Annotated in this window: 80 protein-coding genes and 2 pseudogenes (1 of these 82 running past the window's edge); 46 read left to right on the forward strand and 36 right to left on the reverse strand. The window is 58.6% G+C overall.

The window, feature by feature from the left end:
- Window positions 1–44 carry the beginning of a RidA family protein gene (locus tag JH25_RS26300; RefSeq protein ID WP_032875277.1) on the reverse strand. Its footprint begins 337 nt before the window's first position, so 44 of the gene's 381 nt are visible here — the first part of the coding sequence; the start codon lies at window positions 42–44; its stop codon lies beyond the left edge, outside the window.
- Window positions 45–234: 190 nt separating this feature from the next.
- On the opposite strand from JH25_RS26300, the gene JH25_RS26295 reads away from it, so the two are divergent.
- Window positions 235–1,002, forward strand: coding sequence for a hypothetical protein (locus tag JH25_RS26295; RefSeq protein ID WP_164699479.1), 768 nt, complete (start codon window positions 235–237; stop codon window positions 1,000–1,002).
- A gap of 95 nt (window positions 1,003–1,097) precedes the next feature.
- On the opposite strand, the gene JH25_RS26290 is transcribed toward JH25_RS26295, so the two are convergent.
- Window positions 1,098–1,967: an isocitrate lyase/PEP mutase family protein gene (locus JH25_RS26290; RefSeq protein ID WP_005788420.1), complete on the reverse strand. Its 870-nt coding sequence runs from the start codon at window positions 1,965–1,967 to the stop codon at window positions 1,098–1,100.
- A gap of 109 nt (window positions 1,968–2,076) precedes the next feature.
- Window positions 2,077–2,406: a hypothetical protein gene (locus tag JH25_RS26285; RefSeq protein ID WP_032875279.1), complete on the reverse strand. Its 330-nt coding sequence runs from the start codon at window positions 2,404–2,406 to the stop codon at window positions 2,077–2,079.
- 129 nt (window positions 2,407–2,535) lie between these two features.
- On the opposite strand from JH25_RS26285, the gene JH25_RS26280 reads away from it, so the two are divergent.
- The 5 genes from JH25_RS26280 to JH25_RS26260 all read left to right on the forward strand — a co-directional run bounded on the left by JH25_RS26280 (window position 2,536) and on the right by JH25_RS26260 (window position 8,138).
- Window positions 2,536–3,279 carry a response regulator gene (locus JH25_RS26280; RefSeq protein WP_032875287.1) on the forward strand — a complete coding sequence of 248 codons (744 nt, stop codon included), beginning with the start codon at window positions 2,536–2,538 and terminating at the stop codon, window positions 3,277–3,279.
- On the forward strand, window positions 3,276–4,607 hold the full coding sequence (locus JH25_RS26275) for an ATP-binding protein (RefSeq protein ID WP_032875288.1): 1,332 nt from the start codon (window positions 3,276–3,278) through the stop codon (window positions 4,605–4,607). Before JH25_RS26280 ends, JH25_RS26275 begins: the two co-directional genes overlap by 4 nt.
- Window positions 4,608–4,763: 156 nt before the next feature.
- Window positions 4,764–5,720 (forward strand): ABC transporter substrate-binding protein, encoded by a 957-nt coding sequence (locus JH25_RS26270; protein WP_032875289.1) that lies wholly within the window; start codon window positions 4,764–4,766, stop codon window positions 5,718–5,720.
- Between the two features lie 12 nt (window positions 5,721–5,732).
- Window positions 5,733–7,052 carry an LLM class flavin-dependent oxidoreductase gene (locus JH25_RS26265; protein ID WP_032875290.1) on the forward strand — a complete coding sequence of 440 codons (1,320 nt, stop codon included), beginning with the start codon at window positions 5,733–5,735 and terminating at the stop codon, window positions 7,050–7,052.
- Between the two features lie 156 nt (window positions 7,053–7,208).
- A complete protein-coding gene (locus JH25_RS26260) occupies window positions 7,209–8,138 on the forward strand; it encodes a cupin (RefSeq protein ID WP_032875291.1) in 930 nt (309 codons plus the stop codon).
- A 1-nt stretch (window position 8,139) separates the two neighbouring features.
- On the opposite strand, the gene JH25_RS26255 is transcribed toward JH25_RS26260, so the two are convergent.
- Window positions 8,140–9,045, reverse strand: a complete 906-nt coding sequence (locus JH25_RS26255) for a LysR family transcriptional regulator (RefSeq protein ID WP_032875292.1) — start codon at window positions 9,043–9,045, stop codon at window positions 8,140–8,142.
- 207 nt (window positions 9,046–9,252) lie between these two features.
- Between JH25_RS26255 and JH25_RS26250 the strand changes: the two genes are divergently transcribed.
- Both JH25_RS26250 and JH25_RS26245 read left to right on the forward strand, forming a co-directional pair.
- Window positions 9,253–10,974: a hydrogenase maturation protein gene (locus JH25_RS26250; protein ID WP_032875293.1), complete on the forward strand. Its 1,722-nt coding sequence runs from the start codon at window positions 9,253–9,255 to the stop codon at window positions 10,972–10,974.
- 149 nt (window positions 10,975–11,123) lie between these two features.
- On the forward strand, window positions 11,124–11,732 hold the full coding sequence (locus JH25_RS26245) for a dTMP kinase (RefSeq protein WP_032875295.1): 609 nt from the start codon (window positions 11,124–11,126) through the stop codon (window positions 11,730–11,732).
- A 129-nt stretch (window positions 11,733–11,861) separates the two neighbouring features.
- On the opposite strand, the gene JH25_RS26240 is transcribed toward JH25_RS26245, so the two are convergent.
- Window positions 11,862–13,292 (reverse strand): amino acid permease, encoded by a 1,431-nt coding sequence (locus JH25_RS26240; protein ID WP_032875297.1) that lies wholly within the window; start codon window positions 13,290–13,292, stop codon window positions 11,862–11,864.
- Window positions 13,293–13,482: 190 nt separating this feature from the next.
- The gene (locus tag JH25_RS26235; protein WP_032875300.1) at window positions 13,483–14,517 is read right to left on the reverse strand and encodes a histone deacetylase family protein; all 1,035 of its coding nucleotides are present in this window, start codon (window positions 14,515–14,517) and stop codon (window positions 13,483–13,485) included.
- Window positions 14,518–14,636: 119 nt separating this feature from the next.
- Here JH25_RS26235 and JH25_RS26230 point away from each other — a divergent pair, with 119 nt between their 5' ends.
- Together JH25_RS26230 and JH25_RS26225 are read left to right on the forward strand one after the other, a co-directional pair.
- Window positions 14,637–15,137: an Lrp/AsnC family transcriptional regulator gene (locus tag JH25_RS26230; protein WP_032875302.1), complete on the forward strand. Its 501-nt coding sequence runs from the start codon at window positions 14,637–14,639 to the stop codon at window positions 15,135–15,137.
- Window positions 15,138–15,187: 50 nt separating this feature from the next.
- Window positions 15,188–15,886, forward strand: a pseudogene (locus tag JH25_RS26225) (IS3 family transposase); the annotation flags it as partial.
- 237 nt (window positions 15,887–16,123) lie between these two features.
- On the opposite strand, the gene JH25_RS26220 reads toward JH25_RS26225, so the two are convergent.
- From JH25_RS26220 to JH25_RS29300, 3 genes and pseudogenes are all read right to left on the reverse strand, one after another.
- Window positions 16,124–16,558, reverse strand: a complete 435-nt coding sequence (locus JH25_RS26220; RefSeq protein WP_050549419.1) for a hypothetical protein — start codon at window positions 16,556–16,558, stop codon at window positions 16,124–16,126.
- A 194-nt stretch (window positions 16,559–16,752) separates the two neighbouring features.
- Window positions 16,753–17,616 carry a methyl-accepting chemotaxis protein gene (locus JH25_RS29295; protein ID WP_410457907.1) on the reverse strand — a complete coding sequence of 288 codons (864 nt, stop codon included), beginning with the start codon at window positions 17,614–17,616 and terminating at the stop codon, window positions 16,753–16,755.
- Window positions 17,611–18,366: pseudogene (locus JH25_RS29300) on the reverse strand (HAMP domain-containing protein); the annotation flags it as partial. The gene JH25_RS29295 and the pseudogene JH25_RS29300, both read right to left, overlap by 6 nt.
- A 159-nt stretch (window positions 18,367–18,525) precedes the next feature.
- Between JH25_RS29300 and JH25_RS26210 the strand changes: the two are divergent.
- A complete protein-coding gene (locus tag JH25_RS26210; RefSeq protein ID WP_032875311.1) occupies window positions 18,526–19,737 on the forward strand; it encodes a multidrug effflux MFS transporter in 1,212 nt (403 codons plus the stop codon).
- 22 nt (window positions 19,738–19,759) lie between these two features.
- Here JH25_RS26210 and JH25_RS26205 read toward each other — a convergent pair whose 3' ends face one another.
- On the reverse strand, window positions 19,760–20,674 hold the full coding sequence (locus tag JH25_RS26205; RefSeq protein WP_032875314.1) for a site-specific integrase: 915 nt from the start codon (window positions 20,672–20,674) through the stop codon (window positions 19,760–19,762).
- A gap of 106 nt (window positions 20,675–20,780) precedes the next feature.
- Entirely contained in the window at window positions 20,781–21,593 is an 813-nt protein-coding gene (locus tag JH25_RS26200; RefSeq protein WP_032875317.1) for a M949_RS01915 family surface polysaccharide biosynthesis protein, read from the reverse strand.
- A 410-nt stretch (window positions 21,594–22,003) separates the two neighbouring features.
- Here JH25_RS26200 and arnC point away from each other — a divergent pair, with 410 nt between their 5' ends.
- The 12 genes from arnC (at window position 22,004) to JH25_RS26145 (ending at window position 35,094) form a co-directional block, all read left to right on the forward strand.
- On the forward strand, window positions 22,004–23,044 hold the full coding sequence (gene arnC / locus JH25_RS26195) for an undecaprenyl-phosphate 4-deoxy-4-formamido-L-arabinose transferase (RefSeq protein WP_032875319.1): 1,041 nt from the start codon (window positions 22,004–22,006) through the stop codon (window positions 23,042–23,044).
- A complete protein-coding gene (gene arnA, locus JH25_RS26190; RefSeq protein ID WP_032875322.1) occupies window positions 23,041–25,032 on the forward strand; it encodes a bifunctional UDP-4-amino-4-deoxy-L-arabinose formyltransferase/UDP-glucuronic acid oxidase ArnA in 1,992 nt (663 codons plus the stop codon). Before arnC ends, arnA begins: the two co-directional genes overlap by 4 nt.
- Window positions 25,032–25,916 (forward strand): 4-deoxy-4-formamido-L-arabinose-phosphoundecaprenol deformylase, encoded by an 885-nt coding sequence (arnD, locus tag JH25_RS26185; protein ID WP_032875325.1) that lies wholly within the window; start codon window positions 25,032–25,034, stop codon window positions 25,914–25,916. The genes arnA and arnD overlap by 1 nt, the downstream gene beginning before the upstream one ends.
- Window positions 25,913–27,568 carry a lipid IV(A) 4-amino-4-deoxy-L-arabinosyltransferase gene (gene arnT, locus JH25_RS26180; RefSeq protein ID WP_032875328.1) on the forward strand — a complete coding sequence of 552 codons (1,656 nt, stop codon included), beginning with the start codon at window positions 25,913–25,915 and terminating at the stop codon, window positions 27,566–27,568. The genes arnD and arnT overlap by 4 nt, the downstream gene beginning before the upstream one ends.
- Window positions 27,565–27,912: a 4-amino-4-deoxy-L-arabinose-phosphoundecaprenol flippase subunit ArnE gene (gene arnE / locus JH25_RS26175; RefSeq protein WP_032875331.1), complete on the forward strand. Its 348-nt coding sequence runs from the start codon at window positions 27,565–27,567 to the stop codon at window positions 27,910–27,912. Before arnT ends, arnE begins: the two co-directional genes overlap by 4 nt.
- Window positions 27,909–28,322 (forward strand): 4-amino-4-deoxy-L-arabinose-phosphoundecaprenol flippase subunit ArnF, encoded by a 414-nt coding sequence (gene arnF / locus JH25_RS26170; protein WP_032875334.1) that lies wholly within the window; start codon window positions 27,909–27,911, stop codon window positions 28,320–28,322. Before arnE ends, arnF begins: the two co-directional genes overlap by 4 nt.
- Complete coding sequence (locus JH25_RS26165; RefSeq protein WP_032875337.1) at window positions 28,319–29,701, forward strand: UDP-glucose dehydrogenase family protein; 1,383 nt, start codon at window positions 28,319–28,321, stop codon at window positions 29,699–29,701. The genes arnF and JH25_RS26165 overlap by 4 nt, the downstream gene beginning before the upstream one ends.
- A complete protein-coding gene (locus JH25_RS26160; protein WP_032875340.1) occupies window positions 29,702–31,324 on the forward strand; it encodes an ArnT family glycosyltransferase in 1,623 nt (540 codons plus the stop codon). It begins immediately after the preceding gene.
- Between the two features lie 321 nt (window positions 31,325–31,645).
- The gene (locus JH25_RS27735) at window positions 31,646–31,834 is read left to right on the forward strand and encodes a type VI secretion system contractile sheath small subunit (RefSeq protein WP_256584644.1); all 189 of its coding nucleotides are present in this window, start codon (window positions 31,646–31,648) and stop codon (window positions 31,832–31,834) included.
- Between the two features lie 165 nt (window positions 31,835–31,999).
- Window positions 32,000–32,707, forward strand: coding sequence for an HPP family protein (locus JH25_RS26155; RefSeq protein WP_032875343.1), 708 nt, complete (start codon window positions 32,000–32,002; stop codon window positions 32,705–32,707).
- A gap of 131 nt (window positions 32,708–32,838) precedes the next feature.
- Window positions 32,839–33,939 carry an enoyl-CoA hydratase/isomerase family protein gene (locus JH25_RS26150; RefSeq protein ID WP_005788310.1) on the forward strand — a complete coding sequence of 367 codons (1,101 nt, stop codon included), beginning with the start codon at window positions 32,839–32,841 and terminating at the stop codon, window positions 33,937–33,939.
- A gap of 3 nt (window positions 33,940–33,942) precedes the next feature.
- Window positions 33,943–35,094 carry an acyl-CoA dehydrogenase family protein gene (locus JH25_RS26145; RefSeq protein WP_005788309.1) on the forward strand — a complete coding sequence of 384 codons (1,152 nt, stop codon included), beginning with the start codon at window positions 33,943–33,945 and terminating at the stop codon, window positions 35,092–35,094.
- Between the two features lie 136 nt (window positions 35,095–35,230).
- Here JH25_RS26145 and JH25_RS26140 read toward each other — a convergent pair whose 3' ends face one another.
- The 5 genes from JH25_RS26140 to JH25_RS26120 are packed head-to-tail and all read right to left on the reverse strand — an operon-like array spanning window position 35,231 to window position 40,787.
- A complete protein-coding gene (locus tag JH25_RS26140; protein ID WP_032875347.1) occupies window positions 35,231–36,004 on the reverse strand; it encodes an enoyl-CoA hydratase in 774 nt (257 codons plus the stop codon).
- A gap of 11 nt (window positions 36,005–36,015) precedes the next feature.
- Complete coding sequence (locus JH25_RS26135) at window positions 36,016–37,143, reverse strand: acyl-CoA dehydrogenase (protein ID WP_032875350.1); 1,128 nt, start codon at window positions 37,141–37,143, stop codon at window positions 36,016–36,018.
- A gap of 9 nt (window positions 37,144–37,152) precedes the next feature.
- Window positions 37,153–38,337, reverse strand: coding sequence for an acetyl-CoA C-acyltransferase (locus tag JH25_RS26130; RefSeq protein ID WP_032875352.1), 1,185 nt, complete (start codon window positions 38,335–38,337; stop codon window positions 37,153–37,155).
- Between the two features lie 11 nt (window positions 38,338–38,348).
- Window positions 38,349–39,116 (reverse strand): SDR family NAD(P)-dependent oxidoreductase, encoded by a 768-nt coding sequence (locus JH25_RS26125; protein WP_005788301.1) that lies wholly within the window; start codon window positions 39,114–39,116, stop codon window positions 38,349–38,351.
- Window positions 39,117–39,137: 21 nt separating this feature from the next.
- Window positions 39,138–40,787, reverse strand: a complete 1,650-nt coding sequence (locus JH25_RS26120) for an AMP-binding protein (RefSeq protein ID WP_032875355.1) — start codon at window positions 40,785–40,787, stop codon at window positions 39,138–39,140.
- A 245-nt stretch (window positions 40,788–41,032) separates the two neighbouring features.
- Between JH25_RS26120 and JH25_RS26115 the strand changes: the two genes are divergently transcribed.
- From JH25_RS26115 to JH25_RS26100, 4 genes are all read left to right on the forward strand, one after another.
- Window positions 41,033–41,926: a bestrophin family protein gene (locus JH25_RS26115; RefSeq protein ID WP_032875358.1), complete on the forward strand. Its 894-nt coding sequence runs from the start codon at window positions 41,033–41,035 to the stop codon at window positions 41,924–41,926.
- Between the two features lie 76 nt (window positions 41,927–42,002).
- The gene (locus JH25_RS26110; protein WP_032875361.1) at window positions 42,003–43,061 is read left to right on the forward strand and encodes a tetratricopeptide repeat protein; all 1,059 of its coding nucleotides are present in this window, start codon (window positions 42,003–42,005) and stop codon (window positions 43,059–43,061) included.
- A 132-nt stretch (window positions 43,062–43,193) separates the two neighbouring features.
- Window positions 43,194–44,696, forward strand: coding sequence for an ATPase domain-containing protein (locus JH25_RS26105; RefSeq protein ID WP_032875364.1), 1,503 nt, complete (start codon window positions 43,194–43,196; stop codon window positions 44,694–44,696).
- Window positions 44,697–44,767: 71 nt separating this feature from the next.
- A complete protein-coding gene (locus tag JH25_RS26100; RefSeq protein WP_236648081.1) occupies window positions 44,768–46,363 on the forward strand; it encodes an ATP-binding protein in 1,596 nt (531 codons plus the stop codon).
- A 55-nt stretch (window positions 46,364–46,418) separates the two neighbouring features.
- Here the strand turns inward: JH25_RS26100 and JH25_RS26095 are convergent, their stop codons facing one another.
- The 6 genes from JH25_RS26095 to JH25_RS26070 form a co-directional block, all read right to left on the reverse strand.
- Window positions 46,419–50,258: a hypothetical protein gene (locus tag JH25_RS26095; RefSeq protein WP_164699480.1), complete on the reverse strand. Its 3,840-nt coding sequence runs from the start codon at window positions 50,256–50,258 to the stop codon at window positions 46,419–46,421.
- A 361-nt stretch (window positions 50,259–50,619) separates the two neighbouring features.
- Complete coding sequence (locus tag JH25_RS26090; protein WP_032875373.1) at window positions 50,620–50,997, reverse strand: response regulator; 378 nt, start codon at window positions 50,995–50,997, stop codon at window positions 50,620–50,622.
- A 78-nt stretch (window positions 50,998–51,075) separates the two neighbouring features.
- Window positions 51,076–52,269, reverse strand: coding sequence for a hybrid sensor histidine kinase/response regulator (locus JH25_RS26085; protein WP_032875376.1), 1,194 nt, complete (start codon window positions 52,267–52,269; stop codon window positions 51,076–51,078).
- On the reverse strand, window positions 52,263–52,862 hold the full coding sequence (locus JH25_RS26080) for a chemotaxis protein CheB (RefSeq protein WP_032875380.1): 600 nt from the start codon (window positions 52,860–52,862) through the stop codon (window positions 52,263–52,265). The genes JH25_RS26085 and JH25_RS26080 overlap by 7 nt, the downstream gene beginning before the upstream one ends.
- Complete coding sequence (locus tag JH25_RS26075) at window positions 52,859–53,689, reverse strand: CheR family methyltransferase (RefSeq protein WP_171905487.1); 831 nt, start codon at window positions 53,687–53,689, stop codon at window positions 52,859–52,861. Before JH25_RS26075 ends, JH25_RS26080 begins: the two co-directional genes overlap by 4 nt.
- Window positions 53,690–57,187, reverse strand: a complete 3,498-nt coding sequence (locus tag JH25_RS26070) for a response regulator (protein ID WP_032875383.1) — start codon at window positions 57,185–57,187, stop codon at window positions 53,690–53,692.
- A 283-nt stretch (window positions 57,188–57,470) separates the two neighbouring features.
- Here JH25_RS26070 and JH25_RS0126730 point away from each other — a divergent pair, with 283 nt between their 5' ends.
- The 3 genes from JH25_RS0126730 (at window position 57,471) to JH25_RS26060 (ending at window position 63,137) form a co-directional block, all read left to right on the forward strand.
- Window positions 57,471–61,055, forward strand: coding sequence for a hypothetical protein (locus JH25_RS0126730; RefSeq protein ID WP_164699481.1), 3,585 nt, complete (start codon window positions 57,471–57,473; stop codon window positions 61,053–61,055).
- Between the two features lie 197 nt (window positions 61,056–61,252).
- A complete protein-coding gene (locus JH25_RS26065; RefSeq protein ID WP_032875386.1) occupies window positions 61,253–61,615 on the forward strand; it encodes a response regulator in 363 nt (120 codons plus the stop codon).
- A 121-nt stretch (window positions 61,616–61,736) separates the two neighbouring features.
- Window positions 61,737–63,137, forward strand: coding sequence for a DUF1254 domain-containing protein (locus tag JH25_RS26060; RefSeq protein WP_032875389.1), 1,401 nt, complete (start codon window positions 61,737–61,739; stop codon window positions 63,135–63,137).
- A gap of 19 nt (window positions 63,138–63,156) precedes the next feature.
- On the opposite strand, the gene JH25_RS26055 is transcribed toward JH25_RS26060, so the two are convergent.
- Complete coding sequence (locus tag JH25_RS26055) at window positions 63,157–63,828, reverse strand: DUF3313 domain-containing protein (RefSeq protein WP_032875392.1); 672 nt, start codon at window positions 63,826–63,828, stop codon at window positions 63,157–63,159.
- Between the two features lie 105 nt (window positions 63,829–63,933).
- Window positions 63,934–64,428 carry a hypothetical protein gene (locus tag JH25_RS26050; RefSeq protein WP_032875395.1) on the reverse strand — a complete coding sequence of 165 codons (495 nt, stop codon included), beginning with the start codon at window positions 64,426–64,428 and terminating at the stop codon, window positions 63,934–63,936.
- A gap of 165 nt (window positions 64,429–64,593) precedes the next feature.
- Between JH25_RS26050 and JH25_RS26045 the strand changes: the two genes are divergently transcribed.
- Window positions 64,594–65,286, forward strand: a complete 693-nt coding sequence (locus JH25_RS26045; RefSeq protein ID WP_032875398.1) for an aspartate/glutamate racemase family protein — start codon at window positions 64,594–64,596, stop codon at window positions 65,284–65,286.
- On the opposite strand, the gene JH25_RS26040 is transcribed toward JH25_RS26045, so the two are convergent.
- The gene (locus JH25_RS26040; protein WP_032875400.1) at window positions 65,283–65,795 is read right to left on the reverse strand and encodes a GNAT family N-acetyltransferase; all 513 of its coding nucleotides are present in this window, start codon (window positions 65,793–65,795) and stop codon (window positions 65,283–65,285) included. The genes JH25_RS26045 and JH25_RS26040 overlap by 4 nt on opposite strands.
- Before the next feature lie 234 nt (window positions 65,796–66,029).
- On the opposite strand from JH25_RS26040, the gene JH25_RS26035 reads away from it, so the two are divergent.
- From JH25_RS26035 to JH25_RS26020, 4 genes are all read left to right on the forward strand, one after another.
- Window positions 66,030–67,001 (forward strand): helix-turn-helix transcriptional regulator, encoded by a 972-nt coding sequence (locus tag JH25_RS26035; RefSeq protein WP_032875402.1) that lies wholly within the window; start codon window positions 66,030–66,032, stop codon window positions 66,999–67,001.
- A 99-nt stretch (window positions 67,002–67,100) separates the two neighbouring features.
- Entirely contained in the window at window positions 67,101–67,976 is an 876-nt protein-coding gene (locus JH25_RS26030; protein WP_032875405.1) for a transporter, read from the forward strand.
- A 22-nt stretch (window positions 67,977–67,998) separates the two neighbouring features.
- A complete protein-coding gene (locus JH25_RS26025; RefSeq protein WP_032875408.1) occupies window positions 67,999–69,153 on the forward strand; it encodes an MFS transporter in 1,155 nt (384 codons plus the stop codon).
- On the forward strand, window positions 69,150–70,262 hold the full coding sequence (locus tag JH25_RS26020; protein ID WP_032875411.1) for a class II histone deacetylase: 1,113 nt from the start codon (window positions 69,150–69,152) through the stop codon (window positions 70,260–70,262). Before JH25_RS26025 ends, JH25_RS26020 begins: the two co-directional genes overlap by 4 nt.
- Here the strand turns inward: JH25_RS26020 and JH25_RS26015 are convergent.
- Window positions 70,252–71,391: a glycerate kinase gene (locus JH25_RS26015; RefSeq protein WP_032875415.1), complete on the reverse strand. Its 1,140-nt coding sequence runs from the start codon at window positions 71,389–71,391 to the stop codon at window positions 70,252–70,254. The genes JH25_RS26020 and JH25_RS26015 overlap by 11 nt on opposite strands.
- Before the next feature lie 100 nt (window positions 71,392–71,491).
- The gene (locus JH25_RS26010; protein ID WP_032875418.1) at window positions 71,492–72,607 is read right to left on the reverse strand and encodes a sugar diacid recognition domain-containing protein; all 1,116 of its coding nucleotides are present in this window, start codon (window positions 72,605–72,607) and stop codon (window positions 71,492–71,494) included.
- 160 nt (window positions 72,608–72,767) lie between these two features.
- Here JH25_RS26010 and JH25_RS26005 point away from each other — a divergent pair, with 160 nt between their 5' ends.
- Window positions 72,768–74,078, forward strand: coding sequence for an MFS transporter (locus tag JH25_RS26005; protein ID WP_032875421.1), 1,311 nt, complete (start codon window positions 72,768–72,770; stop codon window positions 74,076–74,078).
- A 179-nt stretch (window positions 74,079–74,257) separates the two neighbouring features.
- The gene (locus tag JH25_RS26000) at window positions 74,258–75,130 is read left to right on the forward strand and encodes a hypothetical protein (RefSeq protein ID WP_032875424.1); all 873 of its coding nucleotides are present in this window, start codon (window positions 74,258–74,260) and stop codon (window positions 75,128–75,130) included.
- Between the two features lie 24 nt (window positions 75,131–75,154).
- Here the strand turns inward: JH25_RS26000 and JH25_RS25995 are convergent, their stop codons facing one another.
- Window positions 75,155–75,859, reverse strand: coding sequence for an SDR family oxidoreductase (locus JH25_RS25995; RefSeq protein WP_032875427.1), 705 nt, complete (start codon window positions 75,857–75,859; stop codon window positions 75,155–75,157).
- Window positions 75,860–75,960: 101 nt separating this feature from the next.
- On the opposite strand from JH25_RS25995, the gene JH25_RS25990 reads away from it, so the two are divergent.
- The 3 genes from JH25_RS25990 (at window position 75,961) to rarD (ending at window position 78,970) form a co-directional block, all read left to right on the forward strand.
- Window positions 75,961–76,863, forward strand: a complete 903-nt coding sequence (locus tag JH25_RS25990; RefSeq protein ID WP_032875429.1) for a LysR family transcriptional regulator — start codon at window positions 75,961–75,963, stop codon at window positions 76,861–76,863.
- Between the two features lie 81 nt (window positions 76,864–76,944).
- The gene (locus tag JH25_RS25985) at window positions 76,945–77,961 is read left to right on the forward strand and encodes an aldo/keto reductase (RefSeq protein WP_032875432.1); all 1,017 of its coding nucleotides are present in this window, start codon (window positions 76,945–76,947) and stop codon (window positions 77,959–77,961) included.
- 127 nt (window positions 77,962–78,088) lie between these two features.
- The gene (rarD, locus tag JH25_RS25980; RefSeq protein ID WP_032875435.1) at window positions 78,089–78,970 is read left to right on the forward strand and encodes an EamA family transporter RarD; all 882 of its coding nucleotides are present in this window, start codon (window positions 78,089–78,091) and stop codon (window positions 78,968–78,970) included.
- A gap of 54 nt (window positions 78,971–79,024) precedes the next feature.
- Here the strand turns inward: rarD and JH25_RS25975 are convergent, their stop codons facing one another.
- Together JH25_RS25975 and hppD are read right to left on the reverse strand one after the other, a co-directional pair.
- Entirely contained in the window at window positions 79,025–80,254 is a 1,230-nt protein-coding gene (locus JH25_RS25975; protein WP_177327388.1) for a dermonecrotic toxin domain-containing protein, read from the reverse strand.
- 164 nt (window positions 80,255–80,418) lie between these two features.
- Window positions 80,419–81,495 (reverse strand): 4-hydroxyphenylpyruvate dioxygenase, encoded by a 1,077-nt coding sequence (gene hppD / locus JH25_RS25970; protein ID WP_032875438.1) that lies wholly within the window; start codon window positions 81,493–81,495, stop codon window positions 80,419–80,421.
- A 425-nt stretch (window positions 81,496–81,920) separates the two neighbouring features.
- Between hppD and JH25_RS25965 the strand changes: the two genes are divergently transcribed.
- A complete protein-coding gene (locus JH25_RS25965) occupies window positions 81,921–83,462 on the forward strand; it encodes an EAL domain-containing protein (RefSeq protein ID WP_032875441.1) in 1,542 nt (513 codons plus the stop codon).
- A 174-nt stretch (window positions 83,463–83,636) separates the two neighbouring features.
- Window positions 83,637–84,002, forward strand: coding sequence for a histone-like nucleoid-structuring protein, MvaT/MvaU family (locus tag JH25_RS25960; protein ID WP_032875443.1), 366 nt, complete (start codon window positions 83,637–83,639; stop codon window positions 84,000–84,002).
- Between the two features lie 112 nt (window positions 84,003–84,114).
- On the opposite strand, the gene JH25_RS25955 is transcribed toward JH25_RS25960, so the two are convergent.
- A complete protein-coding gene (locus JH25_RS25955; protein WP_032875446.1) occupies window positions 84,115–84,651 on the reverse strand; it encodes a DUF4946 domain-containing protein in 537 nt (178 codons plus the stop codon).
- A 178-nt stretch (window positions 84,652–84,829) separates the two neighbouring features.
- Between JH25_RS25955 and gloA the strand changes: the two genes are divergently transcribed.
- Window positions 84,830–85,351 (forward strand): lactoylglutathione lyase, encoded by a 522-nt coding sequence (gene gloA, locus JH25_RS25950; RefSeq protein WP_005788230.1) that lies wholly within the window; start codon window positions 84,830–84,832, stop codon window positions 85,349–85,351.
- Between the two features lie 83 nt (window positions 85,352–85,434).
- On the opposite strand, the gene ahpF is transcribed toward gloA, so the two are convergent.
- The 3 genes from ahpF to JH25_RS25935 form a co-directional block, all read right to left on the reverse strand.
- A complete protein-coding gene (ahpF, locus tag JH25_RS25945) occupies window positions 85,435–87,000 on the reverse strand; it encodes an alkyl hydroperoxide reductase subunit F (protein WP_032875448.1) in 1,566 nt (521 codons plus the stop codon).
- Between the two features lie 130 nt (window positions 87,001–87,130).
- Window positions 87,131–87,694, reverse strand: a complete 564-nt coding sequence (gene ahpC / locus JH25_RS25940; RefSeq protein WP_005788226.1) for an alkyl hydroperoxide reductase subunit C — start codon at window positions 87,692–87,694, stop codon at window positions 87,131–87,133.
- A 133-nt stretch (window positions 87,695–87,827) separates the two neighbouring features.
- The gene (locus tag JH25_RS25935) at window positions 87,828–88,760 is read right to left on the reverse strand and encodes a site-specific integrase (RefSeq protein ID WP_032875451.1); all 933 of its coding nucleotides are present in this window, start codon (window positions 88,758–88,760) and stop codon (window positions 87,828–87,830) included.
- A gap of 169 nt (window positions 88,761–88,929) precedes the next feature.
- Here JH25_RS25935 and JH25_RS25930 point away from each other — a divergent pair, with 169 nt between their 5' ends.
- On the forward strand, window positions 88,930–89,937 hold the full coding sequence (locus JH25_RS25930; RefSeq protein ID WP_032875454.1) for a DNA-binding protein: 1,008 nt from the start codon (window positions 88,930–88,932) through the stop codon (window positions 89,935–89,937).
- Here the strand turns inward: JH25_RS25930 and gorA are convergent, their stop codons facing one another.
- Both gorA and galU read right to left on the reverse strand, forming a co-directional pair.
- Window positions 89,938–91,296, reverse strand: coding sequence for a glutathione-disulfide reductase (gene gorA, locus JH25_RS25925; protein WP_032875457.1), 1,359 nt, complete (start codon window positions 91,294–91,296; stop codon window positions 89,938–89,940).
- Window positions 91,297–91,401: 105 nt separating this feature from the next.
- Window positions 91,402–92,241 (reverse strand): UTP--glucose-1-phosphate uridylyltransferase GalU, encoded by an 840-nt coding sequence (galU, locus tag JH25_RS25920; protein WP_003173830.1) that lies wholly within the window; start codon window positions 92,239–92,241, stop codon window positions 91,402–91,404.
- Window positions 92,242–92,552: 311 nt separating this feature from the next.
- On the opposite strand from galU, the gene JH25_RS25915 reads away from it, so the two are divergent.
- Together JH25_RS25915 and JH25_RS28505 are read left to right on the forward strand one after the other, a co-directional pair.
- Window positions 92,553–92,738: a hypothetical protein gene (locus JH25_RS25915; RefSeq protein WP_032875460.1), complete on the forward strand. Its 186-nt coding sequence runs from the start codon at window positions 92,553–92,555 to the stop codon at window positions 92,736–92,738.
- A gap of 108 nt (window positions 92,739–92,846) precedes the next feature.
- Window positions 92,847–93,009 (forward strand): helix-turn-helix domain-containing protein (locus tag JH25_RS28505; RefSeq protein WP_032875463.1); only part of this gene is annotated, 163 nt, incomplete at its 3' end.

Consider the following 93,009-nt stretch of genomic DNA (forward strand, 5'->3'; position numbering starts at 1 on the left):
TCGGCATCTGGGTCGGGAGTGAAAGAAAGATCGTGGTTGGCCATGTAGGTCTCATGTGCAGTGCGGATCGAAGGTTGGCGAACAGTTTAAACACTGCCCGCTCGAAGGTCACGGCGCCTGCGTCTGTAGTTGCTGCCCCCTCTAACAGGTAAGCTTGCGCCAGCATGTCAGTGAACGAACGATAGGGATATTGGAATGGTAGTTAAGTTAATGACGACGGCAGCGTGCTGGGACATGGACGCTAACGTGTCGGCCAGTTTTGCGCACGCGGCCCCCAAGGACCTGTTTTATTTTTGCCCTTGTTGCCTTGAGGAGGTCGTTGCGGCCATTTCAATTCTGGGCAACTTCTATTTCAGGGCGCTGAACTCTCACAAACCGCGCTGTGTGAACGAAAAAGCCCCGTCTCATGCGTCTGCGTTTCCAGGAGTGTCAGCCCCGCGACCGGCCTATATCGCGCCGCCGCTTATCCCAAGCCACTTGGGCAAACTCTCCACGCGGCGCAAAAACGCCAAACCAACGGTTACCGAGATGCAAGCTCTGGCCTCGTCGCTCCAAGCGTCGACGTCTGCGGTTATACACCCAGGCACGTTGGCTGAAGTTGTAGAAGCATGGTCTGCTATGACCGTAAACGTCCGTCAGCGAACATCGCTATCTATCGCGGGCCAGCAACTGACCTATTTCGATGCGTTTGCGCAGCTTACTGCCGCTCAAAAGAACATTGCGTCCCTGGGATGTGATCGACTCATCACCCATGCTCAGGCGACGGTGTCACTGCTGGATAACGTAGTTTTAGTCGTAACCTGGCTCAAGTTCGATACACAAAACAAACCCGTGCCGATCAGGGTAAAAATGAAGAGCAGTGATCCAGTAGCCAATCAATTGGCCAAAGGTCAGCACGTAAGGCTGTTTCTGCATGGTCCTGCCCCTGTACTCAATGCTCAGCAAAAATACTTCGAAATGCAGAACATCAGCGAGTACCTGGGATTCATTGTGATGAGGTAAAACAACCGTTTTGCGCCATCACAGTTTTTACCGCGGTGAGCCTGGCGGCTGGATGAGTCCGGTGCTGACAAGACGCATCAGCACCGGCACGGCAATTACTCTTTAACGTCCATGAACTCTTCAGCCCACGCCACATAGCTCTCCGGCAACGTGTAGGTGTGGGTCAGCTCCGTGGCGCTGAGATTGGACGTGCTATGGGTAAGCTGGCGTTGCGCACGCAGGCTGTCGTAGGTGGCCTTGATCGCGGCGAAGTAGGCGCCATGCCCGGCTACGACGATGCGCACGCCCAGGCTGGCCAGGCGCTCGCTGTCATGCAGTTGCGGGTTGCCGTAGGTCACCAGCATCAACGGCACGCTGAGGTTCTCGGCGATTTGCTCCAGGTGCTCGAAGTCTTTGACGCCAACCATGCAGATACCATCGGCGCCGGCCTTTTCGTAGGCTTTGGTGCGGGCGATAACATCGGCGGTGGGCAACACGCCGGCGTTGGTGCGGGCAATGATCGACAATGCGGGGTCGACGCGCGCCTCAATGGCTGCCTTGACCTTGCCGATGCCTTCTTCTACCGAGATCAAATCGGTGGACTTGCGCCCGAATTGCGCCGGCAGCAGGGTGTCTTCAATGGTCAGCGCGGCGACACCGGCGCGTTCCAGTTCTTCGACGGTACGCATCACGTTCAGCGCATTACCGTAGCCGTGGTCGGCGTCGGCAATGAAGGGTAACTGGGCGACGCGGCCAATGCGGGTGGCTTGCTCAACGAACTCACTCAGGGTAATCAACGCAAAATCGGGGGCCGCCAGCACCTGCAGGGAGGCGACTGAACCGCCCAGGATTCCGACTTCAAAACCCAGGTCGGCTGCGATGCGGGCAGACATGGGGTCGAATACGGAGGCGGTTTCAACGCAGATGGGCGTTGCCAGCAGGTCACGGAAGTTACGGCGTAGCGCTGAGTGAGAAATCTTGGGCATGTTCTTTCCTGGCTTTGGTCATCGTCAAGTGACGATCAATGTCTATTCGTGGTGCCGGGAGATTACCACGCAGACGGGCAGGGGATTATGACGTTTGAGCGGGGCCGTGCTATTGAGCGACGGCGCTGTATGAACCAGGAGCGTCGTTCGGATTATCCTGAGAGCATTCGATGTGCAACTGCCCATGGGTCATGATCCAATGGACAAGCTCGGCGATGGGGATGGAGTGGGCATACTCGACCCAGCGCCCGGCGTCGGGGCTGTAATGTTCGAAGTAGCGGCGCAATACGATGCGGTCCTGGTCCGCCGTCAGGCCCAGGCAGGATTCCTGGAACAGCATGGGGCTGTCCTGTGCGGGGGACGATGTGCGCTGGCTCAGCACCAATGGCCGCCCGGTGTCCTGTGCCTGCTCGGTATACCTGCTGCTAGAAACCTTCATGAACGTCTCCTTGAATGGAAGGCGTGCAGGATGCCCGACGGGTTTTTCCCGAAGATGTCCGGGTTGTGTCCGTGGCGAAGGAATGTTGCTCGATTGAAATAAATGACCCCGGCGCCGGAATGGTTTTAGATGTTTTCCTTTTTTGCCAGGGGACCTGGGAACGTGAGCAGACTGCTGATCGTCGACGACGACGGAGAAATTCGGGCATTGCTGAAGAAGTTCTTCGTGCAGCACGCCTATGAAGTCGACGTGGCTGCCGACGGAGAAGCCATGTGGGCAGCCATCGCCCGGCAGCGGCCAGACACCATTATCCTTGACCTCATGCTGCCCGGTGAAGGCGGCCTTAGCCTGTGCCAGAAAGTCCGGGCGCAGATGGGCATTCCAATCATCATGCTCACGGCCATGGGCGAGCTCAGTGATCGCATCGTCGGCCTGGAGCTGGGCGCCGACGACTATCTGACCAAACCGTTTGCCCCCCGCGAATTGCTGGCCCGTCTGCGTGCGGTGCAACGGCGGGCGGGGCAGCCCGTCGGCGCTGGCAGTGAGCATTCCCGGCCAATCATCGCGTTCGCCGGTTGGCATCTGGATATTACCTGCCGCGAGCTGCGCTCTCCCGAGGGCGTGATGATTCCGCTGTCCGGTGGCGAATTCGACTTGCTGGTGGTGTTTCTTGAGCATCCTCAGCGCATCCTCACCCGCGACCAATTGATCGACCTGACCCACGGCCGGGACCACGACGCCTTCGACCGCAGCATCGACGTGCAGGTCAGCCGACTGCGGCGCAAGATCGAGCCCGATTGCAAACGCCCGGACCTGATCCGCACGGTACGCAATGGCGGCTATCTGTTCACCGCCCCGGTCACCCGGTCATGATCCGCGACCTGGTGCGTCGCGACACCCTGAACCGGCGCATCGCCCTGACCATTCTCGCCGCGATGCTCGCTTCGCTGGCGCTTAATGCCTTGTTCGTCCAGGTTGCCGGGGTCTGGGCGCGCCCGCCGATCGAGCGCACGGGGTTGCTGGAGCAGATGGCCGCCACCACCAAAGTCATCGAAGCCGCGCCTGCAACGCTGCGTTCGCAACTGGCGGCAGCGGCCAGCGATGCCCGCCTGCATGTGGCCTGGCATAACGACCCTGCGGATTTCGGCCTTCCCGACGGCAACACGGCGCTTCAAACGGGCGAAGTCCCGGGGATACAAGCACTGTTTGGCACTGGGCGACAAATTAAGGTGTTCAGCCCCAACGATTGGCCGCGTGGCAGCCCCGAAGCGCACTATGTTGCGCTCGTGCAGTTGCTCGATGGCAGCTGGCTGTCATTCGTCCCGCCTGAACGCACGTGGGGGCTGAGCGCGCCCACGCGCATCGCGGTGATCATCACCCTGGGGTTGATCGCGACCTTGTTGGTGGCCTGGCTCGCGACCCGGCAATTGGCCCAACCGTTGCAGCGTTTCGCCAGTGCCGCCAGGCGTTTTGGTGGTGATTTGCGCGCTCCGCCCATCGACAGCGAAGGCCCCCACGAAATACGCCAGGCCATCATCGCCTTCAACACCATGCAGGCGCAGATCCAGCATTTCATTGGCGAACGCACCCATATGCTCGCGGCGATTTCCCACGACTTGCGCGCGCCTTTGACGCGGATTCGCCTGCGTTGCGAGTTCATGGAGGATCTGGACCATCAGCACAAACTGATTCGCGATGTCGAGGAAATGCAGTCGATGATCAACGCTGCGCTGGCGTTCTTTCGCGACGATACGGTGCTGGAGCAACGCACCGCATTCGATCTGTCGGAGCTGCTGCAAACCATCATCGATGACTATCGCGACCAGCATCTTGCGGTGGATTTCATTGGGCCGGCCCACCTGGTCTATCACGGACGCCCATTGGGGCTTAAGCGGGTGATCGTCAACCTGCTGGAGAACACCGCCAAATATGCGTGTCACCCTGGCATCTCTCTGAGTGCGGACGGTCAGCGCATCTGCATTGAGGTTCATGACCAGGGGCGGGGGATTCCCGAGGCTGACCTTGAGCGCGTATTCGATCCATTCTTTCGCCTCGAAACCTCGCGCAATCGAAATACCGGTGGCGTGGGTCTCGGGCTTTCAGCAGCGCGCGCCATTGTGCGCGAGCAGGGCGGCGAACTGACGCTAAGCAACCGTCTACGTGGCTCAGGCTTGGTGGCGCGGGTCGAGCTGCCTCGATAGCCTGATGCGGTGCGCGCATTATTTACGCATTACGTTATGCGTTATAGGTATTTTACACGCGCCTCTTAGAACCGCATCGTATTGATCCTTACGAACATTGCCGAGACCGCACGCGCGGATCGACTTGACTGCCCAACACGGCATCTGGAGACGAGCGTGCGTTACCTGACAACACTGGCGGCCGGGTTGGCCGCCACCTTGCTAAGCCTGACGGCACAGGCACAAACCCTGGTCGTGGGTGACCAGAGCTATAACGCCCAAGCGGTGATGGAAGCGGCGGGGGTGCTGGATGATCTGCCCTATACCCTGGAGTGGAAGCAATTCACCGCCGGGTCACCGGTGGCCGAAGCGCTCAACGTCGGCAGCCTGGATATCGGCCTGCTGGGCGATGCGCCGGTATTGTTCCTGGGCGCATTGGGCGCACCGATCAAGGTGATTGCCGTCAGCCGCCAGAATCTTGCGGGCGTGGCGATCCTGGTGAGAAAGGATTCGTCGATCCACAGCCTGGCCGATCTTGCGGGCAAGCGCGCGGCCATCTGGAAGGGCTCCTGGAGCCAGCAACTGCTGCTGACTGCATTGGATAAAGCCGGGGTTGCACGGGACTCTCTGGAGTTGCGCTACCTCAGCGCGCTGGATGCGTCCCATGCGCTGGAGGGCGGCGCGGTTGACGTCATCGCCACCTGGGAGCCGTATGTCACGCAACAGGAACGCCAGGGTGCGCGAGTGCTGGCGACCGCCGAGGGGCTGATCCCGGCCCAGAGCTTCATTGCCGCCAACGCCAATGCGGTAGAGGCCAAGCGTGAGCCTATCAGCGACTTTCTCCAGCGGCTGAAAAAAGCCCGTGACTGGGCTCGCCAAAACCCGGCCAACGCCGATGCCTATGCCGATGCCTGGGCCAAGCGCACCCGTGCCGACGCCGACATCGCCCGTGTGTGGTTTGCTCGGGCGCGCACCACCGTCGAGCCACTGACCGCCCAGGTGCCTGTGGAAGCGCAAAAGACCGTGGACTTTTTCGCCAGCCAGGGCCTGATCAAGGCTTACCCGGCCGCCCAACTGTTTGACCTTTCCTTCGCGGCGTCCTTGCAGCCCGCCGTCGCCAGCCGCCAGCCCTGAAGAGGTCTCGTCATGACTAAAAGACAGCTCAAACTGGGCGCCCTGACCATGGGCAGTGGTGGCCCGGGCCGGCATAACCTGTGGCTCGACCCGCAACTGCCGGCCGATGCCAGCGTCAACGTCGACTGGTACATCGAGATTGCGCGCCAGGCCGAGGCGGCGCTGTTCGACTTGATGTTTATCGTCGACAGCCAATTTATCACCCCCGGCTCGCCGTCCCATTACCTCAACCGCCTGGAGCCGCTGACACTGTTATCGGCGCTGGCGGTGAGTACCCGGCATATCGGCCTGGTTGGCACGCTGACCACCTCCTACAACTCGCCGTATAACGTGGCGCGGCGCCTGGCGTCCCTGGATTTGATCAGCAAAGGCCGCGCCGGCTGGAACGTGGTCACCAGCGGTGATGCTGGCACCGCAGGCAATTACAGCCGCGATGAACATTATGACTACGCCACCCGCTATGGCCGCGCCGCCGAACACGTCCAGGTGGTGCAGGGGTTGTGGAACTCTTACGAAGACGATGCGTTTGTGCGCGACCGCGCTACCGGCCAGTTTCTCGACCCCAGCAAGCTGCACAGCCTGAACCACCAGGGCGAACATTTTCGCGTGGTCGGCCCGCTGAATATCCAACGCTCACCCCAGGGCCAACCGGTGATCTTTCAGGCCGGAGATTCCGAGCCAGGCCGCGATCTGGGCGCAGCCACGGCGGACGTGATCTTCACCCATGCGGCCAGCATCGAGCAGGGCCAGGCGTTTTACCGGGATATCAAGGGCAGGGCGGCACAAAGAGGGCGCGATCCGGAGCAGTTATTGATCATGCCCGGTGCGGAAGTCTATGTGGGTGACACTGATGCACAGGCCCGGGAAATCGAGCAGCACTACCATCAACTCGACCATAGTTTTGAACTGGCGCTCAAGGAGTTCGGGCGTAATTTCGGCTGGCATGATTTCAGCCAGTACGACCTGGATGCGCCATTCCCGCAAGAGAGCCTGGAAGCGGCGCGCAGCAGTTTTTTCACCAATGCCAAACGCATCGCCGATCAGGCGCGGGAGAAGGGTTTCACCTTGCGCCAGGCCATTGAGTTTGGTCGGCAACTGCGTCCTGGCGCCTTCGTGGGTAGCGCCGATACGGTGGCGCAGAAAATGGCCGCCTGGCTCCAGGCGCGGGCTGTGGACGGGTTCAATATCTACATCGGCCACCCCGGGCAGTTCGATCGATTCACCCGGGAGGTGATTCCGTTGTTGCAGGAACGCGGGGTTTACCGCACAGAGTATGAAGGCTCGACTTTGCGCGAAAGTCTGGGGTTGGCGATACCACGGTTCAAGGTTTGATAGCGGTGCCGACGGGGCGCCAAACACCTCCCCGTTTCGCATAACTGCTGTGCAGTACCAGGGATTAATCCGCCAGCGCGCACTGCCTATAGTTCATTCACACACCGCAGCGTTTAAAAGCGCTGCGGGCTCCAGCCAAAAACTGAGATGAGCCTGATGAACGAATTCAACCCTGTGCCGACGGATATAAACCAAATGGACGCCGAGTACTTCGAGTACAGCAAAGCGGCCAACCCCATCAGTGCCAACCTTATTGCGCGCATTCCCTACCACAGCTTTCCCGCCTCGTTATACGACAGTGGCCCTTCACGCGTGGTACCGCTGGACCTCAGCGACGCTTTGGGCTGCGAAGGCCCTGCGACAGGCCCCGGGCTGTGCGCGAATTTCATGCGCCTTAACCGTGGCGACACGCTGACCGTGCAACCCAATGCGACGTCCCAGGTGTTCTACGTGATCGCCGGCGAGGGCAGCGTGGTTCAGGGCGAACATGAGATTCAATGGTCAAAAGGTTGTTTTATGGCCTTGCCTGGCTTGCAGGCAGCACACTTCAGCGCCCGCCAGGATGCCCGTCTTTACTACGTGCACGATGAACCGTTATTGCGTTACTTGGGGGTGGCACGCAGCGCAGACCGCTTCGCACCGACGTTGTACCCCGCAGAACTGGCTAACGCCAAGCTGCGTGAAGCGGCCGACGATCCTCGTGCGCAAGACCGCAGCCGCATCAGCATTTTGCTGGGCAACCGCAATTTCCCCCAGACGCGCACCGTGACCCATGTGCTGTGGGCCATGTATGGGATCCTGCCGGCAGGCTCGGTACAGAAACCTCACCGGCATCAGTCGATTGCGCTGGATTTCATCATTGATTGCCCGCCGGGCTGTTACTCGCTGGTGGGCACCGAGTTGGACGCGGACGGGCAGATTCGCAATCCGCAGCGGGTGGACTGGTCGCCTGGCCTGGCATTTGTCACGCCGCCGGGGTACTGGCACGCGCACTTCAATGAATCGGATACCGAGGCGTTCCTGATTCCGATTCAGGACGCAGGGCTGCAAACCTATCTGCGCTCCCTGGATATTCGTTTCAGTTGAGTCATGTCCACTCAGGCGTTTCGCCCAGTCGCTCAACGATAAAGTCGATAAAGCACCTGACCTTGGACGACACGATGCGCTTGGGCGGGTAGACAAACCACACGGCGAAGTCGCGCTCGACATCGCGTATTCGCCATTGCGGCAGCCACACGAGCAACTCGCCGGCCTGGATGCTCTGGGCGACCAACCAATCCGGCAAAAGGGCAAAGCCCAGCCCCTGGCGTGCGGCGATCAGTTGTGCGTCGAGATCATTTATCCGAATGCAGCCGTTGTGCAGCAGCGGTGATACCTGGTCGCCGCAGTCAAAGCTGATAGCGCCCGTAGGCAGCGTACCCAACACCGCGGGCAAACCGGCGAGGTCGGCAGGGGTTGAGGGTGCAGGGTGCTGCCTGGCAAAAGCCGGGCTGACCACCACACGGTAATGGCCATCGCAGAGTTTGCGGGCCTTGAGCGTCGAATCGGCCAGCGCGCCAATGCGTATGGCTAGATCGACGCCGGCATGAATCAGGTTGACCTGAGCATTATCCAATACCAATTCCACACTGATTTGCGGGTAGCGCGCGCAAAAGTCCTTCAAGGCTGGAAGGATGTGATGGCGGGCGAATGCCGGCGGCAGGTTGAGCTTCAACAAGCCCCTGGGCTGCTGGTTCAACGCAGACGTCGCCGCCTTGGCGTGTTCCAGTTCATCCAGCACCCTGCGGGCGTGCATCAGGAAGGTCTGGCCGCCTTCGGTCAGGTGCAAGGTGCGCGTGGAGCGGTTGAACAACGCGATACCCAGGTCTTGCTCAAGATCCTTTATATAGCGTGAAACCGTGGACGCCTTGATCCCCAAACGCTCGGCTGCGCGGGAGAAGTTATTGCCTTCGGCAGCTTCGACGAAGGCGGTGAGGGCACTGAAATAGTCCAAGGGCAGCCTCGGGGCAGGGCAGGAAAGTTGGCAGGTTGTTGAAGTTTGCAGGGCGCTGTCAACTCGTAACTATCGTCATTTGCTGGCACAAGCTTGATCCTGGTCAGGTAACGCTGCTGCCACGCTCTATAACCTTGGGCTTCCATCAAAGGCCAGGGACGGCTCAAGGAGCACCTCTGGTCGCCCAATCTCAAGGAAGAGTCAGCCATGCGATCATTGAAGATCCTGTTGTTATCCTCGGCATTCAACGGTTTGACCCAGCGGGCCTGGCTGGATTTGCGCCAGGCGGGTCACGACCCCAGCGTTGTGGTATTCACCGATGAAACTACGGTGTGTCGCCACGTCGAGGCGTCAGGCGCCGACCTGGTGATCTGCCCATTCCTGAAGGACCGTGTACCACAGCAGCTATGGAGCCACCCGCAGCGCCCGGTGGTGATCATCCATCCCGGCATCGTCGGTGACCGTGGCGCCAGCGCACTGGACTGGGCCATCACCCAGCAGGTCCGGCGCTGGGGCGTCACGGCCCTGCAGGCCGTGGAGGAAATGGACGCCGGGCCGATCTGGTCGACCTGTGAATTCGACATGCCCGCCGATGTACGCAAATCCGAGCTGTACAACGGCCCGGTGAGTGACGCGGCGATCGTCTGCATCCGCGACGTGGTGGAAAAATTCGCAAATGGCTTCGTCCCGGAGCCCCTCGACTACACGCAACCTAGCGTTATCGGGCGGTTGCAGCCGAACATGACCCAGGCTGACCGCACCTTCAGTTGGTTCGATTGCGCAAGCTTCATCAAGCGCAGCATCGACGCCGCCGACGGTCAACCCGGGGTGTTGGCAAGCCTGCTGGGCGGGCAATATTACCTGTACGACGCGCACTTGGACTCACGCCAGGGCACCCCGGGAGACATCCTCGCGGTACAGGACGACGCCGTGTTGGTGGCAGCAGGGGATCACAGCCTGTGGATCGGCTCGCTCAAACGCAAGGCCCAGCCAGGGGAGGAGACCTTCAAGCTGCCGGCTCGCCATGTCTTGGCTGAACAACTGGCTGACATTCCGGTGTTGAACAGCTCGATCGCGCAACAAAGCTTCAATGCGCTGGCCTATCAACCGATTCGCTACCGGGAGGCCGGTCACGTCGGCGAACTGACATTCGAGTTCTACAACGGCGCCATGAGCACCGAACAATGCCAACGACTGGTGGCAGCATTGCACTGGGCCAAGGCGCGAGACACCCAAGTGTTGTTGATCAAGGGCGGGCGCGGGAGCTTTTCCAATGGTGTACACCTCAATGTCATCCAGGCCGCCAAAGTGCCGGGGCTGGAAGCCTGGGCCAATATTCAAGCCATCGACGATGTGTGCCGGGAGCTGCTAACCGCCAGGCAACTGGTGATCAGCGGCCTGACCGGCAGTGCGGGCGCAGGCGGCGTGATGCTCGCGCTGGCCGCTGACATTGTATTGGCCCGTGAGGGTGTAGTGCTCAACCCGCATTACAAAACCATGGGGCTCTATGGCTCCGAGTACTGGACCTACAGCCTGCCACGGGCCGTCGGCAGTGAGATCGCGCACAAGCTCACCGAAGAATGCCTGCCCGTCAGTGCCGTCCAGGCCTTGCAGCACGGCATGGTTCAGGACATCGGCCCACGCTGCCCACACGCCTTTGATCTGTGGCTCTCTCAACAGGCCCAAAGCGCGCTGACCGATGAGAAGTATCTGTACGCACGCACCCGTAAAGCCACGCTGGATATTCAGCGGGTTGAACGTTGCCGCGAACATGAGCTGGTACAGATGCAGTTGGATATGGTGCAAAACCGCCAACAGTTTGCCGAAAAGTGCCGCAACTTCGTGTTTAAACGCAAAACCTGCCAGACCCCGCAGCGCTTGATCGCGCCCTGGGCGGTGACGTACGAGGCCGAAGTCCCGGAATGCTGAATGGCTGACCGATCCTCTACGGTCGACGCGGGAAGGGCCCAGCCTCGCATTGGGCAATAGGGTTCCCCATAATGGAGGCCAATTCGCCCAAACGCTCAGACCAGAGGCCCCATGGAACTGCACAACCTCAACGATAACGCAGCGCTCGTATGAATCGTGCGCTGTTTATTTCGTTGGATGGGCCCAAGGGCACCGGCAAAACCACGCAGCTGGAGGCCGTTACGACAGCATTGAGGGCCGACAACAAAAAGGTTGTCCGCCTGTGCGAGCGCAAGAGCGATCCCTATCGAGCGCAAACGATGGCTCTGGTTAACACATTCGCCAGAGATCCCAGCCGGGATCTGGAACTTGAGGTGTGTGAACGCTTTGCCGACAGCCGTCGCTGGATTACCCGGCACGTACTGGCTGCCCAGCCACCTGACAGCATCATCCTGATGGACCGTTGGTACCCCTCCGATGCGGCGTTTCGTCGATTGATACCGTTTAAAGATATCCTTGCGCTGAACCTTGATCGACAGGTGCAAGTGCCGGATCTACATGTGGGGGTTGTCACCACTGCGCAAATATCCTGGGCGAGGGCAGCGGCAAGGCGACGCGGGCTGAGCAGTACGGTGATGCATAGGCTGGAGGAGCAGGTTGTGTGTACCGAGGCGTTTGAACGGGCGGCTGTGGGGGAGGGGTGGGTGATGTGTCGCAATGAAGGGACGATTGAGGAGGCGATGAGGCGGGTGGTTTCGCAGATATATAAAGTCCTTTGATCGAATTCAACATGAAGGGCGCTAGGCTAAAAACAGAACGGCTGCGACACATCAGTAGCTTCAATAAGGTTTCCCTCGTACCCCCTAGAGTTCCACGCCAGGAGGTACGAGAGAGGTAAGCCATAGCCCTTAAACCAATCCTTCGCGTTTGTATTGATTTGCCGAACTGTCAGCGGGCTTGGGTTTTCTGGAACAGGTCAGCTGGTAAGCAATTGCCAACCATAGGAACCATCCCGGCATGACCATCAACGCAATTCGGGTGTCTGGTCTCAATGCCAGCAGACAAAGAACAAAGCCCAGAAACGCCAAAGAGAACCAGGCCATCGGCGCGCCGCCAGGCATCTTGTAGGTCGATTTTGCATGCAGGTCAGGGCGAGTGTTGCGATAGGCAATGTACGACGCGAGGATCGTCGACCAAGTGAAAATCACCAGAATTGCTGACACGGTAGAGACGATGGTGAACGCGGTCATGACTTCTGGAACGATGAACAGCAACAACACGCCCAGCAGCATCAACAAGGTGGTGAACGCCAAACTCAGCAGAGGCACGCTGTTGCTCGACAGACGCCGGAAAATCCCCGGAGCGTTGTCCTGATTGGCCAGCCCGAACAGCATCCGACTGGATGAAAATACGCCACTGTTGGCCGATGAGGCGGCGGATGTCAGCACCACAAAGTTGACGATACCGGCTGCTGCGGGGAACCCCGCAACCAGAAACAGCTCGACGAAGGGGCTCTTGTTGGGCGAAACCTGTTGCCAGGAAGTCACTGCAATAATGCAGGCCAGTGCCAGCACATAAAACAAGATGATTCTGAGCGGAATCGAGTTGATGGCTTTAGGCAGGGTCTTTTCGGGGGAGCGCGTTTCGGCGGCTGCGGTGCCGATCAGCTCGGTGCCCGCAAATGAGAAAATCGCCATCTGAAACCCGGCAAAGAAGCCGAACAAGCCGTTGGGGAATGCGCCCTGTTTATCCAGCAAGTGGTTCAGGGACGCAGTGACGCCACTGGGTGAGACAAAGGAGCTGGCAATCATCACCATGCTCACGCCAATCAGGGCAACGACGGCAATGATTTTGATGATCGCGAACCAGAACTCCACTTCACCGAAGAGCCTGACAGTCAGCACGTTCAAGGCGAACAGTGTTATCAGCATGCCAATGGCCGGTATCCATGCGGGTACATCAGGGAACCAATACTGAAAAAAACCACCCACCACGACTGCATCACCTATCACTGCAACGCTCCAGCTTAGCCAATATGACCAGCCGAGAAAGAATGCTGCGCGTGGGCCAAGATAGGCACCGGCAAAATCAGCGAAGGTTTTGAAGTTCAAGTTGGAAAGTAACATTTCGCCCATGGCACGCATGACGAAGTAGACGAACAGTCCGATGATCATATAGATGAGGATGATCGACGTGCCGGAGAGGGCGATGATCTTCCCGGAACCCATGAACAGGCCTGTCCCGATAGCACCTCCCATGGCCATTAACTGAATGTGACGATTGCTGAGTGTGCGCTGCAGCGCGGGCTGTTCAACCCGCTCGGACGGAGTCGATTTCATTACAAAACCTCTTGATTTTATGTTTTTGAGTTTTGGTAGAAAAGTGGGTGTCACATGACCTTGATTGAGATGTAACGGCTACTGACGGTGGTGGTTTGCGGATGGCAGGCTTTTCCTCCGCTAACAAGGTGCACGGCCAATAAAAAAGTCATGTTTTTGTTCTCCGATTCAACAGTCGAAAGGCTGCGATTCAGGCGCGTTTGCTCTCGTAACCATGCAGCACATTGACGGCATTGATCCCGATTTCATCAACCATGTACCCGCCTTCCATCACAAACAGGGCAGGGCAGCCCACGCCGGCTATCAGCTCGCCGATGCCGATGAAGTCTTCGCTTTCAAGCAAAAAGTGGCTGATGGGGTCGTCCTTGAAGGTGTCGACGCCCAGTGAAATAACCAGCACGTCAGGGGCAAATTGCTGAAGTTTCTTGCAGGCGTGGAGCAAGGCGTTGCGGTAGCTTTCCCAAGAGGTGTTCTTCGGCAGCGGATAGTTCAGGTTGTAACCTTCGCCGTGACCAGCGCCGACTTCGTGGCTGTAGCCTGAGTAGTACGGATAGGACACCGCCGGTTCGCCGTGCAGCGAGACAAACATGACGTCACTGCGTCCGTAGAAAATATTCTGGGTACCGTTGCCATGATGAAAGTCGACATCCAATACCGCGACACGCTTGGCGCCTCGGGTAATAGCCTGCTGTGCGGCAATGGCTGCGTTGTTCAGATAGCAATAGCCGCCCATGTATTCACGTGCTGCGTGATGGCCGGGCGGGCGGCATAGGGCAAAGGCGCTGTCGTGACCTTCATCGATCAGCGCCAGTCCGGTCAGCGCGATATCGGCACTGGTTTTTACCGCTTGCCAGGTGGTGGCGGTAATGGGGGAGCCGGCGTCCATGGCGTAGAAACCCAGCTTGCCGTCGATGAAACTCGGAACTTGCTCGTTGGCCAGATCACGCACTGGCCATACCAGCGGCAAGGCGTCGTGGGTGCGCCCGGTTGCACACCATTCAGACCAGGCAGATTCCAGAAAAGTTACGTAGCGCTCGCTGTGCGCGTTGACATAGCACGACCGATCAAATGCCCGCGGTTCGATGATCTGGCCAAGACCTACCTGTTTGACCCGATTGTGGACGGTATCGGCCCGACTGGGCTGTTCGAAGGACGGCTTGAGCACGCCGTCTTTCAATTCGGTGCCGTGGTGCAAACGGTGGGAATCACTGAAAACTGTAAACATTGTGCGCATCCGTTGATGTGAGCCAGTGCAAATATTCTGTTCCGGCTCTGATGCGCTTTCTTTGCTTTGTTTTCGTGGTTTACTGGATTATTCGGGCGTTTTTACTCAGGAATGACGTAATGCAGAAAAAAACATCCAAACGCATCAGTCTCGACGACACCGACCTGGCGATTCTCGCGTTGCTGCAGGAGGATGCGAGTATTTCCAACTCTGAGCTCAGTGAGCGCTTGTCGTTAAGTCTGACACCTTGTTGGAGGCGGCGTAAGAGAATGGAGGAGGCGGGCGTGATTAAAGGCTATCAGGCGAACCTTGATCGACGAATGCTGGGGCTGGATATCATGGCGTTCGTGCACATCCGTTTTTCCACCCACGCCGACCACGCTCCCGATGATTTTGAGGCGGTGATCGCTCAACTGCCTGAAGTGTTGTCCTGTCACAAGATCACCGGGGATGCCGATTACGTGCTGCAAGTGTTAGCAGAGGACCTTGATAGCTACAGTGATTTTATCGAGCAGGTGCTCAGGCATCAGGTGGGTATTGCGTCCATCCAGTCCAGTCTGGCTTTACGCGAAATTAAGACCAGTAGCCGTATCGCGATACCTAAATCGATTAAGGCGTGAATGGGCAGGGGTTAGACCACGAAGTGGAACCCTGTCTTTAACCGCATAGCCAAGGAGTGCGGCTGAAGTACGCCTTTATCAAGCAGCGCGCAGGCGACTATTCGATTCGACGGCTTTGCCTGACGCTGAAAGTCCATCCCAGCGGTTATTACGCCTGGCTGTCTGAGCCGCAATCTGTACGCGCCAAAGGCGACCAGCGACTGCTGGGTTTGATCAAGCATTCCTGGCTGGAGAGCGGCGGCGTTTATGGCTATCGCAAAATCCACGACGATCTGCGCGAGGTCGGTGAGGATTGTGGTCGTCATCGTGTGGCGAGGCTAATGCGTCTCGAAGGTCTGCGTTCTCAGACAGATTATCGACGCCGCCCTGGAAAGTACGGCGGTAAGCCAGCGGTCGTCTCACCCAATTTGCTGAAGCGCCACTTCGATGTTGTGGAACCCAACAAGGTTTGGGTAACCGACATCACGTACATTCGTACGTATGAAGGCTGGTTGTATTTGGCGGTGGTACTGGATCTGTTTTCTCGGCAGGTCGTTGGCTGGTCAATGAAGTCGCAGATGACCAGTGATTTGGCCATTGATGCGTTGTTGATGGCGGTTTGGAGGCGTAAGCCGAAGCAAGAGGTGATGGTTCATTCCGACCAAGGCAGCGAGATGTTCTACAACGTAAAACGCCGCCATGGTTTCAACAATCAGCTGTCGCCGGTAGGGTTTGAAAAGCGTTACGCAATGAGCTTGCAAGGTGTCTAGAGAATCCGGGGCGATTCAAGGTAACCGAGAAGAAGGACAGGATAGTCGTCAGTGACAGTGTTCCTTCACAATATCAAATTTAACATAATATACATTATGCGAACCACTCAGCCATCCTTCAGGGGCTCTGTTCGGCGCATTTCACTAAGCGACCTAGACCACCGCGCGCCAGATTCATAAGCAGCCATCGTTGCCCTCGCTGACCTGCCTGCGTTTGCCCCTTGGGCCACCGGGCATTTACGGCGAGTCAGCACACGGTTCACCAACGCTGTGGTGAAATCGATAACGTTGCCCGTCATAACGCAGTACTGGGAAACAAGAGCCCGGGCCGCCGACCTCGACATCAGGCCAACCATTACTGCCTTTGCCAGGGAGAAACTCAGCGACGCCGCTTTCTTTGAGCATGAGTTTCCAGTGACCGTCAGTCTGCTGGCTGACTAGATAAAATCCAGTACCCGCTTGCCCATAACAGTCAGTGCTGCCTTCGGTAATCAACGCATCCGGCCGACCGTCGCCGTTCAGGTCCTTGATCAGCTCCATGGTTGCCGGCGTGTAGCTACCTGTTGTCTCGATTTCGCACTCCGACGTCTCTTGGTTAAATCCAGCAGCGCGGAAAGCTTTTATCTGCTCGCTACGCGGCAGTTCATCCGCCAGCGCCGTGGCACTGATCACGAAACATGCCACCCATAGACCTGACGTAAGCCTTCCCCGCATATAGACCGTCCCTTTATGATGCTCAAATGTAAAGTACCGTGCACGTACCCACACTAGCGTGAAGGATGAGCTAGCTCTGCCCTTATTATATAACCACTGACTATAACTAAACTAAATGACTATTTAGTTGAGTTATATATAGATAGGTCGGTTCACAACCTGAACCGATCCACCGACTGCGACAGCTTCCCCGCCAAACTCGACAATTCATCCGTCGTTGACGCCGTGTCTCCAATCACGCGGCTGTTGTTTTGCGACATACCTGCAATCATCTCCACCTGGTGAGCAATTTCATTGCTGGCCAGGCTTTGCTCGCTGATGGTGCGGGAAATATCGTTGACCAATTCGGTGGTGCTGAGCGTGGCCTGAAGGATCTCGCGAATGGCGCGTTCCACTTCGGCGGTAACGGCCATGCCCTTGTCCACTTGAGCAACGCCCTCCTCCATGCTGGTCACCGCTTCCCGGGTGTTCAGCTGGATGCGCCCGACCATACTGGCGATCTCCTGCGTGGATGCGCTGGTGCGTCCGGCCAGGCTGCGTACTTCATCGGCGACGACTGCAAAGCCGCGGCCCTGCTCACCTGCACGGGCGGCTTCGATGGCGGCGTTGAGGGCCAGCAGGTTGGTCTGGTCGGCGATGCCTTTGATCACTTGAATAATGCTGTAGATCGCCTCGGACTCCTTGTCCAGTGTGCGGATCACTTGGGCCGATTGCTGCGCTGAACGGGCAATGCCATCCATGTCGCTGACAACCTGGTGAATGACGCGGCCGCCGTCCTTGGCCAGGGTTTCTGCCTGGTTGGCCATGTCGAGGGCGCGTTGGGCGTGGCGAGTGATTTCCTCGATGCTGGCAGTCATTTCGCTAGCGGCGGCGGCCATGGTGCTGGCGGCGGCGCTTTGCTGTTGACTGCTGCCTGCGACTTCATGGCAACCCTGGCTCAGTTGTTCGCTCATGCCATTGACGCCGTGGGCGTTGCTGCGAACCACTTCAATCATGCCGCGCAAATCCCGCTGCATGGTGGCCAGGCTGCGAATCAGCGCACTGGCTTCATCGTGATTTCTGGGCTCGATAATCGGTTCGCTCAGGTTGCCATGGGCAATGCTGTCGGCAATGCGGCTGGCGGTACGCAGTGGCCCCATGATGCTCAGGATCACCCAGCGCCCTTGTGCCAGCAACAGTAACAGGCTGGCGATCAGTACCACGGCCAGGGTCCAATTGGCGTGGCTGATGGTTTGTCGGGTACTGATACTGGTCAGTTGAGTCTTGTTTTCGATCAGTTCGCTCAAGGCCGCCATTTGATCTTCCAGCCGACTGAACGCGGCATTGAAGGTCTCCAGCTCACCACGGGCGGCTTCGGGGTTGTCCAGGGCCAGCGCGACGATACGCTCACCGGCGCTGATATAGGTATCCAGGCTGGGCTTGATGTTTTCCAGGCTCGCCTTGATTGCATCGTCCAACGGCTGCTTGAAGTTGTCCGCCAGCACCTGGCGAAAGTGTTCGGCATGTTCCTTGAGCGAGCTGTTGACCTGGGCTGGTGTGCTGGTGCTTTTGCCTAGCCCCACCAACATGGCCGATAGCACGTCGGCACGCAGGGCGTCGTGCATCATGTCGGCTTCCATGTGATTACGCAGCACGGTCATGCTGACGTCATTGTCCTGTACCGCATCGCCCATCCGGGTATTTCCCAAATAGCTGGCCAGGCTCATGATCAAGGCGGTGAGCAATCCGGTCCCAATCAACAGCATCAAGCGTAATTTGATCGTCATGCTGGTATCCCCGTGCCAGGACCATCGGTTGGGAATCCAACCGTTCAAGTGCTCACTGTTAGCTGTATCGGCAACAACTCCTTGTTAGTGAAGCCTAAGTTTGCGGATCTGCGCGTTTCACTTAAGCTGACCGTCCTTTGCTCCAGCCGGACCTGCCAAATGTCTCGAAGTATCGCCCATCTCGCCCTGCTGCTGGGCTTGATCACCGCCGTCGGCCCGTTTGCCATCGACATCTACCTGCCCGCGCTGCCAACCCTGGGCGCAAGCCTTGGGGCCTCACCGGCGGCGGTGCAGATGAGCCTCACCGTGTTCTTCATGGTCATTGGTGTGTGCCAGTTGTTCTACGGGCCGATCAGCGATGTGTTCGGGCGCAAACTGCCGATTTATGCGGGTTTGGTGATCTTTACCGTTGGCAGTATCGGCTGCGCATTGGCGCCGACGATCGAAGTATTGATCGGATTTCGTGCCATACAGGCGTTCGGTGCCTGTGCGGGGATGGTGATCCCGCGGGCGATCGTGCGCGACCTGTACACCGGCCATGAGGCAGCGCGCCTGATGGCTTTGCTGATGCTGGTGATGAGTGTTTCGCCAATCCTCGCGCCGCTGGCCGGCAGCCTGGTGATTTCGATCTGGAGTTGGCGCGAAGTATTTGCTGTGCTGGCGGTGGTCGCCGTGCTGTGCCTGGTCATGACCATCGTGCAACTACCGGAAACCCACCCGGCCGAACGCCGTTTGGGCAAGACCCTGGGCAATGCATTCGGCAGTTATGGAGCGCTGTTGCGCGACCCGGTATTCACCGGGTTATCGGTGGTGTGCGGGTTTGGCCTTGCGACCTTCTTTGTATTTATCGGCAGCGCGCCCTTCGTATACATCGAATATTTCGGCCTGACACCGACGCAGTTCAGCCTGTGTTTTGCCCTCAACGCCGCCTCGTTTTTTGCCATGAGCCAACTGACCGCACGCCTGAGCGCACGGTTTGGTCTGGCGCCGCTTATTCGTTGGTCGGTGGTCACAGTAGCCACGATCATGGCCCTGTTGGCAGCCACCACATTCTGGGGTGATAGCCTGCCCTTGATGATGGGCCTGCTGTTTATCGGGTTCGGTTTTCTCGGCCTTTTGCTGCCGGCGGCAGGTGTGCTGTCGCTGGAAGATCATGGCGCGGTGGCAGGCTCTGCGTCTGCCTTGCTTGGCGCGATCCAGATGGTTACCGCGGCCGTTTCGATGACCCTGGTGGGCGTATTCGCCGACCATACTCCTGCACCGATGTTGATCGGCATTGCGCTATGTGCGCTTGCCGCGATGCTCACCACGTTGTGGACCTTGCGCCGGTTGCCGGCGCACCTGGCCTCAAGCGTCCCGCCCTCCTCCTGAGGCTTGCCCTACCCCGCCCAGCTCACAGATCAAAGCGGTCCACTGCCCTGCGCCGCTCATTGTCGTCGCGTACGTCGTAGCTGGCGGTGGTCTGGATATTGGTGTGATGCGCCAATTTCTGGGCAATCGACAAATCATGCTCTTCGATCACTCGGGTGATGAACGAACGGCGGAAATCATGGGGCATGATTTTCACACCCACCTGATCACCGCGCTGCCGAGCAATGTAATAAATCGCATGTTTGGTAATGCGTTCGCGCGTGATGTGGCTGCCCCGGCGGATACGGTTGAACAGAAAGGTGTCGTCCTGCTCACCTTCCTTGAGTTGTTCACGACGAAACTCAAGCCACGCCCGCAGTTTTGCGAACGCCCAGTCCGGCGCGTACTTGATCAGTTCCTTATTACCTTTGCCGATCACCCGCAGGCTGCGCTGATCAAAATTGATCTGCGCGAGGTCGAGATTGACCGACTCCGACTTGCGCATCCCGGAGCCATACAACAGGCCGATCACTGCGGCATCCCGCAGGCCCTGGGGCCGAGGATCGGCGGCGCATACATCGAGCATCTCGCGGATCAGTGTACGACGCAGGTTGCGGCCCTGCCCCAGGCGCGTACCGGCGGCAGCCTTGACCGAGCGCATCTTCAACAGGTGATCCTGGCTGATCAAGCTCATGCGCCACGCTTCATTCATCACTCCTCGTACCGCATTCACGTACAGCGATGAGGTATTCGGCGCATAGCCGTCCTCGCGCAATGCGGCCACCAGTGCGACGACGTGTTCGGGTTGCAGTAGATGCCAGTCAATGTCTTCGAGGTTGAGGTCTTCGAAACCCAGGCGGTCGGCGGCATCCTGCAGCACGTAGCGCATGGTCAGTTGGCTGGAGGGCGCCAGGCGAGTGAGGTAGAGGGTCAGCGGGTTGCGGATAGTCTCGGTCAAGGGATCAGCCTTTGGATTAAATACATCAATCAACTCGTTGATTAATCGATGTATTTAGTGGGTTGGCGAAGACTGAGTCTAACCCAGGCGCGGCCCTGGCACAAAATCACGGCGCCGATTCGACTTCCTCTGCCGGTTCCTGCGGTTGCGCCAGGGACTGGCTCCAGTCAGCGTCCTGTCGCTGCATCAGCGCAAACCAATGCCCACGCATAAACGTCAGGTAGCCAGCCGGGGCCTTGGCAAAGTCCTTCTCGTCGCCATAGCAGCCTGGCAGTGGCAGTTCGGTGCCCTGCTCCTTGTACTGGCTGACCAACTTCTGTTGGGCCTCGACGCTGCAGTCAGTGGGCAAGGGCATGCCGCGCAGGGCACCGGCATCTTCGTCCCACCAACTGGCGCCGACGCGATCGAGGCCGCGCAGGCGATACTTGCCGGACTTGCCGACCCGCATGATCAGCTTGAACTCATTGGGGCTCACATCACTGGTACAGGTGCGCGAATAACCGACCGTGACCTGGGTATTGCCGTCGCGCAGCAGGTCGGTGACTTTGGTGGCCGCCTGATCAAAGCGCAGGCTGGCGTCGAACTCGCAGTGTTGCACGTCGTCGTGCAGCATCCAGACCCGCTTGGGGCGATCGCCCGTGAGCAGGTACTGCGCTGCGTAGACAAACGCCGACTGGGTGCCATCATCCTCCCGCTCGCTGACCTGCTCGGCGAGTACCAGCAGGTTCTTGCCCTGAAGGTCATCCCAGGTATAAGCACCGACTTGCTTGCCGGGCACTTCCACACCTTCCGGCACCTGTTCAATGCTGGTCAGTGCGATCCCTTCATCGGCGCGTACGCTGGTGACACAGGCCATCGTCATCAATAATCCCATCAACGCAGGCCGCAACTGGCCGCGCAAAAGCTGCACGCTATTCATCCGAGTACCCTGGCAAGAGATGGCTTACTTTACCGGCACTTGAGCGCCAATGCAGAGAAGATTGTTCAATCACCGGCATTGGCCGAGCGGGAGCGCCCGGATTGAACCAAACGCCCGGCACAGCGTTCCGATCTGACCATCCGGCCTGCACATGTAACGCCTTGATTACTTAGCTGAACCCTAGCTGTCTACCTGTCAAATAAACGAGTTTTTCATCCGCCTTTCATATTCGTTGCACACATTTGCGCTTAACCTTGTAAGCAGTACTTCAGGGCATTCCGTGGTTTATCGACTAACCTGTTGATTACGCTTTATCTTTAGCGCCGCGTTGTCATCTGCGGGCGGTAGTTCTGCCCGATGATTGCTGCTGTTTTCACGCGTCAAGTTGCTCCAGCCGAGGTCATGAAACTTTGAAACCCTACCCTATTCACTGCGTGTCGATCGTTATCCCGGTCTACAACGAACAAGAGAGCCTGCCGGAGCTGCTGCGTCGTACTACAGCAGCCTGCAAGCAGCTGGCCTACGAATACGAAATCATCCTGGTGGATGACGGTAGCCGCGACAATTCGGCCCAACTGCTCGAAGACGCCGCCGCTGAAGAAGGCAGCCATGTTGTAGCGGTGATCCTCAACCGCAACTACGGCCAGCACGCCGCGATCATGGCCGGCTTCGAACAGTGCCGTGGCGAAGTCATAATCACCCTCGACGCCGACTTGCAGAACCCGCCGGAAGAGATCCCGCGCCTGGTGGAGCAAGCTGCCCTGGGCTACGACGTGGTCGCCACGGTGCGTAACAACCGCCAGGACTCAGCGTTCCGTCGCTGGCCGTCGCGCTTGATCAACCTGGCCGTGCAGCGCTCTACCGGCGTGGCCATGACCGACTACGGCTGCATGTTGCGTGCCTACCGCCGCACCATCGTCGACGCCATGCTCGCCTGCCGTGAACGCAGCACCTTCATCCCGATCCTGGCCAACGGCTTTGCCCGCCATACCACGGAAATCCTCGTGCACCACGCCGAGCGTGAGCACGGCGAGTCCAAATACAGCGCCATGCGCCTGATCAGCTTGATGTTCGACCTGCTGACCTGCATGACCACCACACCATTGCGCCTGCTGTCCATCGTCGGTTTCAGCCTCGCGGCGTTGGGCGTGCTGTTCGCCTTTGCGCTGATCGTCATGCGCCTGGCCTTCGGCGCCGATTGGGCGGGTGATGGTCTGTTCGTGCTGTTTGCGGTGCTGTTCGTGTTTACCGGTGGCCAGTTCATCGGCATGGGCCTGCTGGGCGAATACCTGGGCCGCATGTACAGCGATGTACGCGCCCGCCCGCGCTTCTTTATTGAAAAAGTGCTGCGCAACCAGCCGGCAGCACCGACTCCAGTCGTCGTCGTTGACGGCCTGGTGTCTTCCCATACTTCTACTTCTACTTCTCCTTCGGATCAGGTTCAGTCATGAGTTCAAAAGCTGTTGTCTTCGCTTACCACGATATCGGCTGTGCAGGCATTGAAGCCCTGCTCGGTGCGGGTTACGACATTGCTGCCGTGTTCACCCATGCCGATGACCCCAAGGAAAACAATTTCTACGGCTCCGTCGCCCAGCTCTGCGCACGCCATGGCATCCCGGTGCACGCCCCGGAAGACGCCAACCACCCGCTGTGGATCGAGCGCATCGCCAAGTTGAACCCGGAGTACATCTTCTCCTTCTACTACCGCAACCTGCTGAGCGAACCGTTGCTGGCCACCGCCCGCAAGGGCGCGTTCAACCTGCACGGTTCGTTGCTACCTAAATACCGTGGCCGCGCCCCGGCCAACTGGGTGTTGGTCAACGGCGAAACCGAAACCGGCGTCACCCTGCACCGCATGGTCAAGCGTGCCGATGCCGGCGCCATCCTCGCCCAGCAGAAAGTCAGCATCGACCGCACCGACACCGGCCTGAGCCTGCACGCCAAATTGCGTGATGCGGCCACAGCCTTGCTGCGCGACGCGCTGCCACAATTGGCCCTGGGCAAGCTCACCGAAACCGCCCAGGACGAAAACCAAGCCACCTATTTTGGCCGCCGCACTGCCGCCGATGGCAAGCTGGACTGGAAAAAGCCTGCCGAACAACTGTTCAACCTGGTGCGCGCGGTGACGCAGCCGTACCCGGGCGCCTTCTGCGCAGTGGGCGAGCACAAGCTGATCGTATGGCAAGCCGACGTGGTCAAGGGCAACGACGGTTTGGCGCCAGGCCGTGTGATCAGCGTCAACCCGCTGCGTATTGCCTGCGGTGAAGACTCCTTGGTCATCAAGTTTGGCCAGCGTAACGAAAACGGCCTGTACCTGGCCGGCCCGGCCCTGGCCGATGAACTGGGCCTGGTGGATGGCTCCGTACTGCGTGGCGCCGAGTCTGGCCGCAAGCCACGTCGTACCCGCGTGTTGATCCTGGGCGTAAACGGCTTTATCGGTAACCACCTGTCCGAGCGCCTGCTGCGTGACGACCGTTACGAAGTCTATGGCCTGGACATCGGCTCCGACGCCATCGAGCGTCTGCGCAGCCACCCGAATTTCCATTATGTGGAAGGCGATATCAGCATCCACACCGAGTGGATCGAATACCACATCAAGAAATGCGACGTGGTCCTGCCATTGGTTGCCATCGCCACGCCAATCGAATACACCCGTAACCCACTGCGTGTGTTCGAACTGGACTTCGAAGAAAACCTCAAGCTGGTGCGCTACTGCGTCAAGTACAACAAGCGCGTGATCTTCCCCTCGACCTCCGAAGTCTATGGCATGTGCCAGGACCAGTATTTCGATGAAGACACCTCCAACCTGGTGGTCGGTCCGGTCAACAAGCAGCGCTGGATCTACTCGGTGTCCAAGCAACTGCTGGACCGCGTGATCTGGGCCTACGGCGACAAGGGCCTGAAGTTCACCCTGTTCCGTCCGTTCAACTGGATGGGCCCGCGCCTGGACCGCCTGGACTCTGCGCGTATCGGCAGCTCCCGCGCCATTACCCAATTGATCCTGAACCTGGTGGAAGGCACGCCGATCCGTCTGTTCGACGGTGGTGAACAGAAGCGTTGCTTCACCGACATTGCCGACGGCATCGAAGCGCTGGCGCGCATCATTGATAACGACAATGGCGTGTGCGACAGCCAGATCATCAACATCGGCAACCCGGAAAACGAAGCGAGCATCCGCCAGTTGGGCGAAGAACTGCTGCGTCAGTTCGAGGCTCACCCACTGCGCCACAACTTCCCACCGTTCGCCGGTTTCCGCGACGTCGAAAGCAAGGCGTTCTACGGCACGGGCTATCAGGACGTGGCGCACCGCAAGCCGAGCATCGAGAACGCCAAGCGCCTGCTGAACTGGGAGCCGAGCGTGCAGATGAGCGAAACCATCGGCAACACGCTCGATTTCTTCCTGCGTGAAGCCATGCTTGAAATTGCGGATAAAAAGTAATGCAGGCAGGTCTTCGCATCGACGTCGACACCTACCGTGGCACCCGTGAAGGTGTGCCGCGGCTGCTCGAATCCCTGGATGAAGCCGGGGTAAAGGCGACGTTCTTCTTCAGTGTCGGCCCGGACAACATGGGCCGACATCTGTGGCGCCTGATTCGGCCACAGTTTCTGTGGAAGATGCTGCGTTCCAACGCCGCCGGCCTGTATGGCTGGGACATCTTGCTGGCCGGCACCGCCTGGCCAGGCAAGCCGATCGGCCGCGACCTGGGGCATCTGATGCGCCAGGCCAAGGCCGCCGGGCATGAAGTCGGCCTGCACGCCTGGGATCACCATGGCTGGCAGGCCAATACCGGGCGTTGGAGCGAGGCACAGCTGGTCGAGCAGATTCGGCGTGGTGTGCAGACTTTGAGCGACATCCTAGGCGAGCGCGTGGACTGTTCAGCCGCCGCCGGGTGGCGCGCCGACGAACGTGTGGTGCAAGCCAAGCAAGGCTTCAATTTTCGCTACAACAGTGATTGCCGGGGCACCAGCCTGTTTCGACCGACACTGGCCGATGGCAGCGCGGGCACCCCACAAATTCCGGTGGACCTGCCGACCTTCGACGAAGTCGTCGGGCCGGTGGTGGCTGCCAATGATTTCAACCGCTTCATCCTGGACCGGTTCAGCGCAGCGAAGCTGAACGTCTACACAATCCACGCAGAAGTTGAAGGGATTCTGATGGCCAATGATTTTCGTCAGTTGCTCGCCCAGGCAGGGCAGCGCGGCATTGATTTCAAACCCTTGGGTGATCTTCTGCCCGCAGATGTAACCACCCTGCCCCAACAAAAACTGGTGCGCGGCGCATTGAGCGGCCGCGAGGGTTGGTTGGGAGTACAGCAGGCATGATTCGTCGCTGGGCCTTGCCCCTGCTCCTGCTGGCGTTTGCCGCGTTTTACCTGCTGCCGCTGGCCACCCATGGCCTGTGGATTCCCGATGAAACCCGCTATGCGCAGATCAGCCAGGAAATGCTGCTGACCGGCAAATGGGCCTCACCGCACTTCATGGGCATTCGTTACTTCGAAAAACCCGCCGCGGGCTACTGGATGATTGCGCTGGGCCAGGCGATTTTCGGGCAGAACCTGTTCGGCGTGCGGTTTGCCTCGGCCTTGAGCAGCGCCCTGAGCATTGTGCTGGTTTACCTGGTATCCCGCCGGTTGTGGAGCGACCCGCACAAAAGCCTGGTCAGCACCCTGCTGTACATGAGCTTCGTCAGCGTGGCGGCCCTCGGTGGTTATTCCAACCTGGACCCGCAGTTCACCTTCTGGGTCAACCTGACCGGCGTGGCGTTGTGGTTCTGCTTTGACAGCAGCACGCGGCGCGGCCGACTGTGGTCATGGGCGCTGTTGGGTTTCGCGTGCGGCATGGGCTTCATGACCAAGGGCTTCCTGGCCTGGTTGCTACCGGTATTGATCGCCCTGCCCTACGCCCTCTGGCAAAAACGCCTGGGTGAGCTGTGCACGTTTGGCGGCGTGGCCGTGGTGGTTGCAATTGCTGTCAGCGTGCCGTGGGCATTGGCTGTGCACCTGCAAGAACCGGACTACTGGCATTTCTTTTTCTGGCACGAGCACATCCAGCGCTTTGCCGGGGAAGATGCCCAGCACGCTGAGCCGTTCTGGTATTACCTGCCGCTGCTGGTAGCGTTCGCGCTACCGTGGGTAGCCCTGTTGCCGTCCACGCTCAAGCAGGCATGGCTGCAAAAGCGCGCGCCGAAAACCGCATTCCTGCTGCTATGGCTGTTGATGCCGCTGGCGTTTTTCAGCCTGGCCAAGGGCAAGTTGCCCTCCTACATCATGCCTTGCATGCTGCCCCTGGCGTTGCTGATGGGCTCGACCTTGAGCGACAAGCTCAAGCAAGGCCACGGTCGCGTCCTGCGCATCAATGGCTGGCTGAACCTGGCGATCGGTGTGCTGGTATTGCTGGCCCTCAGCTGGTTCCAGTTGAAAAAACCGGTGTACGAGCCGGGTGAGGAAACCTTCAGCCTGGTGCTGGTGTTCATCTTCCTGTTCGGTTGGATCGTGGTCAACCTGCTGCAAGCGGCACGGCCCTTGACGTTGTGGGCCGCGCCTCTGATTGGCAGTGGGCTACTAGTGGTTTTGGTGCCTGCGGCATTGCCCCATTCGGTGGTTTATAACAAGACCCCGGACCAGTTCATCATCGATCACATCGAGGAATTACAGCCCACTGTCGCCCTGTTGAGCAACGATCTGGGCGCTGCTTCTGCACTGTCCTGGCGTCTCAAACGACCGGATATCACGCTCTACAACACCTCGGGCGAGGTCAAGTACGGGCTGGCTTACGCCGACACGGCCCATCGGCTGGTCGACCGTAACGCGATCCAGGCATGGATGGCGCAAACCCGCCGCACGGGCGCCGTGGGTGTGGTGATGCGCGTCAACAGCCAAGGTGAAAAGGAAGAGCTCGCGCTGCTGCCCGCCGACGGCAAGCGTTATGCCCAAGGCAAGATCGTGATCCTGATTTTCCCGCAGGTCGCGCCATGACCACCCTGCTGCTGTTGCTCACAGCCTGCTTGCTCACCTGCATGGGCCAGGTATCGCAAAAGTTTGCCGTGGAAAGCTGGCGGAACCTGCCTCAAGGCTGGGCATTGAAGGTGCGCTCGCCGTGGTTATGGTCAGCGTTGGTGTGCCTGGGCCTGGGCCTGGTGGTGTGGCTGCTGGTATTGCAACGCCTGGAAGTGGGGATTGCCTACCCCATGCTCAGCCTGAATTTTGTGCTGGTCACGCTGATGGCGCGCTTTGTATTTCACGAACCCATTGATGGCCGCCACTGGCTGGGTGTGGGGCTGGTGATTGCCGGCGTCGTGCTGCTGGGGCGCCAGGTATGAGCCGCATAAAGAGTTTCGCCCTGGCCCTGGGCAGTGTCGGCCTGGTGAGTGGCGCCCAACTGGGCATGCGCTGGAGCATGACGCGCCTGCCCTTGCCCACCGAGTGGCTGGCCGCCTTCGCCCACAACAGCATCGACCTGAGCGCCCTGGGCGTGGTGATCCTGGCGATCATCGCCTACGCGCTGTCGATGCTCTGCTGGCTTGGCGCACTCAAGCATTTGCCTCTGGGCCGTGCCTACTCGCTGCTCAGCATCAGCTACGCGTTGGTCTATCTGCTGGCCGCCAGCCTGCCGGTGTTCAACGAAGCTTTCTCGCTTTCAAAAACCCTGGGGGTGGCCTTGGTCATCCTCGGCGTACTGGTTATCAACTCTCGTCGTGCATGCACCTCAAGTCCCAGGAATACCCCATGAAAATCAGCGTATTTGGTAGTGGTTACGTTGGTCTGGTACAGGCCACTGTATTAGCCGAAGTCGGTCACGATGTCATTTGCATGGACGTTGACAAGAGCAAGGTCGAGTCGCTCCAGAAAGGTCACGTGACCATCTTCGAGCCGGGCCTGGCCGCGATGGTCAAGGACAACCTGGAAAGCGGACGCCTGCATTTTACCTACGACGAAAAACTCGCTGTCGAGCACGGTGAAGTGTTGTTCATCGCCGTGGGTACGCCGTCGGATGAAGACGGCTCTGCCGACCTGAAATACGTGCTGTCGGTGGGTGACGCCGTGTCCCGCCACCGCGTGCAGCCGGTAATCCTGGTGGAGAAATCCACCGTGCCGGTCGGCACCGGTGACACCCTGCGCGCTCATATCGAAAAGAACCTGAATGCCGCTGGCCGTCAGTTGGAGTTCGATATTGTCTCCAACCCGGAATTCCTCAAGGAAGGCTCGGCCGTTGCCGACTGCCGCCGCCCGGACCGCATCATCATTGGCTGCGAGCGCGAGGAAGTACGTGAGGTCATGCGCGACCTGTACGCGCCGTTCAATCGCAACCACGACCGCATCATCTTTATGGACCTGCGCAGCGCCGAACTGACCAAGTACGCCGCCAACTGCATGTTGGCCACCAAGATCAGCTTCATCAACCAGATTGCCGAACTGGCCGAGCACCTGGGCGCCGATATTGAATCGGTGCGCCTGGGCATTGGTGCCGACTCGCGAATCGGCTACCACTTCATCTACCCAGGCTGTGGCTACGGCGGCTCGTGCTTCCCCAAAGACATGCGTGCCTTGATCCATAGCGCCAAGCAAGCCAACTGCTCCAGCGACCTGCTCGAAGCAGTGGAAGCCATCAACCAGCGCCAGAAGAGCAAGCTGTTCGAGCGCATCAATGCGTTCTTCAAAGGCAATCTGAAGGGCAAGACCTTCGCCCTGTGGGGCCTGGCCTTCAAGCCCAACACCGATGACATGCGCGACGCTCCCAGCCGCGTGCTGATGGAAGCCTTGTGGGCCGCCGGTGCCAATGTGCGCGCCTTCGACCCGGAAGCCATGCAGGAAACCCAGCGGATCTATGGCGACGACCCGCGCCTGATGCTGATGGGCACCCCGGAGTCCACCCTGGGCGGCGCCGATGCGCTGATCGTGTGCACCGAATGGCAACAATTCAAGGCGCCGGACTTCGACCTGATTCACCAGCGCTTGAAAACCCCGGTGATCTTCGATGGCCGCAACCTGTATGACGGCGAACGCCTGACACGCAAAGGCTTCAAGTATTTCCCCATTGGCCGTGGCGATTCCTGCGAGTTGCCGATTCCCCAGCAAAACTGGGTGGAACAGGTCAGGGATGTCGGCTAGGTGAACAAGGCTTTCCCATCCATGCAGAGCAGCACAATCCGCCGCCATTCACTGGGGCTTGGGCTCTTGGCGCTGGTGCTGTTTATCGCCGGCAACTGGCACCAGGCAATTATTGGCTTTGATTCACGCTTCGTGGTGTTTGCCCAGGAAATGCTGCGCCACGGGCCTGGTTTCTTCCCCACGACCTACGGCCAACCGTATGCCGACTACCTGGCGACTTCAACGCTGCTGACCTGGCTGCTGTCGTTGCCATTGGGCCAGGTCACCAGCCTGACGGCATGGCTGCCCACCGCGGTCGCGTCAGCAGTGATCGTAATGCTGGTCTACCGCCTGACTGCGCCCTACTCCCCGCGCTGGGGGCTGTTGAGCCTGGCAATGTTGCTGCTCAGCAGCACCTTTGTCAGCGAAACCCGCGCGGTCTCCTTGGACCAGATGCTCGCCGCCGTGACCCTGGCGGTGTTCTATCTGGGCTATGCCCATGATCACTTCGCTGCTGCCAAGCGCTTGCATTGGGTGTTTGTGTTGCTGCTGCTCGGGTTTGCACTGCGTGGGCCGATTGGCCTGGTGATCCCCACAGGCGTTTTGTGCAGCTATTACCTGATCAACCGCCAATGGCGCAGCCTGTTCAGCTTCGGCCTGCTGGCGTTGGCGCTGCTGGCGGCGTGCGTCGGTCTGTTGCTGCTGCTGGCCAAGCTCAGCGGCGGCGAAGACTTCATGCATGACGTGATTCGTATGCAGTTCTTGGGGCGCATGGATGGCAGCGAAGGCTCCGGCGGTGTGCTGTATTACTTCACCAGCTCCATGGGTAACTACGCGCTGGCTTATCCGCTGGCAATATTGGTACTGGTGGCGGTCATGATCGGCGGGCGGCGCACACCGGATCCGGCATTGAAGCTGGTGTTGTATTGTGCAGCCGCGGGTGTGCTGGTGATGGTGGGCCTGTCGGTGCCCCAGGCGAAAAAAGCGCGCTATATCCTGCCGATGTTGCCGATGGCAGCGATCATTGCCGCGTATCCGTTCCAGGCGACACAGGGGCGACTGTTTGCCTGGCTGCGCGGCCTGATGCTGGGCGTCTGGACGCTATTGCCGACGCTGTTGGTGATTGGCCTGCTAGTGGCGCGGCGGCGTTATCCGGAGCCGCTGGCCCACCTCGAAGTGATCTTCGCCGTGCTTGGGCTGCTTCAGATCCTGGCGCTGCTGACACTGCTCAAGTCCCGACTGCGTACGTATGGCCCGGCCCTGGCTGCAGTGCTGGCCCTTTGGACAACCTACATCCTCGTGGTCGAACCCCTGGAGCGTCGGTTATACGACACCCGCACGTTCAGCCTCGCCGTCAAGGCTCAAGTCATGCAGCAACCGGCGCCCGTGGTGCTGCACGCGCTGGGTAAAGACGCGAAAGCCATCAAGTTCATGGTCAACTTCGATTGTGACAAGGTCCCGCTGTTTACCCAATTGCCCATTGAATTGAAGCCGATCCAGGCCCCGGCATGGTTGGTCATGAGCCAGGCCGACTTCGAAGGGCTGGACGATCCACGCTTGCGTTCGATCGCGCCCACGCTGACCGGCGAGTTCGACAAGAACCCCTACGTATTGTTGCATCTGGTAAAAACCACGGTGCCATGAGCACTTTTCTAGGGGCATTGTAAGAAAGAACGCCGACTCTTTAACCGGTGGGCGTCTTTCATCACAAGCACCAAGAAAACGCCTACATTCCTTTGCGTAATAGCTGGTGCACTTTCCCTTCCTGTGCCTGGAACCCGACGGTAGACTCGCTGCCACGTGCGTTAAGTATCTACCACCCGATCGTCAGGGCTGTCCCGAAAGCGCTTGGGTCAAGGCACGCCATAACTACAAGGACGCTGTAGGCTGCCCAAGCGCGATGGCTTACTTCATTGAGAGGACAATGCCGTGCGAGAGGAACTGTTGAATGTACCTTTACCAAGACTGGATCGTTTGATGGCATTGCGCGACGCGCTGGTGGCGTTGAAGGGGCCACTGGCCGACGACGCCAAATTGCGCGAAAACCTGCATGAGCGCTTGTTCAATGAAGAGGCCAATAACCGGGTGCTGGGCAAACTCTGCACACCAGCGCCCACTGTGGCAGGCCCCATTACCTTCGGAGACACCCTTTAACTGCATAATATTTGCGTTTAACCTTCATTAATATGCAGTGGTGCGATCAGACCAACCTCGGCACACTGCACGGGTTCCTCCCCCAAATGTTGGAACGTTCAAAGGGCTGCACCGGGAAACCAGGCAGGCCTTTTTTTTCGCCCGCCGTTTATGGATCGTCTTTAAATGCTCGCTCGCTGGTTACCCGCTGCAATCAACACCCGCCCCGCTGAATGGAGTCGTGCCGGCATCGGCATGGCTTTGGGCACAATGTTCAGTGTCTGGGCTTGCGTCCAGGTATTCGGCATGGAGGTCGCCCTGCATTTGCTCGGCCCCCTTGGCGCTTCGGCCGTGTTGCTGTTTGCGGTGTCATCGGGAGCGCTGGCCCAGCCATGGTCGATCATGGGCAGTTACCTGTGTGCCGGCATCGTTGCATTGCTGGTGGCACGGGTACTGGGGCGAACCCTGGGTAGCGCGTGCCTGGCGGCGGGCATGACGGTAATCCTGATTTGTTGGCTGCGTTGCCTGCACCCACCGGCCGGTGGCCTGGCCATGACCCTGGTACTGGCCGACCCTGCGTCCATCGCCCTGGGCTGGTATGAACTGGCGCCGGTCATGCTGGGTGCCGGCGCTCTGCTGGGATGCGCACTGCTCTATAACAATGCCACGCGCACACGTTACCCCAAGGGGCCAGCCGAGCCTGCTCCTGTCGTCCTCGGCATTCAGCCCGTGAGCGATCCATCGATTACAGCGGCCGACCTCAAGCTGGCGCTGGCCGAAATGGAGCAATTTTACGATGTCGAGCCCACTGAGCTGGAACAACTGATCCACGCAGCAGAAGGCCATGCACGACGTCGCAGTATCGGTGAGGTCCTGGCCAACCGCGCGGCTTGATCCCTACGGCATAAATGCAAAAACGACCTGCATGATTACCGGTTGTACTGGGCAAATTTGCACTGGTAGGATCGCGAGAAGGTTCGCCCGCGAACATTTTGATAAAGAACAATAAAAGCAGGGAGTTAGTGATGACTGCTCAGGTTTCATCCGAAGCAAGCCACGCCGATATTCAGCAGGAAGTACTGAGTGAAGTGCGTAACCATATCGGCCACCTCACCCTCAATCGCCCCGCCGGCTTGAATGCCATCACCCTCGACATGGTCCGCCAGTTGACGGCGCAGTTGCAGGCGTGGGCGGATGACCCGCAGGTTTATGCCGTGGTGCTGCGTGGCGCCGGCGAAAAAGCCTTCTGCGCTGGCGGCGATATCCGCTCGCTGTACGACAGTTTCAAGAACGGCGACACCCTGCACCAGGATTTCTTCGTGGAGGAATATGCCCTTGACCTGGCCATCCACCATTACCGTAAACCGGTCGTGGCACTGATGGACGGCTTCGTCCTCGGCGGCGGCATGGGCCTGGTACAAGGCGCGGATCTGCGGGTCGTCACTGAACGCAGTCGCCTGGCGATGCCGGAAGTGGCTATCGGCTACTTCCCTGATGTAGGCGGCAGCTATTTCCTGTCGCGTATTCCCGGTGAGCTGGGGACTTACCTTGGCGTGACCGGGGTGCAGATACGTGCCGCCGATGCGCTGTATTGCGGGCTGGCCGACTGGTCTATCGACAGCGCCAGACTCCCCGCCCTGGACAACAAGCTCGACCAGTTGCAATGGAGCGATTCCCCCCTCAAGGATTTGCAAGGTGTGCTCGCCAAACTGGCGGTGCAGCAATTACCCGATGCGCCGCTGGCGGCCCTGCGCCCGGTCATTGATCACTTCTTCGCCCTGCCGGATGTACCGAGCATCGTCGAGCAATTGCAGGCGGTTACGGTCGCCGACACCCACGAATGGGCGTTGACTACCGCCCATCTGATGCAGACCCGCTCGCCCCTGGCCATGGCCGTGACCTTGCAAATGCTGCGTCGTGGTCGGCACCTCCCGCTGGAACAGTGCTTTGCTCTGGAGCTGCACCTGGACCGTCAATGGTTCGAACGTGGCGACCTGATTGAAGGCGTTCGCGCCCTGATCATCGACAAGGATAAAGCCCCGCGCTGGAACCCGCCCACGCTCAATGCGCTGGATGCCAGCCACGTCGAGAGCTTCTTCCACAGCTTCGCGCAGATTGAGAAATAAGCCATGCAAGATCTTGAATACACAGAAGAACAAATCATGATCCGCGACATGGCGCGGGACTTCGCCCGTGGCGAAATTGCTCCCCATGCCCAAGCCTGGGAGAAAGCCGGGTGGATCGACGACGCGCTGGTGGCGAAGATGGGCGAACTGGGCCTGCTCGGCATGGTGGTCCCGGAAGAATGGGGCGGCACCTATGTGGACTACGTGGCCTACGCGCTGGCCGTGGAGGAAATTTCCGCGGGTGACGGCGCCACTGGCGCCTTGATGAGTATCCACAATTCAGTGGGTTGCGGGCCTATCCTCAACTACGGCACAGCTGAGCAAAAACACACTTGGCTGGCCGAACTCGCCAGCGGCCAGGCCATCGGCTGCTTCTGCCTGACCGAACCTCAGGCCGGCTCCGAAGCCCACAACCTGCGCACCCGTGCCGAATTGAAAGACGGCCAGTGGGTGATCAACGGCGCCAAGCAATTTGTCAGCAACGGCAAGCGCGCCAGGTTGGCCATCGTGTTTGCGGTGACCGATCCGGAACTGGGCAAGAAGGGTATTTCAGCGTTTCTGGTGCCTACCGACACCCCGGGTTTTGTGGTCGACCGCACCGAGCACAAGATGGGCATCCGTGCGTCGGACACCTGTGCCGTTACGCTCAACCAATGCAGCGTGCCACAAGCCAACCTGCTGGGTGAGCGCGGCAAGGGCCTGGCAATCGCCCTGTCCAACCTGGAAGGTGGGCGCATCGGTATTGCCGCCCAGGCCTTGGGCATCGCCCGGGCCGCCTTTGAAGCAGCGCTGGCTTATGCCCGGGATCGCGTGCAGTTCGACAAGGCGATCATCGAACATCAGAGCGTGGCCAACCTGTTGGCTGACATGCAAACGCAGCTGAACGCAGCACGCTTGCTGATCCTCCACGCTGCGCGCCTGCGCAGTGCCGGCAAACCATGCTTGTCCGAAGCTTCCCAGGCCAAGCTGTTTGCCTCGGAAATGGCCGAGCGTGTCTGCTCCAAGGCGATGCAGATTCATGGGGGGTATGGGTATCTGGAAGACTATCCGGTGGAGCGTTACTACCGGGATGCGCGGATCACGCAGATTTACGAAGGCACCAGCGAGATTCAGCGGATGGTGATTGCCAGGGAGCTCAAGCACTACCAGCTCTGACTGACACACTGCAAAAAACTGTGTCAAACGCTGCAGTTCAAATGTGGGAGGGGGCTTGCTCACGATGGCCGTGGTTCAGTAGCTGATGTGCTGACTGATCCACCGCCATCGGGAGCAAGCCCCCTCCCACAGCGTTTTACTTATCCTTGAACTCCGGCGCCCGCTTGGCCACGAATGCGGCCATGCCTTCCTTCTGATCCTGGGTCGCAAACGCCGCGTGGAACACCCGGCGCTCAAAGCGCACGCCTTCGGACAGGCTGACTTCAAAGGCGCGGTTCACGCTCTCCTTGACCATCATGCTGATCGGCACTGACTTACTGGCGATCAGGGCAGCGACTTTCAGCGCTTCTTCCAGCAACTCATCGGCCGGCACGATACGCGCCACGATCCCGCAACGCTCGGCTTCGACGGCGTCGATAAAGCGCCCGGTCAGGCACATTTCCATGGCCTTGGCCTTGCCCACGGCGCGGGTCAGGCGCTGGGTGCCGCCCATGCCCGGCAGCACGCCGAGATTGATTTCCGGCTGGCCGAATTTGGCACTGTCACCGGCCAGGATAAAGTCGCACATCAACGCCAGTTCACAGCCGCCACCGAGGGCAAAGCCATTCACCGCCGCAATGATCGGCTTGCGGCGGTTGGCCACACGGTCACTGTCGCTGAACAGGTCGTCCATGTAGATCTGCGGGTAAGTCAGCTCGGCCATTTCCTTGATGTCGGCGCCGGCCGCAAAGGCTTTTTTCGAGCCGGTGAGCACGATGCAGCCGACCTCTGGGTTGGCCTCCAGGTTATCCAGCGCCTGGTTCAGTTCGCTGACCAGTTGCGCGTTCAAGGCGTTCAACGCCTGCGGGCGGTTGAGGGTAATCAGCCCGACGCGGCCCTGGACGTCAAGCAGGATGGTTTCATAACTCATGTATCGGCTCCTTATAGATTGCGTGAGATGACCATGCGTTGAATATCGCTGGTGCCTTCGTAAATCTGGCAGACCCGCACATCGCGGTAGATCCGCTCCAAGGGGAAGTCGCTCAGGTAACCGTAACCGCCCAGGGTTTGCAAGGCGGCCGAACAGACTTTCTCGGCCATTTCCGAAGCAAACAGCTTGGCCATGGACGCCTCCACCAACGCCGGCTTGCCGCTGTCACGCAGGGCCGCGGCGTAATGCACCATCTGCCGGGCCACGGCAATTTGCGTGGCCATGTCCGCCAGGCGAAAGGCGACGGCCTGGTGCTCGATCAACGGTTTGCCGAAGCTTTCCCGCTCACGGGCATAGTCGCGGGCTGCTTCGAAGGCGGCGCGGGCCATGCCCACCGACTGGGAAGCGATGCCGACACGGCCACCCTCAAGGTTGGCCAGGGCGATCTTGTAACCCTCGCCCTCCTCGCCCAGGCGATTGGCCACGGGCACCTTCACGTCTTCAAACAGGATCTGGCACGTGTCGGAAGCATGTTGCCCGAGCTTGTCTTCGACTCGCGCCACGGTGTAGCCCGCAGAGTCAGTGGGTACGATGAAGGCACTGATCCCGCGCTTGCCCGCTGCCGGGTCGGTGACGGCAAACACAATCACGATCCCGGCGTTTTGCCCGGAGGTGATGAACTGTTTGCAGCCATTGAGCACATAGTGATCGCCTTCAAGGCGTGCACGGGTCTTCAAGCTGCTGGCATCGGAACCGGCCTGGGGTTCGGTCAATGCGAAGGCACCGAGCATGGTGCCACTGGCCAGGGGCGTGAGGAATTGGGCCTTTTGCTGGTCATTGCCGAATTTGAGGATCGGCACGCAGCCCACCGAGTTGTGCACGCTCATGATGGTCGAGCACGCGCCGTCACCTGCGGCGATTTCTTCCAGGGCCATGGCGTATGCCAGGTAGCCGGTGTCGCAACCGCCCCACTGTTCCGGCACCAACATGCCGAAAAAGCCCAGTTCGGCCATTTCAGCGATGGCTTCCTTGGGAAAGCGATGCTCGCGATCCCATTCGGCGGCGAACGGCTTCAAGCGTTCCTGGGCAAATTGCCGGGCGGCGTCGCTGATTTGCAGTTGTTCGTCATTGGGCAGCATAAGTCATCCTTAGTAGAGGCATTCAACGGCCATGGCCGTGGCTTCACCGCCGCCGATACAAATGGCCGCGACGCCACGCTTGAGGCCCTTCTGGCGCAGGGCCGAGAGCAGTGTCACCAGGATCCGCGCACCCGAAGCACCAATAGGATGGCCCAGGGCGCAGGCACCACCATGCACGTTGACCTTGTCGTGAGGGATCGCAAGCTTGCTCATGGTTACCAGGCTGACCACGGCAAAGGCTTCGTTGATTTCGAACAGGTCGACGTCTTCCAGGCGCCAGCCAGTCTTGCTCATCAACGTGCGTATCGCCCCCACCGGCGCCACCGGAAACAGCCCCGGCTCATCGGCAAACGCGGCGTGCCCGTGGATCACCGCCAACGGCTTGAGGCCACGTTTAAGGGCGTCCGACTCGCGCATCAGCAGCAATGCCGCGGCGCCGTCGGAGATCGAGCTGGAATTGGCCGCGGTGACGGTGCCGCCTTCACGGAACGCCGGCTTCAGGCTGGCGATCTTGTCCAGCTTGGCTTTAGGCGGCTGTTCATCGTGCAGGATGGTTTTTTGTTCCTTACCCACGGTGACCTGCACCGGGACGATCTCGCTGGCGAAGCTGCCATGGATGATGGCCTCCTGCGCGCGCGTCAGGGACGCGATGGCGAAGGCATCCTGAGCTTCCCGGGTAAAGCCGTTGTGCTCGGCGCAGTCTTCGGCAAAGGTGCCCATCAGGCGGCCCTTGTCGTAGGCGTCCTCCAGGCCATCGAGAAACATATGGTCAAGCACCTTGCCGTGGCCCATGCGATAGCCGCTGCGCGCACGATCCAGCAGGTACGGTGCGTTAGACATGCTTTCCATGCCGCCGGCGATCACCACATCGACGCTGCCGGCGCGCAATGAGTCGTGGGCGAGAATCGTCGCCTCCATGCCCGAGCCGCACATCTTGTTCAGGGTGGTGCAGCGGGTGCCCTTGTCCAGCCCTGCGCCCAGGGCCGCCTGGCGTGCAGGTGCCTGCCCGAGCCCGGCCGGCAGTACGCAGCCAAACAACACCTCGTCCACCGCATCGGTGGCGATACCGGCGCGTTCAACGGCGGCACGAATCGCTGCGGCGCCCAGCTGCGGTGCGGTCAGGCTTTTGAGGTCGCCCTGGAACCCGCCCATGGGCGTGCGCACGGCGCTGACAATCACAATAGGGTCGTTCATACAGGCACTCCTTACTTGGCGGCCATACGCAAGGCACCGTCGAGACGGATCACCTCACCATTGAGCATGCTGTTTTCAAGGATATGTCGCACCAGCGCGGCATATTCGGCGGGTTTGCCCAGGCGCGGTGGAAACGGCACGCCAGCGGCCAGGGAGTCGCGAACTTCCGGGGTCATGCCGGCCATCATCGGGGTTTCGAAAATGCCCGGGGCGATGGTCATCACACGGATGCCGAAACGCGCCAGTTCCCGTGCGGCGGGCAAGGTCAAACTGGCAATCGCACCTTTGGACGCGGCATACGCGGCCTGGCCGATCTGCCCATCGAATGCCGCCACCGAGGCGGTATTGATGATCACACCGCGCTCGCCGTCGGCATTCGCTTCGGTTTCTGCGATCGCCGCAGCGGCCAGGCGCAAGAGGTTGAAGCTGCCGATCAGGTTGACGTTGATCACCTGGGCAAAGCTGGCCAGCCCATGCGGGCCGTTCTTGCCAAGGATTTTCTCGCCGCGCACGACACCGGCGCAGTTGATCAGGCCATGCAAACCACCAAACGCCTCCACCGCTGCCTTCACGGCAGTTTCGGCAGCGGCTTCCTGGCAGATATCTGCCACGGTGCTACGAGCGTTGTCGCCCAGTTGCGTGGCCTTGGCGGCAACGGCGTCGGCGTTCAAGTCCACCAGCATGACTTTGGCGCCGGCCGCGATGAGCATGTCAGCCGTGGCCGCGCCGAGGCCAGAAGCACCGCCGCTGACCAGAAATACCTTGTTTTCAATCTGCATCGTTGTTTCCTTTGAAAGGGATCAAGCCACGGCCGCCTGGGCCTTGGCTATTTCCTGATTGCGCAAAATGAAGCGTTGCAGCTTGCCGCTCGGGGTTTTGGGCAAGTCGCTGACAAATTCGATTTCCCGTGGGTAAGCATGGGCGGCCAGGCGCTGGCGTACATGCAGGCGCAGCTCTTCGGCCAGTTCCGGGGTGGCGCGGTATTGCTCGCTGATCACCACGAAGGCTTTCACCAGTTCAGTACGCTCAGGGCAAGGTTTGCCAACCACGGCGGCCTCGACCACCGCCGGGTGTTCGACCAGGGCGCTTTCGACATCGAATGGCCCCACGCGGTAGCCGGAAGTGGTAATCACGTCATCGCTGCGCCCGACAAAACTGATACTGCCGTCGGGGTTCAATTCCACCGTATCGCCACTGAGGTAGTACTTGCCGACGAAGGCTTTGGTCTTCACACCGTCGTAGCCGGCAAACCAGCACATCGGCGATTGCTCGCGGTCGATGGCCAGAATGCCGGGCTGCCCGGCTGGCAGTTCCTGGTGGTTGTCATCCAGCACCACGATGCGGTGCCCGGGCGAAGCGAACCCCGCCGAGCCCACATGCACCGGATGCGTCAGGCCGTGGTGATTGCACAAGACCATGCCCAGCTCGGTCTGACCGTAGTGGTCGTGGATGGTCACCTCCAGGTTGTCGGCGAACCAGCGGATCACCTCCGGGTTCAACGGCTCGCCGGCACTGCTGACGATGCGCAGCTTGCCCTTGATTGAACGGGCGAACTGCTCGCCGCCGGCAATCAGCAATCGATACGCCGTGGGCGAGCCGGTCAGGTTGGTGATCGCGTATTTATTGATGACCCGGCAGGTGCTTTCCAGGGTGAACGGGCCGTCGTAGAAGGTAATCGGATGCCCCATGGACAACGGCCCGGTCACACCGAAATAGATGCCATAGGCCCAACCGGGGTCGGCGACGTTCCAGAACGCGTCTTCAGGGCGCAAGTCCACGGCGTCGCGCATATAGCCCTGGAACGCGACAATGGCTTTGAGCGGCACCGAGAGTGCTTTGGAGGGACCGGTGGTGCCCGAAGTGAACATCAGCAGGAACGGATCCTCCGCGCCCAGCAACACCGGCTCGCAGACGTTGGAGTAGTTGGGCAGCTCAGCCCAGAAGCTATAGTCGCCACGCACGATGCCCTCGCCCTTGGCGCCGGTGACCGTGACAATGGTCGGGCAGCCGGCGACTTCGGCCAGCTTGGGGCGGTTCACCGCGTCGGTGACCACCAGCGCCGCGCCGGAGCTGGTCAGGCGATGTTCAATGGCCTTGGGGCCGAAGGCAGTAAACAGCGGCTGATACACCGCGCCGATGCGCCAGGTTGCGAACACCACCACCAGCAACTCGGCCGTACGTGGCAGCAGGCCCGCCACCTTGTCGCCGCGCTTGACGCCCTGGGCCAGGAGGAAATTGGCGAAGCGTGCGGCCTGATCCTGCAATTCGGTAAAGGTCGACGTGGCACTGCGCCCGTCCCGACCCTCCCAGAACAACGCGATGCGCCCTGGCAGCGCGTGGCGGTCACAGCACTCCACGCAGGCATTGAGCGCCTGCAGGTTGCCAGCCAGTGCGGCATCGACAGTGCGCTGATAATCAAACTCGGTGGTGGCGGCCAAATACTCACGCATCGTTTCAATCCTTCTGTATTTTTATTTTCAGGACTTTTTAACTGGATAAATCGGCTGAAATAGTCGCTCCAGAGCGTTGCAGGGGCAATGGTCAAAGCCTTCAACTTGGCTGACTGGTTTGGCCAATCCTGCTATCGGCGGCTACGCCGATCATTGGTCCCACCGATCAAACGGTCGATCCAAGTGATTGGACGCTCTGCAAGCCAGCTTCTACCCTGATGCCTGCACCCTCACAGAAGCCTGCCATGATCGTTCGCCCCAAGCCCAACCTGCTGGGCATCCTGTTTTCCCTCAAGGGCTCGATTGCCAAGCGCATTGCCTGGCGCAGCCTGTTGGTCACGCTGCTGGCTTCAGTCATCGTGCTGGTGGAAACCCTGCACCCCGCCTATTTTTCCAAGGTCAACGCTACGCCCTTTACCTTGCTGGGCTTGTCGTTGTCGATTTTCATGAGTTTTCGCAACAACGCCTGCTACGACCGCTGGTGGGAAGGCCGCAAGCAACTGGGGCAAATGATCATCGAGGTACGCTCGCTTATTCGTGAAACCCAGGTGCTCGGCGATACCCCCGAGCGGGCCGGGCTGTTGCGTGAGCTATGCGGTTTTGCCCATGGCTTGATCGCGCATTTACGCCATGAAGATGAGGTGCGCGCCATACAGCCCTGGGTTACCGTGCGCGCGAGCCACCCCAACTTGCCTGACAGCGTGCTGCAGATGCTCGGTGCGCGGTTTTGCGTTCTGGCCCGGCAGGGTGTGATCAGTGAATGGCGCTACACCCAGCTGGAAGCTCGGCTAGTCGGCCTCAGCCAGGTGCAGGCGTCCTGTGAGCGCATCAAGACCACCCCGCTGCCCTTCCCCTACACCTTGCTGCTACACCGCACCATTTACCTGTTCTGCATCCTGTTGCCCTTCGCCATGGCCGAACCGCTGGGCTGGTTGACGCCGGTGTTCACTGCAATCGTCAGCTACACCTTCTTTGGTCTGGATGCGATCGGCGATGAATTGGAAGACCCGTTTGGCTTTGACGAAAACGACCTGCCGTGCGATGCCATCCTGCGAACCCTGGAGCGCGAGATCCTGGCGGCCCTCGGTGAAGTCGACTTGCCTGCTGCGCCGCAACCGGTGGAGTACGTGCTGACCTGACGCCGGTTTGACACTGGCCCTGCACTGACCGAAGCTGATGGCTTTGCACTAGCAACCACAGCTTTCGGACGCCCGCATGTCAAAGTCACGCCGTAACTCCATCATCGGCCTGTGCGCCCTGTTGTTGATCGTGTCGATCACTTGGTTTTTCTCTCGTCCCCCTCAAGTCACCGTGGCGCCCGCCATTGCCCACGGTTATTCCAAGGCGTTGAAACAGGCCCAAAACGGTGAGCCGGGCGCTGCGCGCGTGTTGTACCAACAGTTGGGACGGCCTGATCTGTCGCCTGAGCGCCGTGCCGCCCTGCACGCCCAATTGCCCAATTACCCCAGCCCCCAAGCGCTGAAGCTGGCGGATAAAGACCTGGCCGATGAATCTGCAATGGTTCGCGAAGCGGCGATCCACAGCATCGTCGGCCTGGTACCTAGCGGCCAGCGCACCCTGTTGCTCGGTCCGGTACTGGATGATCCCGAACAGGCTGTGCGCTTTGCTGCGGCCAATGCCCTGCTCGGTCTGTCGCCGGACACCCTGGGCTTGTATTTCGGCCCCTTGCAGCAGGTACTCGACGAGTTTGTGAAAACCCTCAAGGCCCAGCCCGAAACCGCTGAAGGCTGGATCCAACTGGCGCGCCTGTACATCCACAGCGCGATGCTGGCACCGGCGCAAGACGCTCTGGAACAGGCAATGCGCCTGGAACCGGACAACCTGCAAGCAGGCGTGGCGCAAATCGAACTGCTGGACAAGCAAGGCAAGAGCGAGGAGTCGCGCCAACTGCTGGCGCAGCAATTGGCGGCGCATCCGGAGTCGGCCTACCTGCAACACGCGTTGGGCATGTGGTTGCTGCACCACGGCGAGCGCCCCTATGCCTTGCTCGGCCTGTCCAAGGCGGTGGAGCTTGAGCCGGACAACCAGGATTATCGCTTTGACCTGGCCACCACACTGCACGACCAGGATGAACTGGAGGCGGCCCAGCGCCAGTTGGAAGAGATCGTTCAGCGCCACCCGGCCAATCGCAAAGCACGTGTACTGCTGGTCAATTACTGGAAAGAGAGCGGCCAATTGCAGAACGTCCAGGTGCTGCTGGCACAGTTGGAGCAGCAGAACCCGGATGATCCAGCCTTACAGCAAGGCCTGTAGGAACGAGCTTGCGCGCTCCTACACGACTGCAATTCTTAAGAAACGTTGAACCGCCACATTCCGATACGGTCAAGTGAATATGGCGCGCCCCTTCGGCGTGCACCCAACTTGTACGTGACCTGAGGGCACTTCTTGTCTACATCCAATGCGCTTTTAAGTGAAAAGGCGGCCACCGGCATCGAAGGTCTTGATGACATTCTTTCCGGCGGGCTATCACGTAGCCATGTGTTTCTCCTTGAAGGTGAGCCGGGCACCGGTAAAACCACCGTCGCCCTGCACTTCTTGCAGGCAGGGGCGAAAAACGGTGAAAAATCGCTGTATATCACCTTGTCAGAAACCGAGCGGGAACTGCGCCAAGGTGCCAAGTCCCACGGTTGGGACCTGGACGACAATATCCATATCTTCGAATTGACACCGCCCGAAAGCTTGCTCAATGCAGAGCATCAGCAGAGCTTGCTGTATTCCTCCGACCTGGAGCTGGGCGAAGCCACCCGGCAGATTTTCGAAGTGGTGGAACGCGTCAAACCGACCCGCGTGGTAGTCGACAGCCTGTCGGAGATCCGTCTGCTGGCGCAAAGCTCGCTGCGCTATCGCCGGCAAATCCTGGCGATCAAGCACTACTTCGTGCGTTATGACGCCACGGTACTGCTGCTCGATGACCTGACCACCGAGTCTCTCGACAAAACCGTGCACAGCGTGGCTCACGGCGTCATCCGCCTGGAAGAGTTAACCCCTGACTACGGCGCCGAACGCCGTCGTGTGCGAATCGTGAAGTACCGCGGGCAGAAATACCGGGGCGGCTTCCACGACTTCACCATCATGGGAGACGGTGTACATGTGTTCCCGCGTCTGGTAGCGGCCGAGCACCGTGGTGGCTACGTACGGCAAACCATGAGCAGCGGCATTGCCGAACTGGATGCCTTGATGGGCGGCGGTGTCGAGACCGGCTCCAGCAGTCTGATCCTCGGTCCGGCCGGTACCGGCAAATCCTTGATCTCGATGATTTTTGCCGCCGCCGCCGTAGAGCGCGGAGAAAAGGCGGCACTGTTCATCTTTGACGAAGAGATGGGTCTGCTGTTCGAGCGCATGAGGAACATGGGTATTGACCTGGAGGCTATGCAAGCGACCGGCAATCTGTTGATCGAACAGGTGGACGCGGCCGAGTTGTCCCCGGGTGAGTTTTCCCATCGGGTACGACGTTGTGTGGACGAACGCGGCATCAAGACGGTGGTAATTGACAGTATCAATGGTTATCAAGCGGCGATGCCGGAAGAAAATGCACTGATCCTGCATATGCACGAACTGCTGCTCTATCTCAACCGCCGCGGCGCTGCGACCTTTATGACCGTTGCCCAGCACGGCCTGGTCGGCGATATGCAAACCCCGGTAGACATCACCTACCTGGCCGACACCGTTATCCTGCTGCGTTATTTCGAAGCACTGGGCAAGGTCCGCCGCGCGATTTCCATTATCAAGAAACGCACCGGTTCCCACGAATCGACCATACGCGAATACCGTATCAGCAGTCGCGGCATGACCGTAGGCCAACCCCTGGATAATTTCCAGGGCGTGTTGCGCGGCATTCCGACCTACATGGGCGCCGGTTCACCCCTGCTCAAGGAAGAGGACGTGTGACCCCGCCTCCTTCTGCCTTCGAACGAGCCATCATCCTTGCGCCCCTGGGGCGAGACAGCTCACTCGCGCTGATGATGCTCAATGAAGCCGGTTACCAAGGTGCGGTTGCCGGCAGTCTTGAGGATTTGTGCGCAGCGCTGAACGAGGGTGCCGGCCTGCTCATCATTGCGGCTGAAGCCTTGCGTGGCGTGAACCTGGAACCTTTGCTGGAGTTCCTGCACCGACAGCCGGCCTGGTCGGACCTGCCCATTGTGTTGATGACCCATCACGGCGGCAGTGAACAAAATGGCTCTTCACACTTGAGCGGGCTACTGGGCAACGTCACGTTCCTTGAGCGCCCATTCCATCCTGTGACGCTTATCAGTCTGGTCAGTACTGCACTGCGCGGTCGTCGACGCCAATACGAAGCGCGCGACCGGCTGATCGACTTGAGCCAGAGCGAACTGCGTTTGCAGCGCACCCTGGAAACCCTCGAACAGCAAGTGGAAGAACGCACTGCGCAACTGCGCAACAACGAAGAAGCGTTGCGCCAATCGCAGAAAATGGAAGCCGTCGGCCAGTTGACCGGCGGTATCGCCCATGACTTCAACAATATGCTCACCGGAATTATCGGCAGCCTGGAATTGCTGCGCAGGCGCGTGTCCCGCGGCAAGCTGGATGACCTGGACAGCCTGATCGACCTGGGCGTGACCTCCGCCAACCGTGCGGCCAGCCTTACCCACCGACTGTTGGCGTTCTCCCGTCGACAATCGCTGGATTCCAAACCCGTGCAGATCAATCAGTTGGTCATTTCCATGGGCGAGTTGCTGCAACGCAGCATCAACGAAAGTATCAGCCTGGACATGCGCTTGAGCGAGGTGTTGTGGACAGCCGAAGCCGACCCGAACCAACTCGAAAGCGCCCTGCTCAACCTGGTAATCAATGCACGCGACGCGATGCCCACGGGGGGCACGCTCAGGGTGGAAACCACCAATCGCCACCTCGACAGTGTCTTCACCGCCGCCTACGGCTCCCTGACACCGGGCGATTACGTAGAGCTGAGTGTCAGCGACAACGGTTGCGGCATACCGCAACACTTGATGGGCCGTGTGTTCGATCCGTTTTTCACCACCAAACCCATCGGCCAGGGCACCGGGCTGGGGCTGTCAATGATCTATGGCTTCGCTCGCCAGTCTCGTGGGCATGTGACCATCCACAGCGAAGTCAACAAAGGCACCACGGTCAGCTTGTTCCTACCGCGGTTTATCGGCGAGCCCCAAGCCCAGGAACCGCTCAATCCGACTTTGCTACCGTTTGCCAATGCAGGGGAAACGGTGTTGATCGTCGAGGATGACCCCGCAGTACGGGTGCTGGTCAGCGCCGTGCTCAAGGAACTGGGTTATGGGTTTATCGAGGCTGAGGACGCGAATACGGCGGTGCCAATCATTGAGTCCGAACAACGCATTGACCTGATGATCAGCGATGTCGGGTTACCCGGTATGAATGGCCGGCAATTGGCGGAAATCGGCCGGCAAATTCGACCTGAACTCAAGGTGTTGTTCATTACAGGCTATGCCGAACACGCAGCGGTGCGCGGTGGTTTCCTGGACCCAGGGATGCAGTTGATCACCAAGCCGTTTACGTTTGATTTATTAACGGCCACAGTACGGGAGATGATTCGGGAGTAAGGGCCTTTATCAGAACTGACAGCCCTTTCGCTGTGACGAAGGGGCTGATCATGTTTTAGCTTGCCTTAAACTTTACTGGGCGATAATAAAAGGGTATTTCCTTTCCAGACCGAGAGCCGCTAATTCCTTTAGAGCTGGTTTTACTTGTGCCAAGAGATAAATTCAGCTGAAGCTGATTGTAGATCCTCTGGTTAATATCAGCGGTTGAAGCTCCGGGACTTGTCAGGTTTATATCTGCCTTTAAAGCATCAACATGTTCAGGCACGACATACGCACGAACAGGCCCTTGAAACGCCTTGACATCACGCTTTATTAATTTCCCAAACTGACTCCCAAAAGAATTGGCAGAACCATTGGCTGAGTGACACATCAACAAGCGTACATTGTTGAACTTTTCAGGGCTAATACCCGAAGCGCGAAGATGCTCCAGCAGATCAGCGGGCGTGTTCTTCTTACCATTAAAAAACATACTCATTGGCTCATCAGTGAGAAGTTGTTTAAAGTTCGGATTGACGCCATGGGCACAGATATTAAGCCTCTCCACGCCTTTATATTTATCCACATAGCAAAAAATACCATCGCCGAGCACCTTGAAGTCCTTGATTTCGCGCCCTAAATGTATTGCGCGATCATTGGCCAGGCTTTTTTCCAGGTGATTGGTTTTTTTTCTGCGGCGTACCACTTCACCGACGCCATCTGCAACATCATCTGCAACGCCCAAGCTGTCCTCAAAATACCTGGCGGTTTCAGGGGTGAAGTTTTCCAGGGGTTTGCCATAGACTTTGTTTTTGGTTACATCATAAGGTGACCATCTGCCAGTCGCCTCATCGAACTTCGCAGCGACGTTCGATATTGGCTCGCCGTTGAGCGGTTTATAAGTACCTATTGCAATATCGTGTCTATTGGAGAGCTTAAGTAAGTCGACACTGTCGGAGGATCCTGTCAACCTGCCGAACCACTGACGGCCTGTGGATACCAGTTTCCCCCCACCGTTTGTTGTCGACCTAAGCAAGTTACCCACGCCAGCTGTCGATTTGCCAGCAGTCAGGAACTTTCCGAAGTGGCTTGACCCCGCACGAGATGCTCCACTAACCGGCTTTCCTAGCCCTGCGGTGGCAGCGTATAACACGATATCAAAAATGATATCCGCAGCTGCATCTTTGTAATTGCCGTGTGCCAAATTCCACACGGCAGACCCTCCGGGTATTAAACCCAGGATCAGGTTACGAAAAAACGTCTGTTTTTCTTTTTCTTGATCAAACGTTGTTACTTCGCGAGTGGAGGCCTTCACCTCCTCCATGCCGTAGGATCCTATAATGTTTTTAGAGAGCAGCATGCCCAAAAAATTACTTCGGTCACTGGAAAATGAATCAGGTAGGAAATCTTCGTTCTCTGGGGCTCCCCGCCTAATGGCGGCGTCATCAGAGGCCGGATGTTTTTGAATGGTATCAACGGTGAATTGTTTGCCAAGACCGCCGTACTGGATTTCAGTCTCTGGACCTTGAGGCCCCTCATGGAAGGTGTCCTTCCAATCGTCTCGTTTTCGTATCGCCTTGCGTTGAGGATCAAACTCATAGTAAGTCTCGACACCGTTACGAACGGTTTTAATAATCAGTGACCTGTCTTCTTTAGGCCGTGAAAAACCGTTGGAATAGTGTAGAGCTCCCGCACGGCCTGCGATTGTTTCCGTACGCGTTGTCTGACCTTTTTCATAAAACTCCAAATCGCCCCATTCGATGTTTTTGCGGTCTTCCAGAGGTAAGTTGGAAATAAGCTTTTTGGTCACTGTACTCCAGGCCTGCGACAAATCCTCCGCGTACTGATCGAACACCTCGCTGTGTTTTGTTATCGGATCCGGCAACGTTAAAAGTTTGTTGATGACTGTTTCAGTAATCTTGGGGTTGGTGGAGTACCAACCCACCGTCAACCCTGCCTTCTTCGCCAGAAAAAGGTCCAGCAATGAATAACTGCCTTCAGGATCTAATGTAAGCGATGGAGTTAACCTGTAGCCATCCGTCCGAGTGACGTGGCTACGGATACTCTTTTCTTCAAACGGCATGTCCTCACCGAAGTGCGCCTTGAGCTCGGCCAGTGCTATAGAACGCTGCGTCGGGGGTGAGGACGTCAATACGTCAGCGGCGCTCAATATCTGCTGTTGCTCCTGACTGAATGCCTTCTGGGTTTCTTCCAGCTGTTGAGCTGTATGCTCCTTTGTTAGCGAGAGCTTGCCATGAGCTTTGCCCCATTCGCGGAGCCCAGGCAAGGCCGTCAGCGTTTGAATCTCTTGCTCATGGTCTGTAATAGGCTCAATAGCGTCGAAATTAACAATTTCGCTAAAGCTCATGCGTGTCGCGGCACCCGGGCTGGTTGCTTCGAGCCGGCCTACCGCTGCCTTGAGCTTGAGCCAGTTAGCTGAGAGATAGGTCACGTCTTCGGGAATGTCTTTGACACATAGCTCTGGTGCGGCACGACTCAGTAGAAGCATTGCTGCAACTGGCGCGGCCTCTGGTGTGGTTTTGTTGGTCTGCACCAGATGATCGATCAGCCCTTGTTTGATGACGGACAAGGGCTGGTGATTGAACTCGGGCGCGGTGAGATTAAACCCGGCAATGTGATCGGGCTTTGCCTCAACCAGACTTTGTGAGTCCAGTGTCACAGCCAATACCGTCAACAATACTTCCCGTGGTGTGGAGTGTTGCGCCACCGCCCCCATTCGCTTTTTCAGCTCCGTGCCTAATTTTTGGCCCACACCGCTGTTGAGGATCCATTCTACGGTGGCGACTGGATCCCCTTGATCGAGTACGGCACGGGGGACCTGCTTTACCAATGCCCCCAACACATCAGCGCTGCCAAGCCGAGCGTCACTGCTCAAGCCAGGCAATGGCGGCTGGTTGTCAATGACTATGCGCACCAGTTCAGACTGGTCCTCGGCGGACATTGGCGTGGGCCATGCCAATGCGCCGGCAAAGTTTCCGTCGGTTGTTTGAGGCAATGCAGGGGAGCCCAGAACATGGATCAGATTTTTCAGTTCGTCCACATTATTTGGCACGTACCAGCCGTTTGCATGAAGCAGGTCTTGCAGACTGGCGTCGGGCTGTTGAGTGTCTTGTCGGTAGGATGAGTCTGGGTGGGCCGAGACCCGTGTATCGGCCAGATACCCGGCAAGGAACTGAGGATGGACGTGGTTGAATTTCTTCAGTTTTTCAAGCAACGCGAATTTGTTGGCGCTATCGCCTAGCTCGCGCTTTTGCTGTTCCAGTATCTCGGGCGATTGAGCGCCAAGATCGACATAAGTCTCAGCTCCCAACACATCGAATTCCTGATTATGTTCAAGCTGCGTGGCTCGGGCGAGCACTTCTTCTTTTCTGTAAGGCAGCAGTACCTCACCATAAAATCGAGCAACCAGAATCAACGGCGCCAGCTCTGGGCGGGTTGGCGCGTCGACGGTGGAAGACCCCAACGCTTTCGCGGCCACCATGATCGGGCCCGTAGCCTCCCGCCAGCCGGGGCCTTGTTCCGAACCGCGCAATTCAGTACGTTCGCCATTGATCGTAACGGTCAGCACGTCACTGTGAGGGTTGATGGTGATGGCTTGTGAGGTATCGATATTCTTCGATTTCGCCCATTCCAGGAAAACCGGGCTATGGGTAGCGTTGTACAGTTGCTGCCACCATGCGCCAAACCGCGAGTCATTAGGAATATTGTCAATTGTTTCATCGCCCGTGTTTGTCTGCGTTGCTTGGCGTATGGCACTCGCATAAAGCTCCAACAGCCGCCTATCGCCAGTTTCCCCGGTGGCTTGGGCTTGTTGTATGGGCGCCTCGATAGAAAGCGGGTGCGAGTTCATTACCGGATCAGACAGGCGGTTGCTTGAGGAAATATTGGATAGGGTCATGGGTCAACCTTCTGAAAGACAAATTAATAAAGTCAGTGATGAATGTGGCTCATCGCCGACGAGATTAATGGGCTGAATCTGTCAGAAGGTTCCGATCAGGATATATAAAGCAACGATATTTCGACGCCGCCTTGGCAAAAGGCCGTCATGACAGGCTGAAATATACTTTCGTTATGTCATCCGACATTGTTACCACTTTCCTCGCTTAAAAAACCAAGATCGATATGAATGTTGCCACTACCTTTTTGCTTGAGTCAGCCTTTCACCGGGTGAGCAGAGTTGCCCAACCTGAAGTTATTACTCCATGGGTTGATGTTGGACTCATCCGCGAGGATTTTCCCTCGCGGTGGAGGACGTGTACTTATGCAAGCAAACGCTGGATATGCTCTTGCAACGTATCCAAATCAAACGGCTTGGCGAGGATAGGTGCATTGCGCGTGATCGGGCTGTTGCAGTCGAGGATTTCCTGCGGGTAGCCGCTGATAAAAATCACTTTCAATTCCGGTCGCAGCTTGAGCGCCGGCTCGGCAATCTGCACCCCGGAAATCCCGCCAGGCAGGCGATAATCGGTGACCATCAGGTCCAGGTGCGGCTTGGTCGCAAGGATTTCGAAGGCCTGCTCCCCATTGATCGCTTCCAAGACCCGGTAGCCCAAGCCTGACAGGTACGCACCCAGCACTAACATAATGGATTCGTCATCCTCGACGATCAGTACGACATCTTGCGCATCTTCACTCATGGGAAGCCTTTGTCCGGTCAATTGCTGCAGTTACGACCATGGGGTCACGCAGAGGTTGCGTTGAGCTGACGATTGATTTCACGCAGCCACCTCAAGGGGCAGGCACACCCGAAACAGGGCGCCCTCGCCTATCTGGCTCTCGACCTCAATGGTGCCGCCATGGGCGGCAACAATCTGCTCGGAAATAAACAACCCCAGGCCCAGGCCAGCGGCGGCATGGTTGGCAGAAACCCGTTCGAACTGCTGAAAAATGCGCTTCTGGTTGGCTTCACTGATACCAATGCCACGGTCGCGTACTTCCACGCGCGCCTCGCCATGCTCGGTATACACCCGCACATCCACCGGGCTTTTGGCCCCGTAGCGCAGGGCATTGGTCAGCAGGTTGGTAATCACCTGCTCGATACGAAACTCATCCCAGTTGCCTTCCACAGCCTCGTCGGCCACCAACTGCATCGACGACTCGGCAGCGGCGACCTGTGGTTCGAAGTTATGTACGAGGTTGCGCACCAGTTGCGCCAGATCAAAACGCGCCGGGCGTATGGACAGCTTGCCGGTGCGGATGCGCGACACATCGAGCATGTCTTCGATCAGGCGGATCAGGCTTTTGATCTGCCGCTCATCGCGGTCGACCATCGCATGCATCTTGTCCAGGGTAAACGCGGCTGCGTTGTCACGGGCCAGGTGCATCTTGCGCAGCTGGGTCTCCAGAATCAGCCCGTTCAGAGGCGTACGCACTTCGTGGGCGACAATCGACATGAAGTCGTCTCGCATACGCACCGCCTGCTCCAGCTCGGCCTGTGTAGCTTGCAGGCGCGTAAGCAACAGCTCCTGCTCGCGGCGGCTGCGCTCTAGTTCCTCGACTTGCAGCTTCATCGCCTTGCTCTGGCGATACAGGTCGACGAACACATTGACCTTGCTCTTGACCGCGTGGATGTCCAGCGGCTTGTGCAGGAAATCTACCGCCCCGCTTTCATAGCCCTTGAAGGCATAGTTGAGTTCGCGGCCGGCGGCGCTGACGAACACAATGGGAATGTTCTTGGTCTTTTCGGTGCCGCGCATCAGTTCGGCCAGTTCGAAACCGTTCATGCCGGGCATCTGCACGTCGAGAATCGCCATGGCGAATTCGTGTTCCAGCAACAAGGACAACGCCTCGTCGGCACTCAATGCCTTGAAGACCTGGCGATCCTCGCGCTTGATCAGCGCTTCAAGGGCCAGCAGGTTTTCCGGCAGATCGTCGACGATCAGCAGTTTGGCCTGGACAGTACTTAACATGGGAAGGGTTCCAGGGAAGCCAGCAATGAGCCGATCTGGCTCAAGGAAAGAATATGGTCAGGTGTATGCAAGGCCATGGCCGCCAGGGGCATCACGGCGATCCGTGCCTGTTTGGGGTCCTGCACGATGGTGGTGCCGCCGGATTGCTTGACGTGGGCCAGCCCCTGCGCACCGTCCTGGTTGGCGCCGGTCAACAGGATCGCCAGCAGGCGCGGCCCATACACATCGGCAGCCGAGGCAAACAGGTAGTCGATGGCCGGCCGTGAGTGGTGCACACGGTCTTCCTGGCTCAGGGACAGGCTGCGGTCATGTTCCACCGACAAGTGATAACCAGGCCCGGCAAAGTACAAGGTGCCCGCCTCGACCGCCTCTTTGTCCCGGGCTTCCTTGACCGGAATGCTCAGGCGCCGCGCAAAGACTTCTGCCAACTGGCTGCGACGCTCATCCGGCAGGTGCAGCACGGCGATGATCGGCAGGCTGAAGGTCACAGGCAGTTCACCAAAAATGCTCAGCAAGGCCTCAACGCCGCCGGCGGAAGCGCCGACAACGATAGCTTCAATCCCACGCATCGGGGGGTCATGCGCCTCGCTCATGATTTTCGGTAGATCCGTTCCTGTTTGACCAAGGGTTCGAATTGCTTGCTGTAGGCAGAAAAATCCAGGGTTTCCTTGCTGCCCAAGACGAGAAAGCCACGATGACACAGCGACTCATGAAACAATCCGAATGCGCGATCCTGCAACTTTTTATTGAAGTAAATCAATACGTTACGACATGAAATTAATTGTGTTTCTGAGAATACGCTGTCGGTCGCCAAGCTGTGGTCGGCGAAGGTCACGTTCTCGCGCAGCGTCTTGTCGAAGATCGCATAATCGTAGGCTGCGGTGTAATAGTCGGCAAATGAACGCTGCCCACCTGCCTGCTGATAATTGGCTGTGTAGGCGCGAACGTTCTCAAGGGAGAAGATGCCCTGCTTGGCTTTCTCCAGCGATGCCGGATTGATGTCCGTGGCGTAGATGATCGTGCGCTCCAGCAACCCCTCTTCGCGCAACAGGATGGCCATGGAGTATACCTCCTCGCCCGTGCTGCAGCCGGCGATCCAGATCTTGATCGACGGGTAGGTCTTGAGCAGCGGTACCACTTCCTGGCGGATGGCGAGGAAGTGCGACGGGTCGCGAAACATTTCGCTCACCGGGATCGTCAAGAATTGCAGCAACTGCATGAACGCTGCCGGGTCGTGCAGCACTCGCTCCTGCAGCGCCGAAATAGTCGCGCAGTCGAACTGGCGCAAGGCGTGGGCCACGCGCCGTTTGACCGACGCACCGGAGTAGTCACGAAAGTCGTAGCTGTACTTGAGGTAAATCGCCTCAATCAACAGGCGCAGCTCAATGTCGCTGCTTTTGTCCAAAAAACACTGCTCCACTTAAATACGTTCCATCTTCGGTAGCCATACGCGAATCAGCGAAAACAGACGGTCCAGGTCAATCGGCTTGGCCAGATAGTCGTTGGACCCGGCCGCCAGGCAGCGTTCCTGATCGTCTTTCATGGCCTTGGCCGTCACCGCAATGATCGGCAGTTTTTTCCAGCGCGGGTCCTGGCGGATCAAGGCCGTGGCCTCGTAACCGTCCATCTCGGGCATCATGACGTCCATCAATACCAGGTCGACATCCTCGACTTCGTTGAGCTTGTCGATAGCTTCGCGTCCGTTACGTCCGATAACCACTACGGCGCCCTTGTGCTCCAGGGCGCTGGTCAGGGCGAAGATATTGCGTACATCGTCGTCCACCAGCAGGATCTTGCGCCCCTCGAAGACCTTGTCGCGGCTGCGGGCAGTCTTGAGCATCTTCTGGCGGTCATGGGACAGCTGGGATTCGACTTTGTGCAGAAAGAGTGTGACTTCATCCAGCAGGCGTTCAGGTGAGCGTGCACCCTTGATAATGATCGAGCGGGAATACTTGCGCAGCTCAGCTTCTTCATCGCGGGTCAGGTTACGCCCGGTATAGACGATTACCGGCGGGAACGAGCAGATGTCTTCGGTGGCCATGCGTTTGAGCAGCTCATTGCCGAGCATATCCGGCAACTTGAGGTCGATGATCATGCAGTCGTAGATGTTGTTGCGCAGCAGGTCGAGGGCTTCCTGGGCAAAGCCTACGGCGGTGATCTCGATGTCATCGTCGCCGATCAGGCGGGCAATGCTGTCACGTTGCAGATCATCGTCCTCTACCAGGAGCACGCGCTTGACCTTCTGGGTCAGCTTGGCTTCCAGGCGGGCGAACACGTCCTTGAGCTCTTCACGAGTGGTGGGTTTGACCGCATAGCCGATGGCGCCCATGTGCATGGCAGCTTCGACGCGGTCTTCCACGGAAATCACGTGCACGGGGATGTGGCGGGTGTTGGCGTGCTCTTTGAGACGCTGCAGCACGGTCAGCCCGGAATGGTCTGGCAGGCGCATGTCCAGCAGGATCGCGTCCGGGATGTATTCCTCGGCAAGGCTGTAGCCTTCGTCGGCGCCGTGGGCGACCAGGCAGTGGTAGCCCAGCTCATGGGCCAGGTCGAACAGGATGCGCGCGAAGTTGGGTTCGTCTTCCACCACCAGGATGCAGCGGGTGCTGAAAGGGGCCTTTTCACGGTCATCGGCAAAACGTGGGATCTGCTGGGTATCAGTGACTGGCAGCGCAGAAATCTTCACCGGTGCAGGGCTTGGCGCGACCACGGCTTGGCGCGGTTGCTCGATAGGTGCTGCGTCTTCCTCACGCTCCACGTACTGCTCCGGCAATACCAGTGTGAAAATGCTGCCTTTGCCTGTTTCGCTGGTCACGCTGATGTAGCCGCCGAGCAACGCCGCCAGGTCGCGGGAAATGGACAGGCCCAGGCCGGTGCCGCCATAACGGCGATTAGTGGTGCCATCAGCCTGGCGGAAGGCTTCGAAGATGCTTTCCTGCTGGTCCAGGGCGATACCGATGCCAGAGTCGCGCACGGTAAAGGCAATGCCCTCCCCTGGCGCCCTGGAGACCGTCAGGCTGACCTCACCCTGTTCGGTGAACTTGATGGCGTTGGACAACAAGTTCTTGAGGATCTGCTCCAGACGCTGCCGGTCGGTAAACAGCAAAGTCGGTGCACCCTCCTGCACGTCCACCTCAAAGCCCAGCTTGCGATCTGCCGCCAGCGGCTCGAACATGCCCCGCAAGCCGTCGACAAGGCGTACCACACTGGAGTTCTCCGGGCGCACTTCCAGCTTGCCGGCTTCAACCTTGGAAATATCCAGAATGTCGTTGATCAGGTTGAGCAAGTCATTGCCGGCCGAATAGATCGACTCGGCAAACTTGACCTGCTCGGCGCTGAGGTTTTCCTGGGGGTTTTCTGCCAGCAACTTGGCCAGGATCAACGAGCTGTTCAGTGGGGTGCGCAGCTCGTGGGACATGTTGGCGAGGAACTCGGACTTGTATTTGCTGGAGCGTTGCAACTCATCGGCGCGATCTTCGAGCTCCAGTTGGGCCTGGTTGAGCTGGATATTCTTGCGATCCATGGCGTCGCGCTGCTCGGCCAGGGTCTGGGTCTGCGCGGCCAGTTGCTCGTTGGTCTGCTCAAGCTCGGCCTGCTGGGTTTCCAGGTGGGCCTGGGATTCCTTGAGGATACGCGACTGTTCTTCCAGCTCTTCGTTGGCGGTCTTGAGTTCTTCCTGCTGCACTTGCAGCTCTTCGTTGAGCTGTTGGGTTTCGGCCAGTACTTCCTGCAAGCGCTGGCGATAGCGGGCGGCTTCGATAGAGGTGCCGATATTGCCGGCGATCAGTTCCAGCAGTTCGACATCGCGCTCATCCAGCGCACGCAGGAAGCCCAGTTCAACCACACCGTTGACGCGGTCTTCATCGCTGGTCGGCATCACCAGCACGCTGCGGGTAGCGCCTTCGCCCAGGCCGGAGCTGACCTTGAAGTAATCCACCGGCACATCGTCCAGGCGAATCAGGCGATCCAGCTGGGCGGCCTGCCCGACGATGCCTTCGTCGCTATAGATCGACTGCTCCTGCTGCTCTTGCTCGCGGGAGAACCCATAAGTGGCCACGCGCTTGAGGCCGCCGTGCTCATCGCGCACATACAAAGCGGCAACGGCCGAGCCCATGTACTGAGCGAAGAACTGCAGGATGTTGCGCCCGAGCATGTTCAGGGTCAGCTGGCCAAGCACCTGTTCAGCCAGTTCGGTCTGGCCATTGCGTAGCCAGGCTTGCTGTTCGAGGCGTCGCGCAATCTTCTGTTGTGACGCGAGGTTCTTACTGTAACTGTCTGAAAGTGAAACTAAATTCTTTCTACCGATATAAGCAAGAAACCCACTCAGTCCCAGTACGAACACCAGGTACAGGGTGACGCTGAGCACCGTCGTGCGGGTGACCTCTTGGTTCCGGGTGATGCGGAACTGCTGCTCCATCGCCACCGCGTCTTCGTACTCCCGGCGAATCTCGTCCGTCAGGCGTTTGCCACGGCCAGCCTTGACGGCGCCACGGTAGTCACCGTTCTGGCGCTGCATATCAATCATCGACTGGGCGTAGGTGTTCCACTCGTTCTGCAAGGCTTCCAGGCGTTTGAGGCGGTCGACCTGCTGGGGGTTGTCTGCCACCAGGTCTTGCAAATTACGCAGGTCGGCAATGATTCGCGGCTTGGCCACTTCATAAGGGTCGAGAAAATGCTCGTCACCGGAGATCAGAAAACCGCGCATGCCGGTCTCCAGGTCAACTGTCAGCTTGGACGTCTCATTGAGGTTATTGATGACCCGATCGGTGTGCTCCACCCACTGGATCACCGAAAGCAGATAGGTAATCAGGCAGACGAAAAATACCGCACTGAGCACCCCCACGCCCAAGGGTAGGGCCACGTTACGGCTCAACAGAGTACGAAAGCTCTTTTCATCGACGGACGACGTGGGAGTCATGGGGATGCCTTGGCCAAATGCGGAAAAACCGGGAGTTTGCCCCAAAGTTGCGCTTGAACGCTATTTTTCTAAGGCCGAAATACACAAGAAGCATCACCCGCGAGCAAAAAATACGCCATGGCTTTGCCTGTTTTACATTCGGTTATTGACGTTATTTCTCACACAGCGGAGTAGGAAGTATCGGAACCTGCCCCATCCACCCCTCCACTCAGGAGGGCGTCTCGGGACAAGGAGGCTCCATTAGGAGGGCGCATTTCCTATCCACATTTAAGGTTTATCTATCATGTTGAATATCGAGCGACGTGCTTTGTCCTCTGTGTCAAGCGCCATTCCATTCCCTGAAGAAACACAAGCCCCCGACACCCCTCAAACTCAATCGACCCTATCGTCCCCCCCTGCGCGCACCAGCCTGATACCTTCCCGGAAAACCGGTTTGGTCGCCCAGTTGGCAGACAAAGAAAATTTGAAGTCACTGGGCCAAAAGCTCCAGCAGATTGCGGCGAAACTGGGTGAAGAGGCGCAGCCCTCAGCCGTCCTCGCCGCGCTGGGCAGCACCCCGCTGGATATTCACCCTGGATCTTCCTACGCTGAAGAAGCGGGTGGCAGTGTGACCCTGGAGACCTTCATCAAGAAGTTCCTGGGGTTGCCGTTGCCCAGTAGCCATGTCCAACTCACGGGCCTCGCGTCCACGGTGACCAGCCGCTCGCTGGAAAACCCGCTGGGCAACCTGAGCGGCGCGCTGTCCTGGCCGGTGCCCTTGAGCAAAGATGAACAACAACGCTTGCGTAACATCACCCTGAATCAAGAACATGCGCTGGGTGATAAGCCGTTATTGATGCAAACCAAAGGCGGTGTATTGGAGTTCCTGCGCTACCAGCAACCCATTACCACAGGGCCTCAGGATGATCCGGCTAAAATACTGCTGGCACTGATCCGTACCCCGCAGGCACAGTTGATGGGCAAAGACCTGCAGGAGCGAATGCAAGGCCTTGCCAGCGACAGCAGCGTGACCGACTACCTCTTGGCGGGCATCACATTGCAGTTGGACCCGGAGTCGATCACCGCTCCTCATCGCAATAAAATCGCCGGTTTCGATCTGGCCAGCAACCAGCACTGGGGTAAGCCTGCGTCCACTATCATCGATAACCTGTCCAATTGGCTGATCGATAAAGGCAAAACGTCCCCGGAAATGGCCAAGGTGGGGGCCTACCTGCTGTTGGCCGGCCGTGCGCCTGAGTACCTGATCAAGGACATCCCTTCCAGCGTGAAAGTCGGCAGTGCCCTGTGGGCCCAACTGACCATCGCCGCCGCAAAAATCGAAGCCCACACACCTGGTCGGGTTCCCGGCATGACCTATGCCGAAGTGCTGATAGCAGCAGAATCCTTACCGGCCAATACCTACGCCGTTCAAACGGCCCAGCGCGATGCCCTGATACTTTGGGGTGGGGCACGAAACCTGCTGGATCGCCATAACAGCGAACCTACACCTTCACAAATCGAACAGGTCAGGGTGGCTTACAACAACCATCTGAAATCGTTGACGGATATCTCTTCTTCCATACAGGTGCCTATTCCCAATCGCACGGAGATGGCGCTTGACTGCCTGAAAGCTGAGTTTCCCGACGTAGATCCGGCGGTTTTCGAAGCCCGAGTATTGGCCATGCGTTACACCGGAGACGGCCCTCTGCGCGGTGACCCGAGAATGCGCTCCATGCTCGATATTCTGCTGGAGGGGGAGCGTCTAGGGGAGAAATACGCATGGATCACCAACGACAAACGGCTTCCGATCACTGCATTCAATCGCTTTGCACGCACCGAAGAGTGTGACATCACCGCAAACTTCATGGACCAATATGAAAAGGCTATAACGGCACAAAAGAAAGGCCACCATGGGATGGTCAAACATCTGATTGGCGAGCTGCCATTGGAAGATCGCAAAAACTTTGAATTCGGCAAACTTGAATACTTCTATAACGATGAATACCGCAAAACAAAGAACGGCAGATTAGAGTTGGTCAAACGTGACCGTACCTTGTATGTGAAAACCACCCGAGAAGGTGTGGAAACCCTTTACCACATCAACACCAGCACCGGCAGTATCGAGAAAAAAAACGAGCTGATCTCAAATTTCCCTGGCCTGCTCCCCCTAGAAAAAACCAATAAGGCCGGGGAACAACTCCACGCGATATCAAGGCCTTATCACCCTTTCACTAACTCGCCCGCCCCTGACTCTGCAGAAAAACCTGGCAGTGATGCGATTCCCAATAGCTTCGACTCCAGCCGAACCAATGCGATTGCCAGTTTCTACCTGGAAAAAATGGACCTCGACCGCAAGGAGTTACTCAATTACGCAAAGAGCGTTACTTCCTTCGAGCATGATCGGATGGGCGATAGTCAGGTGGGTGAGTTCCTGCTCAATTTGATCCCATTTCGGCCTGCCGTTAACAACATTCGGCAAGGCAACTACGGCGAGGCGGTATCTGACCTGGCCTTCGATATCCTCGGATTCCTCACGTTTGGCGTGGGCAAAGCTGCGCAAGCCGGCAATGCCGCGCTCAAGGGCGTGCGGACCTTGAGTGCTGGCGCCAGGGCCGTGAAGACAGCAAAGCTCTTCGGTGCAATGGCAATTGATTCACTCAACGTACTCGGCGGTCTGGTCGGCGGGATAACCGGGGTTGGGACCGTGCTACATAAAATTGCGACCAAGGGGCTCGAATGCGTGAACATGCTCAAAGGCGCAACCGGTAGTTATGACCTGCTTAAAGCCGCCAGTAAACAGGAGGGCATCGTCGCAACCGGCACCTACAAGGTTACAGAGCAGACGGTCGAAGGCGGGGCTGTGTTTCGAGAGGGCAAGTGGTACGCCTACGACCCTATCACGCAGAAGCCTTATGGAGCTGCGCTGGATGATTTCACACCTGCGACCGTTGCCGCCAATGGTCAAATAAACAGTAACTTTATTGACTGGATAGCCAGGTATGCCGCGCCCAATCCATCCACCAGTCGCGAGATATTCAGAGACACATTAGAGAGCGCCCAGAGAAATGATAGCGTTGCCTACATGCGAGGCTTTAACTCGGGCCGGGTCGAAGATGTCCCAGGCTACCACCCAACGATGAAGCAATCGGAGGTTAGGGATCTGGCAGTCACGAAGACCAATGATCCTGAGGCGGTAGGCACATTGGCCAAGGAAATACAGAAACGCATGGCGCACACTAGCCTTGAACATTACAAAGCTTTTCAAAATGAGATAGTTGCCCAAGGGGGTAAAGCCTACGCAATGCCGCAAAACCTCTACCTCAGCCAAACGGACCTGGCTTCTAATGGGGAGTGCGCAGCTATCGTGAATACCATGGCGCTGGCGATTCTGCACGGTCGCAGGGACCAGTTCATCAGTAACTTCATGAAAGCAGTTGGGAATGCTGACGACCCCAACGTAAAGGCTTTTCGTAAGCAACTGAACCAAATGCATCAGGTTCTGAGTAGTCAGTATCACGGTACGCAACCTTTCAGCCAATTGCCGTACACCGACATTATCGACAATCTCAGCAAGGCAACTCCTCCGACACTCTTGGCGATCAGTACCAAAGATCATGGGCTGCTCGCAGGCGTCACCCTGAACAAAAACAACGAGAAAGAATGGTTTTTCTTCAACCCCAACTTCGGGTTGGCGACGTTTGCGGATGAGGCCTCAATGCGCCGGGGGCTGGAGGTCTCTTTGAACAGTGGATGGGCCGCCGGCACGCTTAAACCCGTCGACGTTGCCAGCGGCGTACCAGAGTTCAACGTCAGTTATTTCAACGAACAGAGCTTTGTCAACGCCGTGCCGTACAACGAGCCCTATCCGCTGATCACCGCAAATCTTTGACCTTCGTTTGAATCACTTGCGTCAATGGCATGGTTGCGCAGTGCCATTGACGTTCTTCCCTTTGTTCCCGCGACATTTGCTCGCATACCCTTCACAATGCCCCACCGCAACGGAACTTGCCGAGATCGGCGCAACTCATTAGAGAATGGTCTTTCAAGCGTTGAAGACACGCCCTTTATTTTTCAGGAATCTCCCTTATGTCCGCTGAAGCATCCACCATCCTTGTAGTCGAAGACGATGCCATCGTGCGCATGCTGATCGTCGATGTACTCGACGAGTTGGAGTTCAAGGTGCTTGAGGCCGCTGACGCCGAAGAGGCACTCTCTATGGTGCAGGACACTAGCCAGGTGATCGACCTGATGATGACCGACGTCGGCCTGCCAGACATGAATGGCAGGGAGCTGGCGACCAAGGTCCGCGAACTGCGCCCCACCCTGCCTATTCTATTTGCCAGTGGCTATGCCGAAAATATTGATGCGACGTCCGGCATGCAGGTGATCGCCAAGCCATTTTCCATCGACCAACTACGTGACAAAGTCAAATCAATGCTTCCAGCCTGACACCTACTTTAGGATCTGTCCGCGTCGGCGAAGGGATTAACGTGACGTTCAGCCAATAAAACTGGAAACTCTGCGCCTTCACCTCACGCTCTTAGACAGAACTCAGGAAGGACGCAACAACATGATTGGAAAACCGACGCGCCTGCTGTTGGCGAGCCTCTCGATATTTATGAGTACCGGCGCCTGGGCTGACTTCACCGCCAGCCCGAGTGAAGCCCGGGCAATCGCCAAGGAAGCCTACCTGTACGGTTTCCCGGTGGTGCAAATGTACAAGACGCTCTACACCCAGGCCGTTGACAAGGGCGGCGCCCACTTCAAGGCGCCGTTCAACCATATCGGTAATACCGCGCAGGTATTGACCCCCAAGGACACCGCGCTCCCTAGCCCGAACGCCGACACACCCTACTCATTCGTATGGATGGACCTGCGCAAAGAGCCTCTGGTACTGACCCTGCCCAGGATTGAAGACGAGCGCTACTACTCGGTGCAGTTGATCGACCTCTATTCCCAGAACATTGCTTATCTGGGCACCCGCAGCACCGGTAACAACGGCGGTCACTACATGATTGCCGGGCCTGACTGGAAGGGTCAGCAACCGGTGGACATCGACCGCGTGGTCTACAGCGAAAGCAACATCGCCTACGCCCTGTACCGCACGCAACTGTTTGATGACAAGGACCTGGCCAAGGTCAAGCAAATCCAGAGCGGCTACAAAGTGCAGCCCCTGAGCAGCTATGTGAAGCAGCCTGCCCCGGCCAAGGTGCCAAAGGTCGAATGGCCCAAGCCGACGGCGACCATGACCGAAGGCCCGCAACTGTTTCGCTACCTGAACTTCATGCTGGCCTTCGCCGCCCCACAGGACAGCGAAAAAGACCTGCTGGCGCGCTTTGCCAAAATCGGCATAGCGCCGGGTGCGCCGTTCAAGGTCAACCAATTGACAGCAGAACAGCGCAAGGCCCTGGAAGAAGGCATCGCCGATGGCCGGGCCGAATTTGCCGCGTTCAGAAAGGACAAACTCGACACTCATCAGGTTGCCCAGGCTGATCTGTTCGGTAGCCGCGACCGCCTGCAAAACAACTACCTGTATCGCTACGCCGGTGCCGAGCTGGGCATTTTCGGTCACTCCAGCGACGAAGCGGCTCACCTGACCTACGACGTCGACAGTGAGGGTAAGCCGGCCAACGGAGCACGCCACAGCTACACCGTGCATTTTGCCAAGGACCAGCTGCCACCGACCGATGCGTTCTGGTCGCTGACCCTGTACGACGCCAAGACAAAAATGCTGGTGCCTAACCACAAGAAACGCTATCTGATCAACTCGCGGATGTTATCGACCCTCCAGCGTGACGCCGACGGTGGCCTCACCCTGGCGCTGCAACACCACGAGCCACCGAAGGCCGAACAGAGCAATTGGCTGCCGGCCCCGCCCGGTCCGTTCTATGCGGTCCTGCGTATTTACCTGCCCAAGCCCGAGGTGGGTAACGGTCAATGGAAGCTGCCCCCGTTGACACCGCTGAAATAGCACCTGGGCTTGCCGAGGCTCAATGTTTTTTGAGCTTCACGTAGGACTGATGCAGGTCCGACGCCCAGCCATCAATGACGACTTTCACGTCGTCGGCCTTGAGCACCTGTGAGTCATTGGCCAATGGCTTGCCGGTGCCTTTGCGTACCACCTGAGCCACCACTTTGTTCGTGCCTCCGTCGAGGAACTGCGCCTCAGTGCCCAGCGTGGTCTCCTGATCGCGGATGCCCGTGCCGGTGCTGACTGCTGCGGCCACCAGCGCCACGGGGATAAACTCATAGGGCTTGAGGCTTTCGGTCTTGCTGCTCACGGCGGTAATCGCCGCACGCATCACGATCACGCCTGGGCCTGGAGCATTGGCCAGGGGCAGTGACTTGGCAAGTTCACGCCTGAGCGCCTGGTTGTAATAGTCGCTGATGCCCCGCAGGGTGCTGTCCGGAATCTTTGCGGTGGCCTGGGGTTTGGGATAGAACTGGGTAGGCTCGATGTACGCCGCGGTGTAGCGGCTCAAGTCCAACTGCGGATCGACCCAGCGCATCACCTCTGCCCCGGAGGGCGACTTGGCTTCCTTGAGCTGGCTGTAATTGGAGAGAAACCCTGAATACTCATCTGGTTGCGGCACCTTGCTGGCACAGCCTGCCATGCCGAGCGAGGCGACGCACAGTGTGCTGATCATGAGCCTTAATTTCATTGTTGAACTCCCTGGCGACCATCATCGTAAGAATGAGTTTTAGGTATAGCCAATACTTGGGCAATGCACCTGATTAAATGCAGAGCCTGTTTTCTTCTGTGCCGATCATGCGCGTTCGCGCGGGATCAGGCTCTGTAGCTGAGTGGCCAGGAAGTTGGCGTCGAAACCGAAGGTGTCCGGGTCTTTCAGGCCGTTGGTTTTCTTCCACAGCCAGTCGTGCTTATCCACCGGCAGGACCAGCGACACACTGCCGTGGCGAGCGGCGGTGAGGCCCATCACCGATACTGAAATCAAACCACCGACGCCCATCACATCCGGCACGAACTCCACGCTTTTGCCAGTGATGTGCACACTGAGTTTTTCGCTCTTGAAGGGTGAACTCTCCACCGGCACGCTCGGGCTGCTGGCGGTGTAAGCCTCACGCTGAACCTCCAGCAAACCTACGGTTTTTACCGGCTCCAGCCACTGTTCAATCTGGCCGAACAGCTCGCCAAGCTTCTGCGCCCAACGTGCTGATTGCAGGTCGAACTGCTGTTGTTTGTGTGCTTCGCTATCGGCGTAATGACGAAGCATCTCGCCCAGTTGCTGTACATCGTCCATTGCGGATTTCCTTGGGTGAGCCAGGTTGCCAAGCCTGATCATGGCAGATGCAGAGCATTACCGTATGGGTTAAAAACTGCTCCGGTGATTTTGTCGGCAACTGCGTATGACGAACCCACCGTCGATGAGTAAGGTGGTGCCCTACCCCCTTGTCCGGAGCATTGCATGCGCACCATCGGCCTTATCGGCGGCATGAGTTGGGAATCCAGCGCCGAGTATTACCGCCTCATCAACCAGCGCGTACGTGACCAGCTTGGCCCTTTGCGTAGCGCGCAGATTTTGCTGTACAGCGTGGACTTCGGCCCGGTGGAGCAGGCCCAGCACGCCGGGCGCTGGGACGATACCGCGCTGATCCTGGAGGACGCCGCGCGCCGTTTGCAGGCAGGGGGCGCCGAGTGCGTGGTGCTGTGTACCAATACCATGCACCTGGTGGCGCCGCGTATTGAGGCGGCGGTGTCGATTCCATTCCTGCATATTGCCGACGCCACGGCGGCCGCAGCCCTTGAGGCCGGAACCTTGACGGTGGGTCTGCTCGGTACCGCGTTTACTATGGAACAGGACTTCCTCAAATCCCGCCTCGCCGCCCAGGGCCTGACCGTGCTGATACCGGACGCGGAAGAGCGCAAGCAAGTGCACCGAATCATTTATCAAGAGTTGTGCGTGGGAGTCATCAGCGACGCTTCGCGCCAGGTGTATCAGCGGGTGATCCGGGCGCTCGCCGCGCGCGGCGCCCAGGCGGTCATCCTCGGCTGCACGGAAATCTGCCTGTTGATCCAGCCCGAACACAGCGCCCTGCCGCTGCTGGATACCACCGCGCTGCATGCGCAGGCTGCGGTGGCGTTTGCTCTAGCGGATTAAGCCGACTTGCGCAGGCGCGCCATGCTCAGGGTGTCGACAAACGCACCGTCACGCAGGGCGTAATCGCGCAACCGGCCCTCCACTTCGAAGCCGAACTTGCGATACAGGTGATGCGCGGCTTCGTTGTCGGCATACACCGTCAGTTCCACGCGGTGCAGGTTCATCCAGTTGTCGGCGACGTCCAGCGCGGCGGTCAACAGCCGCGAGCCGACGCCCTTGCCCTGCCAGGCAGTCGCCACGCCCATGCCGAATGAACCGACATGGCTCTGACGCACGCGCAGGTACTGTTCCAGGCCCAGTTGGCCAACCACTTCACCGCCATGTACTGCCACCAGCTGCAAGCGCCGCTCGTTATCCATCACCAAACGCTTGCGCCAGGCTTCCACCGATTGGAAAGGCATTTGCAGCACCTGACGGCAGACCGCCGGTTCGTTGTAGAGCGCGGCGACGCCCTCAAGGTGGGCCTCGGTAAAGCGCTGGATCACGATATGGGGCTCAGGTGTGTGCATTGCGTTTCATCCTTTGAAAGACCAATGGCGGACCAGTGTAGGGGCAAAGTCAGCCGCCTGACGAGCCCGGCGTTTTCCCACACATCAACCAGTGCCATCCTGCATCTGAACGATAGCAGTCCAGCCGTGCAACATCGATACTCAACCCAGGCCCTGCCCCCTGCCCCCTGACCCCAGGCCCCGGCCTTCACCCTGTGACGAGAACAACAAAAAAAGTCCCACAGAGGAATACCTATGAGTCGCCTTGATCCCAATGGCCTGTTGCAGGCCTTCAGTACCCTGGCCCTGGATCTGCAGCGCCTGGCCCAACATCAAGACATCGAACATTTCCAGCACCATGCCCTGGCACGGCTGAGCCAGTTGCTGGCATTTGACAGTGCCTGGTGGGGGCGCGCGGCGGTGATTGACGGTATGCCGGAGGAGCACAACAGCTACCTGTACCATTTACCACCACACTACCTGGCGGACTGGCAGTCGATCCGCCATCTGGACGTGACCGTCGGCCGAGTGCATGCAACACCCGGCCAGGCCGTGATCATCGACATGCGCGACCCGGCCAATGGCAGCGCCTTGAATTGGCTGGGGCAGCGCCACGGCCTGGGCCAATTGCTGTGCGTGATCCATATCGACCCGCAAACCCACCTCAGCGACCACCTGACGCTATACCGCAAACCCGGTGCGCCCAGGTTCAACACCCATGACTGCCTGCTGCTCAATAATCTGATGTTGCATCTGGTGGCGGCAGTGTCCGCGAACCAGATCCGCACGCTGGTGGCCATGCGTGAAACCCTGACCAGCCCACGCAACCTCGCCTTGGCTGTATGCGACCCTCAAGGCGTATTGCAATGCGCCGAGCGCGGCTTTATCGACATTTTGCTCAGTGAGTGGCCGCGCTGGAGCGGCCCTACCCTGCCGGTACAACTGGATGAACGCGGCCATGCCGGCAAGCACATTCACATCCAGGTTTCGGCAGTGGGCGACCAGTTGCTGCTGGCGGCGCGCCTCAACCGTGCACTGCCCCAGTTGAGCCCGCGAGAGAACGACGTGGCCCAGGGGTTTGGCGAGGGCAAGACTTATAAGCAAGTGGCCCGCGACCTTGGCCTTTCACCCAATACGGTACGTCACCATCTGCGCGCCATTTACACCAAGCTGGGGGTCAACGACAAGGCGCGTATAGCGCACTTGGTACACGCCCCACCCGACTGATCCTCGCCCTTTCAACTTAAGACTTTGCCACGCTCGTTTTCACGGTCGCGGGCAGCTGTTGCCCGTTTTTTGGCTGCCGCTTACAAGAGATGCCTTGCCATGATTCATTCACCTCTATGCAAGATCACAGTGCTGCTTGGCGGTACGCTGCTCAGCCTCGACAGCCAGGCTGCCGACCTTAACGCTCGGGACTTTTTTGGCGCACCGGCGGGCACCAGCCTGGGGGTGGTGTACCTGCCCGCCACCCGTGCCGGCGATTTCCACGGGCCCGCCGACAGCACCGGCAAGGCCGACCTCAAGGTCAACGCCCTGGCCTACCGCCAGGTGTATTTCACCGACGCCTGCGGCACGCTGTGTACACCGCAGTTCATCCTGCCATTTGCCGACATTACGGCGCGCTTGCCCGGCACTGAGCAGCGCACCCGCGAGCGCGGCCTGGGCGATCCACAAGTGGGCGGCACGCTGTTTTTCATCAACGACCCGGCATCGCGCACCTACAGCGGCCTGTTGAGCCTGATCAGCGTGCCGCTAGGTGAGTACCACAGCCAGAACCCGGATGTGTCCCCGGGTGCCAACCGTTGGGGCGCCACCTTTGTCTACAACTACACCCAGGGCATCGGCGATAACTGGGTGCTGGAAGCCAACCTCGAAGCCCAGCTTTACGCCAAGAATGACGACTATTTTGGCAGCGAACTCAAGCAAGCTCCGCTGTACCGCCTGCAAGCCTTCGCGTCCTATGACTTCAGCGCCGCCACTTACGGGGCACTGCGCCTGATCCAGGCGGATGGTGGTGCGCTGCGCATCAACAATCGCCGTATCGACGATACCCACAAACGCTACACGCAACTGGGCCTGGAACTGGGGCGTTGGCTCGACACCCAGAACCAACTGATGGTCAGCCTTTCGCAAAACGTCGCTGCCTCCAACGGCTATGCCGGGACCGAGGCATTGCTGCGTCTGGTCCATGTGTTCTGATCCCCATTCCTGGAGTTTGAAAATGCCTACTCAACCCTCTGCGGCAAAGGCACGGCTGGCAGCAATCGTGCTGTTTGCCGCCATCACCCCGACCATCCTGATGACCGCACCCGCCGTGGCCGCGCAGTTGGCCAGCGAATGGCAACTGAGCCCGGCACGCATTGGCGATTTGTTTTCCGTGGAGCTGGGCGCGATGAGCCTGGCGACCTTGCCTGCCTGGTGGTGGCTCAAGCGCGTTGACTGGCGCACCGCGGCCCTGATTGCAGCGCTGCTGTTTATCGTGGCCAATCTGTTGTCGATGCGCGCCGACACCTATGCAGCGTTACTGGCGCTGCGCTGTGCCAGCGCCCTGGCCGGCGGCTCATTGATGATCCTCTGCTTGGCCAGCGCCGCCACTACCGCCAATCCCAGCCGTGTCTACGGGCTGTGGGTGATGGGCCAATTAGTCGTCGGTGCACTCGGGCTGATCGTACTGCCGGGCTTGTTCGAGCGGTTTGGACTGAACGCCTGCTACCTGATCCTGGCAGGCTTGATGACCCTGTTGCTGCCTCTGGCCCGGGCGTTTCCCGCTGGCAATGCCACGGCACCGGCAAACCACGGCCCTTCATTGCCTGGCTCGCGCTGGAAAGCCGCGCTGGGGGTCGGCGCGGTCCTGGCCTTTTACATCAGCCTGGGCGGTGTCTGGACCTTTATCGGTGCCTTGGGCGCCAGTGTCGGGATTTCCCCGCAACACAGTGGTGAGGTACTCGCCATCGCAACCGTAATGGGCATTGCTGGCGCCGCGAGCGCGTCGCTGATTGGCGGGCGACTGCCCCGAGCAATTCTGTTGCTCGGGGGTTATGCGCTGATGGTGGCGGCTGTGCTGCTTTTGCTCGGCGAGCCAGCGCTGCTGCGTTTTGCCCTGGCGGCGCTGCTGTTCAAGTTCACCTGGACGTTCATCCTGCCGTTGGTGCTGGCCTGCCTGGCCGACCTTGATCACAGCGGCAAACTCATGAACGCCTCCAACCTGGTGATCGGCGGTGGCCTGGCCATCGGCCCGGCGATTGCCGGCCGCCTGATCGAGGCCAGCGGCGGGTTCACCCTCCTGCTGCTGGGCGCTGCCGTCATCACGTTGCTTTCCCTGGTGATGATCTTCACCAGCCGTCCCAATCACCTCACCGAACTGGAGCCGGTATGAACCGAACCACCGCATTTTTCTTCGATGAAATGAGCCTGTGGCACAGCGCAGGTGCGCACGCGCTGACATTGCCCGTAGGCGGCTGGGTACAGCCGCCGGCTGGCAGCGGTCATGCCGAATCCCCGGAGACCAAACGCCGCTTGAAAAGCTTGTTGGATGTGTCTGGATTGACGCGTCATCTGCACCTGCTTAGCGCACCGCCGGCCAGTGAAGCAGACCTGCTACGGGTGCACAGCAGCGCTTATCTGCAACGCTTCAAGGCCCTGAGCGGTGCTGGCGGCGGCGAGCTCGGCCCGCAGGCGCCGATTGGGCCGGGCAGCTACGAGATCGCGAAACTGTCTGCGGGCTTGACCATCGCCGCCGTAGACACGGTGCTCAAGGGTCAGGCGCACAATGCCTATTCCCTGTCTCGGCCGCCTGGGCATCACTGCCTGGCAGACAGCGCCATGGGCTTCTGCTTTCTCGCCAATATTGCCATTGCCATCGAAGCGGCCAAGGTCCATAACGGGCTCGGCAAAGTCGCAGTGATCGACTGGGACGTGCACCACGGTAACGGCACGCAATCAATCTTCGAGGAGCGCGCCGATGTGTTGACGGTTTCACTGCACCAGGACGCTTGCTACCCACCGGGCTACAGCGGCGAACGTGATCGTGGCCGGGGTGCCGGCCTGGGCGCCAACATCAATATCCCGCTGCCGCCGGGCAGTGGTCACGCAACCTATGCGCATACGATGGAACGCATTGTGCTGCCCGCCCTGGAGCGTTTCGAGCCAGAGTTGATCATCATCGCCTGCGGCTATGACGCCAACGCCGTCGACCCACTGGCGCGCATGTTGCTGCACAGCGAATCGTTCCGGCTGATGACCCGCAGCCTGCGCCAGGCAGCCGAGCGTTTGTGCCAGGGCCGCCTGGTGCTGGTGCATGAAGGCGGTTACAGCGAAGCCTACGTACCGTTTTGCGGGTTGGCGACCCTCGAGGAATTAAGCGGCGTGCGCACCGCGGTGCAAGACCCAATGCTGGAGTTTGTGCAATTGCAGCAACCCGGTGCGGCGCTGCAAGCGTTTCAGGAGCAGTGGGTGGAGCGGTTGGCGCAGGGGGTCAGCGATTAGCAGCAAGGCGCCACACCCGCGCAATATCCGCGGCGCGCTCGCGCAACAGGCGTGGCGCCTCGCTGCAGGCTTGTTCCAGGCTCATTGGTCCCGACGGTAGGGCAAATGCTGCATCCACACCGTGGGCATACATCTGCTCGTAACCGTCGCCCAAGGTGCCTGCGATCACAATGACCGGTACGCCGTGCTGGCTGGCGATGCGCGCAACCCCGAACGGGGTCTTGCCGCGCAGGGTCTGAGCGTCGAAGCGGCCTTCGCCGGTGATGACCAGGTCGGCGCCGCGTACGGCGTCTTCGAGGCCGACCAGTTCGGCGACCACCTCCACGCCCGGACGAAATTGCGCACCGAGGAATGCCTTGGCGGCGAAGCCCAGACCACCGGCAGCACCACTGCCGGGTTCGTCGCGCACATCCTTGGGCAGCACCTGGGCGCAGTGGTGGGCGAAATGGTCAAGGGCGGCGTCCAGTTGTGCCACCTGCTCGGGACTCGCACCTTTCTGGGGGCCGAAAATCGCTGAGGCACCGTGAGGACCGCACAGGGGGTTATTGACGTCAGCAGCGATTTCAAAACGCACCTGCGCCAAACGCGGGTCGAGCGTTTCAAGGCTAATACGCGCCAGGCGCGCCAACGCCAGCCCACCCGGGGACAGCGGCTGACTTTCTGCGTCAAAGAGTTGCACACCCAGGGCCTGCATCGCACCAGCCCCGCCATCGTTGGTAGCACTGCCGCCAATCGCCAGGATAATACGCTGCGCCCCCGCATCCAGGGCGGCGCAGATCAACTCCCCGGTGCCATATGTTGTCGTCGAACACGCGTCGCGCTGGCCGGGCGCGACCAGTTGCAAACCACTGGCCTCGGCCATCTCGATAATTGCGGTATGGCTGTCGGCCAACCAGCCCCAACGCGCCTCGACTTCGTCTCCCAGTGGGCCTCGCACGGTTTGCCGGCGCAGCTGGCCATTGCACGCGGCAAGTACCGCATCCACCGTGCCCTCACCGCCATCGGCCATCGGGCATTCGACCAACTGCGCATCCGGCCAGACCTGGGCCAACCCTTCGGCAATGGCCTGGGCCGTGCCTGCGGCACTGAGGCTGTCCTTGAACGAGTCGGGGGCGATGATGATCTTCATGATGGGCTTTCTCCGGTTTTTATAATGCCCATGCTGCCAGTTGGCCTGGGCAATGACGCCGGTCCGATGCACAAGTGCAGGTGGGGTTTGTTGGTCATTTCTACAAAGCCTGCGCCTCCAGAGGCTGAGGCAACAACTGCACGCCCAGGTATAAGGTCAGCATACCGTCGAGGGTCAGCGGGTCGACGCCGCTGAGTTCGGCAATACGCTCCATGCGGTAACGCAAGCTGTTGCGGTGGATGCCCAAGGCATCGGCACACGCCTGGCTTTGCCCGTCGTGCTCGCACCAACTGCGCAAGGTCGCCAGCAGTTGCCCATTGCTATCCTTGGCCAGCACCTTGCGCAATGGGTTGAGCAGCTCGTCCAGCGCGTCGTCGTTGCGATGACGCCAGAGCATGACCGGCAGACGATAACGGGTGAGGGTCAATAGGCGTGTTTGCGGCAGGAGATCGCGGCCATAGGCAAGTAGATCACTGACCCTGCGGTAACAGCGGCGCAGCCCTGGCAAGCCATCCGCTTGCCCGCCAACCGCAACACGCAGGATAGTCCAACCCAGGCCGTCGAGCTTTTCCAGCAAACGCGGATTATCGACCTGCACAGCGGCAGGCCGGCACCACAGCAGGGAGAACTGCGCAGGGCTGACGCACCAACTGTCGGGATAGCGGCTGGTAAGCCAGGCACTCAAGGCTTCTGCCGATTGGCCCGGGCCCAGTTCGAACAGGTATGGCGTGCGCGCCAGATGCGGTTTGAGGCCCAGTTGCCGGGCTTCGTCCACCAGGCGGGGGGAGTCGCCATTGTCGGCCAGCAGCAAGGCCAGCAAATCATCGCAACGCTGGCGTCGCCATTGCTGCTCAGCTTGCTGATGGCGGTGGCTGACCAACATTTCAGCCGTCATACGCACCAGTTCGGCATAGGTGCGCAGGCCATCGGGTTCGCCGGTAATGCCCAGCACGCCGATCAGCCGCTGATCGTGCATAAGCGGCAGGTTAATGCCCGGTTGCACGCCCTTGAGATGCTTGGCGGTCTGCCCGTCGATTTCCACCACCCGGCCATTGGCCAGGACCAACTGCGCCCCTTCGTGACGAGTATTGATACGCTCCGGCTCACCGCTGCCGAGGATCAGGCCCTGGCTGTCCATGACGTTGACGTTATACGGCAGGATTGCCATGGTGCGATCGACAATCTCCTGCGCCAAGTCATGATCCAACTCGAACATGGGGCTAATTTCCTGAAAAGACGGGTTGTTCACCGGCACAGCGCAAAGGCGGCTTCGCTGTGCGCCGGCACAAAGACAGTCGCCCATTACGTCGCCGAGACTGTTGGGGCGGTCAACGTTACCCTCGCGCCGCGAAAAATCATAATAAAGAGAGAATCCCATGCCACAGAGCGCCACTGCAGCACTGGCCAGCGATGACGATAAAAACGCCATCTACAAGCGCATCACCCTGCGCCTGATCCCCTTCATCTTTATCTGCTACCTGTTCAATTACCTCGACCGGGTAAACGTTGGCTTTGCCAAGCTGCAGATGCTCGATGCGTTGAAGTTCAGCGAAACCGTGTACGGCCTGGGCGCCGGGATTTTCTTTATCGGCTACGTGCTGTGCGGCGTGCCGAGCAACCTGGCACTCACCCGGTTCGGCCCACGGCGCTGGATCGCGTTGATGATGATCGTGTGGGGGACGCTGTCTACCTGCTTGCTGTTTGTGACCACGCCGACGCATTTCTACACCTTACGCCTGTTTACCGGTGCCGCTGAAGCCGGCTTCTTCCCCGGCGTGGTGCTGTACCTCTCGCAGTGGTTCCCGACCTTCCGCCGTGGGCGGATCATGGCGCTGTTCATGTCGGCAATCCCGGTGTCAGGCTTGCTCGGCAGCCCGTTCTCTGGGTGGATCCTCAACCACTTCGCAGCCGGCCAAGGTGGCCTGGCGGGCTGGCAGTGGATGTTCCTGCTGCAGGGCATCCCGACTGTGATCCTCGGCGCCCTCGCCTACTTTCTGCTCAGTGACAGCTTCGCCAATGCCAAGTGGCTCAAGCCCCATGAGCGCGCAGTGTTGGAAGCCGACCAGGCCACGGACCTGGCGAACAAGCCCGCAACCACCAGCGATTCGCTGGCCGAAGTCTTCAAGAACCCGGCGATCTGGGCGTTCGGCCTGATCTACTTCTGCATCCAGAGCGGCGTGTATGCGATCAACTTCTGGCTGCCTTCGATCATCAAGAACCTGGGGTTCAGCGACAACCTGGTGATTGGCTGGCTCAGCGCGATCCCCTATTTGCTGGCGGCGGTGTTCATGCTGCTGGTGGGCCGCTCCGCTGACTTGCGCAAGGAACGCCGCTGGCACTTGGTAGTGCCGATGCTGATGGGCGCCATCGGCCTGGTGATTGCGGTTAACTTCGCCACCACTCCGGCCATCGCCATCCTTGGCTTGACCATCGCCACCATGGGTGCACTTACCGGCCTGCCAATGTTCTGGCCGGTGCCCACCGCCATGCTCAGTGCCGGTGCCGCAGCGGGTGGCTTGGCGTTGATCAACTCCATGGGACAGATGGCGGGGTTTCTCAGCCCGTATATCGTCGGTTTTGTGAAAGATGCCACTGGTTCAACCGATGTGGCGTTGTACCTGCTGGCGGCGGTGATTGTGGGTGGGAGTATGTTGGCTTTGCGGATGACGCGTGCGCTCAAGGTTTAACCTCCATGGGACGGCGCAGATGCTCTTGGAAGGCGTGAGGGTGTTTGCGTCGGCACACGCTGCCTTGAATGGAATTAAAGGCTTGCTTTTTATACCTGTCACTTTTGACAGTATTCAAATTTTTGGATCGCATTTAGCCTTCACTGTGAATTCATTTCACTTCTTGAAGGGCTATCGAGATGATCAGTAAAACAGCACAGGGCACCCAAGGTAAGTTAACAGTCACAGTAGCAGGCGCGCACAACCTGACCTTCCAAGGTGACGCGGATAAAATGGATATGTACCAGGAGCCAAATGGAATATGGCATTTGGTGGCGACAAAACGTCTCTCTCCAGAGCCCAACCATTTTTATGGCATTGATATTTATCTTCCCGCTGAGCTACCGAGTGACGGGACCGAACACAGCTATAGCTTTGCCGATGGGCACGCCAGGTTGCTCTTTTCTGCGTATGAAAACTCGGGCATTTCTCCCTATTGGGCAACTGCCGGGGAGATAACAGTGTCATTCGACGGTGAACGGATGCAGGCGTCTTTCTCGGGTAAAGCGCAGTTTGGTAGCGATAAACAAATAACGCTGACAAAAGGTGATGTCGACCTGACAGGCGTGTCAATGGTTCACAGCGCCCAGTATCCGGCCAAGGGTGAACTGGACCTGACTTTCGAGGGTGGGCCGCTACCGGGTTCTTACTCGTTCAAAACCGACCTGCGGATTGATAGCTCCGACTTCGGGGGCCACCGCCCGGATCGCCGAATCTTCATGGGCGACTATTACGATGACGGCTTGCCGCGGACTCGGAATATTTTTGCCATCGTGGTCTATAACGACGCGAAGGGATTGATCCATGACCTGGCCGGCAATAATGACGTCCGCGTTCAGTTTCAACGACTCGACACTTATGGGACGGTGACAGCCCATGCTGGGGTGCTGAAACTGAACGAAGAAGTCACTGACGAGCATGGCTCGGGTGAGTTTGCCTGTTCCTTTCGAAGAAATGACGGGCCTGAGTTTACTGCCATAGGGACGTTTACACTGGACAAGGCCCGTCATTAACCAAAGGGCACCGGCGGTGGGCGGTTACAGCTGCCCGCCGCCGTCGATATCGATGATGCTTCCCGTTATAAAGCTGTTCTCCATGGCCAGCACATACCCCGCCGCCACTTCTTCAGCCTGCCCTACCCGGCCAACCGGCAATGCCCCGCCTGCGTTGGCAAACATCGCCACGCGCTGCTCTTGCGCCAACCCGGCATAGGCCGGGGTGTCAATCACGCCCGGGCTGATGACATTGACTCGACGTGGCGCCAGTTCCTTGGCCAGTTGCTTGCCCAATGCTTCGGTCGCAGCGTTGATGCCGGTCTTGATGAACTGCCCCGGTGCCAGCTTGCGCCCCAACTGACCGGAAGTCAGGCTGATGCTGCCGTGTTCATTCAGGAACGGCAGCGCCTGTTGAATCGCACGCAGCGCGCCCCAGAGTTTCACATTGAAATTTTCCTGGGCTTCGTCAAGGTCGGTTTCGATCAGGGGCTTGGCCCGCACCGAAGGGCCCGAGGTGTAGACCAGGTGGTCAAAATGCCCCACCGTTTCGAACAATCGCTGCAACGACTCGCTATCGGTGACGTCCACCGGTTCGCTGCGTACGCCGTTCTCGATGCCGGAGGTCAAGCGACGCCCGGCCAGCACCACGTGCGCGCCGCGAGCGATGGCCGCCTGGGCCACTGCCGCGCCGATACCGCTGCTGCCGCCAATAACGATGACGGTTTTACCGCTCAGAGAAGAGACCATGTGAAAACTACCTGGATAAGAAAGTGAGCCTTCATCTTCACAGCTTGGCAATCGGTGAAAAATCCGGGTAAAACGACAAGATCTTTAAAGGATTTTTATCAATGGGCTCGATTCTCGACCTTGAAGTCTTTGTGCGCAGCGCCGACACCGGTAGTCTGACCGCTGCCGCCCGTAGCCTCGGCCTTACCCCAGCAGCGGCCAGTATTGCCCTCAAGCGTCTTGAAACCCGGCTCGGCATCCGACTGCTTGCCCGCTCCACCCGCAGCATGCGCCTGACCGAAGAAGGCCGGCGTTATCTGGACAGCGTGCGAGTGGCGCTGGAAGCCCTGTCCGAAGGCGAACATGCGATCAAGCAACAAGGCCAAAGCCTCAGTGGTTTATTGCAATTGGCCGCTCCCTCGGACTTTGGCCGCAATGTGCTGCTGGGCTGGCTGGATGAGTTCAAGCTCGAGCATCCGAACATCCGCCTGCAATTGTTACTCAACGACAGCAATGCCGATTTGTTTCGCGACACCGTCGATATCGCCCTGCGCTTTGGCGTGCCGAGGGATTCCAGCCTGGTGGCGCTGCCGGTGGTGCCCGGCCACCAGCGCATCGTCTGCGCCAGCCCCGACTACCTGGCGCGCTACGGTGCACCGCAGGTGCCTGCAGATTTGGCGCAGCACAGTACGCTGCGCTACATGCGCCGCGGGCAGGCCAATAGCACCTGGTATTTCCGCCAGGGCACACTGCTGCAGGAGGTCGAAGTCAGCGGCGACTACCTCAGCGATGACGGTGAAATCGTTCGGCGCTGGGCGCTGGCCGGCCATGGCATTGCCTATAAAGCCAACCTGGATGTGGCCCGAGACATCCAGGCCGGGCGGCTGGTGCCGCTGCTTTCCGACTGGCAAGGCGAACCCACGCCGTTCAACCTGATGTGCCCTCACCGTCTGCAAGTATCGGAGCGGGTGAAAGTGCTGCATCGTTTTTTACAGGCCCGCTGCCAGACATTGCTGCGCGGATGAAGAAATGCGCCCAGGGCTTGTTCCAGAGCCGTCGGGTCTGGTATTGCATGACTCACATTTGCCTGCAATGAGGAGCTTTGCATGATTTACCGCACATTGGGCCAGTCCGGGTTGAAAGTCAGCGCACTGACGCTCGGCACCATGATGTTTGGCGAACAAACCAGCACCGAAGACTCGCTGCGTATCATCGACAAGGCCTGGGACCAGGGTATCAATTTTATCGACACCGCCGACGTCTACACCGGCGGGCGCTCCGAAGAGATCGTCGGCGAAGCCATTGCGCGCAATCGCCAGGATTGGGTGCTGGCCACCAAGGTCGGCTTCGGCCCCGCCGATGGTTTGCCCAACCGCAGCGGGTTGAACCGCAAGCGCATCTTCAATGCGTTGGAAGCCAGCCTTGCCCGCCTGGATACCGATTACCTGGACATCTACTATCTGCACCGTGAAGATCACGACACGCCTTTGGAGGTAACCGTGTCGGCCATTGGCGACCTGATCCGCCAAGGCAAGATCCGCTACTGGGGCCTGTCCAATTATCGCGGTTGGCGCATCGCTGAAGTGATTCGCGTGGCCGAGCGCCTGGGGGTAGATAAACCCATTATCAGCCAGCCGCTGTATAACATCGTCAACCGCCAGGCCGAGGTCGAGCAAATCACAGCGGCGGCAGCCTATGGTTTGGGTGTAGTGCCTTACAGCCCGCTGGCACGTGGGGTGCTCAGTGGCAAGTACGCACCTGACGTTACACCCGAGCCAGGCAGCCGTGCCGCGCGCCAGGACAAGCGCATCCTGGAAACCGAATGGCGGGTGGAATCGCTACGCATCGCCCAGCTGATCCAGCAATACACCCAGGGACGTGGCGTGGGGATTGTAGAGTTCGCAATTGCCTGGGTGCTGAACAACGCGGCAGTGAGTTCGGCGATTGTGGGGCCGCGTACCGAGGCGCAGTGGGATGCCTACACTCACGCGCTGAACGTAAACATCACGCCTGAGGATGAGGCCTTCATTGATTCGCTGGTCACGCCCGGGCACTCGTCCACTCCGGGGTTCAACGACCTGGGCCATTTTGTTTCCGGCCGCGTGGCGTTGCGAGCGGACTGAAATCTGCCTGATAGCATGGAGATTAAAATGTGGGTGGGAGCAAACTCCCGCCCACATTCTATTTCTCGCAAAAAACGCCATACTCCCCTCCTGGAACTGGATATGAATCGGCTTTCGCGAGGACAGTGTGTCTAAAGGTGTTGTGTTATCGGTCTTGGCCTCGGTGTTGTTTGCCGTGATGTATTACTTCACGTCACTGCTCACACCGTTGAGTGGTCTGGAGATTTTCGGCTGGCGCATGTTGCTTACAGTACCGTGCATGACGGTGTTCATGATCGTCAGCGGCGAGTGGCGGCGGGTGTGGGAACTGTTGCGGATGTTGGCGGCCAAGCCGCGCCTGATCGCCGGGGTGCTGGTGTCTTCTGCCTTGCTCGGCGTGCAGTTGTGGCTGTTTATGTGGGCGCCGCTGAATGGGCGCAGCCTGGACGTGTCCGTGGGGTACTTCCTGCTGCCGCTGACCATGGTGCTCACCGGGCGCCTGGTCTACGGCGAGCGGTTGTCAAGGTTGCAACAGATCGCCGTGGTGTTTGCCGCGCTGGGCGTACTGAACGAGTTGTATCAGGCTGGTGGTTTTTCCTGGGCAACGCTGGTGGTGATCATAGGCTACCCGGTGTATTTCGTGGTGCGCAAATACCTGACCACCGATCATTTGGGCGGGCTGTGGCTGGATATGGCGTTGATGCTGCCGGTGGCCTGGTGGTTTGTGCAGAGCGGCGAACAGGGTTTTGCGGTGCTCGATGTGCATCCCAAGCTATACGGGTTGATTCCGATGCTGGGCTTGATCAGCGCTTCGGCGCTGGTGAGCTACATCATTGCCAGTCGCTTGCTGGCCTTCAGCCTGTTCGGGCTGCTGAGCTACGTAGAACCGGTGCTGCTGCTGGCGGTGGCCCTGCTGTTGGGCGAAGGCATCCAAGGCGGGCAATGGCTGACCTATATCCCGATCTGGCTGGCGGTGATGGTCCTGGTGTATGAAGGGTTCAAACATCTAGTGCGTCAGCACCGAGCTTGAGTGGCTGGATGGAAACGGCGCAATGGCGTGGGGTATCCATTCCCCTCTGTCGAGTCAGGTCCTGACTTCGGTCGTCGGTAATTCAGGCGTACCTACGCTTTGTTCAATGACGTCGGCTGTGTTCTCCAACCTTTTCCTCCACTTACCGTAATGGGGGATGTTGCTCTGGATTTGACTGCCCACCCTTTCCAAGTTGGCATCCATCTCTGCCTTATCAACACCAAACACCTTGCCGACACGATTGTCGTGATTCAATTCAAGCAGCGTTCCTTTGATGGGGTCTTTCAGGATGGTTTCGATGGAATTCGCCACGTTGTCAGGAAGACCCAGCGCTTTCAACGCGGTGGCGAGGCCATGCCCAGGACTTCTGAGTTGCTTCAGGAACTCGTCGTAAAGACCCATTAGGTCATTAGCGCGCACGTTGTCCAGGGAGACACTGGTTATTTTCTTGCGGAACTCGTTGAAGGTCATGGGTTCAAGCGGTTTGTTTTGGTTCAACCCGTTTTGGACGAAATAAAATCTCCTCGCCTTGGCGTCCTTTTTTTGGCCGCCGCCTTGCAAGTTTCCATAAGCGTCGTAGCTATAGACGATGGCTTCTCCATCTGGCCGATACCCGACATAAAACGCCTTTCCATCTGGTTCCAGTTTATAGAGCTGCGTTCGCACCAGCCCGTCGACCTGAGCGGGTGGGACCGAGGCGTCTTTGTTCAACCGCTCGAAAATATCCCCCCGCTCATGGCCGAAACTACCCACGACCGCATTAATATCGCCAGCCGCGAACTCGCCGAACTGCTTGTTGACCCGTTCCTGCTGTTTGGGTGCTTCAGGATTGGAAAAATGCTGGGTAAATCGCTTTCGCTCAGTCGGGTCATTGGCTACGTCCTTGAGCCAGGCCGTCATTTCCTCTGCATCCTTGAACTCATGAAACGAGGTCACGTCATCTTCCGGCATATACAGGACGAGATTAGGCCCATCTTCGGTAGGCAGCACCCGCTTGATCACCATCATGTCATTGGACTGGGCGCCATCAACCGCGAATGTCGAGACCTGCACTCCGGGCGCACCCGGTTTGTTGGGTGAGACCACAGCCTTCACCAACTGATAACCCTCGGCACTGAGGGTGTCGCCCAGGAACTCAGTTTCGCCATCATCCAGAAACTTCTTACGCGCCTGATTGACCAGGTCTGCATCATCGGATGAACGCACATAGCGAACTGGCTCGGTCTGTTCCGCTGGTAGGCTGGGCTCGATCGGGCGTTGAGGGGTAGGACAATTCACATTCATAAGCGGACCTCTTCGGAATGGAAGCGCAGGTTTTTCTGCGCTCCTCGCCTCTGTGTGATATTTGAAAAACCATTTGTTCCTATTTCACCGCCCGGCAATTACAACCCGATATAACAGACACAAAAAAGCCCGGTAAAAACCGGGCTTTTTCGTTATCCATTGAATTACTCGGCAGTCAGTACGCCACGACGCACCTGGTCGCGCTCAATCGACTCGAACAGCGCCTTGAAATTGCCTTCGCCAAATCCATCGTCGCCCTTGCGCTGAATGAACTCGAAGAACACCGGCCCCATCAGGGTTTCCGAGAAGATCTGCAAAAGCAGGCGCTTATCGCCTGCAATCGAGGAACCATCCAGCAGGATGCCACGCGATTGCAACTGGTCTACCGGCTCGCCGTGGTTCGGCAGGCGGCCTTCCAGCATTTCGTAGTAAGTGTCTGGCGGTGCGGTCATAAAGCGCATGCCGATCTTCTTCAACGCGTCCCAGGTTTTGACCAGGTCGTCGGTGAGGAACGCCACGTGTTGAATGCCTTCGCCGTTGAACTGCATCAGGAACTCTTCGATCTGCCCGGCGCCCTTGGACGATTCTTCGTTCAACGGGATGCGGATCTTGCCATCCGGTGCGCTCATGGCCTTGGAGGTCAGGCCAGTGTATTCGCCCTTGATGTCGAAATAGCGCGCTTCGCGGAAGTTGAACAGTTTTTCGTAGAAGTTGGCCCAGTAGATCATGCGTCCGCGATAGACGTTATGGGTCAGGTGGTCGATGACCTTGAGGCCGGCGCCTACCGGATTGCGGTCAACGCCTTCGAGATAGACGAAATCGATGTCATAGATCGAGTTACCTTCGCCGAAGCGGTCGATCAGGTACAGCGGCGAACCGCCGATACCCTTGATCGCCGGCAGGTTCAGTTCCATCGGCCCGGTTTCAATATGAATCGGCTGGGCGCCCAGTTCCAGGGCCCGGTTGTAGGCTTTTTGCGAGTCCTTGACGCGGAATGCCATGCCGCACACCGACGGCCCATGTTCGGCCGCGAAGTAGGCGGCGAGACTGCCGGGTTCGTTGTTGAGGATCAGGTTGATCTCGCCCTGGCGATACAGGTGCACGTCCTTGGAACGGTGGGTCGCCACCTTGGTGAAGCCCATGATCTCGAAGATCGGCTCCAGCGTGCCAGGCGTCGGCGATGCGAATTCGATAAATTCAAAGCCCATCAGGCCCATCGGGTTTTCATATTGGTCGGTCATTTCGATGCCTCATCATTCTTGTAGGTAGCAATTGATCAGTTGCGAGCAAGGATGAGGTTCGAGGGTGGCGCACAGGAAAGACCCCGCACGCTGCGGGCGAGGAAGTCACCAAAGATGAGGGGGGAGCCGAGTAGCTTCATGGTGTCATCAGTCTCTGACGGCCGAGGCTTGCGTGAGCGCAAGTCCATATTCTTGTATGCGTAAACCGATTCTACACAGCGTAAACAGATTTGTCCGTACTCTTATCAAATCCCCATTGCCCTGCTTCGTGCAAGAGGTTTGTAGCAAGCGCGCCGGCTGGTTGAGCACCCGGGACACGCGTGAATAGGCCCTCAGCCCAGAATCAACAATCGGTAGCGAGCGTACTTGAGCAATGCCATCTATCATCGGCACATACCCTTTTTTTTCAGCGACTGACTGTCCCTATGCCCCTGACCTCCAAAGGCCCACGAGGCCGAGCCACACGTTACGTCATCAGCGCAACCTGTGGACTGCTCCCGATTCTGCTGGGGGTCGCGATTCTTTACTGGCAAGCTGAACGCACACTTGAACAAAGCACCACACAAACGGCTCAGGAAGCAGTGCGCCAGTTCGATTTGATGCTCGACAATACCGCCCTCGCCGCCCGGGATTTGCTGCCATTGGCAGGCAAACCGTGCGATAACGCGGCGAAACTGGCGCTGCGCGAACAGGTCACGCGCCGGCCGTTCGTACGCGCCACCACGTTGTCCTGGCAGAAAAACATTTATTGCAGCTCACTGTTTGGCGGCGACTACCAATCGCCGGTCAACCCGGACGACTATGTGGATGGCCGGTTGTGGTTGATGAATGGCAACCCTGTCACGCCAGATACTGCGTTACTGGTTTACCGCCTGGTGGAGGGTGAGCAAGGCGCGTTTGCCTCGATCGACAGCTACCACCTCACCAATGCCTTGCGCCTGATCAGTCGTTACGCCTATTTGGTGCTGCAAGTCGGGCCCAATTGGCTGGATGCCGACGGCAAAGTGCATAACGACGCAGTGCCCGTGTTCGCCGTGGCGCATCATCACCTGGCGTCGGCGCGCTATCACTACAGCGTCGAGGCCGGGATGCCTGCCGGGGAAACCTGGCGTTATATGCAGGCCCGCTATCCGGCGGTGTTCAGCCTGGTGGCGTTCTTTGGTGTGCTGGCTGGCATCCTCGCCCATTGGCTGCAAAAACGCTCGTCGGCACCCACCCACGAACTGCAACGTGCATTAAGCGCCAACGAATTTATCCCGTACTTCCAACCCGTGGTGCGCGGTGATACGCGTCAGTGGGCCGGTTGCGAAGTGCTGATGCGCTGGAAACATCCCAAAGAGGGCCTGGTGCGGCCAGATTTGTTTATTCCCCTGGCCGAAGACTCCGGCCTCATCGTGCCGATGACCCGCGCCCTGCTGCGCCAGACCGCCGCGCAACTGGCGCCCCATGCCGAACGCTTCAACCCCGGTTTTCATATTGGCGTGAACATTACCGCGCGGCATTGCCAGGACCTCGAACTGGTGAACGATTGCCAGGAGTTTCTCGCAGCCTTCCCGCCCGGCCAGGTCACCTTGGTACTGGAGCTGACCGAACGCGAGCTGATCGAGCCCACCGAGACCACCCGCAGACTGTTTGACGCCCTGCATCAGTTGGGGGTGATGATCGCGATCGATGACTTCGGCACCGGCCATTCCAGCCTCGGTTACTTGCGCAACTTCAATGTCGACTACTTGAAGATTGATCAGAGCTTTGTCGCCATGATCGGTGTGGATGCACTGTCACGGCATATTCTGGACAGCATCATAGAACTGTCAGCCAAGCTTGACCTTGGCATTGTTGCCGAAGGCGTGGAAACAGCAGAACAGTGTGAATACCTCGTCGCCCAAGGTGTGGATTTCTTACAAGGTTACCTGTTCGGCAAGCCGCTACCCTGCGATGAGTTCATTAAATCGTTAGGCAACCGATGAAAGATTGTTATTTGGACAGAAGACATGATTTACTCCAGAGGGATTAACTACTACAATTTTTCTGCCTGTGCAGAACTCGCAGAAGGGTCTTCTTCGTTGACGTCGTGTTAACGTTTCTGGCTTATAGCTTTGTCTGCAGTTGATATCAGCCACTACACTATTGGAGTACAGATTTTGTCCAGACTCGCCGAATTTCGCGCAGCAGAAAAAGCCCTTCAAGAGCAGCTGGCCCAGCTGGAATCCTTGAAGAATGACGCAGGCTTGAAGAAAGAAATCGAATTCGAAGAAAAGCTCAAAAAGCTGATGGACAGCTACGGCAAAAGTCTGCGCGATGTCATCGCCATTCTTGATCCAGCCCCGCGCAAGGCGGGTGCAACCATCGCCGCAGCGCCAAAGCAGCGCCGTGCACGGGTCGTCAAGGTTTACCACAACCCGCATACTGGTGAGCTGATCGAGACCAAAGGCGGCAACCACCGCGGCCTGAAAGCGTGGAAAGAAGAGTACGGCGCTGCCACGGTAGATTCCTGGCTGCGCGGTTAATCATCCCGCACTAAAAAAAGCCCCGCACATGCGGGGCTTTTTTGCAGTTGACGGTTCGAAAGCGAACTTAACCAGCCGTTCATTTTGTTCAAAACCACTAAAAAGGGTCGATTCAAAGTTTCAGGCTGTTGCGCACCGAACTGACTTCGTCTTTGCTCGCCTCGTAGGCTTGCGCCTGGCCCGCGTAAGAAAATACATAGGCCTTATCTGTACCCACTGCGCCGACTAATGTTTGTGACAACACGTGCCGTCCATTTTCGGTTATCACGCAAGTAGTCTCCAACGCTTCAAGGCGACTCAGTGTCGTAGGATGCATCTTGCTGCACACGCTTTGATAACCGCCCTGGGCGAAATCTTTCTGAATCGATTTGCGCATTTCCAGTAACACGCCTGGAAGATTAACTTTATGTCCGGTTTCAATTGGCGTGCCGGTCAACTCCATGACCATCAGGGTTGCGCCGTTTTCATCATTTTTGATCGCGCGCTGGCGAGACACTGTTTGAGCCTTCGCGGGGACTTCGTCGTCAGATATGACTTCTTCGACCTGCCAGCCGCTGGGCCAATGAATCTCCGGGTCGGCCGCCAATACGAACGGGCTCCCCAGCATCAGGCACAACGTACTCAACAGCGATTTACGAAACTCGATCATTATGAAAAACGCCCAGGGTTCAAGCCGCAAAGTTTGCGGCCCCGGACCCGCCGCTCGCAAGGGCCGCGTGCGTTTTTTCATTTGGCGCGGCAGGTAGCCCTTGCGTATCATGAGCCGGCAGCACGGATGCTTGCCGCACGCCAAGGGACCGCTTTGCCCCATTTTTTCTGGAGGGCCCATGAGCCTGCACGAACTGAACACCTTCCCGGGCGTCACTGCCCAACCTGACACCGCCACTGCAAATTTTGTGTTTAACCACACCATGTTGCGGGTCAAGGACATCACCAAATCGCTGGACTTCTACACCCGCGTGCTGGGTTTCTCCCTGGTTGAAAAACGCGACTTCCCGGAAGCCGAATTCAGCCTGTATTTCCTCGCCCTGGTGGACAAGGCCCAAATCCCGGCCGACGCCGCCGAGCGCACCCAGTGGATGAAATCGATTCCGGGCATCCTTGAGCTGACCCATAACCACGGCACCGAAAACGACGCCGACTTTGCCTATCACAACGGCAATACCGACCCGCGTGGCTTTGGCCATATCTGTATTTCGGTACCGGATATCGTCGCTGCGTGCGAGCGTTTCGAAGCGCTGGGCTGCGATTTCCAGAAGCGCCTGACGGATGGCCGCATGAAGAGCCTGGCCTTCATCAAGGACCCGGATGGTTACTGGGTCGAGATCATCCAGCCGGCGCCGATGTAACACGCGGCGCGTCTCGCGCAGTACGCAGGAATAAAAAAGCCCCATGATTGCTCATGGGGCTTTTTTGGTTTTTCGCGTGTCACTTATGCCGGGGCTGATGTGCGAATCAAGTGATCGAATGCACTCAGGGAGGCCTTGGCACCCTCGCCCACCGCAATGACGATCTGCTTGTAGGGCACGGTAGTGACGTCACCGGCCGCAAATACACCCGGCAGTGAAGTCTCGCCACGGGCATCCACGATGATCTCGCCGCGAGGCGTCAACTCCACCGTGCCTTTGAGCCAGTCGGTGTTGGGCAACAAACCGATCTGCACGAAGATACCTTCCAGGTCGATAGTCTTGAACTCACCACTGTCGCGATCCTTGTAGGCAAGGCCGGTGACTTTCTGACCATCGCCTTTGACTTCGCTGGTCAGCGCGCTGGTAATCACATCCACGTTCGGCAAGCTGTAAAGCTTGCGTTGCAGCACCGCATCGGCGCGCAACTTGCTGTCAAACTCAAGCAACGTGACATGGTTGACGATCCCGGCCAAATCAATAGCCGCTTCCACACCGGAGTTACCGCCGCCGATCACCGCAACGCGCTTGCCCTTGAACAGCGGCCCATCGCAGTGCGGGCAGAAGCACACGCCCTTGGCCTTGTATTCCTGCTCGCCCGGCACACCCATCTCTCTCCAGCGGGCGCCAGTGGCCAGGATAACGGTCTTGGACTTGAGGGTCGCACCGCTTTCGAAGCGAATCTCATGCAACTCACCGGCATTTTTCGCCGGCACCAGGCTGCTGGCGCGCTGCAGGTTCATGATGTCCACGTCGTACTGACGCACATGCGCTTCCAACGCACTGGCCAGTTTCGGCCCTTCGGTTTCCTGTACCGAGATAAAGTTCTCGATGGACATAGTGTCCAGCACCTGGCCACCAAAACGTTCAGCCGCTACACCGGTACGGATACCTTTACGGGCTGCGTAGATGGCCGCCGAGGAACCGGCTGGGCCGCCGCCGACAACCAATACATCGAACGCCTCTTTGGCACTGATTTTCTCGGCGGCTTTTTCGAGGCCGCTAGTGTCGAGCTTGGCAAGAATTTCTTCCAGGCCCATGCGGCCCTGGCCGAAGTTCACTCCATTCAAGTAGACACTGGGCACCGCCATGATCTGGCGTTCGTCGACTTCGGCCTGGAACAGCGCGCCGTCGATGGCCACATGACGGATATTGGGGTTCAGCACCGCCATCAGGTTCAGGGCCTGGACCACGTCCGGGCAGTTCTGGCACGACAGCGAAAAGTATGTCTCGAAGCTGAACTCACCTTTAAGGGCGCGGATCTGTTCAATCACTTCGACACTGGCCTTCGACGGGTGGCCACCGACTTGCAACAGAGCCAGCACCAGCGAAGTGAATTCATGGCCCATGGGGATGCCGGCGAAGCGCAGGCTGATATCGGCACCCGGGCGGTTGATGGAGAACGATGGCCTGCGCGCATCATCGCCATCGGTTTTCAGGGTAATCAGCGTGGTGAGGCTGATGACGTCCTGTAAAAGAGCAAGCATTTCCTGGGATTTCGCGCCGTCGTCGAGGGAGGCGACGATCTCGATCGGCTGGGTGACCCGTTCCAGGTATGACTTCAACTGAGCTTTAAGATTGGCGTCCAACATACGGGCGATTTCCTGTTCATTCGGTTTATTGCAGACAAAAAAACGCCCGAGCGAATCTCGCCCGGGCGTTTTGAGGGCGGATGCAGCTTACTTAAGTGCGGATTCCCGCCCTTGATACGTCTTCACAGACTTAGATCTTGCCGACCAGGTCCAGGGACGGAGCCAGAGTGGCCTCGCCTTCTTTCCACTTGGCTGGGCACACTTCGCCTGGGTGGGCAGCGACGTATTGAGCAGCCTTGATCTTGCGCAGCAGCTCGGAAGCATCACGGCCAACACCACCGTCGTTCAGTTCGACGATCTTGATCTGACCTTCCGGGTTGATCACGAAAGTACCGCGGTCAGCCAAGCCAGCTTCTTCGATCAGCACGTCAAAGTTGCGGGAGATGGTCAGGGTTGGGTCACCGATCATGGTGTACTGGATTTTGCCGATGGCTGGCGAAGTGTTGTGCCAGGCAGCGTGGGCAAAATGGGTGTCGGTGGACACGCTGTAGATTTCGACGCCCAGTTTCTGGAATTCGGCGTAGTTGTCAGCCAGGTCTTCCAGTTCGGTTGGGCAAACGAAGGTAAAGTCGGCTGGGTAGAAGAACACTACCGACCACTTGCCTTTCAGGTCAGCGTCGGTCACATCCAGGAAGCTGCCGTTTTTGAAAGCGGTGGCTTTAAACGGTTTTACTTGGCTGTTGATGATAGGCATCGTTGACTCTCCGTCAGGGGTTAAGAAGTTGATGAGATGAATCCTACCGACTCTTTCGGTCGATGGCCCATTGGCAAACCTGATGCTGATGATTGGCTTTCTCTATCAAGTGGCGGTATTAATAGAAGAAATTTCAAATCAACGGCTGGGTGGCCAGGGTCATGCCGAGAAACGGCGTCGCTTCAACATAGCGCATGGCGGATTTCATGTCGTTCCACCCGACGTAACTCATCAGCGACTTCAAGTCCCAGCCACTGCGATGGGCCCAGGTGGCAAAGCCGCGCCGCAGGGAGTGGCTGGTGTATTGCTCGGCGGGGATGCCTGCACGTTCCAGGGCCTGGCGCAATAATGGGATGACACTATTGGGATGCAGCCCCTCCTCGCCCAGGTTGCCCCAACGGTCGATGCCGCGAAAGACCGGGCCGCGAACCAGCGCCGAGGCGCTGAGCCAGTCGCTGTAAGCTTGCACCGGGCACAGGCGCAGCAGCGCTGGCGTCTGGTACGTCTTGCCCAGGTTTTCCCGATCGCCTTTGCTACGCGGTAGGTACAGGCTGATCCCGGCGCCGGGCACAGCCTGGACGTGCTCAATGCTTAATCGGCACAGCTCATCACTGCGAAACCCCCGCCAAAAGCCCAGCAGGATCAGCGCAGTGTCACGCTTGGCGCGCAGCAATCGGGGCTGGTCCTGGTTTTCGCTGGCCTGGCTTGCTTCAAGCGCCAGTGAAGTGACGACCTGCTCAAGATGCTGTAGCTGCAAAGGCTCTGCCTGCCGCTCGCGCGCTGGATGCACGGCACGAATCCCCTTGAGCACCTTGCGCACCACGGGCGCTTTCGTCGGATCGGCAAAGCCCTGGCTGGTATGCCACTGCGCCAGTGCCGAAAGCCGCAGTTTCAAGGTGTTCACCGCCAACACTCCGGCGTGCGCCACCAGATAACGCGCCACGCTGTCGCTGGTGGCCGGCAGAAACCCTCCCCAACTCACTTCGAAGTGCTCGATCGCCGCACGGTAGCTGCGGCGCGTGTTGTCGCGGGTCGCAGCGTTGAGATATCGATCCAGCTCGCTCATGGGTGTCGTTTCGTACTGCCGTCAGGGGAAGTGGCGGTTAAAACCGTTATGACACGGGATAATACGCCAATATCCCATCTGTTGAATCATGAATTTCAACGATTTTTTATACGTGCTAAAGTATGTATATACATACCATGTACCACAGTACTAAATCGACGGAGACTCCATGGCTCGCGGCGGCATAAACAAAGCAGTAGTTCAAACGGCACGCTTGGCAATCCTTGCCCGCGGCGAAAACCCCAGCATCGACGCAGTACGGATCGAGATGGGTAATACCGGTTCCAAAACCACTATTCATCGCTATTTGAAGGAGCTGGACGAAAGTGAAACCCGGCTGACCATTACCGAGGCGCCGATTGACGACGAGCTAGGCGAGCTGGTTGCACGTCTGGCCCAGCGCCTGAAAGAGAAGGCTCAGGAGCCGATTGACTTGGCGCTGGCGCAATTTGAACAGCAGAAAACCGCCCTGCTCGCCCAGGTTGAGGCGCTTGAAGAGGCACACACTCAGCTCAAGCAGCAATTTGATATCCAGGCCGCAGCCCTGGCGGAAGAAAGCGCTGCGCTGCAAACCGTCAGCACCAGCCTGCAAACCGAGCAAACCCGTAACGCCGGGTTGAGCCAGGCGTGCAGTGATTACGAGTTGCGGATCAACGACAAGGACGAACAGATTCGCTCACTGGAAGAGAAACACCTGCACGCACGCGACGCGCTTGAGCATTACCGCAACGCGATAAAGGAACAGCGCGAGCAAGAGCAGCGTCGCCATGAAGGCCAGCTGCAGCAGGTTCAAGCCGAATTGCGCCAGGCTCAGCAAAGCGCACTCGTACGCCAGGATGAAATCACCCAACTGCATCGCGATAATGAACGCCTGCTGATTGAGCAGCGAGTGACCACCAAGGAACTGAACGCATTGCAGGATCAGACCCGCAAGGATCAGGCCGCACAACTCAAGCTCAATGAGCATCTGAGCAAGATCGACAGCGAGCGCGCCCTGCTTCAGGAGCGCCTGCGGGTTGCAGCACTGGACAGTCAGGCACGCCAGGAGGCGCTACTTGAAAATCAGCAGCGCAACAAGGCACTGGAACTGGACCTGATCAAGGCCCAGGCCAGCATCGACGCGCTGCGCCTGGCCGCCGCCGTTGCAACGGCGCCAGAGACAGCACAACCTTCCTGATCAATCGGCCACAGGCGTGCGCATGGTGACGAACTCTTCGGCCGCCGTCGGGTGCACGCCGATGGTCTCGTCGAAATGCTGTTTGGTCGCGCCCGCCTTGAGCGCGATCGCCAGCCCCTGCACGATTTCGCCTGCATCCGGACCGACCATGTGGCAGCCCAAGACCTTGTCGGTGTCGGCATCGACCACCAGCTTCATCAGGGTCTTTTCCTGGCAATCGGTCAAGGTCAGCTTCATCGGTCGGAAACGGCTTTCAAAGATCTGCACGTTGCGGCCTTGCTTGCGCGCGTCTTCTTCCGTCAGCCCGACGGTGCCGATATTCGGCAGGCTGAACACCGCCGTTGCGATGTTGGCGTAATCCACCGCACGGTACTGCTCAGGCTTGAACAGGCGCCGCGCCACGGCCATGCCTTCAGCCAGGGCGACCGGCGTCAGTTGCACCCGACCAATCACATCGCCAATGGCCAGGATCGATGGTTCGGCGGTCTGGTAAATATCGTCCACCTCAACGAAGCCGCGCTCGTCCAACTTCACACCGGTATTTTCCAGCCCCAGGTTGTCGAGCATCGGGCGGCGGCCGGTAGCATAGAACACACAGTCGGCTTCCAGCACGCGGCCATCCTTCAAGGTGGCCTTGAGGCTACCGTCGGCTTGCTTGTCGATGCGCTCGATATCGGCATTGAACTGCAGGTCCAGCCCGCGCTTGGTCAGTTCTTCCTTCAGGTGGGTGCGCACCGAACCGTCGAAGCCGCGCAAGAACAGGTCGCCGCGATACAGCAAGGTGGTGTTGGCACCCAAACCATGGAAAATTCCGGCGAATTCCACTGCAATGTAACCACCACCCACCACCAGTACGCGCTTGGGTAGCTCTTTAAGAAAGAACGCCTCATTGGAACCGATCGCGTGTTCATGCCCTGGAATTTCCGGGATCTGCGGCCAGCCGCCGGTAGCGATCAGGATGTGCCTGGCAGTAAAGCGCTCGCCGTTAATCTCTACCTGATGCGCATCTACCAGACGCGCATGGCCTTCATGCAGGGTCACCCCGCTGTTGACCAGCAGGTTGCGATAGATGCCATTAAGGCGGTTGATCTCGCGATCCTTGTTGGCAATCAGGGTTGCCCAGTCAAAGTTCGCTTCGCCCAATGACCAACCGAAACCACTGGCTTGCTCGAAGTCTTCGGCAAAATGCGCGCCGTACACCAACAGCTTTTTCGGCACGCAGCCGACGTTCACACAGGTGCCGCCCAGATAGCGGCTTTCCGCAACGGCCACCTTGGCACCGAAGCCTGCGGCAAAGCGCGCCGCACGAACACCGCCGGAACCGGCGCCAATTACATACAGGTCAAAATCGTAGGCCATTTCACTCTCCTCGGCAGAACACCAGCATACCGACTTACATGGGGCTGAAAAACGAAAAAGCCACCCGAAGGTGGCTTTCTCTTGAAACAGTGCGGCAAGCGTGAATCAGTAGGCCTTGCCAGTCTTGTAGAAGTGCTCGTAGCAGAAGTTGGTTGCTTCGATGTAGCCTTCGGCGCCACCGCAGTCAAAACGCTGCCCTTTGAACTTGTAGGCAATTACGCAACCGTCTTTGGCTTGCTTCAACAGTGCATCGGTGATCTGGATTTCGCCACCCTTGCCCGGCTCGGTTTCTTCGATCAGCTTGAAGATGTCCGGGGTGAGGATGTAACGACCGATGATCGCCAGGTTCGACGGAGCATCTTCCGGCGCTGGCTTCTCGACCATGTCACGCACGCGGATCAAGCCATCGCCAATATCGTCGCCGGCGATAACACCGTACTTGTTGGTTTCGGTTGGGTTGACTTCCATCACCGCAACGATGGTGCAGCGGTATTTCTGGTAGAGCTTGACCATCTGGGTCAGCACACCATCACCTTCCAGGTTCACACACAGGTCATCCGCCAGAACCACGGCGAACGGTTCGTCACCGATCAGCGGGCGACCGGTAAGGATAGCGTGGCCGAGGCCTTTCATCTGAGTTTGACGGGTGTAGGAGAACGAGCACTCGTCGAGCAATTTACGGATGCCGACCAGGTATTTTTCCTTATCGGTGCCTTTGATCTGGTTTTCCAGCTCATAGCTGATGTCGAAGTGGTCTTCCAGGGCGCGTTTGCCGCGGCCGGTAACGATGGAGATCTCGTTCAGGCCGGCATCCAGGGCTTCTTCCACGCCGTACTGAATCAGTGGCTTGTTCACCACCGGCAGCATCTCTTTGGGCATGGCTTTGGTCGCTGGCAAGAAGCGAGTGCCGTAACCGGCTGCTGGGAACAAGCATTTCTTGATCATATGAGTCCTTACAAAGGGCTGTGCGTACGGAATTCGGCGCAGTCTAATCAGGCCGCAGTCACCTTACAATGGGTCCTGCTGGCGTTGCGATGTCATCATAGAGAAAAAATGTCGGCGTAAGTTCCGCTGATCTTGCAAAGGGGTTGCCCACGATCAGACGAAACACACCCGCCCCCCCTTTATTTAAAAGGGCTGCAATGGTTTTAGCACGCTTTTCGCCGCCTGGCACTGACCTGCAACAACTTGCGCCCCCCCCTAGCCGTTTGCCGGTATCATGGCCGCCTTGAATCAGACCACGAGATTGCCAATAGATGTCAGAACCCAAAGGTGTAAACGGCTACCTGATCACGCAGCGTGCAGACGGCTGGCACTTGATCAATTTTCACGGCGACAGCGTTGCCGGAACATTTGCGACCGAGAGCCAGGCGATTGCCGTAGCTGAAGTGTTTGTGGATGAAGCAGGCCACGCGTCGAGCAAACGCCCGAAAAACAAGTAAGCCTCGCCACACCGCCACAAAAAAGCCCCGGTCGACGGGGCTTTTTTTTGGACGCTGTCCCGTCCTGAATAAGGTTTACGCCTTCTGGCCTATATTCAGGAGGAGTCAATGGATTCGGGCAAAAGGCGGAGCCAGCGTGACTACACGCTAGCCTTTAAATTATCGGTCGTAGACCAGGTCGAAAAGGGCGAGTTGAGTTATAAAGAGGCTCAACGGCGCTACGGCATTCAGGGCCGGTCCACGGTACTGGTCTGGCTACGCAAGCATGGCT

It is taken from the genome of Pseudomonas sp. BRG-100 (assembly GCF_000737955.1).
GTDB classification, from domain to species: domain Bacteria; phylum Pseudomonadota; class Gammaproteobacteria; order Pseudomonadales; family Pseudomonadaceae; genus Aquipseudomonas; species Aquipseudomonas synxantha_A.

Excerpts from the sequence above, each read along its gene's own strand:
- JH25_RS26290 (WP_005788420.1), bottom strand. The coding sequence starts at position 1,967 with ATGCCCAAGATTTCTCACTCAGCGCTACGCCGTAACTTCCGTGACCTG.
- JH25_RS26140 (WP_032875347.1), bottom strand. The coding sequence starts at position 36,004 with ATGAGTTATGAAACCATCCTGCTTGACGTCCAGGGCCGCGTCGGGCTG.
- JH25_RS26095 (WP_164699480.1), bottom strand. The coding sequence starts at position 50,258 with ATGACCCTATCCAATATTTCCTCAAGCAACCGCCTGTCTGATCCGGTA.
- JH25_RS26085 (WP_032875376.1), bottom strand. The coding sequence starts at position 52,269 with ATGTTAAGTACTGTCCAGGCCAAACTGCTGATCGTCGACGATCTGCCG.
- JH25_RS26000 (WP_032875424.1), top strand. The coding sequence starts at position 74,258 with ATGATCAGTAAAACAGCACAGGGCACCCAAGGTAAGTTAACAGTCACA.
- arnD (WP_032875325.1), top strand. The coding sequence starts at position 25,032 with ATGCAGGCAGGTCTTCGCATCGACGTCGACACCTACCGTGGCACCCGT.
- arnE (WP_032875331.1), top strand. The coding sequence starts at position 27,565 with ATGACCACCCTGCTGCTGTTGCTCACAGCCTGCTTGCTCACCTGCATG.
- gorA (WP_032875457.1), bottom strand. The coding sequence starts at position 91,296 with ATGGCCTACGATTTTGACCTGTATGTAATTGGCGCCGGTTCCGGCGGT.
- JH25_RS26015 (WP_032875415.1), bottom strand. The coding sequence starts at position 71,391 with ATGAAGATCATCATCGCCCCCGACTCGTTCAAGGACAGCCTCAGTGCC.
- JH25_RS26040 (WP_032875400.1), bottom strand. The coding sequence starts at position 65,795 with ATGCACACACCTGAGCCCCATATCGTGATCCAGCGCTTTACCGAGGCC.
- JH25_RS26050 (WP_032875395.1), bottom strand. The coding sequence starts at position 64,428 with ATGGACGATGTACAGCAACTGGGCGAGATGCTTCGTCATTACGCCGAT.
- JH25_RS26260 (WP_032875291.1), top strand. The coding sequence starts at position 7,209 with ATGAACGAATTCAACCCTGTGCCGACGGATATAAACCAAATGGACGCC.
- JH25_RS26295 (WP_164699479.1), top strand. The coding sequence starts at position 235 with ATGGACGCTAACGTGTCGGCCAGTTTTGCGCACGCGGCCCCCAAGGAC.
- JH25_RS26285 (WP_032875279.1), bottom strand. The coding sequence starts at position 2,406 with ATGAAGGTTTCTAGCAGCAGGTATACCGAGCAGGCACAGGACACCGGG.
- JH25_RS25965 (WP_032875441.1), top strand. The coding sequence starts at position 81,921 with ATGCCCCTGACCTCCAAAGGCCCACGAGGCCGAGCCACACGTTACGTC.
- JH25_RS25935 (WP_032875451.1), bottom strand. The coding sequence starts at position 88,760 with ATGAGCGAGCTGGATCGATATCTCAACGCTGCGACCCGCGACAACACG.
- JH25_RS26230 (WP_032875302.1), top strand. The coding sequence starts at position 14,637 with ATGCAGAAAAAAACATCCAAACGCATCAGTCTCGACGACACCGACCTG.
- JH25_RS25930 (WP_032875454.1), top strand. The coding sequence starts at position 88,930 with ATGGCTCGCGGCGGCATAAACAAAGCAGTAGTTCAAACGGCACGCTTG.
- arnA (WP_032875322.1), top strand. The coding sequence starts at position 23,041 with ATGAGTTCAAAAGCTGTTGTCTTCGCTTACCACGATATCGGCTGTGCA.
- hppD (WP_032875438.1), bottom strand. The coding sequence starts at position 81,495 with ATGACCGACCAATATGAAAACCCGATGGGCCTGATGGGCTTTGAATTT.
- JH25_RS25955 (WP_032875446.1), bottom strand. The coding sequence starts at position 84,651 with ATGATCGAGTTTCGTAAATCGCTGTTGAGTACGTTGTGCCTGATGCTG.
- JH25_RS25995 (WP_032875427.1), bottom strand. The coding sequence starts at position 75,859 with ATGGTCTCTTCTCTGAGCGGTAAAACCGTCATCGTTATTGGCGGCAGC.
- JH25_RS26240 (WP_032875297.1), bottom strand. The coding sequence starts at position 13,292 with ATGAAATCGACTCCGTCCGAGCGGGTTGAACAGCCCGCGCTGCAGCGC.
- JH25_RS26110 (WP_032875361.1), top strand. The coding sequence starts at position 42,003 with ATGTCAAAGTCACGCCGTAACTCCATCATCGGCCTGTGCGCCCTGTTG.
- JH25_RS26090 (WP_032875373.1), bottom strand. The coding sequence starts at position 50,997 with ATGAGTGAAGATGCGCAAGATGTCGTACTGATCGTCGAGGATGACGAA.
- arnF (WP_032875334.1), top strand. The coding sequence starts at position 27,909 with ATGAGCCGCATAAAGAGTTTCGCCCTGGCCCTGGGCAGTGTCGGCCTG.
- JH25_RS26145 (WP_005788309.1), top strand. The coding sequence starts at position 33,943 with ATGCAAGATCTTGAATACACAGAAGAACAAATCATGATCCGCGACATG.
- ahpF (WP_032875448.1), bottom strand. The coding sequence starts at position 87,000 with ATGTTGGACGCCAATCTTAAAGCTCAGTTGAAGTCATACCTGGAACGG.
- JH25_RS26025 (WP_032875408.1), top strand. The coding sequence starts at position 67,999 with ATGCCTACTCAACCCTCTGCGGCAAAGGCACGGCTGGCAGCAATCGTG.
- JH25_RS26150 (WP_005788310.1), top strand. The coding sequence starts at position 32,839 with ATGACTGCTCAGGTTTCATCCGAAGCAAGCCACGCCGATATTCAGCAG.
- JH25_RS25990 (WP_032875429.1), top strand. The coding sequence starts at position 75,961 with ATGGGCTCGATTCTCGACCTTGAAGTCTTTGTGCGCAGCGCCGACACC.
- JH25_RS26245 (WP_032875295.1), top strand. The coding sequence starts at position 11,124 with ATGAATCGTGCGCTGTTTATTTCGTTGGATGGGCCCAAGGGCACCGGC.
- JH25_RS26005 (WP_032875421.1), top strand. The coding sequence starts at position 72,768 with ATGCCACAGAGCGCCACTGCAGCACTGGCCAGCGATGACGATAAAAAC.
- JH25_RS26275 (WP_032875288.1), top strand. The coding sequence starts at position 3,276 with ATGATCCGCGACCTGGTGCGTCGCGACACCCTGAACCGGCGCATCGCC.
- JH25_RS26100 (WP_236648081.1), top strand. The coding sequence starts at position 44,768 with ATGATGCTCAATGAAGCCGGTTACCAAGGTGCGGTTGCCGGCAGTCTT.
- JH25_RS26165 (WP_032875337.1), top strand. The coding sequence starts at position 28,319 with ATGAAAATCAGCGTATTTGGTAGTGGTTACGTTGGTCTGGTACAGGCC.
- JH25_RS26280 (WP_032875287.1), top strand. The coding sequence starts at position 2,536 with ATGTTTTCCTTTTTTGCCAGGGGACCTGGGAACGTGAGCAGACTGCTG.
- ahpC (WP_005788226.1), bottom strand. The coding sequence starts at position 87,694 with ATGCCTATCATCAACAGCCAAGTAAAACCGTTTAAAGCCACCGCTTTC.
- JH25_RS26125 (WP_005788301.1), bottom strand. The coding sequence starts at position 39,116 with ATGCAGATTGAAAACAAGGTATTTCTGGTCAGCGGCGGTGCTTCTGGC.
- gloA (WP_005788230.1), top strand. The coding sequence starts at position 84,830 with ATGAGCCTGCACGAACTGAACACCTTCCCGGGCGTCACTGCCCAACCT.
- JH25_RS26035 (WP_032875402.1), top strand. The coding sequence starts at position 66,030 with ATGAGTCGCCTTGATCCCAATGGCCTGTTGCAGGCCTTCAGTACCCTG.
- JH25_RS26115 (WP_032875358.1), top strand. The coding sequence starts at position 41,033 with ATGATCGTTCGCCCCAAGCCCAACCTGCTGGGCATCCTGTTTTCCCTC.
- JH25_RS26020 (WP_032875411.1), top strand. The coding sequence starts at position 69,150 with ATGAACCGAACCACCGCATTTTTCTTCGATGAAATGAGCCTGTGGCAC.
- JH25_RS25985 (WP_032875432.1), top strand. The coding sequence starts at position 76,945 with ATGATTTACCGCACATTGGGCCAGTCCGGGTTGAAAGTCAGCGCACTG.
- JH25_RS26155 (WP_032875343.1), top strand. The coding sequence starts at position 32,000 with ATGCTCGCTCGCTGGTTACCCGCTGCAATCAACACCCGCCCCGCTGAA.
- JH25_RS26135 (WP_032875350.1), bottom strand. The coding sequence starts at position 37,143 with ATGCTGCCCAATGACGAACAACTGCAAATCAGCGACGCCGCCCGGCAA.
- JH25_RS26080 (WP_032875380.1), bottom strand. The coding sequence starts at position 52,862 with ATGAGCGAGGCGCATGACCCCCCGATGCGTGGGATTGAAGCTATCGTT.
- JH25_RS26045 (WP_032875398.1), top strand. The coding sequence starts at position 64,594 with ATGCGCACCATCGGCCTTATCGGCGGCATGAGTTGGGAATCCAGCGCC.
- JH25_RS0126730 (WP_164699481.1), top strand. The coding sequence starts at position 57,471 with ATGTTGAATATCGAGCGACGTGCTTTGTCCTCTGTGTCAAGCGCCATT.
- JH25_RS26070 (WP_032875383.1), bottom strand. The coding sequence starts at position 57,187 with ATGACTCCCACGTCGTCCGTCGATGAAAAGAGCTTTCGTACTCTGTTG.
- JH25_RS26235 (WP_032875300.1), bottom strand. The coding sequence starts at position 14,517 with ATGTTTACAGTTTTCAGTGATTCCCACCGTTTGCACCACGGCACCGAA.
- JH25_RS26250 (WP_032875293.1), top strand. The coding sequence starts at position 9,253 with ATGCGATCATTGAAGATCCTGTTGTTATCCTCGGCATTCAACGGTTTG.
- galU (WP_003173830.1), bottom strand. The coding sequence starts at position 92,241 with ATGATCAAGAAATGCTTGTTCCCAGCAGCCGGTTACGGCACTCGCTTC.
- JH25_RS25915 (WP_032875460.1), top strand. The coding sequence starts at position 92,553 with ATGTCAGAACCCAAAGGTGTAAACGGCTACCTGATCACGCAGCGTGCA.
- JH25_RS26055 (WP_032875392.1), bottom strand. The coding sequence starts at position 63,828 with ATGAAATTAAGGCTCATGATCAGCACACTGTGCGTCGCCTCGCTCGGC.
- JH25_RS26065 (WP_032875386.1), top strand. The coding sequence starts at position 61,253 with ATGTCCGCTGAAGCATCCACCATCCTTGTAGTCGAAGACGATGCCATC.
- arnT (WP_032875328.1), top strand. The coding sequence starts at position 25,913 with ATGATTCGTCGCTGGGCCTTGCCCCTGCTCCTGCTGGCGTTTGCCGCG.
- JH25_RS26200 (WP_032875317.1), bottom strand. The coding sequence starts at position 21,593 with ATGAATAGCGTGCAGCTTTTGCGCGGCCAGTTGCGGCCTGCGTTGATG.
- JH25_RS29295 (WP_410457907.1), bottom strand. The coding sequence starts at position 17,616 with ATGCAGCGGGATTTGCGCGGCATGATTGAAGTGGTTCGCAGCAACGCC.
- JH25_RS26120 (WP_032875355.1), bottom strand. The coding sequence starts at position 40,787 with ATGCGTGAGTATTTGGCCGCCACCACCGAGTTTGATTATCAGCGCACT.
- JH25_RS26265 (WP_032875290.1), top strand. The coding sequence starts at position 5,733 with ATGACTAAAAGACAGCTCAAACTGGGCGCCCTGACCATGGGCAGTGGT.
- JH25_RS26030 (WP_032875405.1), top strand. The coding sequence starts at position 67,101 with ATGATTCATTCACCTCTATGCAAGATCACAGTGCTGCTTGGCGGTACG.
- JH25_RS26010 (WP_032875418.1), bottom strand. The coding sequence starts at position 72,607 with ATGTTCGAGTTGGATCATGACTTGGCGCAGGAGATTGTCGATCGCACC.
- JH25_RS26060 (WP_032875389.1), top strand. The coding sequence starts at position 61,737 with ATGATTGGAAAACCGACGCGCCTGCTGTTGGCGAGCCTCTCGATATTT.
- JH25_RS26210 (WP_032875311.1), top strand. The coding sequence starts at position 18,526 with ATGTCTCGAAGTATCGCCCATCTCGCCCTGCTGCTGGGCTTGATCACC.
- JH25_RS26130 (WP_032875352.1), bottom strand. The coding sequence starts at position 38,337 with ATGAACGACCCTATTGTGATTGTCAGCGCCGTGCGCACGCCCATGGGC.
- JH25_RS25975 (WP_177327388.1), bottom strand. The coding sequence starts at position 80,254 with ATGAATGTGAATTGTCCTACCCCTCAACGCCCGATCGAGCCCAGCCTA.